Consider the following 104538-nt stretch of genomic DNA (forward strand, 5'->3'; position numbering starts at 1 on the left):
TCGCTGCAGGCAAAAAGCCGCTGGAGGTTGTGCTTCCGGAACTTCACGAAGCGATGGGGGGGCAGGGGCGTTTGTTTGCCCAGGTAATGGCTACCACCGCTGAAGGCATGTTGAACGATGCACGCAAACTGCGTTCTATTATTGCGGATATCGTGGTTAAAGTACCGGTGACCGCCGAGGGGCTGGCAGCCATCAAGATGTTAAAGACGGAAGGGATCCCAACGTTGGGCACGGCGGTGTATGGTGCGGCGCAAGGTCTGCTGTCAGCGCTGGCGGGTGCGGAATATGTTGCGCCTTACGTGAACCGTATTGATGCCCAGGGCGGAAGTGGTATTCAGACCGTGACCGATTTGCATCAGTTGCTGAAAATGCATGCACCACAGGCGAAAGTGCTGGCGGCGAGTTTCAAAACCCCGCGTCAGGCGCTGGACTGCTTACTGGCAGGATGTGAGTCAATCACGCTGCCGCTGGATGTTGCGCAGCAGATGATTAGCTATCCGGCGGTCGATGCCGCCGTGGCGAAGTTTGAGCAGGACTGGCAGGGGGCGTTTGGCCGGACGTCGATTTAACAGGACGTTCACCATCCTCAAAAATTGATTATGACGTGGCGGAGTGCACCGACGCTTGCCGCGTCTTATCAGGCCTGGAAATCTGCGCCCGAACCGTAGGCCAGATAAGGCGTTCGCGCCGCATCTGGCGTCTGGAGCAAATGCCCATGCGATGCCTGCCGCGTCTTATCAGGACTACAGGCGACAATTACTGTCCGCACACCTCACATCCAGGATTGCGCATCAGCTTCATTTCGCGAAACTGACAGGTCATCGCATCGTACATCACGATTTTCCCATTGGCAGGTTTGCCATAACCTGCCAGCAGTTTGATCGCTTCCATTGCCTGCAACGAACCAATTACGCCGATCAACGGTGCCATTACGCCTGCTTCCACGCAGGTTAACGCGTTTTCGCCAAACAGACGACTCAGGCAACGGTAGCACGGTTCACCATCCTGCCAGGTAAAGACGGTGATTTGACCTTCCATACGAATCGCCGCGCCAGAAACCAGCGGCACCTTTGCGGCAAAACAGCCCGCGTTAAGTTGATTACGCACCGTGACATTATCTGTACAGTCGAGCACCAGATTGTGTTTGGCAATCAACGCAGCAAGTTCAGCGTCGTCAAGCAGCGCATTCACCGGTGTAATCGCGATGTGAGGATTGATTCGCGCCAGTGCCTCACGGGCGGATTCAACCTTCGGTTGCCCGACCGTGGCATCACTGTGTAGTGTCTGACGTTGCAGATTCGAGAGCGAAACGGTGTCAAAGTCGAGCAACGTCAGGTTGCCGATGCCCGCACTTGCCAGATATTGCGATGCTGCACACCCCAGCCCGCCCAGGCCAACGACCAACACGCGAGAATCTTTCAGCGCTTCCTGACCGTCAAAATCAAAACCACGCAGGATGATTTGCCGGTTATAGCGCAGCATCTCCTGATCGCTGAGTTCCGCCATTACAAGCCCCCGAACAACGCGTTAAATGGCTCGACTTCTACCCATTCGCCCGCTTCTACATTTCCGCGATCGCGTTCCAGCACGATAAAACAGTTACCGAGACTAAAAGAACTAAAAATATGCGAACCCTGATGTCCGGTGGTCGACACTTCCAGTTCGCCGTTGGCGTTGCGTTGTAGCACGCCACGCTGGAAATCAAGACGTCCGGGGGATTTCTTCAGTCGAGATACTGTGCGTACGCGCTGACGCGCTGGCAGGCCGCTGGCGGTGTTGCCGCTTAATTTTGCCAGTAACGGTTGTACCAGTTGATAGAAAGTCAGCGTCGCAGAAACCGGGTTGCCCGGCAGGCCACAGAACCAGCTATTAGAGAGTTTGCCGAACGCAAACGGTTTACCTGGTTTAATCGCCAGTTTCCAGAATGCGATTTCGCCCAGCTCTTCGAGAATGTTTTTGGTGTAATCCGCTTCACCAACCGAAACGCCGCCGGAACTGATCACCACATCCGCCTGACTGTCAGCTTCAATAAATGCCGCACGTAATGCGTTCGGGTCGTCACGGATAATCCCTAAGTTAATTACCTCGCAACCTAACTGTTCCAGCATCAGGTGCACGGCGAGACGGTTGGTATCGTAGATTTGACCATCACCCAGCGGCTGACCGGGTAACTGTAACTCATCACCCGTGGAAAATAGCGCCACACGCACTTTGCGAATCACCGGAACTTCGGCAATCCCCAACGAAGCAATCACGGGCAGTTCGGCGGTAGTCAGGCGAGTACCTGTCGGGAAAACAACTGCTCCCGCGGAGATATCCTCACCGCGTCGACGAATATTTTGCCCGCGACTTACTTCAGCGGTAAAACGTACGCCATTGTCCGTTTGTTCAGTCTGTTCCTGCATTACCACAGCTTCACAGCCTTCCGGCACCGGCGCGCCGGTCATAATACGAATACAGGTGCCAGCAGGCCACTCGCCATGATATGGCTGACCCGCAAACGACTTACCGGCGACGGGCAGTGGTTGACCGGAAGCGACATCGGCTAAACGAACCGCGTAGCCGTCCATTGCGGAGTTATCAAACCCAGGGACATCCAGCGGCGAAGTGACATCGCTTGCCAGAATGCGACCAAAACACTGTACCAGTGGCAGCGTTTCCTGGGTAGTCAGAGGGGTAACGCGAGAAAGCATCTCATTAAGCGCGGTGTCGAGCGGCATCAAACCGGTGGTAAATTCCATGAAAACACTCCTGCGGAGGCAAAATCGAATTTGCTTATTATGTCAGAAAAACGCCCCGGACTGTATGCCACCTCGGGCGTAGCGTGGGTTCCTGCCTTTACATGCCATATACATCTTTCTATATTCAAAAATTGAATGAGTAATTCATAAAAATTCTGATATTTATAGCAAAAGTGGCGAACCACCCTTTAATGGACGAAAACTATGGGCAAAGCAGTCATTGCAATTCACGGTGGCGCAGGCGCAATTAGCCGCGCGCAGATGAGTCTGCAACAGGAATTACGCTACATTGAGGCGCTGTCTGCCATTGTTGAAACCGGGCAGAAAATGCTCGAAGCGGGCGAAAGTGCGCTGGATGTGGTAACAGAAGCTGTGCGCTTGCTGGAAGAGTGCCCACTATTTAACGCCGGTATTGGTGCTGTCTTCACCCGTGATGAAACTCATGAGCTGGATGCCTGTGTGATGGATGGTAACACCCTGAAAGCCGGTGCGGTCGCGGGCGTCAGTCATCTGCGCAATCCGATTCTTGCTGCCCGTCTGGTGATGGAGCAAAGCCCGCATGTGATGATGATTGGCGAAGGAGCGGAAAATTTTGCTTTTGCTCATGACATGGAACGCGTCTCGCCGGAGATTTTTTCCACGCCTTTGCGTTATGAACAACTGATGGCGGCGCGTGAGGAAGGGGAAATGATCCTCGACCATAGCGACGCACCGCTGGATGAAAAACAGAAAATGGGCACTGTGGGCGCTGTGGCGTTGGATCAATACGGCAACCTGGCGGCAGCCACGTCCACGGGGGGAATGACTAACAAATTACCCGGTCGGGTCGGTGACAGCCCGCTTGTCGGTGCCGGGTGCTACGCCAATAACGCCAGCGTGGCGGTTTCTTGTACCGGTACGGGCGAAGTCTTCATTCGTACGCTGGCGGCATATGACATCGCTGCGTTAATGGATTACGGCGGTTTAAGTCTCGCGGAAGCCTGCGAGCGGGTAGTGATGGAAAAACTCCCTGCGCTTGATGGCAGTGGTGGTTTAATCGCTATCGATCATGAAGGTAACGTCGCGTTACCGTTTAACACCGAAGGAATGTATCGCGCCTGGGGCTATGCAGGCGATACGCCAACCACCGGTATCTACCGTGAAAAAGGGGACACCGTTGCCACACAGTGATGAGCTTGATGCCGGTGATGTGCTGGCGGTTGAGAACCTCAATATTGCCTTTATACAAGACCTGCAGAAAATGGCTGCGGTTCGCGGCCTCTCTTTTAGTCTGCAACGCGGCGAGACGCTGGCGATTGTTGGCGAATCCGGTTCCGGCAAGTCAGTTACAGCACTGGCGTTGATGCGTCTGCTGGAACAGGCGGGCGGTTTGGTACAGTGCGATAAAATGCTGCTGCGGCGGCGCAGCCATGAGGTGATTGAGCTTAGTACGCAGAGCTCCGGGCAAATGCAGCATATACGCGGCGCAGATATAGCGATGATTTTCCAGGAGCCGATGACGTCGCTAAACCCGGTATTTACTGTGGGTGAGCAGATTGCTGAGTCTATCCGTTTGCATCAAAACGCCAGTCGTGAAGAAGCGATGGTGGAGGCGAAGCGGATGCTGGATCAGGTTCGCATTCCGGAAGCTCAAACCATTCTTTCACGTTATCCCCATCAACTCTCCGGAGGGATGCGCCAGCGGGTCATGATCGCAATGGCACTGTCATGTCGCCCGGCGGTGCTGATTGCCGATGAGCCGACCACCGCGCTGGATGTCACCATCCAGGCGCAGATCCTGCAATTAATCAAAGTATTGCAAAAAGAGATGTCGATGGGCGTCATCTTTATCACTCACGATATGGGCGTGGTGGCAGAGATTGCCGATCGGGTGCTGGTGATGTATCAGGGCGAGGCGGTTGAAACGGGCAGCGTCGAACAGATATTTCATGCGCCGCAGCACCCCTATACCCGTGCACTGCTGGCTGCTGTTCCGCAGCTCGGCGCGATGAAAGGGCAAGATTATCCCCGTCGTTTTCCGCTGATATCACTTGAACATCCGGCTAAACAGGAAAGTCCTGTCGAACAGAAAACGGTGGTGGATGGCGAACCTGTTTTACAGGTGCGTAATCTGGTTACCCGTTTCCCTTTGCGTAGCGGGTTGTTGAATCGCGTAACGCGAGAAGTGCACGCCGTTGAGAAAGTCAGTTTTGATCTCAGGCCTGGTGAAACGCTGTCGCTGGTGGGCGAGTCTGGCAGCGGTAAATCCACTACCGGACGGGCGCTGTTGCGTCTGGTCGAATCGCAGAGCGGCGAAATTATCTTTAACGGTCAGCGAATCGATACTCTCTCGCCCGGTAAACTTCAGTCGTTGCGCCGCAATATCCAGTTTATTTTTCAGGATCCTTACGCCTCGCTGGATCCTCGCCAGACCATCGGTGATTCGATTATCGAACCGCTGCGCGTACACGGTTTATTGCAGGGTAAAGAAGCTGCTGCACGCGTTGCGTGGTTGCTGGAGCGCGTTGGCCTGTTACCTGAACACGCATGGCGTTACCCGCATGAGTTTTCTGGTGGTCAGCGTCAGCGCATCTGCATTGCCCGTGCGTTGGCGCTGAATCCGAAAGTGATTATTGCCGATGAAGCCGTGTCGGCGCTGGATGTTTCTATTCGCGGGCAAATTATCAACCTGTTGCTTGATCTTCAGCGTGATTTCGGTATCGCGTATCTATTTATCTCCCACGATATGGCAGTCGTGGAGCGGATCAGTCATCGCGTGGCGGTGATGTATCTCGGGCAAATCGTTGAGATTGGCCCACGGCGCGCGATATTTGAAAATCCGCAGCACCCTTATACGCGTAAATTACTGGCGGCAGTTCCGGTGGCGGAACCGTCCCGACTGCGACCACGGCGCGTACTGTTGTCGGACGATCTTCCCAGCAATATTCATCTGCGTGGCGAAGAGGTTGCCACCGTCTCGTTACAATGCGTCGGACCGGGGCATTACGTCGCACAACCACAATCAGAATACGCATTCATGCGTAGATAACATTCAGGCGGAGAATAAAATGGCAAGAGCTGTACACCGTAGTGGGTTAGTAGCGCTGGGCATTGCCACAGCGTTGATGGCATCTTGTGCATTCGCTGCCAAAGATGTGGTTGTGGCGGTGGGGTCGAACTTCACCACGCTCGATCCGTATGACGCGAATGACACGTTATCGCAGGCTGTGGCGAAATCGTTTTATCAGGGGCTGTTCGGTCTGGATAAAGAGATGAAGCTGAAAAATGTGCTGGCAGAGAGTTATACCGTCTCTGATGACGGCCTCACTTACACCGTGAAATTGCGCGAAGGGATTAAGTTCCAGGACGGCACTGACTTCAACGCTGCGGCGGTAAAAGCGAATCTGGATCGAGCCAGCGATCCGGCGAATCATCTTAAACGCTATAACTTGTACAAAAATATTGCCAAAACTGAAGCGGTCGATCCGACAACGGTGAAGATTACGCTCAAACAGCCGTTTTCCGCGTTTATTAATATTCTCGCTCATCCGGCGACAGCAATGATTTCACCTGCGGCACTGGAAAAATATGGTAAAGAGATCGGCTTTCATCCGGTCGGAACCGGGCCGTATGCGTTGGATACCTGGAATCAGACCGATTTTGTGAAAGTGAAGAAATTTGCGGGTTACTGGCAGCCCGGTCTGCCCAAACTGGACAGCATTACCTGGCGTCCGGTGGCGGACAACAACACCCGGGCGGCAATGTTGCAAACCGGTGAAGCGCAGTTTGCTTTCCCTATTCCTTATGAACAAGCCGCGTTACTGGAGAAGAACAAAAATATCGAGCTGATGGCCAGTCCGTCGATTATGCAGCGTTATATCAGCATGAACGTGACGCAAAAGCCGTTCGATAATCCGAAAGTGCGTGAGGCGCTGAATTACGCCATCAACCGTCAGGCGCTGGTTAAGGTGGCATTTGCAGGATATGCAACGCCAGCTACCGGTGTTGTACCTCCGAGTATTGCCTACGCGCAAAGTTATCAACCGTGGCCTTACAATCCGGCTAAAGCACGTGAGTTACTGAAAGAGGCGGGGTATCCCAACGGTTTCAGTACCACGCTGTGGTCATCACATAACCACAGCACCGCGCAGAAAGTGCTGCAATTTACCCAGCAGCAGTTAGCGCAGGTAGGGATTAAAGCCCAGGTGACGGCGATGGATGCCGGACAACGGGCGGCGGAAGTGGAAGGAAAAGGGCAGAAAGAGAGCAATGTGCGGATGTTCTACACGGGGTGGTCGGCATCGACCGGCGAAGCTGACTGGGCGCTTTCGCCGCTGTTTGCTTCGCAGAACTGGCCACCGACGCTGTTTAATACCGCGTTTTACAGCAATAAGCAGGTGGATGAAGACCTTGCTCAGGCACTGAAAACCAACGATCCGGCGGAAAAGGCACGCTTGTATAAGGCGGCGCAGGATATCATCTGGCAAGAATCGCCGTGGATCCCGCTGGTGGTAGAAAAACTGGTGTCGGCACACAGTAAAAACCTGACCGGTTTTTGGATCATGCCAGATACAGGCTTTAGCTTTGAAGACGCGGATTTGCAATAAGCAACGCAGGGAGTGGAATGCTTAATTACGTTATCAAACGCTTACTGGGATTGATCCCAACGCTGTTTATCGTCTCGGTGCTGGTGTTTTTATTTGTCCATATGCTGCCCGGCGATCCGGCGCGATTGATTGCCGGCCCCGAAGCCGATGCTCAGGTTATCGAACTGGTGCGCCAGCAACTGGGGCTGGATCAGCCGCTGTATTACCAGTTCTGGCACTACATCAGCAACGCCGTACAGGGGGATTTTGGTCTGTCGATGGTGTCGCGTCGTCCGGTTGCCGATGAGATTGCCAGCCGCTTCATGCCTACATTGTGGCTGACTATTACCAGTATGGTTTGGGCGGTGATATTTGGTATGGCGGCGGGGATTGTGGCCGCCGTCTGGCGTAACCGTTGGCCGGATCGATTGAGCATGACCATCGCGGTATCGGGGATTTCCTTCCCGGCATTTGCGCTGGGGATGCTTTTGATTCAGGTGTTCTCCGTTGAGTTGGGGTGGCTGCCGACTGTTGGTGCAGACAGTTGGCAGCACTACATTTTACCCTCCCTGACACTTGGCGCAGCGGTGGCGGCGGTGATGGCGCGTTTTACCCGTGCTTCATTTGTCGATGTCTTAAGTGAAGATTATATGCGTACCGCGAGGGCGAAAGGGGTGAGCGAAACCTGGGTCATCCTCAAACATGGGTTACGTAATGCGATGATCCCGGTGGTTACCATGATGGGCTTACAGTTTGGCTTCTTGCTCGGCGGCTCCATTGTCGTGGAGAAAGTCTTTAACTGGCCCGGACTTGGACGTTTACTGGTCGATTCGGTAGAAATGCGTGATTACCCGGTGATTCAGGCAGAAATTCTGCTTTTCTCGCTGGAATTTATTCTTATCAACTTAGTGGTGGATGTGCTTTACGCTGCCATTAACCCGGCTATCAGGTACAAGTAAGGATGCGATTATTTAACTGGCGACGTCAGGCGGTGTTAAACGCTATGCCACTGGTAAAACCTGACCAGGTACGTACACCGTGGCATGAGTTCTGGCGGCGTTTTCGTCGTCAGCATATGGCGATGAGCGCCACATTGTTCGTTATCTTATTGATTATAGTGGCTGTTTTGGCGCGCTGGATCGCTCCTTATGACGCCGAAAATTATTTTGACTATGACAACCTGAATAACGGCCCCTCTTTGCAGCACTGGTTTGGCGTCGATTCACTGGGGCGCGACATTTTCAGCCGTGTCCTGGTGGGGGCGCAAATCTCGCTGGCGGCTGGCGTATTTGCGGTGTTTATTGGTGCGGCGATTGGGACGTTGCTGGGCTTGCTGGCAGGATATTATGAAGGCTGGTGGGACCGACTGATCATGCGCATTTGCGATGTGCTGTTTGCGTTTCCCGGTATTTTGCTGGCTATCGCTGTTGTCGCGGTGTTGGGAAGTGGCATTGCTAACGTGATTATCGCCGTCGCTATCTTTTCCATTCCGGCGTTTGCCCGATTGGTGCGCGGCAACACACTAGTGTTGAAACAGCAAACCTTTATTGAATCAGCACGCAGTATTGGTGCCAGCGATGTGACTATTTTGTTGCGTCACATCTTACCGGGGACAGTCTCTTCTATCGTCGTGTTCTTCACCATGCGTATTGGCACCTCGATTATTTCCGCCGCCAGCCTGTCGTTTCTCGGCCTTGGCGCGCAGCCGCCGACGCCAGAGTGGGGGGCGATGCTCAATGAAGCGAGAGCGGATATGGTTATCGCGCCGCATGTGGCGGTTTTTCCGGCACTGGCCATTTTTCTGACCGTGCTGGCTTTCAACTTGCTGGGCGATGGTTTACGCGATGCGCTGGATCCCAAAATTAAAGGATAATCACGGTTGAATATTGCTTGAAAGGGTTATCACCTCGCAGGAAATTATTGCCTGAAGCAAGTGTTGTAACTTTTTGCTGATTTTGTAGAATCTGGTCATTTAGTTAAAAAGTCGCTGTGGGGAACTATTTATGCAGCGGCACAGCGTACTGGCAGTTATTTTGTTAAATGTATTAACATGCTGAGTTTATACGAAAAGATAAAGATAAGGCTGATAATTTTATTTTTATTGGCTGCGCTGTCATTTATTGGTCTTTTTTTCATCATTAACTATCAGTTGGTATCGGAACGTGCGGTAAAACGTGCCGATAGCCGCTTTGAACTTATTCAAAAAACGTTGGCTATTTCTTTAAAGATATTGAACGTTCGGCCCTGACGTTAAAAGACTCACTCTATTTGTTGAAAAACAGTGAGGAGATTAAACGTGCTGTTATTCTGAAAATGGAAATGATGCCATTTTTAGATTCAGTGGGACTGGTGCTGGATAATAATAAATATTATCTCTTTTCGCGGCGGGCGAACGATAAAATCGTTGTTTATCATCAGGAAAAGGTTAATGGGCCGCTTATCGATGAGGCGGGGCGCGTTATTTTTTCCGATTTTAACCCGTCGCAACGTCCGTGGTCTGTATCCTCGGATGGCTCTGACAGTAGCTGGAATCCGGCATACAATTGCTTTGATCGCCCGGGTAAAAAATGTATTTCTTTTACGCTACGAATTAACGGCAAAGATCGTGATTTGCTGGCTGTTGATAAAATTCACGTCGATTTAAATTGGCGATATCTGAACGAATACCTTGATCAAATCAGCGCAACGGATGAAGTCCTGTTTCTGAAACAAGGTCATGAAATCATTGCCAAGAATCAACTCGCTCGCGAAAAATTGATTATTTATAATAGCGAAGATAGTTATAATATTATTGATTCTGTTGATATAGAATATATCGCAAGGAAATCGGCAGTTCCTAATAATCCATTGTTCGATATCTATTTTTATTATCCTACGGGGGATTTATTTAACGCATCAGACAAACTCTTTTATTTACCATTTGCTTTCATTATTATCGTATTGCTGGTGGTTTACTTAATGACCACCCGTGTGTTCCGTCGACAATTTTCCGAAATGACAACGCTGGTCAATACGCTGGAATTTTTACCCGACTCTGCGGATCAAATGCAGGCACTGAAAATTCGTGAAGGCGATGCAAAAGAGATTATCAGCATCAAAAATTCGATCGCGGAAATGAAAGATGCAGAAGTTGAGCGTTCAAATAAATTGCTCTCGCTGATCTCCTACGATCAGGAAAGCGGGTTTATCAAAAATATGGCGATTATTGAGTCAAACAATAATCAGTATCTGGCCGTTGGGATCATCAAACTGTGCGGACTGGAAGCTGTCGAAGCGGTGTTTGGCGTTGAGGAACGCAACAAAATCGTCAGGAAACTGTGTCAGCAAATTGCCGAGAAATACGCGCAATGTTGCGATATTGTGACATTCAATGCCGATCTCTATTTATTATTGTGTCGGGAAAATGTAGAGATTTTTACCCATAAGATCGCGATGATAAACGATTTCGACAGTAGCTTTGGCTACCGCAATCTGCGTATACATAAATCTGCCATTTGTGAACCTCTGAAAGGCGAAAATGCCTGGAGCTACGCAGAAAAACTAAAACTGGCGATTTCCAGTATCCGCGATCATATGTTCTCTGAATTTATTTTCTGTGATGATGAGAAACTCAGAGAAATTGAAGAAAATATCTGGATTGCGCGCAATATCCGTAATGCAATGGAAAAAGGCGAGCTATTTTTGGTCTATCAACCGATTGTTGATATTAATACCCGCGACATTCTGGGAGCTGAGGCGCTGTGCCGCTGGGTTTCAGCAGAGCGGGGGATAATCTCGCCGCTGAAGTTTATTGCTATCGCTGAAGATATCGGTTTTATCAATGAACTGGGTTATCAAATTATTAAAACGGCGATGGGGGAATTCAGACATTTTAGCCAGCGTGCGGAACTGCAGGAAGGTTTCTTACTGCATATTAATGTTTCGCCATGGCAGTTAAACGAGCCACACTTTCATGCGCGTTTTACAGCTATTATGGAAGAACATGAGCTGAAAGCGAATAGCATCTGTATTGAGATCACTGAAACAGTGATTGAACGTATTAATGAACATTTTTATCTCAATATTGAACAACTGCGTCAACAAGGAGTACGGATATCGATTGATGACTTTGGTATAGGTTTGTCAAACCTGAAGCGTTTTTATGAAATTAATCCTGACAGCATAAAAGTAGACTCGCAATTTACCGGCGATATTTTCGGCACTGCGGGAAAAATTGTACGCATTATCTTCGACCTGGCCCGCTATAACCGGATCCCGGTAATTGCAGAAGGTGTTGAGAGCGAAGAGGTTGCGCGTGAATTAATCAAATTAGGGTGTATTCAGGCCCAGGGGTATCTATATCAGAAGCCGTTGCCATTCTCTGCCTGGGACAAAAGTGGAAAGTTAGTAAAAGAGTAGTTTAGGTATGTCCAGAATCAATAAATTCGTACTTACAGTCAGTCTGCTGATTTTTATCATGATTTCAGCAGTTGCCTGCGGGATCTATACCCAGATGGTAAAAGAACGGGTGTATGGCCTGAAACAGTCCGTTATTGATACTGCTTTTGCGGTGGCAAATATTGCCGAATATCGGCGCAGTGTGTCAATTGATCTCATTAACACGCTTAATCCGACTGAAGAACAACTGTTGGTTGGCTTGCGCACAGCTTACGCTGACTCGGTTTCACCTTCTTATTTGTATGATGTTGGTCCTTATCTGATTTCCAGCGACGAGTGTATTCAGGTTAAGGAGTATGAAAAAAATTATTGTGCAGATATTATGCAGGTTGTTAAGTATCGGCATGTCAAAAATACGGGGTTTATCTCTTTTGACGGTAAAACCTTCGTCTATTATCTCTATCCGGTTACTCACAACCGCAGTCTGATATTTTTGCTTGGGCTGGAACGATTTTCGTTACTCTCAAAGTCGCTGGCAATGGATAGCGAGAACCTGATGTTCTCTTTATTCAAAGGTGGCAAGCCAGTTGTTGGGGATGAATATAACGCGAAAAATGCCATCTTTACTGTTTCGGAAGCGATGGAACACTTCACTTATTTACCAACGGGGTTGTATGTCTTTGCTTATAAGAAGGATGTCTATTTTCAGGTTTGTACTTTAATTATTTTCTTTGCCGCATTAGTGGCAGCGATATCGGGGATAAGTTGCATGTATCTGGTACGCAGAGTCATTAATCGCGGCATCGTTGAGAAAGAAGCTATCATTAATAACCATTTTGACCGCGTGCTGGATGGTGGGCTTTTCTTCTCGGCTGCGGATGTCAAAAAACTCTACAGCATGTATAACTCAGCGTTTCTTGACGACCTGACGAAAGCAATGGGCAGAAAATCTTTTGATGAAGATTTAAAAGCCCTGCCGGAAAAAGGTGGCTATTTGTGCCTGTTTGACGTCGATAAATTCAAAAACATTAACGATACCTTCGGGCATTTGCTGGGCGATGAAGTGTTGATGAAGGTAGTGAAAATTCTCAAATCACAGATTCCGGTAGATAAAGGCAAAGTCTACCGCTTTGGCGGCGACGAATTTGCGGTGATTTATACCGGTGGTACTCTGGAAGAGTTGCTATCAATACTAAAAGAAATCGTCCATTTCCAGGTGGGGAGCATTAACTTAAGCACCAGTATCGGCGTGGCGCATTCAAATGAATGTACTACCGTTGAACGGCTGAAAATGCTGGCAGATGAGCGGCTGTATAAAAGTAAGAAAAACGGCAGGGCGCAGATTAGCTGGCAATAATGCTTATTAGCAGGCCGGGCGGGTAATTTGCCCGGCCTGACATTAATTAAACCAGACTCCCCCACAAATCGTACTCATCGGCGTGTTCGACTTTCACACGCACAATATCACCCGGCTTAACGTTGGTTTCACCATTGAGATAAACCGCGCCGTCGATTTCCGGTGCATCTGCCATACTGCGGCCAATCGCGCCTTCTTCGTCCACTTCGTCGATGATCACCAGAATTTCACGACCCACCTTCTCCTGCAGACGCTCGGCGGAAATCTGCTGTTGCAGTTGCATGAAGCGGTTCCAGCGTTCTTCTTTCACTTCTTCCGGAACCTGGTCAGGCAGGGCATTGGCATCAGCACCTTCAACCGGGCTGTATTTAAAGCAACCAACGCGATCCAGACGAGCTTCTTTCAGGAAATCGAGCAGCATCTGGAAATCTTCTTCCGTCTCGCCAGGGAAGCCGACAATAAAGGTTGAGCGCAGTGTCAGTTCCGGGCAAATTTCGCGCCACTGTTTAATGCGCGCCAGTTGGCGATCTACAGAACCCGGACGCTTCATCAGTTTGAGAATGCGCGGGCTGGCGTGCTGTAACGGAATATCCAGATATGGCAGAATTTTGCCTTCTGCCATCAACGGGATGACGTCATCCACATGCGGGTAAGGGTAAACGTAGTGCAGGCGCGTCCAGATCCCCAGTTTTGATAGCTGTTCGCACAGGCTGACCATGCTGGTTTTTACTGGTTCGCCGTTGTGGAAGCCAGTGCGGTGTTTTACATCAACACCATACGCGGAAGTATCCTGGGAGATCACCAGAATCTCTTTAACACCCGCATCAACCAGACGTTTCGCTTCACTTAACACTTCGCCAATCGGGCGGCTCACCAGATCGCCGCGCATAGACGGAATAATGCAGAAGGTGCAACGATGGTTACAGCCTTCGGAAATCTTCAGATAAGCATAATGACGCGGTGTCAGCTTAACACCTTGCTCCGGCACCAGGCTCAGGAATGGGTTGTGTTTCGGTTTTGGCACGTAGTGATGAACGTGTTCCAGAACCTGCTCGTAGCTATGAGGGCCGGTGATTTCCAGCACTTTTGGATGGACTTCGCGGATTTGATCTTCTTTCGCCCCCAGACAACCGGTCACAATTACCTTGCCGTTTTCATTCAACGCTTCGCCAATGGCTTCCAGTGATTCTTGCACCGCACTGTCAATAAAGCCGCAGGTGTTGACGATCACCATATCTGCGTCGTCATAGCTCGGTACTACATCATAACCTTCAGTGCGCAGTTCAGTCAGAATGCGCTCTGAATCGACGAGGTTTTTCGGACAGCCGAGGGAAACAAAGCCGATTTTCGGCTGGGGAGTTACTTTGCTCATAGCTTAAAAAATATTCAGTTACAGGAAAGGTCAGGGCAGGGATTCTACAGAGTTCTGGATAAAATTTGTATCGCAATCTGGTCAACCGGTGAGGAAAGCGCCCCAAATAAAGGGGCGCAAATGAGGATCATGCTACAGAATTTTCAGTTAGCGTCTCCGTAGGCTGGCTGCTGGATTTGTCCCGCAGCGTAAAGACCGAAATAAGCGTGAAGCAACCGGCAATAGCCCCCAGGATTAGATAGGTTTCAGCAAAGCCAATGGTGTCATACAGATAGCCTGCAATGGGTGAATAGATTGCTGTGGCGATGGATGCCACAAAAAGCACTAGCAGGTAGACCGTTGAAGAGAGTTTATGATCAAAGTTAGCCGCGATAAATTTAAACACAGACACCAGGATCAGTGGTTTTTCGATGGCGTGCATCATTTTAACGGCTGCAATCCACACCGGTCCCAGTTGGATTGCAGAACCGGCAATGCGTAACGACATAATGGTTCCGGCAATCACTAACGCCCATTTTGCACCAGTGCGGTTAACAAACCAAGGCATCAGGCAGAGAAATAAGGTTTCTCCGCAGACCTGAACAGAAGCCAGAATTCCGTACCAGCGATTGCCTTCTTCTGGTGTCGGAAATTGCAGCGAAAAATACTGTGCGAACTGTTGATCGTAGGTGTCATAAATTTGTGTTACGAACAGAGTGAACATCAATAAAAACCAGAACTGACTATTTTTTGCCAGCTCAAGGGCATGGATGGCTTTCAGCGAATTGGTTTTTTCAATTTCGGCCTCGGTAAGTTCGATTTTGGTAAACATAAAGCAGATTGCGGCGATCACAATGGCGCAGCTTGCCAGCCAGAAAGAGAGATTAGGGTTGGTATCAATATATTTACCAACAATCCACGCGGCGGCGGCCCATCCCAGAGAGCCCCACATCCTTACGCGACCATATTCAAAATGATAACGACGCGAAACTTTATCTATCCAGGAATCCAGAACGCCACAGCCAGAATTAAAAATGATCCCCAGGTAAACGCCACCCAAAACAGCGCCCAGCCAGAAGTTATGAACCAGAAGCGGGGCATACACATAAATAAAGAATGGGCCTACGGGAAGTAATAATGCGACGAGGATCCAGATGAGTTGTTTCTTAAGACCAAATTTATCGGAGATGAAACCGAAGAACGGCTGCATTAATAACGCAATGAAAGCATTAACGGAATAAAGTAATCCTGTGCGTGTGGCGGTAATTTCCAGATGCTGTGTCGTCCATATGACAAAAAATGCCATCGTTGCCGACCAGGCGAAGAGGTACAGAAAATCGAAAATACTGAGCAAAATATAATTACGTTTACCGGGCAATAACATAGCCATATCCTCAATCACTGGCGTTGGGTCATTTACCGTTGGCACAGGCATTAGCTGTGCTTACTGGTTATTGTTTTGGTATGCATCTCCGGAAATGTCATACGTTAACAATTTCATTTTTACTCTGGCCCTGACATTGATGATTAGGCAATGTGTTAAATGAATGTTTGAGATTTGCATCACATTTATTGCTGATAATAAAGAAGATTTAGCGAAATGGATCACTAAATCTTCTTTATGAGAACGTATTACTTTTATGCCTTGCGTGTTAGCTCATCTGCCAGCGTGCGAAGGTGTTCGGCAATATTCATCAGATCAGCCTGTGGTGAGTGCAGAGGGCCAGCAGAATTACGCACGACCAGACGGCTGGGAAGGATGGTTGAAGAGCGGAGCATAGCTTGTGCATCGTCCGGCTGTAAAATTTGTTGAACGGCAATTTTCCCTTGCAAATCAAAGTCGATTGCGACGGTCGTCAGTGAAGGTTCAAAAAACGCACTCTCATAGGTGTCGTCATAGCCAATGACAGAAATATCCTGCGGGATTTTACGTTTTTGTTGATGTAAGGCGCTTAACGCACCCAACGCCATCTGATCGTTCGCGATCAGAAGAGCGGTCGCCTGTGGCGTTTCACGTAGCATCTGTAATGTCGCCAGATAGCCGCTTTGAGCGTCCCAGCTACCGTAATGTATGGCCAGCGGTGTCAGTTGGAGTGAGGCGAGGGTATCGCGCCAGGTATTGAGTCGTAACCGCGCCGGTACTGAATTTTCAGGGCCAGAGATCAAGCAAAATTGACGATGCCCCAAGTCGTAAAGATATTTTACGCTGGCGCGTGCACCTTCTGCGGGATTAAAGGTGACGTTAAACACCGGGCTATAAGGGTCCACGTCGAGAAACAGACACAATACATCACTGTTTTCAGCAACCAGAGTTTCAGCCAATGCCGTTTCCAGGGGGGCGTTGATAATAATCTTTGTTACCCGTTGTGCTTTTAAGTCATTAACTGCAGCCTGAATACCTTTAATATCAACATCATCAATCATCGATATCAGCACCTGATATCCCTGCTCCCCGGCATATTTTTTTACCGCCGCCGCAATTTGTGAAGGGGCATGTAGGGCGAGTGAGGTGGTGACCAGCCCCACCGTTTTGCTCTCTTTCCCTACCAACTGTTGAGCTACGCGATTTGGAACGTACTTAAGTTCGGCAATGGCTTGTTCAATTTTTTGACGTGTTTTGGCAGACACGTTCGCTGAATTGTTAAGCACCCGCGACACTGTCTGATAAGAAACATTGGCATGACGAGCAACATCGGTAAGGGTTGCAGCTTTGGTTTTCATATTCGCCCCGGCTAAAAGATTTGTCACAGTATACCGCAGTGAATGTCATACGTATCACGCTCACGTATTTCAGCGCATGTCTGCCAAACCGTGGAGCCTGTTTGAATGGAAAAACGCGTAGTTGCTCACATTTCTACCGGACACTTCTTGCATAACGAAGCAATTAATTACTAGATGACAGTATTGTGAACGAATAACATTTTTTGTCTGTTTAAAACAATTCAGGAGTCAGCATGGACAAGCATCCACCGATCATCCCCACAGCCCCGTGGTTACTTCATGGTGCCGATTACAATCCGGAACAATGGTTACATGTCCCTGGGATCCTGGAGAAAGATATTGCCATGATGCAACAGGCTGGTTGTAACACCATGTCGGTGGGCATCTTTAGCTGGTCAATGCTGGAACCCACAGAGGGGGAATATCGCTTTGACTGGCTGGATGAGGTGTTGGATAAACTTCATGCTGGCGGGATCTCTGTCTTCCTGGCAACCCCGAGCGGAGCCAAACCCGCCTGGCTTGCAGCACGTTATCCAGAGGTTCTGAGAGTTAGCGCGTCACGCGAGAAAATGCTTCACGGCGGTCGCCATAATCACTGCCTTTCTTCGCCAGTGTATAAAGAAAAAGTGACGCAAATTAACCGTAAGCTGGCGCAGCGATACGCGAATCATCCGGCGGTTCTGGGATGGCATATCAGTAATGAGTATGGCGGTGAGTGTCATTGTAACGGATGCCAACAGGCGTTTCGCCATTGGTTGCAGACTCGTTACACCACTCTTGAGGCACTTAATCAGGCATGGTGGACAGGCTTCTGGAGCCATACATACAGTGACTGGTCACAAATTGAGTCACCTTCTCCATTAGGTGAGATGTCTAACCACGGCCTGAATCTTGACTGGCGACGCTTTGTCACATCGCAGGTAAAAGAATTCTATCAAATGGAAGTCGCGCCGCTAAAAGCAGAACGGCCTGAGTTACCCGCGACGACCAATTTTATGTGGTATTTCAATGATTACAACTACTGGTCATTAGCTGAGGTTGTCGATTTTGTAAGTTGGGATAGCTATCCCATGTGGCACAAACAGGAAGATGAACGCGCCGTAGCTTGTAAAACAGCGATGTATCACGATCTGATGCGTACCTTGAAAAATAAACCGTTCATTCTGATGGAATCCACCCCCAGCCAGACAAGTTGGCAGCCAACCAGCAAATTGAAAAAGCCGGGAATGAACATTCTTTCTTCTTTACAGGCCGTCGCTCATGGCGCAGATGGCGTGCACTATTTTCAGTGGCGTAAGAGTCGCGGAGCCGTGGAGAAGTTTCATGGTGCGGTGGTTGATCACGTCGGTCATCTGGAGACGCGTACCGGGCGCGAAGTTATACAGCTAGGGCAACGACTGGCACATCTTAAGCAATTGGTCGGGACGAAAACTCAGGCTAAAGTTGCCATTATTTTCGACTGGGAAAACCGCTGGGCGATTAATGATGCTGCCGGGCCGCGCAATTGCGGTATCCATTACGAACAAACGGTAGTGGATCATTACCGACCTTTCTGGGAGCAGGGGGTGGCGGTTGATATTATCAACGCTGATTGTGATCTTACGGGTTATCAATTAGTTATCGCTCCAATGCTCTATATGGTTCGCGATGGATTTGCTGATCGTGCCCGTGCCTATGTCGAAGCTGGTGGCAATTTTGTCACCACTTACTGGTCCGGGATTGTCAATGAAACTGATTTATGTCACCTGGGCGGTTTTCCTGGCCCGTTGCGTGACCTGATGGGCGTGTGGGCTGAAGAGATCGATAGCCTTAATGATTATCAGCATAACGAAGTTATCTGCGAGCCGAATGCCTATGGATTGCAAGGTAAATGGCAGGCAAGGGAATTATGTGCGGTTATTCACGCCGAAGGCGCACAGGTTCTGGCGCGCTATGGTGAGGATTTTTATGCAGGTACACCTGCGTTAACGGTAAATCACGTCGGACAGGGACGTGCTTTCTATGTGGCTTCGCGTAATGATGCGTCATTTCATCAAGCGTTTGCTGCGATGTTGATCAACTCACTTAATCTTCCAAAAGCCCTTGCGACTGAACTTCCTGTTGGCGTTATTGCAACGCGTCGGACAGACGGCAATCAGGAATGGGTTTTTGTACAAAATTACACTGCTCATGTACAAAATGTGGTGCTTCCTGGTGCATGGCGAGTGGCGGAAACAGGCAAGGCTTGTTCACAAGAATTAGAACTGGCACCCTGGGGATGCGAGGTACTGGAAAGAGAAATAATGTAAATTCTTATTAATAAGATGTGAAGTATTGATCCTTGACAGCACTTTGTTCAAAAAGTAGCCATACTATTTAATTGCACTAAGGCTGCAAAGAGGAGGATCGAAGTATGTTCGTTGACAGACAGCGAAGCGATCTGCTTAATCGGTTGAACGATGCTCGAGTTGACCTCGCCGCATATGTGCGACTGAGGAAGGCCAAAGGATACATGTCCGTCAGCGAAAGCAATCATCTACGAGATAACTTTTTTAAACTGAATCGCGAACTGCACGATAAATCGCTGCGGTTGAATCTTCACCTGGATCAGGAAGAGTGGAATGCTCTTCATCATGCTGAAGAAGCATTAGCGACAGCCGCAGTATGTTTGATGAGTGGGTATCATGATTGCCCAACTTTTATTACCGTCAACGCCGATAAGCTTGAAAATTGTCTGATGAGCTTAACGCTGAGTATCCAGAGCCTGGAGAAGCACGCCATGCTTGAGCAGGCCTGAAAGCTAAGGGGGAGAAGGCGTCTCCCCCTTCATATTTAAGTTTATGTAAAAATAAATTTGTCACGCCCCTGACTGACTACGCTTTAAGCCAGAGTCAATCCGGAGGTGTTATGTATCGACAATCCTTTTACCTTGTGCCCCTTCTCTGTATTCCTTCCGCTCTTTGGGCGGCACCCGAAACGGTAAATGTCGAAGTACTGCAGGATAAACTCGACCATCCGTGGGCGCTGGCCTTCTTACCGGATAATCACGGCATGTTAATCACCCTGCGCGGCGGCGAGTTACGCCACTGGCAAGCAGGAAAAGGATTATCTGCGCCGCTTGCCGGTGTGCCGGAAGTCTGGGCGCACGGGCAGGGCGGTTTGCTGGATGTGGCATTAGCGCCTGATTTTGCCCAGTCGCGCCGTATCTGGTTAAGTTTTTCTGAAGTCGGTGATGATGGTAAAGCCGGAACTGCCGTAGGTTATGGCCGCTTAACTGATGACCTCGCAAAAGTGACGGACTTCCGCACCGTTTTTCGCCAGACGCCAAAACTTTCTACCGGTAATCATTTTGGCGGGCGGCTGGTATTTGATGGTAAAGGCTATCTGTATATTGGTCTGGGTGAAAACAATCAGCGCCCGACGGCGCAGGATCTGGATAAATTGCAGGGTAAATTAGTGCGCCTGACCGACCAGGGCGAGATCCCGGATGATAATCCCTTTGTGGAGGGGGCTGGTGTGCGAGCCGGGATCTGGTCTTATGGCATTCGTAACCCGCAAGGGATGGCGATGAATCCGTGGAGTAATACGCTGTGGTTGAATGAACACGGTCCGCGCGGCGGCGATGAAATTAATATCCCGGAAAAAGGTAAAAACTACGGTTGGCCGCTGGCAACCTGGGGGATGAATTACTCAGGTTTTAAAATACCGGAAGCGAAAGGGGAAATCGTTGCCGGGACTGAACAACCCATTTTTTACTGGAAGGATTCACCGGCGGTGAGCGGCATGGCCTTCTATAACAGCGACAAATTCCCCCAGTGGCGGCAAAAATTATTTATTGGCGCGCTGAAAAATAAAAATGTCATCGTGATGAGCGTTAAAGGCAACAAGGTGGCAGAAGATGGTCGCATATTAACGGACAGGAGGCAGCGAATTCGTGATGTTCGCAGCGGACCCGACGGTTATTTATACGTTCTGACCGACGAGTCCAATGGAGAATTACTCAAAGTTAGCCCACGCAATAATTAGCTAACAGGGATCATCACAACTTTACGCACCGCGGGGCGTTCGGTGAGTTGCTGATACCAGCGTTGCAGATTCGGACGTGGTGTCCAGGTCAGGCCAACGTTAAACAAATTGTAGATAAACGGCGCGATGGCAATGTCGCCCACACCAAATGCATCGCCGGAGAACCATTTCACTTTTGCCAACTCTGCATCGAGAAGGGCAAACAGGGCGTCGCATTCCTTGCAACTGGCATCAATGGCGGCCTGATCGCGCTCTTCCGGTGGCGTTCTGACCAATCCCATCAGGATCCCTCGATGGGCATTACTGAGCGTCTGGTTTGCCCAGTCCATCCACTTTTCGGCTTCTGCGCGGCGTGCCGGTGAGTCGATCCATAAACGGTTTTGCCCGTACTGTGCTGCAAGGTAGCGGACAATGGCGTTTGATTCCCAAAGAATTAAATTACTTTCGTCGTCACGCAACAGCGGCACCAGCCCGTTAGGATTCATCGCCAGAAAATCGGCGTCATGGTTTACCCCAAACTCACGACCCGCCAAAATTTGCTCATAAGGTAGTTCCAGTTCTTCGAGCGTCAGCAACACTTTTTTAACGTTGGTTGAATTATTCCGACCCCACAGCGTAATCATAGTCACCCCTTTTATACAGGCAGCCACAGGCTGAACAGGATTCCGATGGTGAAGTAAAGTTAACTTTTAAGCAACAGTGAGTAAAAAAATGACACCAGAAGCAGCGAAGCGGCAGGATATTGCATAAACTTTAAAAACTTTACCAACTTACGGTTTCTTTAAGCTTGTGTGTGCGTTATTAATCACCGAACTTATCATACGGCGATATAACGTATTTTTTTTGAATGGATACTCGGGTGGCATTTATGACGCAATACTCCTCTTTCCTTCGTGGTCTTGCAGCGGGTTCTGCATTTTTATTCCTTTTTGCCCCAACGGCATTTGCGGCGGAACAGACCGTTGAAGCGCCGAGCGTGGATGCGCGTGCATGGATTTTAATGGATTATGCCAGCGGCAAAGTGCTGGCAGAAGGCAATGCGGATGAGAAACTGGACCCCGCAAGCCTGACTAAAATCATGACCAGCTATGTGGTTGGACAGGCGCTTAAGGCCGATAAGATCAAACTCACCGATATGGTGACGGTCGGTAAAGATGCCTGGGCAACGGGCAATCCAGCGCTGCGCGGTTCATCGGTCATGTTTCTTAAACCGGGCGATCAGGTCTCTGTGGCGGATTTGAATAAAGGTGTGATCATTCAGTCCGGTAATGATGCCTGTATTGCACTGGCAGATTATGTTGCGGGCAGCCAGGAGTCATTTATTGGTTTGATGAATGGTTATGCGAAGAAACTGGGCCTGACCAACACCACCTTCCAGACGGTACACGGCCTGGATGCACCGGGGCAGTTTAGTACCGCGCGCGATATGGCATTGCTGGGTAAAGCGTTAATTCACGATGTACCGGAAGAGTATGCCATTCATAAAGAGAAAGAGTTTACCTTTAACAAAATTCGCCAACCTAACCGTAATCGCCTGTTGTGGAGCAGTAACGTTAATGTTGATGGTATGAAGACCGGAACCACGGCAGGTGCGGGATACAATCTGGTCGCTTCGGCTACCCAGGGTGATATGCGTTTGATCTCTGTGGTGCTGGGGGCGAAAACTGACCGTATCCGTTTTAATGAGTCTGAGAAATTACTGACCTGGGGTTTCCGCTTCTTTGAAACCGTGACACCAATTAAACCTGATGCCACCTTTGTGACTCAGCGGGTTTGGTTTGGTGATAAGAGCGAAGTGAATCTCGGTGCCGGTGAAGGGGGATCGGTGACCATCCCTCGTGGGCAACTGAAAAACCTGAAAGCCAGTTACACGTTAACGGAACCGCAGCTTACCGCACCGCTGAAAAAAGGTCAGGTCGTCGGCACTATTGATTTCCAGCTTAACGGCAAGTCGATTGAACAGCGTCCGCTGATCGTGATGGAAAATGTGGAAGAGGGCGGATTCTTTGGTCGGATGTGGGACTTCGTAATGATGAAATTCCATCAGTGGTTCGGCGGCTGGTTCTCTTAATCTTCTGATGACCGGATGACGCGTTAACGTCATCCGGTTATGCATCATCAATACATCAACTTAATATGCTGCGTCTGTGCGTACTTCACATACTCATCTTCCGGGCAACGATCGCTTACCACAATATCAAATCGTTTCAGGTCACTCATGCGTGCCGGGCGTACCTTGCCAAACTTACTGTGGTCGACAACCAGCACATGCTTTTGCGCCATCGACATGGCCCAGTGTTTTACCGGCAACTCTTCAAGATTAAAACAGGTAGCACCTTTACTGATATGCACTCCGGCTGCGGAATAAAAAGCGATATCTGGACAGAAATTATTCAACGTCAATTGAAAATCGACGGGTTTAAAAATGGCGTTACTGGCATGAAATTCACCGCCGCAAAGAAACACCCGGCAATGGGGTTTCTCTTTCAGTGCCAGAAAGGTATTTAGTGAATAACAAACGGCGGTGAAAGGGATTTCATTATCTATCGCTTCAATAATCCACGGCGTGGTAGTGCCACAGTCAAAAAAGAGGGTCTGATCGGGTTCTACCAGCGTCGCAGCCAGTTTTGCCGCCCGGCGTTTTTCTTCCACCAGACGGGATTTTTGATCGCTTAACAGGTAATGGCTGGCACTGCGCGGTTCCAGAACGATATAACCGCCGAGTAATACGACGGGGGCGCTGTTGTTATTCAAATCGCGGCGAATCGTCATCTCTGAAACCCCGAGCAGGGTGGCGGCGTCCTTCAGATGTAACTTATCGCTGCGTTTTAATTCTTGCAGTAATTGCCCGATACGCTCTTCGCGACGTGTTTCCATAATCCCTCTGAATTGTTATTGAAGCGAGCCGCCTGATATTACACTTTTTATCCGAAATCAGCCACGCACCCAGCCTTTACGTATTAGTAAGGCGAAACAGATGCGATACCACAATTGCAGCCGCTGGTAGAGCCTGGATCCCACAGCTTGCCAGATAATCTGGGCGCTAAGGCAACCAATCATTCCCGCCAACAATCCACCAAGCATGTCCAGCGGCCAGTGAACACCGAGATAAACGCGCGACCAGGCAATAACTACCGCCAGTACCATGAGGATTGCTCCTGACCACAAACGATGCCAGCATAAAAATGCCAGCGCAAAGGTAAATATCACCGTGCCATGATCGCTCGGGAAAGAGTCATCTGCTGCATGATGCAGGAAGTTATAGCCGACATTCTCGACAAATGGACGGTCATGCGGAAACAGATGGCCCATCGTCCAGGAAACAAACAGACTGACCGCTAGCGCGATGGCGATTTTTATCACCAGTTGTCGTTGCGCCGTAAATCCCCATAGCCAAAGCACCGTAGCCAACAATGGCACCACGGTAATTAAATCTTTGGCAATAAAAATTGCTAACGAAATCATCCATGCGGATGAGTCTGGCGTCGCATTAATAAGAGAGAATAATGAATAATTCAGATTTTCCAGCATAACTTTCAGACTCAAAAGGTGATTAGTGGGCAGCCATCAGGCAGGTCGATGAGAATAAATCGCTTGTTAAACAGGGTAAAGCGGCATCGTCTTATTTACCTCAACCGGATTGGCTTACAGCAGAGAATGGTAACGCGAAGAAATTAAATAAAGCTTAAAGAAAGGGGGGCTATACTCGGAATAACGTAAGAATGTGCTTAACCGTGGTTTCAGCTACAAAATTTGCTTTCTCGTTTGCCACGCTTTTATTAAAATTTGCGCGATTATTATTGGCGAAGAAATTGCATGCAAAATAAATTAGCAACAGGTGCCAGACTTGGGCGTCAGGCATTACTTTTCCCCCTCTGTCTGGTGCTCTACGAATTCTCGACCTATATCGGCAACGATATGATTCAACCCGGTATGCTCGCCGTGGTGGAGCAGTATCAGGCGGGTATTGACTGGGTTCCTACTTCGATGACCGCTTACCTGGCGGGAGGGATGTTTTTACAGTGGCTGTTAGGACCACTGTCGGATCGTATTGGTCGCCGTCCGGTAATGTTAGCTGGCGTGGTGTGGTTCATAATCACCTGCCTGGCGATATTACTGGCGCAAAACATTGAACAATTCACGCTGTTGCGCTTTCTACAGGGGATAAGCCTCTGTTTCATTGGCGCTGTGGGTTACGCCGCGATTCAGGAATCTTTTGAAGAGGCGGTTTGTATCAAGATCACCGCGCTGATGGCGAATGTGGCGCTGATTGCTCCGTTACTCGGGCCATTGGTGGGTGCCGCGTGGATTCATGTGTTGCCCTGGGAAGGGATGTTTGTGTTGTTTGCTGCATTGGCGGCGATCTCCTTCTTCGGTCTGCAACGTGCGATGCCAGAAACGGCTACGCGCATTGGCGAGAAACTGTCGCTGAAAGAGCTTGGTCGAGACTATAAGCTGGTACTGAAGAACAGCCGCTTTGTTGCAGGAGCGCTGGCGCTGGGATTTGTCAGTCTGCCGTTACTGGCGTGGATTGCCCAGTCACCGATTATCATCATCACCGGTGAACAGTTGAGTAGCTATGAATATGGTTTGCTGCAAGTGCCCATTTTCGGCGCGTTAATTGCGGGTAATTTGCTGCTGGCACGTCTGACCTCGCGCCGTACCGTACGTTCGCTGATTATTATGGGGGGCTGGCCGATTATGATTGGTCTGCTGGTCGCCGCAGCGGCCACGGTCATCTCATCGCACGCGTATTTATGGATGACCGCCGGGTTAAGTATTTATGCTTTTGGTATTGGTCTGGCGAATGCAGGGCTGGTGCGTTTAACGTTGTTCGCCAGTGATATGAGTAAAGGGACGGTATCGGCGGCGATGGGGATGTTGCAAATGCTGATCTTTACCGTAGGTATTGAGATCAGTAAACATGCCTGGCTGAATGGCGGTAATGGATTGTTTAATCTGTTTAATCTTGCCAACGGAGTTTTGTGGCTGCTGCTGATGTTTATCTTTTTAAAAGATAAACAAACAGGAAATTCTAACGACGGATAAGAAAATGCCTGGTTGTTTTATACAATCAGGCATTCAGGGATTAGTGGTGATGGTCGTCGATCTGATGTTCGATTACCATCCCTTCGCCTACGCTGGCAAGGTGACGGACATATGGATGTGCACGGTAAGCCGGAGCTGGCGTAGGGGCCACGTATACGGTTTGCGGCACGCTGGCAACGCTGACGGCTTGCGGAACGCTGACTGAATCAGGGACCACCACCACTTTGTATCCACTCGGCACATCAACGGTGACACTTTGCGCCATTGCCACACCAGTAAAACTCAACAGAAACGCGCCCAGCAGTACACATTTTTTCATCATCATTTCGCCTGAAATAATCCAGAAGGGTAATTTCCGCGGATTATGCATCCTTCATTCAGGCATTGTGTTGCCGGGCGTGCTGCCGTTTTATTGATTAAATGGCGCTTCGTGTTTAAGAACTTTATCGATAATGTCCAGTACGCCTTCATGGTTATTGGAGCCTGCACGGTATTTCGCCGCCGCTACGACTGCGTTGCCAGCATTTTCCATTGCAAAGCTAAAGCCCGCCTGACGCAGCATCTCAATATCATTACCGCCATCGCCAAAAACCACCACTTCGCTGTCGTCTATGCCCCATAATTTCTGGAGTTGACGCAGGCCATTGGCTTTATGTACGCCGGGGATAATCAAATCGATACTACCGTTGCCGGTATGGACTGGCACCATAATATCGCCAATAGAATCATGTAACTCTTTTTGCACTTGCGGAATCAGTTCGTCAGAGAGATTTAACCCAAACTTGAAGAAGATATCGTCGATATTGTCAAAGTTATCGACATATTCCAGGCGATGATAGTACATCTCCGCCACGGCCTTCATTTCGGCGTCATACTTTTTCAGGGTATAGGCGCTATTTTTTCCACAGGCAATAATTTCCACCTCCGGGCGCGTCAGTAAATGCTCCACAATAGTGGAAAATGCGTCCTTCGACAGTTCGCCATTAAAAACATCTTTGCCTTCGTTCACCACCCAGCCGCCGTTTTCCGCCACAAAGGCAATTTCATTGGCAATTTCGGGAAAGAACGAAATTAACTGATAATATTGATTTCCACTGGCGACCACAAAGCGAATACCTTGTGCTTTCATCTGCTGATACTGGGCCATAAACCGCTCACGGTTATAGGTTTTTTGATCGCTTAAGAAAGTACCGTCCATATCTACCGCAATTAATTTAATGCCCATCAACTATTCTCCATCGCAGTTTGCGTTTTTGTATCGGGTTTGGCGACGGCTTTAGCGACAATAGCCGCAAGAATAACCAGCGCCAGCACAACCAGCATTGCACTACGTAATCCATAATGTTCTCCGAGATAGCCCAGCAGTGGCGGCCCGACGAGGAATGCCAGATAACCCGTCGTTGCCACTACGCTGACACGGGTCGGCGCATCGGGGCCGGTATCGCTGGCGGCAGAAATGGTTAGTGGGAAGCCCAGAGAAGCGCCCAATCCCCAAAGCACAACAGACACCCCAGCGACCCATGCGCTATCGACAAAAATAATCAGTCCGATACCCAACGCACCCATCAAGGCACTGGCACGTACTACGGCAACGCGGCTGTAACGGTCGATGAACCAGCCACCGGTGAAGCGTCCAACGGTCATCCCCAATGTGAAACCGGCATAAATCAGTGAGCCTGACGTTGGACTAAAACCGTGGCCATCAACCATTAATAAGGGTAACCAATCGTTGGCAGAGCCTTCTGCAAAAGCCATTGCCAGTACTACGACACCAATCAACAGCAACTGGATGTCACGGTAAAAAGGCACACCTTTTTCGTCATGCTGCGAGCCATCGGCAGCGTTTTTGCCCGTACCGCCAGGGATTGCTTTAATAGCAATATAAATAGGTGCGATGCCCGCCAGTGCCGCCAACAAAATATGTACAGTTGCCGGAACACCAAAGGCTGTCAACGCCATCCCGACACCAGCGCCTGCCAGCGTGCCCAGGCTATAAAAGCCGTGCATCATAGGCAAAACCGTTTTATTCATTTCTCGCTCAACGGCTGCGCCTTCAACGTTTATCGCCACTTCAGCGGAACCAAAACTGGCCCCAAAGACACCAAGACCAACGGCAAAGAGGACGGGGGATGTCAGCCAGAGCGCCAGACTTAATATCATCATCCCGATCAAAGCGCAGGACATAGTGACCAGAATGACATTACGCGTCCCAAAGCGTTTCACTAACCACGCCGAGCAGAGGATACCGCTCATCGAACCTATCGACAGGCCAAAGAGTACACCGCCCATTTCAGCGATAGAGACAGAGAGAATATCCCGAATTGCTGGCGTGCGGGTGGCCCAGGAAGCCATTAGCAGTCCTGGCAAAAAGAAGAACATAAACAACGCCCAGGTACGGCGTTTCAAGGCATTACGTGAAAAATTTACTGTCATAGATCACGTCAAAAAAAGAAGAGGGAAGACAACCTTAGCAAGGTTGTGTACATTTGTACACAATTGCAGAGAGAGGGTAAAAATATGCGCCGCGCTAATGATCCCCAACGGCGAGAAAAAATCATTCAGGCCACGCTGGAGGCAGTGAAACTTTACGGGATACATGCCGTTACGCACCGTAAAATCGCTACCCTCGCCGGAGTGCCGTTAGGATCAATGACCTACTATTTTTCAGGAATTGATGAGTTGTTGCTGGAAGCGTTTAGCCGTTTTACGCAGACGATGTCGCGGCAATATCAGGCTTTTTTTGATGATGTCAATGACGCCCCCAGCGCCTGCCAGGCCATAACAGACATGATCTACAGCTCGCAGGTCGCAACGCCGGATAACATGGAACTGATGTACCAGCTCTACGCATTGGCCAGCCGAAAACCGCTATTAAAAACGGTGATGCAAAACTGGATGCAGCGTAGTCAGCAAACGCTTGAACAATGGTTTGAACCGGAAACTGCCCGGGCGCTGGATGCTTTTATTGAAGGGATGAGTCTGCATTTTGTCACCGACCGTAAGCCGCTATCGCATGAGGAGATTTTGAGGATGGTGGAGCGAGTGGCAGGGCTGGAGATAAATTTCAGGCAACAAAAAACCCATTTATGTAAACGGGTTAATGAAAACAATAAGTTAGAGTAAAAACAATAAGTTGGGTTGGTGGTCAGTGGTGGTTATTACGGGGTAATGCCAACCGCTGCCGCCACTTTGTCGCCACTAGTGCTTTGTTTTTCGAATTCATCTAAGGCTCTTTCAACATCAGAAAGATACTCTTTGAATGAGTTCAAGATCATGCTTAACGAGCCCCCCATAAATAGGACCTGTTTTCCATCTTTTTTAAAAAAATCAGGATATTTTTCTATAAGTTCAATAATGCTTTTAATATTTTGCCCATCGTTTTCTAAGTATTTTGCATCATTATGCGCACAACTGTTTCTTAATTTTGTTATTTTTTTGATATTCGAATAGTGGGATGTTGACTTCATCCCTATCATTTTTTTGATAAATAGATGGCTCCTCTCAAATCCACTTCCTTTGAGATCTGAAACATTTATAGGAGAATGATGTCTATTAGCAAAGTTGTTACAGAATTTTTCTATTTCGTGCTCAAAAATTCCGAATATAGTTAAGAATACTGACCTGCGGATAATACTTGGGTAGTATTCTAAAAACATTTCATCGAGATCTAGCGATGAGCTGGTGAGTCCCATGTAATGATCAATTGACTGGTATACACCATCTTCCGGAGATATTTCAATTATATATTCTTCAGGTCCTTTGTCTTTATATTCTGCTATGCCCTTAGCGATTGATGATTCGCTATGAGTGATTAACGTCTCGATAATATCAAATGTTAAGGAGAAGTCGAATATTGGTAATTGAAACAAAAACTTAACCATGCTTGAACCTTTAAGAATCTGATTTAGTAACATCCAAAGTTGCTAGTGGATTGAAACGAAGAGCTGTCTCTAAGTGATCAGGTGATAGATGAGCATAACGCATAGTCATTTTTATGTCGTGATGTCCGAGGATTTTTTGCAAAGCAAGGATGTTTCCACCCGACATCATGAAATGCGCCGCAAACGTATGACGCAGAACGTGTGTAAGTTGACCGCGAGGGAGCACGATAGACGTTTTTTCCATCACGGATAAAAATTGAAAATAGCAGTCTGTGAAGAAATTGAACCCATCAAGCGCCATGATCTCTTCATAAAGCTCTTTACTGATAGGGATGCTTCTGTTTTTCTTCCCCTTCGTTCTTACAAAGGTAATTCGGTATTTGGTCACCTGTGATCGGGTAAGGTTTATTGCTTCTCGCCAGCGTGCGCCTGTGCTTAAGCATATCTTGACTACCAGTGCCAGAATTGGGTCCTGACGTTTGCAATCATCCAGCAGTTCAACAATCTGCTCATGGGTAAGCCATGCCATCTCTTTTTCTGCGATGGTGAATTTTCGCATGTTCTCCAGTGGGTTTGGATACGACCATTCGCCCAGGCGGGATAGTTCGCTAAAAACACTACTTAGATAGCTTTGCTCTAGGTTAATGGTGACCGGGCTGGCCCCTTTCTTCCATTTCTCGCTGAAATAGATCTCACCTGTCAGTCGTTTATCTCGATAATGGGCAAACATTTTAGATGTGAGATCGGTTGCAAGGGGATTGCCCAGAGCGTCAACCATCAGCAGCAATTTGTCATAGACATGCTGCCCAGCAGTCAGAGATTTACCATGTAGTTTGAACCATAGCTCAACCACGTCTTTCAGGGTTCGACGATCTACTGATTCGCCCAGCCAGGGCTTTGCTTCGGTTTCTTCCATCGTGTGACGCTCAAAAGCCAGTGCTTCGCCTTTGGTGGCGAATTGTTTACGCACACGACGCCCACTACGTCCGGCGGGGTAACATTCGCAAAGCCATTTTCCTGTGGTGAGTTTTCGTACTGCCATAAAAAATGCCCTCCAGTAGAGAGCATTTTTACTGTATGTATAACCAGTGTCAATGTATGAAATCCTGCGACCATACATCTCACTGAAGCCATAATGAAGTTAGCTATTTTTTGCTATGTGAGTATGTGACTTTTGCGGTTAGCCTGCGGCTCATTGTTATATTAGGCGCAGATATAAAAGCAAAATTTATCGCGAGTTTTTAGTACAGATTTTTTTTGATTTACTAATAGTTCCATCATTGCAAACGAACTTTCCATCGGAGGTACAGTGAGAGACACCTCCCTTTTTCCCAGAACAAGGATAATTTTTAGCATAGGTAGTTAGTGGGTTTAATAACAAAGAGCATGATAAAACCACAAAAAATACCTTACCAAGCATAGTTTCCTCCCGGTATTACCTAACGTACTTAATTGTTAAACTTATAATTTTCCCAATTATTTCAACATCTTCTATCTTGCACTCGAAGGCTCTGTTTCCACCTTCAACGAAGATTCTTCCACCGGGTAAACGAGTAATGTCGCGGATTGTTATTTCGCCATCAATACTTATTACCCATTTACCATCACGTATATCATCAAATTCTTTATCACAAATAAATTCAGAATTGTTATCTGTGATGACAAAAGGTTTTTTAAACGTAGAGGGTAGAAATCCCTTATCAAAAATATAAAAACCGTCTTCACGCAAGGCACCATCAGATAATACATATTTAGCAACTTCCATAGTATTTGTATTACCTGAAGTTTGCTTTGAACCATTTCCAGTTGTGAGCCAATTAAGCGAGGTGCCCGTTTCAAGGGCGCACTGGATTACCCAATCTGCCGGAAAAATATCACGCATATAGCGCGTTGCCATGGTGCTCTTAGAAACACCTAAATGATCACAGAGAGCCTGACGGGTACCGAACCCATATGCTTCAACTAAACGTTCTATGGCTTTCTTACCGCCGCTATTGAAATCCACAAGTCCTCCAAAGAAATCCAAAATTCGTTGGCAGATTCCAAAAGCGATCTTAAAGTTGAACCAGAAGTGTTCTTTTGGAGCCTTCACTACTAATCACGACAAACAACGGCTCGCCACAAGCCATATCTAGAAGGAATGTTGCCTTATGACACCTAACATTTCAATTACTCTGAATACACCACATGTCACAATCGAACGTTATAGCGAACTGACTGGCCTTTCTATTGATACGATTAACGACATGTTGGCTGATGGCCGACTACCTCGTCATCGTCTTCGTAAAGACAAAAAACGTGAAAAGGTAATGATTAACCTGGCTGCTCTGACTGTTGATGCTTTGTCTGCTTAATAGACGTCTATTTTCGCAATAAGACGCTGAGTTCGATTTTGCGATAAGTTCGGAGTTGAAAACCATGTTTGATTACCAAGTTTCCAAACATCCACATTTTGATGAAGCCTGTCGTGCATTCGCGTTGCGCCACAACCTGGTGCAACTGGCAGAACGTGCTGGCATGAATGTGCAGATTCTGCGAAACAAGCTGAACCCAGCTCAACCTCATTTATTAACCGCACCAGAAATCTGGCTGCTTACCGATCTGACTGAAGATTCAACGCTGGTAGATGGTTTTCTGGCTCAGATTCACTGCCTGCCATGCGTACCGATTAATGAGGTAGCAAAAGAGAAACTGCCGCATTACGTCATGAGTGCAACCGCAGAGATCGGGCGTGTTGCTGCTGGTGCGGTATCTGGTGATGTGAAAACCAGCACAGGTCGTCGTGATGCTATCAGCAGCATTAACTCTGTAACACGACTGATGGCGCTGGCTGCTGTTTCATTGCAGGCCCGTTTACAGGCTAATCCTGCGATGGCGAGTGCAGTTGATACCGTGACTGGCCTCGGTGCTTCATTCGGTTTGCTGTGAGGTGCTTATGCTGACGAAAGAACCATCATTTGCATCGCTGCTGGTAAAACAAAGCCCGGCAATGCACTACGGTCACGGCTGGATCATGGGTGAGGATGGTAAACGCTGGCATCCGTGCCGTTCACAAGATGAATTGCTGTCTGAATTGACCACGGGGAAACGGAGAAAGTCAAAATGTATGCAGCGGAAAGTGAAGTGGTTTATCAGTTTCGTTACAGAGGGGAGAGTTATTCAGTACCTGAAGATGATTTGCTCTGTTGTTATCCGTCGTTGTCGGGCGATGGCAGTTACTTTTTCACGCTAAAGGATGGGACGTTTTTACGGGGAGAGCAGGTTAAAGAGATGATACGAAAAAATATATCTCCTCTTGAGCGTTACCGTAAGAACAAAGAGCGATAGTTGCGTTTTGGGGATATGAATTATGGCAATTAATGGCGCTGCGGCGACTGTTCCATTAAGCCCAGGTGAACGCCTGAATGGACTTAATCATATTGCGGAATTAAGGGCGAAAGTATTTGGCCTGAATATTGAGTCAGAGCTTGAGCGGTTTATTAAAGATATACGTGATCCACGGGATGTTAATTATGAACGAAATAAACGGGCACTGGCTGCTATATTCTTTATAGCAAAAATTCCAGCTGAACGTCATAGCATCAGCATTAATGAGCTGACCACTGACGAAAAGCGGGAGTTGATTAAAGTAATGAATCATCTTCGTGCAGTGGTGAGCTTATTTCCCAGACGGCTAGCCATGCCGAATTAACCAATTAATGAAATTCATGGCGTAAACCCGCCGGGCATTCCTTTATCTAAATTCAGGAGAATTGATTATGCGTAATATTGAAACCCTCTCGACTAAAACCGGACCGGATGACGCAGGACTTAATATTTTACTGACAGAGGCTCGTCTGGAAGAACGTCGGGCAAGGGCTGAGGCAATGGCTGCCCGCCTTGATAGCCTTGCGTGTCATATTACATCCCGCCAGCTAAACCACGTCGAAGCAGCAGAACTGCTGCGTGTGACCGCTGAAGCAATCCAGAACGAAGCGCAGGAGGTCCACTAATGGCTGATGCAATGGATCTCGTACAGCAGCGCGTTGAAGAAGAACGCCAGCGCCATATCCGTGCTGCCCGTACCAAAACGCCGGGCGTATCCCGCGTACTTTGCATTGAATGTGAAGCACCAATTCCGCCAGCACGACGCCGCGCCATTCCGGGTGTGCAGCTTTGCATTACCTGTCAGGAAATCGCAGAGCTGAAAGGCAAGCACTACAACGGAGGTGCTGTATGACAAGGGCAGTGCGTATCCATCAATTAAAAATTGCACCTAAGTATTTCAACGCTGTGGTTGCAGGTCAAAAGACGGCTGAACTTCGTAAAGACGATCGTGGCTATAAAGTTGGTGATGTTCTTTCTCTTTGCGAATGGAAGCATGGCGTATTTACGGGTAGGGAATGGGCCGCTGTTATCTCTCATGTGCTTCCGGTTAATGACGTCATGTCAGTTTCAGAACAATGGGTGATGCTATCAATTCGCCCATTAACCCCATTAGAAGCTTTAGGATATGTTATTGCAGGAGGTGCTGTATGAGCACCATCCTGAAATGGGCGGGAAATAAAACCGCCATTATGTCCGAACTGAAAAAACACCTTCCTGCTGGCCCGCGACTGGTTGAACCTTTCGCGGGTTCCTGTGCTGTGATGATGGAGACGGATTACCCCAGCTATCTGGTTGCGGATATTAATCCTGATTTAATCAACCTCTATAAAAAGGTTGCCGCTGATTGTGAATCGTTTATATCTCGCGCCAGAGTTTTATTTGAGATCGCAAACAGGGAGGTGGCTTATTACAACATAAGGCAGGAGTTTAATTACTCAACTGAAATTACTGATTTCATGAAAGCGGTATATTTCCTGTATCTCAATCGTCACGGTTACCGTGGTTTATGTCGCTATAACAAGAGCGGGCATTTCAACATTCCCTACGGTAATTATAAAAATCCGTATTTCCCTGAAAAAGAAATTCGCGCATTTGCAGAAAAAGCCCAGCGAGCAATGTTTATCTGCGCCAGCTTTGATGAAACGCTGGCGATGTTGAAGGCGGGGGATGTGGTGTATTGCGATCCGCCGTATGACGGTACGTTTTCCGGCTATCACACTGATGGTTTCACTGAAGATGACCAGTATCACCTGGCATCCGTTCTTGAACATCGGTCATCAGAAGGACATCCGGTCATTGTTTCTAACAGTGACACATCCCTGATCCGTTCGCTGTATCGCAATTTTACTCACCACTATATCAAGGTAAAACGCAGCATCGGTGTGGCAGCTGGCGAGGGTAAATCAGCAACAGAAATCATTGCTGTTTCCGGGCCGCGCTGCTGGGTGGGATTTGATTATTCGCGTGGCGTGGATAGTTCTGCCGTGTACGGAGTGCGTGCATGAGCCATGCTGATATGAACAACTGCAGCGGCTTTAACGAGGCCGCCGCAGCATTCTCATGGAACAGCCCGAAAAAGGCGATTAACCCTTATCTGGACCCGGCGGAAGTTGCGCCGGTTTCTGCGCTTTCAAACCTGATCACTCTGTACGCTGCCGATAACAAGCAGGAACAACTGCGCCGCGAGGCACTGAGTGATCAGGTCTGGGAGCGTTATTTCTTTAATGAATCCCGTGATCCTGTCCAGCGCGAAATGGAGCAGGATAAGCTCATTAGCCGGGCAAAGCTGGTGCATGAGCAGCAGCGTTTTAATCCGGACATGGTCATACTGGCGGACGTTAACGCCCAGCCTTCCCATATCAGCAAGCCGCTGATGCAACGTATTGAATACTTCAGCAGCCTGGGCAGGCCAAAGGCTTATTCCCGCTATTTGCGTGAGACGATTAAACCATGTCTGGAACGACTGGAGCATGTACGCGACAGCCAGCTATCTGCATCTTTTCGTTTTATGGCAAGCCATGAAGGGCTGGACGGCCTGCTGATCTTGCCTGAAATGAGTCAGGATCAGGTGAAGCGCCTGTCTACCCTTGTTGCCGCGCATATGAGCATGTGCCTTGATGCAGCTTGTGGTGATTTGTATGCCACCGATGACGTTAAGCCAGAAGAAATCCGCAAGACATGGGAAAGGGTGGCGGCGGAAACCCTGCGTCTGGATGTCATCCCTCCTGCGTTTGAGCAACTCCGCCGGAAAAGAAACCGCCGTAAACCCGTACCCTATGAACTCATTCCGGGTTCGCTGGCGCGTATGTTGTGCGCCGACTGGTGGTATCGGAAATTATGGAAGATGCGTTGCGAATGGCGGGAAGAGCAGTTGCGTGCTGTTTGCCTGGTCAGCAAAAAAGCATCTCCCTATGTCAGCTATGAAGCCGTGATGCATAAACGTGAGCAGCGCCGTAAGTCGCTGGAGTTTTTCCGTTCTCATGAACTGGTGAACGAAGACGGCGACACGCTGGATATGGAGGACGTGGTAAACGCCAGTAGTAGCAACCCGGCGCATCGCCGCAATGAGATGATGGCATGTGTTAAAGGTCTGGAGCTTATCGCGGAAATGCGCGGTGACTGCGCCGTTTTCTACACCATCACCTGTCCGTCACGTTTCCATTCCACGCTAAATAACGGCAGGCCCAACCCGACTTGGACAAATGCGACGGTAAGACAAAGCAGTGATTATCTGGTCGGCATGTTTGCTGCATTTCGTAAGGCGATGTACAAAGCCGGATTGCGCTGGTATGGCGTGCGGGTGGCTGAGCCGCATCATGACGGTACAGTTCACTGGCACCTGTTGTGTTTTATGCGCAAAAAAGATCGCCGCGCCATTACTGCTTTGTTGCGTAAGTTTGCCATTCGTGAAGACCGCGAGGAGCTGGGTAATAACACAGGACCACGCTTTAAGTCTGAGCTGATAAACCCGCGCAAAGGTACACCAACAAGCTACATCGCGAAATACATCAGTAAGAACATTGACGGGCGTGGTCTGGCTGGCGAGATCAGCAAGGAAACGGGTAAATCTCTGCGTGATAACGCTGAATACGTTAATGCCTGGGCGTCTCTGCATCGTGTTCAGCAATTCCGCTTCTTTGGCATTCCGGGGCGTCAGGCTTACCGTGAACTGCGATTGCTGGCTGGTCAGGCGGCAAGGCAACAGGGTGACAAAAAAGCAGGTGCGCCGGTACTGGATAACCCGCGCCTTGATGCCATTCTGGCTGCAGCTGATGCTGGTTGCTTTGCCACCTACATCATGAAGCAGGGCGGCGTACTGGTTCCCCGTAAATATCACCTCATCAGAACCGCTTATGAAATCAACGAAGAGCCGACCGCCTATGGCGATCACGGTATTCGTATTTATGGCATCTGGTCACCCATTGCAGAGGGCAAGATCTGCACTCATGCAGTGAAGTGGAAAATGGTCCGTAAAGCCGTTGACGTTCAGGAGGCGGCAGCCGACCAGGGCGCTTGCGCCCCTTGGACTCGTGGCAATAACTGTCCCCTTGCTGAAAATTTGAACCAACAAGGGAAAGACAAATCAGCTGATGGGGATATCAGAACGGACATTACCCGCATGGATGACAAGGAGTTGCACGAATACCTGCACAGTATGAGCAAAAAAGAGCGCCGGGAACTGGCTGCAAGGTTACGCCTGGTGAAACCGAAACGGCGTAAAGACTACAAACAGCGAATTACAGACCATCAGCGACAGCAGCTCGTCTATGAACTGAAGTCCAGAGGATTTGATGGCAGCGAGAAAGAGGTCTATTTACTCCTTCGTGGCGGCAGTATTCCGTCAGGAGCAGGCCTGCGTATCTTCTATCGGAACCAGCGTTTGCAGGAAGATGATAAGTGGCGGAACCTGTATTAATTACGCGGGTTAACAATTCGTGCTCTTAATAATACCAGGCATTTCAGGCTGATGAACGTAAAAAAACGTTTTACATCAGTAAGATTATTATATACTGTAAATATAAACAGTGGTTATGTATACAGTATTGCTTTGGTGTCATAGGAGGAAAGATGCAGGACTATTTTTTGGAGTCTTTGAAGCTCCAGCGCATTGATTTTTTTCTTAAGCTTGTAGCGGCTAGTGAGTGTAGTGATGAAGAGAAGGGGCTGGCTCTGCAGTGGGTATCTGAATTGACTGATGAACTCATGGCAAAAATCAGAACCCACGAATACAACCGCTCAATGGATGTCATCAGTTGAGGTGACTTTTATGCGCATTGAAATAATGATCGATAAAGAGCAGAAGATTAGCCAGTCTACCCTGGACGCCCTTGAATCCGAGCTTTACCGCAATCTGCGCCCCCTGTATCCCAAAACGGTAATTCGCATTCGCAAAGGTAGCTCTAACGGTGTGGAACTAACCGGACTGCAACTGGACGAAGAAAGAAAACAAGTGATGAAAATTATGCAGAAGGTGTGGGAAGACGACAGCTGGCTGCATTAAGAAACGTTGCTGGCGTCTGAACTTGCTTCTGGCGTCAGCAAGGTTGAACAACGAGCCCTTGCGAGGCGTTAGCTCTGTAGTGCATGTCTATGCCGCATGAGATCGCATGATCGTTTGAGGATCGTTTTTGCTAAGGCCCGCCAGAACTGGCGGGCTTTTGCGTAGATCATGCAGGTGCATGAAAACCACTACATAAAGCGGGCAGGCGTGGCGGGGATACGAGCGCGCGCTGAAAAGGTTTAGCTAAATTTTTGTCGATAGGTGGTTTTAGTTGTTATACAAAAGTGTCACTGGTTTTGTTTTGAGCATTTGTGGTGCTAAAAATATTTTTTTTGGTTCAAAATTACCTTAAAAAGGTTTTTTTGGTGTATGATTGTTTGAAAAGTGGTTCGGTTTTGCCATAAGGGTGGTTAGATGATAAACGTTACAAACGAAATGCTCATTGATGTTGTCAGTGATGCTCTTACCGGGAAGAGGGAAAGTCTCCTCATGCGGTTGCGGATTATGGCAAAAAAACTAAAAAAAGAATCTCCTGAATTAGCGGGTAAATTAGAAGATTTACTTATTAATACAGGTGGCGCAATTGCAGTCGAAAGGGCTAATCCAGTTGTTCCTAAAATAACACCTGTTGATGCGGATACAAGACAAAAGCTGCTAGTTGAAACATATCCTGTGGTCATTGATGTTGAACCTGTTTGGCCAACAAAAACTGATGTTCAACTGAATCGATTTGTGGCTGAGTGGGAAATGAAAGAACGCCTTTATAAAGAAGGGTTGCATCCGTCCAAATCTCTTCTTATGGGAGGACCACCCGGTGTGGGGAAGACTTTGGCTGCAAAGTGGCTCGCTTTTAAACTCGATATGCCATTGTTAACATTAGATCTCGCAAGTGTAATGAGTAGCTACTTGGGGAAAACGGGTAATAATATTAAGGCAGTCCTCAATTATGCTTCGTCATTCCCTTGTGTACTGCTTCTTGACGAATTTGATGCGATTGCTAAAAAAAGGGATGATGCAACAGATGTTGGAGAACTAAAAAGATTAGTTACAGTATTATTGCAAGCAATTGATGAATGGCCAAATACGTCTGTTCTTATAGCAGCAACTAACCATGCGGAGCTGCTTGATCCTGCTGCATGGAGAAGATTCGATCGAGTTATTGATTTTGAATATCCAACACAAGACCTAATGAGAAGATATCTCTGTTCTAAAAATATTGGAGATAGCTTATCGTACTATATTGCTACAAAACTCGAAAAAGTTTCATATGCAGTTCTTGAGAGAGCTATAAATCAAGCTAAAAGAAATGCCATTATAGAAGATATTCCTTTAAGTTCAGCTTTAATTGATGAGTTGTTAGATGGCGTGTCACTTGATGATGTTATAAAAAACATGTCAAACAACAATGTATCACAAAGAAAAATCGCTTTAGATTTGGGGATTTCAAGGTCACAAGTACGTAAGGTTTTGACGGTTGAGGATGAAGACAATGAATGATAAAAATATGCTTCTTGGCTATGGTGAAACACTAACTAACCCTGTTAAACTTAACAGAGGTGGAGGTGAAAAGAATAAACCTTACTCTTATTCAGAAAATAAACCAGTGATATCTGCTCAACTGGAAGAGTTGATTGAGGAAATTAATACCCTTCCATTGTTAGCAATGCCTGAAGGTAAGGCTGTAGCAAAATTTGTTTTGCATCCGGCATTCTTAGCAAAAAGTTATTTTCCAGTAAGTCTTTTTGAGCGATTTTCCCTAGAAAGCATAGGCAGTAAGGCTGTAAAAGTAAAACCTAGAAAAGATATTAAAAAAAGAGGGCGAAAAGAGGAATACACTACAGCGTGTATTTATGTTTCTGGCAAAAAAGAAAGTTTTCAATCATTCTTAGACTCTGTAAATCAAGATACCCTAACGAAAGGGCAGCAAAATGATTTTGTCACCTTAGAAAATATTTCAATACTGGAAGTTTCAGATAAAGTAAAAACGATTAATAGCAATGAAGTTATGAGTATTGAGGTCGCCTTACATACTCCTGATACAATTTCCTCTATTGTCGATAGTTTTGAAGTTTTTGCTTCGCAAAATGGTGCTGTTATAGATAAGGCAAGAAGTATAAAGGTTAAGGGGCTAACCTTTATGCCTATTAAGGCTAGTAAAGATGTAGCTTTAAAAGTTGCAGAGTTTTCATTTCTCAGGACTTTGAGAGAACTTCCTGAATTAAGGCTAAGTGAGCCTGTTATATCACGTTCTGTGATTCAAACATCTAACCTTAGTTTACCATCTGAAGGAGCGGTAAACCCACACATAAAGGTTGCCATATTCGATGGTGGATTGGGGATCGATGATTTCAATCCTTGGGTAACAGAGTACACTTTCAACGGTAATGCTAGTACTAATGCAAAACTTCTTTCTCATGGACAGGATGTCACCTCTACTGTGTTATTTGGTGTTCTTGGCTCTGAAACGGAAAAATTAAGTGTTCCTTATTGTAATATTGACCATTATCGTGTACTGGATTCTAATGTTAATAACTCAGATGTCGATCTTTTTGACGTTCTGATCCGTATTAAAAGTGTATTAGAACAAAAAAAAATATGATTATATCAATCTGAGCTTAGGACCTAGATTACCTGTTGATGACGATGACGTGCATGTGTGGACCTCAACTCTTGAGGAGATACTTGCATCAGGAGAAACACTTTGTACTGTCGCGGTTGGAAATGATGGTCAGCTGCCTGCCAAGTTAAATCGAATTCAACCACCTGCTGATTTAGTTAATGGTCTGTCAGTAGGTGCAGCAACCTCTTTATCTGATAGTTGGGAAAGATGTTCTTACAGTTGTATTGGTCCTGGACGAAGCCCTGGCTTTGTGAAGCCTGATGGAGTTGCATTTGGAGGACATTCTGATGAGCCATTCCAGGTATACAGCCCTATGGTTAATGGTCTTGCCCGCACTGCGGGGACTAGCTTTTCAGCTCCATTAGTCCTGAGGCAAGCAATCGCGTTAAGTGCTTCTCTAAATTACAACATTACACCACTTACGGCTAAAGCTCTGCTTATACATCATGCGGAGAGCAATAATATCAATCGTGCTGAAGTTGGTTGGGGACGATTTCCTCATGATCTTAGTGAAGTAATATTTTGTGATGATGATGAAGTTAAAGTTATATATCAAGGTACTTTAAAACCATCACAACACATGCGAGCACCTATTCCGTTTCCAGATGTACCTATGCGTGGATGTGTAAATTTAAGAGCGACATTCTGCTTTTCCAGTCCTGTAGATGCGGAACATCCTTTGAATTATACAAGAAGCGGTCTAGAAGTAACCATGAGAAAAGGTGTTTCAGATAGTTCCGGGTTAACGTTTCCTCTTTTTAATCTAAAAAATGTTTATGCAGATGAAAATGAGCAACGTGTTGATGCACATAAATGGGAGACTACGTTAAGAAGTGAACACAAATTTAAACCGAATGAGCTGACAAACCCATGCTTTGATATTATCTACTATGGTAGAGACTGTGGTATGCCTATTGATGTTGACGAGTTAGAAGAACTACCATATGTTCTTGTCGTGACTTTATCTGCTGAAGAAATGCCGGATTTATATAACCTAATTAGGCAGAAATATCAAACCTTACAGCCTATCCAAGTTCAACAGCAAATTATGTTACGTACTTAACAATGTGGAGGGGTTCCCCCTCCTTTATTAAGCTTTATCTATGTTGATTGTGGGTCATCGTTTATTAAGTTATATTTTTCAAAATGGATAATATTAATTCCTAACCATTCATTAAATTCCTGTAATCGTTTTTGTAAAGGCATTAATTCATTTCGAACAAACACTCGACTCGCCTTCTCTACATCTCCAAATCCTCCAACATTACTTGGCATAATCCCCATCATTTGCGGCGGCACACGGTGTGCCGCCATCATGTCGTCTCGGCTCACGTTCTTGATGTTCAGAAATTCATCCTTCGCTGCGACTTCTGACAGCGGGATGATCTGAAGCCCGTCCTTTTTGCCGTTAGGCGAGTACATAAACAGGTTGCGGAAGTTGCCTGGACCTTTGGCGCTTTTCATCGCGTTGCGGAGGTTGTTCACATCTTCCTGGTTCTGCGCGGCGTCGGTCATATACATGATGAAGCCAGCATGACTGCCGTTAATGTAATACTTTCGACGGAACAGCGTGGCGGACTCATTGAGCAGGGCGGACGGAATGGCAGAAAGATAGCCGGGCAAGCCGTAGATCTCCTGGTTAATGTCCGGTTCCATCAGATGAAAAATGCTGCCTTTCGTGAACTGATATGGCTGGGTTGTCATACCGTATTGCACAAACCAGTAGGTATCCAGGTCTAACCCGCGTCGGGTGTATTTTGCCAGCGCAGGCTCAAGGGCGATAACTTCACCGAAGCGGTTCGTGCGTTTCTCCAGGTAGGCGTTACCAAAAACCAGATAGTCCTGCACAAAACGCGAAAAAGCCTGCTGGCTGAGCAGCGGGTGAGGGATGTAGGTGCTGGTCAAAATGTTGCATTTCACCGCAATCGGTGAGCTGTGATGCACGGCGGCGCGGAAGGTTCGTGCCAGTCCGTCAAAGCTGACGGGCGGCTCATACCAGCGATCCATCTGTACGCATTCCACATAGTCCAGCAGTTCGCGGCGGTCCAGAACAGGAACGGGATCACCGAAGCTGAATGCTTCGGCTGAAGTCTGGCTTTTATGCTGGTTCTGGTTCGTCGACGCAGCGCGGTTCTTCTTACTCTTTCCCATCAAAAAATCTCCACAATATTGCTGGCATTGGCGGACTCGCCCTGCAGCGGTTCGTTAAACAGTGCGTGCATTGTTGCCCAGGCCAGATCGGCATGGCTGGCTTCTTCGCTGCGGCTGGCTTCATAGGTCGGGCGGTTGCCGCTGGCGGTGGTGGCGCGACGGATTGCCATGAATGACTGCGCAATGTCGGTGTGTCCGGCGTCAAATTCCAGGCGGCGGTGACTGATAATGTCGTAGGCCTTGAGTACCAGGGCGTTTTTAACGTTGGGGTTGTAGACAAACTCCCGGACGGCAGGAAAAAACGCTTTCACGTTCTCGTAAACCCCGTGACCGACGCCGGTCGAGTCGATGCCGATATAGGTCACGTTATACTGTTCGGTCAGTTTTTTGATGGCGTCAGCCTGGGCGCGGAAGTCCATTCCGCGCCACTGGTGACGCTCAAGAATGCGGAACTTACCGCCCGGCACGGCTGGCGGTGCCACCACCACGCATCCGGCGCTGTCGCCGTTCTGCGTACCTTTTGCCGGGTCATAACCGATCCACACTTCGCGCCAGCCAAACGGGCGCAGGGCCAGTGCATGAAAGTCGGTCCAGACTTCCCAACTGTCCACCATGCACGCCTGCAGCTCGCTGAGTGGGAACACGGACGCGAGATCGTCCACGAACTCACACATCAGCAGGTTCTGGTATTCGTCCGGGCTGTATTCCATGCGCAACTGGTCAAGGTCGAACAGGTTACAGCCGCCGCGCACCGCATCTTCTACGGTGACTATCTGGCGGTATTGCCCGTCTGCGCACAGCAGGCCGGGGGCCAGATTGCTGTGGGACAGGTCGATGTCCACCTTGTCGGCTTTGTTGCGTCCACGGTTGAACAGCGCACCGGACCAGAACGGATAAGCACTGTGGGTCAGGCTGGATGGCGTGGAAAAATAGGTTTGTCGCCATTTTTTGTGAATAGCCATACCGGAAGCCACTTTGCGCAGCTCCTGGAATTTCGGTATCCAGAAATATTCATCCAGATACAGGTTGCCGTGGTAACTCTGGGCAGTGCGGGCATTGGTGCCGAGGAAATACAGTGTGGCCCCGTTGGGAAGCACCATCGGATCGCCTTTCAGCTCCACTTCCACTTCTTTGGCGAAGTCGATGATGTACTGCTTAAAGACGTGCGCCTGTGCCTTACTGGCAGAAAGGAAAATCTGGTTACGTCCGGTTAGCAGGGCGTCAATCAGGGCTTCACGGGCAAAATAGAAGGTCGCGCCGATCTGGCGTGACTTCAGCAGGTTGCGGATGCGGTTGGTTTTTCCGGCTTCCCACCAGTGACGCTGGTAGTTGAACATGGAGGAATGGAAGATTTCTTCCAGCTTCTCAATCTGTTCATCGGTGAAAACATTCTTTTCAGGCTGACGGCGCGGGCCTTTGTTGCGGTTGGCGACGTTAGGGTTTAAGTCGGCTTCGTTGCCGCCATTGTTAAACTTGCCGATCCGCGCGTGGCGCTCAGACTGGCGCGCCAGCAGGTCAATCTCTTTGAAATCTTTCCCTTCTTTGTGCTCCTTCATAATGAGCTGGCAGTAGCGTGCGGCAGTGGTGAGCTGCATCTGATCCAGCGGCCCATAGTCACCCCACTTGTCGCGTTTTTTCCAGCTGTGAACGGTTGCAACTTTCTCGCCCAGCATTTCAGCAATGCGGGCTACGCGGTATCCCTGAAAGTACAGCAGCATGGCCTGCCGACGGGGATCGAGATCTGCGGGTGTCAGTGTGGTGTTCATGGCATAAACCTACAGCCTTGAATGACGGCTTTCCCCGCCTGCGGTTTGTGTGGTTGTCGGTACAAATACCGCGCATTGTTTCACTGCCCCCATCACCGCAACCATAAGGCTCCAGTAAGTTTTTTCTAACGGAGCACGGCTCATGACAGTGAAAGCAAAGCGTTTTCGCATCGGGGTGGAAGGTGCCACCACCGACGGACGCGAAATCCAGCGTGAATGGCTGGAACAGATGGCAGCCAGCTACAACCCGGCGGTGTATACCGCGCTGATTAACCTTGAGCACATCAAGTCTTATCTGCCGGACAGCACCTTTAACCGCTACGGCAAGGTGACGGCGCTGTTTGCTGAAGAAATCACGGAAGGTCCGCTGGCAGGCAAGATGGCGCTGTATGCCGACGTTGAGCCAACGGAGTCCCTGGTGGAACTGGTGAAAAAAGGCCAGAAATTATTCACCTCTATGGAAGTCAGCCCGAAGTTCGCTGATACGGGCAAAGCCTACCTGGTCGGCCTGGCTGCCACTGATGACCCTGCCAGTCTGGGTACGGAAATGCTGACATTCAGCGCCAGTGCAGCCCATAACCCACTGGCAAACCGCAAGCAGAATCCTGCCAATCTCTTTACCGCTGCAGAGGAAACGGTGATCGAACTGGAAGAAATCCAGGATGACAAACCGTCCCTGTTTGCCCGTGTCACGGCGCTGTTTACAAAAAAAGAGCAGTCCGACGATGCCCGGTTTTCTGATGTGCATAAGGCCGTGGAACTGGTCGCCACTGAGCAGCAAAACCTGAGTGTGCGCACCGAAAAATCCCTTTCTGAGCAGGAAGAACGTCTGTCTGAGCTGGAGACAGTTCTGCAGGCACAACAGGCCGCCTTTAACGAACTGGTGGACAAGCTGAGCCATGAAGACAGCCGCCAGGACTACCGCCAGCGTGCAACGGGCGGTAACGCCCCCGCTGACACTCTGACCAATTGCTGATGGAGCACAAAACCTGATGAAGAAGAATACCCGCTTTGCTTTTAACGCTTACCTGCAGCAGCTGGCGCGTCTGAACGGTGTGGCAGTTGAAGAACTGTCCAGCAAGTTCACCGTGGAGCCGTCTGTACAGCAGACGCTGGAAGACCAGATCCAGCAGTCCGCCGCTTTCCTGACGCTGATTAACGTCACGCCAGTGACTGAGCAGTCCGGTCAGCTGCTGGGGCTGGGTGTTGGCAGCACCATTGCCGGAACCACTGACACCACCGCGAAAGAGCGTGAACCTGTCGATCCGACGCTGATGGTCGATGTGGAATACAAATGCGAACAGACCAACTTTGACACAGTGCTGACCTACGCGAAGCTGGACCTGTGGGCGAAGTTTCAGGATTTCCAGGTGCGTATCCGTAACGCCATCGTGAAACGTCAGGCACTGGACCGCATCATGATCGGCTTTAACGGCGTGAAGCGTGCGAAAACCTCCAACCGCAGCGAAAACCCGCTGCTGCAGGATGTGAACAAAGGCTGGTTGCAGAAAATCCGTGAGGATGCACCGGATCACGTCATGGGCAGCACCACCACGGGCGGTGAAACCACACCGGGTGCGGTGAAAGTCGGGAAAGGTGGCGAATATGCCAACCTGGACGCCGTGGTGATGGATGCCGTTAACGAGCTTATCGACGTGGTCTATCAGGACGATGACGATCTGGTTGTGATTTGCGGTCGTGAACTGCTGTCTGACAAGTATTTCCCGCTGGTCAACAAAGAGCAGGAAAACAGTGAAAAACTGGCTGCCGATATGATCATCAGTCAGAAACGCATGGGTGGCCTGCAGGCCGTGCGTGCGCCGTTCTTCCCGCCGAATGCGCTGCTGATCACCCGTCTGGATAACCTGTCCATCTACTGGCAGGAAGACACCCGCCGTCGTTCGGTTATCGACAACCCAAAACGTGACCGGATTGAAAATTTTGAATCCGTTAACGAAGCCTATGTGGTTGAGGACTACCGCTGCGCTGCACTGGTGGAAAACATCCAGATTGGCGACTTCAGCGCAGCCGCAGCAGAAGCCGGAGCGTAATCCATGAGCCTGAGTCCCGCACGGCAGCATCGCCTGCGCGTTCAGGCTGAACAGGCCGCCCGCGAGGGCGGCAGTGTTCGCCACGCGTCGGGCTATGACCTGATGCTGCTGCAACTGGCGGAAGACCGCCGTCGTCTCAAGGGCGTTCAGTCCACGGTCAAAAAAGCGGAAATCAAAGTGGAGCTGCTGCCGAAGTACGCCGCCTGGGCGGAGGGTGTCCTGGCTGCCGGAGGCGCTCAACAGGATGACGTGCTGATGTACGTGATGCTGTGGCGCATTGATGCCGGAGATTATGCCGGGGCGCTGGAGATCGGGCGTCATGCCCTGCGTCATGGCTGGGTGATGCCGCTGGGTAATCGCAACGTGCAGACCGTGCTGGCAGAGGAAATGGCAGACGCCGCACAGAGCGCAATGCTTGCCGCCACCGGCTTTGATGTCGATCTGTTGCTGCAGACGCTGGAGCTGACAGACGGTCTGGATATGCCGGACCAGTCACGGGCGCGTCTGCATAAAGCGATTGGCGCGGTCCTGAGTGAAAGCAATCCGGCTTCCGCCCTTAATCATCTCAACCATGCGTTACAGCTCGATCCCCGCTGTGGCGTGAAAAAAGACAAACAGCAGCTGGAGCGCAGACTGCGCAATGACAGCTGCTGACAGAACGTGCCCCCGCGCACGGGCGGCACGGGGTGGCGAAAGGCACTGCTACATCAAAACCCCGTCCACCGCCCTCTATTTCAGGAGAAAGCAGCATGAAGTTTGTTGCGCCAGAACAGGCACCGGAACAGGCGGAAATCATCAGAAATACGCCGTTCTGGCCTGATGTGGACCTGTCGGAGTTTCGCAGTGTCATGCGCACTGACGGCACGGTGACGCAGCCGCGTTTAAAGCAGGTTGCGCTGTCGGCAATTTCGGAGGTCAACGCAGAGCTGTATGAGTTTCGCAGACGCCAGCAGATGCTGGGATATTCCTCGCTGGCAGAGGTTCCGGCTGAACAGCTGGACGGCAAAAGTGAGCGCATTCATCACTATTTCAACGCGGTTTACTGCTGGGCACGCGCCATGCTCAACGAGCGTTATCAGGACTATGACGCCACGGCATCCGGTGTGAAGCGGGGCGAGGAACTGGCGGAAGCAAGCGGTGATTTGTGGCGTGATGCCCGCTGGGCCATCAGCCGGGTGCAGGATGCGCCGCACTGCACAGTGGAGCTTATCTGATGAAAGTGCGTGCGTATCAGTATGACACGGTGGACGCGCTTTGCTGGCGTCATTACGGGCGCACGCAGGGTGTCACGGAGCAGGTACTGAAGGCAAATCCGGGGCTTGCCGAATTTGGCCCTTTTTTACCTCACGGGCTGCAGGTGGAGCTGCCGGACATTCCGACCACCACCACCGTGCAGACCGTCCAGCTATGGGACTGAATTATGACGCTTGAGCGAATCAGCGCCTTTATCACGTATTGCATCGCCGTTGTGCTGGCCTGGCTGGGCGATTTGTCCATCAAGGATGCCTCAACGCTGGGTGGCCTGATGATTGGTGTGCTGATGCTGGCTATCAACTGGTACTACAAACACAAAGCCTACCAGCTTCTGCGCGACGGGCAGATCTCGCGGGAGGACTATGAATCCATCAATCGTTAAACGCTGCCTTGTCGGGGCCGTGCTGGCTATTGCTGCAACGCTGCCGGGGTTTCAGCAACTTCACACCTCCGTGGAGGGGCTGAAACTGATTGCCGATTACGAAGGCTGTCGTCTGCAGCCGTATCAGTGCAGCGCGGGTGTCTGGACCGACGGCATTGGTAATACGTCGGGCGTCATTCCCGGCAAAACTATTACGGAACGACAGGCAGCAGAAGGGCTGATCTCCAACGTGCTGCGTGTGGAGCGGGCGCTGGAAAGGTGTGTGAAGCAACAGCCGCCGCAGAAGGTGTATGACGCTACGGTGTCGTTTGCCTTCAACGTGGGGACGGGCAATGCCTGCAGTTCCACGTTGGTTAAATTGCTCAACCAGCGGCGCTGGGCGGATGCGTGCCGACAGTTGCCGCGCTGGGTGTATGTAAAAGGTGTGTTTAATCAGGGGCTGGATAACCGCCGTGCGCGGGAGATGGCCTGGTGTTTACAGGGAGCAAACTGAAATGAAAAAGAAATTAATCAGCGGACTGTTTCTGATGTTATGGATGGCGCTGTTAATCGCAGCAATGGTGTATCCGCAGGGGATTTTTCCGGTACTGGCAGCGTCCGGCGTTTGGGTAGCCTGTTTGCTGACATGGGCGGTAATTCCGGTAGCACTGGCTGCGTTAATTAAGAATGGCCCGCTCTGGCAGGAGTTAAGGGCATCTTTGCTGAAGACAATTACCCGAAAAGAAAACGTATTTATCAGTTGGGTGATGCGATTGCTGATTGTCGTAAGTCTCGCCTGGACGGGGTGGGCTATTACCCTGGTCTTTTATCTGCTGACCGTTATTGCCTTCTGGATCACCCGTAATCAGATGGCGCAACAGGTAGCAGCATGAACCGGTTGCTGCTGGTTGTGCTGGCGTTATTACTGGCGGCGCTGGGCTGGCAGACGTGGCGGCTGGCTGATGCCAGCCAGACCATTAGCACGCAGGCAGACGAGCTGCAGAGCAAAAGTCAGGCACTGGCAAAGAGCAACAGCCAGCTTATTAGCCTGTCCATTCTGACTGAAACCAATAACCGGGAGCAGGCGCGGCTCTATGCCGAAGCAGAACAGACCAGCGCGCTGCTGAGACAACGACAACACCGGATCGAGGAACTGAAACGTGAGAACGAGGATTTACGCCGCTGGGCTGATACTCCTTTGCCTGCTGACATTATCCGGCTGCGGGAACGTTCGGCACTCACCGGAGGTGCAGCTTATCGTCAGTGGTTGTCCGCGAGTGACACCGTGTCGGCTGGATCAGGCAGCGCCGCGCACTAACGGTGATCTGAACGCGTTGTTGGATGAAACGGAGGCCGCCTGGGCGGTCTGTGCAGACAAAGTGGACATGATTATTGCGTGTCAGGAGCGAAACAGTGAACAAACCACAATCCCTGCGCCACGCCCTCAATAAAGCTGTGCCTTATGTCCGCAATAACCCGGACAAACTGCATCTGTTTGTGGATAACGGTTCGCTGGTTGCCACGGGGGCCAGCTCCATGTCATGGGAGTACCGTTACACCCTGAACGCGGTGATTGAGGATTTCAGCGGCGACCAGAATCTGCTGATGGCCCCGGTTTTGCTGTGGCTGAGGGATAACCAGCCCGATGCAATCAATAACCCGGTGTTACGGGAAAAGTTATTCACCTTTGAGGTGGATATTTTGCGCAACGATGTCTGTGATATCAGCCTTAACCTGCAACTGACGGAACGTGTGCTGGTCAGCACTGACGGCACTGTGTCCAGCGTTGAAGCTGTAGCGGAACCCGATGAACCTGAAGAAATGTGGACGGTGAAACGTGGCTGAACTGCAGAAGGTGGACGACTGGCTGAGTGCTTTGCTGGCGAATCTGGAACCAGCCGCAAGAAGCCGAATGATGCGCCAGCTGGCGCAGGAACTGCGCCGGACACAGCAGCAGAATATCAGGATGCAGCGCAATCCAGATGGCAGCAGTTATGAACCGCGCAGGGTAACAGCACGCAGCAAGAAGGGGCGCATCAAACGTCAGATGTTTGCAAAGCTGCGCACCACCAAATACCTGAAAACCGCCGCCAGCGCCGACTCTGCCAGCGTGCAGTTTGAAGGTAAGGTGCAGCGCATTGCGCGGGTTCACCATTACGGCCTGCGTGATCGCGTCAGTCGCAAAGGACCGGAGATCCGTTACGCAGAGCGCAAATTGTTGGGTTTCAGTTCAGTTTCAATAAACGTAGTCCATGATATTATATATTCGTGGATATCCAATTTAGATTGAAAGTTTGAAATGGCAGATGCTCTGCCATTTTTTTATTTAGATACTGAGATTTTTTTTACATAATAGTATAAATTCACAGTACATGTTATAGATTTTAGTCGCACATCCGTTAGCTTTTTTTATGGTTTCTATCTTTTCAGGGGGGAGGCTCAATAAGGCAATCTCTCTGTCGCTGAGCATTGAAATAAACTCGCTGCTGCCTAAATACCCGGAGTTGCAGGCTAAAAAATAATTAAAGTTAGTTAACTCTTTGTGTAGTTCGTTAGATTTTATTTCTATTTCATTATCATGAAAATGATGTATGGCCTTTCCCCATTCATGGCAGTATGTTGTCATGTCTTTAAGGTTTGAGTCATGAAATCTATTGCCAAAGTCATGGCTTTTTAGAAAGTCTATTGAGTTTGAATCTGGTGGTAATAATTTTATAAACTCTTTATATAGATTAATGTCAGAGTTCCTTTGTCTTTCTTTCTTTTCTCTGTTTTCTTTAATTTTAATACTGTCAAAGAACCATTCTGGCACTTTACTTAATAAGTTATAGGTTAACCCCAAAGCAATTAGAGTGATGGCTACCATCGTGCTTGGATTACCATTATCTATTTTTATTATATCAATATCTGCATTGAATTTTTTATTATATATATCAATTATAAAATTAAGTGCCATGAGATAATATGGAATTGGTAGCGCAATTATGCTTAGCCCAGTTATAACTAAAGCCCAAGTTATTTTATTACTAAACTCAGGAAATATTACATTGATTATTTTTTTAACAATATACTTTTTCATTACTTAACTCCCTGAAAAATATCCTAATTGTGCCATGATTCATACATTTTTATCTACTGGTTGATAATGTGTGGGGGATTTATGTTAGTGACATGAACGCACAGCTAACTGAAATCATGCGCCTTATCACCAACCTGATCCGCACAGGGGTTGTCACCGAAGTAGACAGGGAAAACTGGCTTTGCCGGGTGAAAACGGGCGACCTTGAAACCAACTGGATTAACTGGTTGACGCTGCGTGCCGGGAATGCCCGCACATGGTGGCGACCATCGGAAGGTGAGCAGGTGGTGCTGCTGAGTCTGGGCGGCAATCTGGAAACTGCCTTTGCGCTGCCCGCTGTCTATTCGAATCAGTTCGCACCACCGTCGACGTCGGCAGACGCCTGCGTGACAGAACATCCTGACGGTGGCTGGTTTGAATACGAACCCGCCACCGGGCGCTGGTATGTCAGGGGCATCAAATCAATGGTCATTGAGGCCGCTGACAACATCACCATGAAAACCAGTGAGTTTGTACTGGAGGCTGACCGCACGCGCATTAACAGCGAAGTGGTGATCAATGGTGGCGTTACCCAGGGCGGCGGAGCGATGAGTTCTAACGGGATCGTGGTTGATGCGCATCAGCATACTGGCGTCCTGAAAGGCGGCGACACCACCGGAGGCCCGGTATGACGCTTTATATCGGGATGAACAATACCAGCGGTAAAGCCATTACTGATATTGACCATCTGCGCCAGTCGGTGCGGGACATTTTGCTGACGCCGCAGGGTAGCCGCATTGCCCGTCGGGAATATGGTTCCCTGCTGTCGGCACTGATAGACCAGCCACAAAATCCGGCGTTACGCCTGCAGGTCATGTCGGCAGTGTATGTGGCGCTGAGTCGCTGGGAGCCACGGCTGACGCTGGATTCCATCACCATCAACAGCCATTTTGACGGTTCAATGGTGGTGGAGCTGAGTGGGCGGCGTAATAACGGTGTGCCTGTTTCCCTTTCCGTATCAACAGGAGCAGAGAATGGCCGTGATTGACCTTTCGCAGTTACCTGCGCCGCAGATTGTGGATGTGCCGGACTTTGAGACGCTGCTTGCCGAACGCAAGGCCGAATTTGTTGCGCTTCATCCGAAAGATGAGCAGGAAGCAGTGATCCGCACGCTGGAACTGGAATCTGAACCCGTCACCAAATTGTTGCAGGAGAACGCTTACCGTGAGTTGCTTCTGCGCCAGCGTATTAACGAAGCCGCGCAGGCTGTGATGGTGGCTTACGCGATGGGCGGCGATCTTGACCAGCTCGCAGCCAACTACAACGTGAAACGCCTGACGGTGACGCCTGCTGATAATGACGCTGTGCCGCCCGTTGCAGCTGTGATGGAAAGCGATGAAGCGTTACGCCTGCGTGTGCCTGCAGCCTTTGAGGGGCTTTCAGTTGCGGGACCAACTGCCGCTTATGAATTTCATGCCCGAAGCGCCGACGGTCGGGTGGCGGATGCCAGTGCAAACAGTCCGGCGCCTGCAGAGGTAGTGCTGACGGTCCTGAGTCGTGAAGGCGACGGAACAGCAGAAAAAGACCTGCTGGATGTGGTGGAGAAAGCACTGAACAGTGAGAACGTCCGCCCGGTGGCTGACCGTCTGACGGTTCGCAGCGCAGAAATCATCCCGTACCGTGTGGAAGCCACCATTTTTCTTTATCCGGGACCGGAAGCAGAGCCGGTAATGGCAGCGGCAAAAGTCAGCCTGCAGAGGTACATCGCCAGTCAGACGCGGCTCGGTCGGGATATTCGCCGTAGTGCTATTTTTGCCGCGCTGCATGTTGAGGGTGTTCAACGTGTGGAACTGGCTTCTCCGCTGGCGGATGTGGTTCTGAACAAAACGCAGGCGGCATCATGTACGCAGTGGAGCGTGACCAACGGAGGAACGGATGAATAGTCTGCTGCCACCGGGTTCAACTTCACTGGAGCGCCGACTGGCGCAGACCTGTAGCGGGATTTCTGATCTGCAGGTGCCGCTGTGTGACTTGTGGAATCCAACGACCTGTCCGATCAGTTTCCTGCCTTATCTCGCCTGGGCGTTCTCTGTGGATCGCTGGGACGAGGGCTGGACGGAAAGCGTCAAACGACAGGTGGTGAAGGATGCTTTTTATATTCATCAGCATAAAGGAACCACCAGTGCCGTGCGGCGGGTGGTGGAGCCGTTCGGCTTCCTGATCCGCATTATTGAGTGGTGGCAGACCGGAGAGGCACCGGGCACGTTTCGTCTGGATATCGGCGTGCAGGACCAGGGCATCACTGAAGATACCTATCTGGAACTTGAGCGACTGATAAGCGATGCCAAACCATGTAGCCGTCACATGATCGGCATGTCCATCAACCTGCAGACCAGCGGCCCGCATTGGGTGGGAGCCGCCAGCTATCTTGGCGAAGAAATCACGATCTATCCGTATATCAACGAAACAATTATTTCCGGCGGCACCGCGCATGAAGGCGGGGCGGTCCATGTTATTGACACAATGAGAGTGAATCCATGAGCACAAAATTTTATACCCTGCTGACGGATATTGGCGCGGCGAAACTTGCCTGCGCCGCCGCGCTCGGTGTGCCGCTAAAAATTACCCATATGGCGGTGGGCGATGGCGGCGGAGTATTGCCGACGCCGGACGCAAAGCAGACTGCACTGGTAAATGAGAAACGCCGGGCTGCTCTGAATATGCTCTATATCGACCCGCAGAACAGCAGCCAGATTATTGCTGAACAGGTGATCCCTGAAAACGAGGGCGGTTGGTGGATACGTGAAGTGGGCCTGTTTGATGAGTCAGGGGCATTGATTGCCGTGGGGAACTGCCCGGAAAGCTATAAACCGCAACTGGCTGAAGGCAGCGGGCGCACCCAGACCGTGCGCATGGTGCTGATTACCAGCAGCACGGACAATATCACCCTGAAAATCGACCCTGCTGTAGTGCTGGCAACCCGCAAGTATGTGGATGACAAGGCACTGGAGCTGAAGGTGTACGCGGATGATCAGATGGCAAAACATCTTGCCGCACCGGACCCGCATTCACAGTATGCACCCAAAGAAAGTCCGACGTTTACCGGGACACCCAAAGCGCCAACGCCAGCAGCAGGGAATAACACTACGCAGATTGCGACCACCGAGTTTGTTCAGGCGGCTCTGACGGCTCTTATTAATGGTGCGCCAGCCACGCTGGACACGCTGAAAGAAATAGCCGCAGCCATTAACAATGATCCGAAATTCAGTACCACCATTAACAATGCGCTGGCACTGAAAGCGCCGCTGTCGAGTCCGGCACTCACCGGAACGCCAACCGCACCTACTGCGGCACAGTCGGTCAACAATACACAAATTGCCACCACGGCATTTGTGAAATCGGCGATTGCGGCAATGGTGGGTTCTGCACCTGGGGCACTGGATACACTGAACGAACTGGCGGCGGCGCTGGGGAATGATCCGAACTTTGCCACGACTATAATGAACGCTTTGGCGGGAAAACAGCCACTCGATACTACGCTAACTAATCTTAGTGGAAAAAGTGTTTCAGACCTACTCAAGTACCTTAATTTAGGTAATTCAGCAACACTTGATGTTGGCACTTCAACTGGTACTGTTGCTGCAGGCAACGATAGTCGTATCGTTAATGCAGTACAGCATAGCGAATTTACATCTGGTGCTGGTTGGGTTCGACTCCCTGATGGAACTATTATTCAAAGGGGGGTATCTATTTCTGGGTCACAGAGTTTTCCTACGACTGTCTATCTACCCATACCATTTACACAACCTAATTTTACTGTCGTAACTTCCTTCGATTCTGCTTCTAACGCAGCGAATGACTGTCCAGCGTTTGCAACAACACCAGTCGGAACAACTGCATTTTATTTAATGAGTTCCCGTATTGGATTAGATACTGGTGCTGGAGCAAACTGGATTGCAATAGGAAAATAACATGAAATATATTTATGATCCTCTTACCAATGCTTTTTATCCTTTAATTATGAAGGCTGATTATGAAGCTGCTGGAATTTGGCCTAAATCAGGTGTTGAGATGGATGAGGATGCTTTTGTTGAGTTCCAGAGTCCGCCAATAGGTAAGATTAGAGTGGCAGGAGGGAATGGTTATCCGAAATGGAGTGATGCACCTCCTCCTACCAATGAACAGTTGGCAATAGAAGTGGAAGCAAAAAAACAAGAATTAATTAATCAGGCTAATGAATACATAAATTGTAGGCAGTGGCCCGGTAAAATTGCATTGGGGAGATTGAAAGAAAATGAGAAAGAACAGTATAACCGCTGGTTGGATTATCTGGATGCACTGGAAGAGATTGACGTTGTGAGTCCTACAGATATTCGTTGGCCTACAAAACCAAATGAATAAATATTAACAATGACTAACTAAGTGAATGTAAATATGGAAGGCAACATTCACTTAGTTTTTTGTTTATTGTTCTCTTTCATTCGGTAATACGTGTTTTTTAATGGTTGATTTATCAATGAATAAAAGCAAAGATATTTTTTTTGCAAAAAGCATTGATGGTTTGTCAATTAATTTAAATGCTATATTTGATAGTGCGTAAATTACAAACATAGATATGATAGATGCAGTGAGCGCGCAAGTTGCGTATCCAAAACCTCGGTTATTCAACGCATTAAATATTAATGGGGCTGTAATTACTAGTATGGGTAGATGAAAAAGATAAACACTGAATGATACTTTTCCCATATATGAAAAAAATGTATTACTGAATGCGTTTTTGAATGTATTATTTTTCAAAATAGTTGTTGTAATCAGAATCCCGGATATGAAATTGAACAAAATATATGCATTTGATTCTTGTCCATTTAAGAAGAATCGGGAGTAATAGATCGCGTGAATATATGGGGATGAACCATAATGAATGCCGCCAGCATAAATACCTAGCGCAAGAAGTATTAATGCAGGTATTTTTTTTAGATTAAATTCAGTGAAGTAAATATAAATGCCGACAAGAAATGCAATATATCCGTACTTTTCTTTTTGTGAAATTGTTGACAAAAAAAACATTAATCCAAAAAATAAAATCACTAAGTGTTTATTATTCGATCTGATAAGGGTTGTACATATAAAATATGTAAGGAATGAACCTATTAATTCTATTTTCATTGTCCAGAGGACTGGATTATAAGAAGAGCCATCTCCAAAAAATGCACTAATGCCACCGGAATAAAGTGCATTCAGAATTGAAGGATTATCAACTTTGTATGATTGAATCCAGCTTGACAGCATTTCTCTATTTGGAATATCACCAGTTACTACTATTAGACAAAAAAGACAAGAGAAAATTGCTGGCATCGCTAGTCTAAAATAGCGTTTTGTTACCATAGATGTGGCATTTTCTAAAATATCTTTTCCATTCATAAATGAATGAGAAAGAATAAAGCCACTCAATGTAAAGAAAATATAGACAGCAGCTGTGCCAGAATAAAAAAATGAAAGTGGGCTATTAAATATAAAACTAATAATATGATTGTTATTAATTAGATTGGGATCATGCAAGCCAGGATAAAAAATCAAAGCTAAATGTGAAAAAACAACCATAAGACAGGCTACGCCTCTCAGCCCATCGACATGATGAAGTTTGTTAGAAGAGATAGAAAAATTTGTGCTATGCATCGTTTTGATATTATGTAAGTAGCTAATTTTCAGTATAATATCATAATTTTTGATTGCTATGGAACACTATTTATTAGATTAATTAAATAATCTTGATTACGTATTATAAATTCAAATATGTGATGTTGTCATAGTCCATATGAAGCAAGTAGTGCTTAGACAAGATGTGGGGGCGTCCTAAATTGACTGCTGAACAGTGGGCACAGATTGGGCGTTTCCACAATTTATAGAAAATTTCCTGCAAATAAGAGCAATGAATCTCCCTGAATCAGCATTATTTTGATTATCCCTGCAAGTAGACAAATACCGCCATTTTGTATGAATAACGGTACAACTGCGCTTAGCTGTTTGTCAGGCACAATCACTTCAACATAGGGCGAAGCCTAATCCAATCAGGAGGTTCGCCACTATGGCTCAGGATTACCACCACGGGGTGCGCGTTGTTGAAGTCAACGAAGGCACCCGATCCATTACCACGGTGAGCACCGCCATCGTGGGTATGGTCTGCACGGGCGATGATGCCGATGCAAAAATGTTTCCTCTTAATAAACCCGTGCTGATCACTGATGTGCTGACTGCCAGCGGTAAAGCGGGTGAGTCCGGTACTCTGGCCCGTTCGCTGGATGCCATCGCTGACCAGGCAAAACCCGTGACCGTTGTTGTGCGTGTGCCGCAGGGTGAAACGGAAGAAGAAACCACGACCAATATCATCGGCGCAGTGACTGCTGAAGGTAAAAAAACAGGCATGAAAGCCCTGTTATCTGCCCAGTCACAGCTCGGCGTTAAACCGCGCATTCTCGGCGTGCCAGGCCACGACACCAAGGCGGTAGCTACTGAGTTGCTGAGCGTGGCGCAAAGCCTGCGTGGGTTTGCTTACCTGTCAGCGTATGGCTGCAAGACAGTGCAGGAGGCGATCACTTACCGCGAAAACTTCAGTCAGCGCGAAGGGATGCTGATCTGGCCTGACTTTACTGGATGGGACACGGTGCTGAATGCCGAAGCAACGGCATATGCCACCGCCCGTGCGCTCGGTCTGCGTGCCAAAATTGATGAGCAGACTGGGTGGCACAAAAGCCTGTCCAACGTGGGCGTGAACGGTGTCACCGGAATTTCTGCAGATGTGTTCTGGGATCTGCAGGACCCGGCAACCGATGCAGGTCTGCTGAACCAGAACGACGTCACCACGCTTGTGCGTAAAGACGGTTTCCGCTTCTGGGGTTCCCGCTGCCTGAGTGATGACCCGCTCTTTGCCTTCGAAAACTACACCCGCACGGCGCAGGTGCTGACGGACACAATGGCAGAAGCGCACATGTGGGCGGTGGACAAACCGCTGAACCCGTCGCTGGCGCGCGACATTATCGAGGGCATCCGCGCCAAAATGCGCAGCCTGGTCAGTCAGGGGTATCTCATTGGTGGTGATTGCTGGCTGGACGAGTCGGTGAACGACAAAGACACGCTGAAAGCCGGAAAACTCACCATCGACTACGACTACACGCCAGTGCCGCCACTTGAAAACTTGATGTTGCGTCAGCGCATCACCGATCAGTACCTGGTGAATTTCGCCACCCAGGTCAGCGCGTAAGGGGACAACATGGCTTTACCACGCAAATTAAAACACCTGAACCTGTTTAACGACGGGAACAACTGGCAGGGGATCGTTGAGTCGCTGACGCTGCCGAAATTCACCCGCAAATATGAGAAGTATCGCGGCGGCGGAATGCCGGGGGCAGTGGATGTGGATCTGGGGCTTGATGACAGTGCGCTGGACACAGAATTTTCCATTGGTGGTACTGAACTGCTGCTGTTTAAGCAGATGGGCAAAGCCACGGTGGATGGCATCCAGTTGCGCTTTACCGGCTCTATCCAGCGTGACGATACCGGGGAAGTGCAGGCCGTGGAGCTTGTGGTGCGTGGACGTCACAAAGAAGTGGATTCCGGTGAGTGGAAGACGGGCGAAAGCAACACCACCAAAGTGACCAGTACCAACAGCTACGCGAAGCTGACCATCAATGGTGAGGTGCTCTATGAAGTGGACCTTATCAACATGGTGGAAATTGTGGACGGTGTGGACCTGATGGAAGCGCACCGCAACGCCCTCGGCCTCTGATGTATCTGAACGGCGCGGGATTCCGCGCCAGAACCCAATTTACAGGACAACAAAATGAGCGATAAGCAGACTGAAAAGACCATTCAACTGGATACCCCTATCAAGCGCGGTAAAACAGAAATTACCGAAATTGTGCTGCGTAAACCGCAGTCCGGTGCGCTGCGCGGTACACGCCTGCAGGCCATTATGGATATGGATGTGAACGCGATGATGACCGTGATCCCCCGCATTTCCAGTCCGGCACTGACTGCACAGGAAATCGCAGAGATGGACCCGGCAGATCTCACAGCCATGTCGGTTGAGGTTGTCACTTTTTTGTTGAAGAAGTCGGTGCTTGCCGGTTTACCGACAGCCTGACGGTTGACGATCTGGTGGCAGATATCGCCACCATCTTTCACTGGCCGCCATCCGTTACTGACGTTATGCCGCTGACCGAAGTGCTGGAATGGCGGTATAAAGCGATTCAGAGAAGCGGGGCCAACGATGAGTGATAATAACCTGCGCCTGCAGGTCATTCTTAATGCGGTTGACAAACTCACTCGCCCATTCCGTGCTGCACAGGCCAGTTCGAAAGAGCTGGCTGGCGCAATCAGAAACTCCCGTGACGCATTAAAGCAACTCAATCAGGCGGGTAACAGCCTGGAAAAATTTCGCAAGCTGCAGGCCGATAACAAGAAGTTAGGCGACAGGCTGAACTATGCCAGACAGAAGGCTAATTTGCTTAGCTCTGAGCTGGAGGCGATGGAACAACCATCACAAAGGCATCTTGTGGCTTTAGGTCGGCAAACGCTGGCAGTCCAACGCCTGGAAGAACAACAAAAATATTTGCAGAAGCAAACGGCGCTTGTGCGTGCAGAACTGTACCGGGCGGGAATTTCTGCGAAAGATGATGCGGGAGCAACTGCCCGTTTAGCCCGTGAAACATCACGTTATAACCAGGAACTTTCGAAACAAGAGGCGCGGCTGAAGCGACTGGGGGAAGCTCAGCGCAGGATGAATGCGGCGCGTGCCAGTTATGCCCGTTCGCTGGAGGTGCGTGATCGTATTGCAGGTGCCGGAGCCACCACCACGGCTGCAGGGCTGGCAATGGGCGCACCAGTGATGGCGGCAGTAAAAAGCTATACCAGCATGGAAGATGCCATGAAAGGTGTGGCAAAGCAGGTCAATGGTCTGCGTGACGATAATGGCAACCGCACCGCGCGTTTTTACGAAATGCAGGATGCCATCAAGGCTGCCAGCGAACAGTTGCCGATGGAAAACGGTGCTGTGGACTTTGCTGCACTGGTTGAAGGTGGTGCGCGTATGAACGTCGCAAACCCTGACGACAGCTGGGAAGACCAGAAACGTGACCTGCTGGCCTTCGCCAGTACGGCGGCAAAGGCGGCAACAGCCTTTGAGCTGCCAGCGGATGAACTGTCAGAAAGTCTGGGGAAAATCGCCCAGCTCTACAAAATACCTACCCGCAATATTGAACAGCTCGGCGATGCGCTGAACTATCTGGATGATAACGCCATGTCGAAAGGGGCGGACATCATTGATGTGATGCAACGTCTGGGCGGTGTGGCTGACCGTCTGGATTATCGTAAAGCGGCGGCACTGGGTTCCACCTTTCTGACACTGGGCGCTGCGCCGGAGGTTGCAGCCAGTGCAGCAAACGCGATGGTGCGTGAATTGTCCATTGCCACCATGCAAAGCAAGAGTTTCTTTGAAGGGATGAATCTGCTGAAACTCAATCCTGAATTGATTGAAAAGCAAATGACGAAGGATGCGATGGGAACCATCCAGCGCGTGCTGGAGAAGGTGAACGCACTGCCGCAGGACAAGCGTCTGTCTGCCATGACCATGTTGTTTGGTAAAGAGTTTGGCGATGATGCGGCGAAACTGGCAAACAACCTGCCGGAACTGCAGCGCCAGTTAAAGCTGACAGCGGGCAATGATGCGCTCGGTTCCATGCAGAAAGAATCCGACATCAACAAGGACTCACTTTCTGCGCAGTGGTTGCTGGTCAAAACCGGAGCGCAGAACACCTTCAGCAGCCTGGGCGAAACGCTGCGCCAGCCGCTGATGGATATTCTGTACACGGTGAAAAGCGTCACGGGGGCGTTGCGTCGCTGGGTGGAAGCTAACCCGGAACTGACAGGCACACTGATGAAAGTAGCGGCTGTTGTGGCTGCGGTTACCGTAGGCCTCGGCACCTTAGCAGTGGCGCTGGCTGCAGTGCTGGGGCCGCTGGCAGTCATCCGTCTGGGATTCTCTGTGCTGGGCATCAAAACGTTACCTTCCGTTACGGCAGCAGTAACACGAACCAGCAGCGCGTTGTCCTGGCTGGCTGGCGCACCACTGGCACTGCTGCGACGCGGGCTTGCTTCATCGGGCAACGCAGCGGGTTTACTTATTGCGCCGTTGTCGTCTTTGCGTCGCACGGCATCACTGACGGGAAATGTCCTGAAAACTGTAGCTGGTGCGCCGGTTGCACTGTTCCGGTCTGGATTATCCGGTTTACGTGCTGTTGCTGTGATGTTTATGAATCCACTGGCTGCACTACGCGGCGGGCTGGCTGCCGCAGGCGCGGTGCTGCGAGTGCTGGCATCCGGCCCGCTGGCGATGCTGCGCGTTGCTCTGTATGCCATATCTGGTCTGTTAGGTGCTCTGCTCAGTCCGATAGGTCTTGTGGTTACTGCACTGGCAGGCGTGGCGCTGGTTGTCTGGAAATACTGGCAACCCATCACCGCATTTCTCGGTGGTGTGGTGGAGGGATTCAAAGCGGCGGCAGGTCCCATCAGTGCTGCATTCGAACCACTTAAGCCTGTGTTCCAGTGGATTGGCGACAAAGTGCAGGCATTGTGGGGCTGGTTTACTGATCTGCTGACGCCCGTTAAGTCGACCTCTGCTGAACTGCAGAGCGCAGCGGCAATGGGGCGACGATTCGGGGAGGCACTGGCGGAAGGACTGAATATGGTCATGCATCCGCTGGACTCCCTGAAATCCGGCGTATCCTGGTTGCTGGAAAAACTCGGCATTGTCAGTAAAGAGGCCGCAAAGGCAAAACTGCCGGAAAGCGTGACGCGTCAGCAACCTGCGACGGTGAATGCAGACGGCAAAGTGATGATGCCATCGGGTGGTTTTCCGTCATGGGGATATGGCTTTGCGGGGATGTATGACAGCGGCGGCTATATCCCGCGCGGGCAGTTTGGCATCGTCGGTGAAAACGGGCCGGAAATTGTTAACGGCCCGGCAAATGTGACCAGCCGGAAAAATACCGCTGCACTGGCTGCCGTTGTTGCCGGAATGATGGGCGTTGCTGCCGCGCCTGCAGAGCTTCCACCGTTGCATCCTTTGGCACTTCCCGCGAAAGGCGGCGAAGCGATGGTGAGTCGTGCAGCCACTGTGCCGCCCGTTCACCGGATTGAGGCACCGACGCAGATCATCATTCAGACGCAGCCAGGACAAAGTGCGCAGGATATTGCGCGGGAGGTGGCACGCCAGCTTGATGAACGTGAACGCAGGCTGAAGGCAAAAGCCAGGAGTAACTACAGCGATCAGGGGGGATACGACGCATGATGATGGTGCTGGGATTGTACGTGTTTATGCTGCGCACCGTTCCGTATCAGGAACTGCAGTATCAACGCAGCTGGCGACATGCGGCAAACAGCCGGGTAAACCGTCGTCCGTCCACGCAGTTTCTGGGACCGGACAACGACATGCTGACGCTTTCTGGTGTTCTTATGCCGGAGATAACGGGCGGCAGGCTGTCGTTGCTGGCTCTGGAGCAGATGGCAGAACAGGGAAAAGCATGGCCCCTGATTGAAGGCAGCGGCACGATTTACGGCATGTATGTGATTGAGGGACTGAATCTGACTAAAACGGAGTTTTTCCGCGACGGTATGCCGCGCCGGATTGAGTTCATCCTGTCGCTCAAACGGGTGGATGAATCCCTCTCCGATATGTTCGGTGATCTCAGTGCGCAACTGAATAATCTGCAGGACACGGCAACGTCTGCCTTAAGCGATATCAGTAAAACGGTGGGAGGGCTGCTGTCGTGAATTTCAGCTCTGAACTGCTTAACAAAGGCAACAAAACTCCCGCATTCAGCATCAGTATTGAGGGGAAGGATATCACCACTGTGCTGGATAACCGCCTGATGAGTCTGACGCTGACGGACAATCGGGGCTTTGAAGCAGACCAGCTTGATCTGGAGCTGGACGACGCCGACGGAAAAATCGTGCTGCCGCGCCGTGGTGCGGTCATCACGCTGGCGCTGGGCTGGAAGGGGCAGCCGCTTTTCCCGAAAGGGGCATTCACGGTGGACGAGATTGAACACACTGGCGCACCGGATCGCCTGACTATCCGGGCGCGAAGTGCTGATTTTCGTGAAACGTTGAATACCCGCCGTGAAAAGTCGTGGCACAAGACCACTGTCGGGGAAGTGGTGAAGGAAATAGCCGCACGGCACAAGCTGAAGATGGCATTGGGTAAAGACCTGTCTGATAAACCCGTGGAGCATATAGACCAGACTAATGAGAGTGACGGCAGTTTTCTGATGCGGCTGGCGCGCCAGTACGGTGCTATTGCGTCGGTGAAAAATGGCAATCTGTTATTCATCCGGCAGGGACAGGGTAAAAGCGCCAGCGGTAAACCACTACCGGTTATCACTATCACACGTAAGGACGGCGACAGTCACCGCTTTACCCTGGCAGATCGCGGAGCCTACACGGGCGTAATTGCCAGCTGGTTGCATACCCGCGAACCCGCGAAGAAAGAAAGCACCACGGTGAAGCGTAAGCGCAGGACTAAGAAGCAGAAGAAAGAGCCGGAAGCGAAGCAGGGCGATTACCTGGTGGGTACGGATGAAAACGTGCTGGTACTTAATCGCACTTATGCCAACCGGAGCAACGCCGAACGAGCGGCGAAAATGCAGTGGGAACGCCTGCAACGCGGTGTTGCGTCATTCTCGCTACAACTGGCGGAAGGTCGGGCAGATCTCTACACGGAAATGCCTGTGAAGGTCAGTGGCTTTAAACAGCCGATAGATGATGCGGAATGGACCATTACCACCCTGACACATACTGTCAGCCCGGATAATGGTTTTACGACCAGTCTGGAGCTTGAAGTGAAGATTGATGATTTCGAAATGGAATGATTCTTCGCAATGGAGAACTTTTAAGTTTGCAAAATGGAATAATGCGGTATCATTATTGTGAATTTAGCAAAAATGGGGAGAACTCGAAAAATGATGATTTGCCCACTGTGTGGAAGTGCCGCCCATACTCGCAGCAGTTTTCAGGTATCTTCATTGACCAAAGAGCGTTACAACCAGTGCCAGAACATTAACTGCAGCCATACTTTTGTTACCCATGAAACTTTTGTTCGTTCGATTGCAACGCCAAAAGAGTCAAATCCGGTTCAGCCGCATCCAATGAAATCAGGACAGGTGGCGCTCTCTCTTTGACGCTGCCGCCATTTTGTCGCCATCGTTAAAAAACAGTGTTTCTAACATCATGATTTTAAACAGCTTAAATTTCAGGCAACAAAAAACCCATCAACCTTGAACCTAAATGGCGGGGTTGATGGGCTCCACAAAATGGGGACATCAAAGAAAAGCAGTGGCACTAATTAAGACTGATACCCTGAAGAAAAGTTCTGCGGTTGTACAAAAAAATTTCATTTTTAGGGCAACTTCAGTTTTATCCGAGTCCGGGCCATACCATCACAATGATTGTCCCTGCCAGTGTCAGCAGTACGTTAGCTATTGCATAAGTGCCCGCATAGCCCAGCGCCGGGATGTTACTGCGGGCTGTATCACTGATGATCTCCATTGCCGGTGCGCAGGTTCGTGCGCCCATCATTGCGCCGAATAACAGTGCGCGGTTCATACGCAATACGTAAGCACCGAACAGGAAGCAGATAACAACGGGCACCAGACTGACAATCAATCCGGCAATCAACATCTGACCGCCAATCGCGCCCAGGCCGTTATTGATGCCGCTACCGGCGCTTAAACCAACACCCGCCATAAACACCATCAAACCAAACTCTTTCACCATACTTAACGCACCCTGCGGAATATAGCCGAAGGTCGGGTGGTTAGCGCGCATAAAGCCCAGCATAATGCCAGCGAATAACAATCCGGCAGCGTTACCCATGCCAAAACTGAAAGTGCTGAACTGGAAGGTAATCATCCCGATCATCAGGCCTATAACAAAGAATGCGCAGAATGCCAGCAAGTCGGTGACCTGGCTGTGAATCGAAATAAAGCCGATACGGTCAGCGATGGTCTTCACACGGCGGGCATCGCCGCTCACCTGCAAAACGTCACCTTTGTTAAGCACTACGTTATCGTCAATTGGCATCTCGATCTGACTGCGGATCACGCGGTTAAGGAAGCAACCGTGATCGGTCAACTTCAATTGCGCCAGACGTTTACCGACGGCGTTATGGTTTTTGACGACCACCTCTTCAGTGACAATACGCATGTCGAGAAGGTCACGATCAAAAACTTCTTTACCGTTACGGAAGCTGGGATCGAGTCGGGCGTGGGCATCGGGATATCCTACCAACGCTATTTCATCGCCCATTTGCAACACGGCGTCACCATCCGGATTTGCCAGAATCCCGTTACGACGGATACGTTCAATGTAGCAACCGGTCTGTCGATAAATACCCAATTCACGCAAGTTCTTGCCGTCGGCCCAGGCGACCAGTTCCGGTCCGACTCGGTAAGCGCGAATCACCGGCAGATAGACTTTGCGGCTGGCGTCGGTGTCCAGACCTCGCTCACGAGCGATTTGCTGGGCGCTGGTCTGTAAGTCCTGATGCTGTAACTTGGGCAGGTAACGCGCTCCGACAATCAGGCTCACCAGACCGATCAAATAGGTTAATGCATACCCAAGGCTTAAATTATCCAGTGCCGCGGAGAGCTGCCCGCTTTCTATACCAGAGTGGCGTAACGTATCGCCCGCACCGACCAGAACCGGCGTCGATGTCATGGAGCCAGCCAACATACCGGCCGTCAGGCCAATGTCCCAGCCAAACAGCTTACCCAAACCTAAGGCGATCAACAGCGCACTACCGACCATTACCAGCGCTAACATTAGGTAATTTTTCCCATCGCGGAAAAAAATGGAAAAAAAGTTGGGTCCGGCTTCGACCCCGACGCAGAAAATAAACAGCATAAAGCCAAGATTAAGCGCGTCGGTGTTAATACTGAAATGTTGTTGACCTAATAATAGCGATACGACTAAAACGCCAATGGAATTACCCAGTTGGATTGAACCAAGTCGTAATTTTCCGAGACATAGCCCAAGCGCGAGGACCACGAATAATAACAGAATGTAATTCCCATTTAACAATTCGGCGACGTTTATATTCACGGAGACTAACTTCTTGTTTACGAGTAAGCTGTTGAAAGAAATGGTAATTTAAGATAATGTTTTTACCTGAATTCAGGGCGCAGATTCATTCAGCGCACTTAATCAATAGTAAAGTAACAATATATTTTACTAGTGTAATCACATTAGATACCAACGGCTATAAGAATTGTGTTGGCCTATATTAGCATGGAATGCGAAGCGGCTTTATCTTACTGAGCGCCACACTGGCGAAAAATGTGTTCGATAGAGGCAGTGTCAGGAGGAAGATGTGAAACATAAACAACGTTGGGCGGGGGCAGTCTGCTGTTTTGTCCTCTTCATTGTGGTGTGCCTTTTCCTGGCGACGCATATGAAGGGCGCTTTTCGGGCTGCCGGGCATCCTGAAATCGGCTTACTGTTTTTCATTCTTCCTGGAGCTGTCGCCAGTTTTTTTTCGCAGCGTAGAGAAGTCCTTAAACCCCTGTTTGGCGCAATGCTGGCAGCACCGTGTTCTATGTTAATTATGCGCCTGTTTTTTTCACCAACACGCTCATTCTGGCAAGAGCTGGCATGGTTATTGAGTGCTGTCTTCTGGTGTGCGCTGGGGGCGTTGTGTTTCTTGTTTATCAGTAGCTTGTTCAAGCCACAACACAGAAAAAATCAATAAAGCCCTCAAACAGAGAGGGCTTATCCGGCAAATCAGGCGTCAAGATTCTCTTTTACCCAGGCTGCAAAATCGGTATAGCCACCGATGTGTTGCTGATCGACAAAAATCTGCGGCACGGTTTCAACGGGCTTCCCGGCCTTCTGTTGTAAATCTTCTTTAGTGATCCCTTCAGCACGAATATCCACATACTGATAGTGAAAATCATCGCGCTCGTTGCTTAATTTTTCTGCCAGATCTTTTGCACGAACGCAGTAAGGGCAACCCGGACGGCCGAAAATAACGGTTTGCATTTTCTCTCTCCATTTATCTGTCATGCGTGCATGATCACGCCAAATCTTATTCGCTGAAAGTAGGTTTAACCTGTTGCATTGATTGTTTAAAGCTATAACTGTTAAGCACAATGTGATGAAAGGTTTTAAACTGGCCGCTCACTTTGCAGAGGGAAGCCTATGCGCACGATCGGTAAATTGCCTGACAGTGTGTTGATACTGGAATTTCTCGGAATGATGTTACTGGCTGTGTCGCTGCTGTCGGTAAGCGACTACCTTTCGCTTCCGATGCCGTTTTCTACACCAGAAGCGCAAATTCTGATGATTTTTCTCGGTGTTTTGCTCATGCTTCCCGCTGCGGTGGTGGTTATTCTTCAGGTTGCAAAACGGCTTGCCCCGCAACTGATGAATCGTCCACCAGAATCTTCATGTTCAGAAAGAGAAAAAGATAATGACGCCAACCATTGAACTCATTTGTGGTCATCGCTCCATTCGCCATTTCACTGATGAACCTATCTCCGCTGAACAGCGCGAGGCGATTATCAACAGCGCCCGGGCGACTTCCAGTTCCAGTTTTTTGCAGTGCAGCAGCATTATTCGCATTACTGATAAAGCTCTGCGTAATGAACTGGTAACGCTGACCGGTGGGCAAAAACACGTTGCGCAAGCGGCGGAGTTCTGGGTGTTCTGTGCCGACTTTAACCGCCATTTACAGATTTGCCCGGATGCTCAACTCGGCCTGGCGGAACAGTTGTTACTCGGTGTCGTTGATACGGCGATGATGGCGCAAAACGCCTTAACCGCAGCGGAATCGCTGGGATTGGGCGGTGTATATATCGGTGGCCTGCGCAATAACATTGAAGCAGTGACGGAACTGCTGAAATTGCCGAAGCATGTATTGCCGCTGTTTGGCTTGTGCCTGGGCTGGCCTGCGGATAACCCGGATCTCAAGCCGCGTTTACCGTCCTCTATTTTGGTGCATGAAAACAGCTACCAACCGCTGGATAAAGACATTCTGGCACAGTATGACGAGCAACTGGCGGAATATTATCTCACCCGTGGTAGCAATAATCGCCGTGATACCTGGAGCGATCATATTCGCCGGACGATTATCAAAGAAAGTCGTCCTTTTATTCTCGATTATTTACATAAACAAGGTTGGGCGACGCGCTAAAACCGTAACGCCGATGTATTATACGCGGGCTTTTGACCAGGTCTGACAGAGAGGTGCAGGGTGAAAATTGCCATATTGTCCCGGGATGGAACCCTCTATTCGTGTAAGCGACTGCGTGAAGCGGCGTTGCAGCGCGGTCACCTGGTTGAAATTCTCGATCCGCTTTCTTGTTACATGAACATTAATCCTGCGGCGTCGTCCATTCATTATAAAGGTCGCAAGCTTCCCCATTTTGATGCGGTGATCCCGCGCATTGGCACCGCCATTACCTTTTATGGAACGGCGGCGCTGCGCCAGTTTGAAATGCTGGGCAGTTATCCGCTAAATGAATCGGTTGCTATTGCCCGTGCGCGTGACAAATTGCGTTCAATGCAATTGCTGGCACGTCAGGGTATTGACCTGCCTGTCACGGGGATTGCGCATTCGCCGGACGATACCAGCGACTTAATCGAGATGGTCGGTGGTGCGCCGCTGGTGGTCAAGCTGGTTGAAGGTACGCAGGGAATTGGTGTGGTGCTGGCGGAGACGCGTCAGGCGGCAGAAAGCGTGATTGATGCATTTCGCGGCCTGAATGCCCATATTCTGGTGCAGGAATATATCAAAGAGGCGCAAGGGCGCGATATTCGCTGTCTGGTCGTCGGTGATGAAGTGGTTGCGGCGATTGAACGGCGGGCGAAAGAAGGCGATTTTCGTTCCAATTTGCATCGTGGTGGCGCGGCAAGCGTCGCAAGTATCACGCCGCAGGAGCGCGAAATCGCCATTAAAGCCGCGCGAACGATGGCGCTGGATGTTGCCGGTGTGGATATTCTGCGTGCAAATCGCGGACCGTTGGTGATGGAGGTAAATGCATCGCCAGGTCTGGAAGGGATAGAAAAAACCACCGGTATAGACATCGCGGGTAAAATGATCCGCTGGATTGAACGCCATGCTACGGCGGAATATTGCTTAAAAACCGGTGGTTAGTCGCAATAACGTGACTGATCATGGTTTTGCCTGCGCTTTTTGCGTAAGCTGTGCCGGTCTTTTTATCGGAAGAGGTTGTACAAAATTATGACATCGCTGGTCGTTCCTGGTCTGGATACGTTGCGTCAATGGCTCGATGACCTGGGGATGAGTTTTTTTGAATGTGATAACTGTCAGGCTCTGCATCTGCCACATATGCAGAATTTCGACGGTGTCTTTGATGCCAAAATCGATCTGATAGATAACACAATCCTGTTTTCTGCTATGGCGGAAGTCAGACCTTCAGCCGTGTTACCGCTGGCGGCGGATTTATCAGCCATCAATGCCAGTTCGCTGACCGTGAAAGCATTTCTTGATATGCAGGATGATAATCTGCCAAAGCTGGTGGTTTGCCAGTCTTTATCCGTTATGCAGGGCGTAACCTATGAACAGTTTGCATGGTTTGTACGTCAGAGCGAAGAGCAGATTTCGATGGTTATCCTTGAAGCCAATGCCCATCAACTGCTGTTACCGACTGATGATGAAGGGCAAAACAACGTTAGCGAAAACTATTTCCTTCACTGATAATTCCTTTTGAGCACGCAGTCGCTGCCGCAGTGGCTGCGCGTTGTAATATTTTCTGCTGATTTTAACCTTTCATTAAAGATTATTTCACTTCTGTTGTGCCGGATTTGCTTTATCACATAGAGCAAATACGCATAAAAATTTGTTAAATGCCGTTTTTTTATTACAGCTATAGTTTCAAACCCTGGCTAAAGTTATTCTTGCAATGCTTTTATATAGCGAGCAATGCTGGCCGGGAGAGAGTCCTCTTTTCTTACACCGCGCCGATAAAAAATATGCACATTTATTGCATATCTTTCAGTGTGACAACTTTTGTTCGTTTGTTAACGAACTTTCAGAAGGAAAGAGATATGACCGGCTTAAATAAAAAATGGCTATCGGGTCTGGTTGCGGGTGCTCTGATGGCTGTCTCTGTCGGCACGCTCGCGGCTGAACAAAAAACACTCCACATTTATAACTGGTCTGATTATATCGCCCCGGATACGGTGGCAAATTTTGAAAAAGAGACCGGTATCAAAGTCGTCTACGATGTTTTTGATTCCAACGAAGTGCTGGAAGGCAAATTAATGGCGGGGAGCACCGGCTTTGATCTTGTCGTTCCATCAGCCAGCTTTCTTGAACGCCAGTTGACTGCCGGTGTGTTCCAGCCGCTGGATAAAAGCAAATTGCCAGAATGGAAGAATCTCGATCCAGAATTGTTGAAACTGGTGGCAAAACACGATCCCGGCAATAAATTTGCCATGCCATATATGTGGGCGACGACTGGCATTGGCTATAACGTCGATAAAGTTAAAGCGGTACTGGGTGAAAATGCGCCTGTCGATAGCTGGGACTTGATCCTCAAACCTGAAAATCTGGAAAAACTGAAAAGCTGCGGCGTCTCTTTCCTCGATGCGCCGGAAGAAGTTTTTGCTACCGTGCTGAATTATCTCGGCAAAGATCCGAACAGTACCAAAGCAGATGATTACACCGGACCGGCTACCGACTTACTGTTGAAACTGCGCCCGAATATTCGCTATTTCCACTCCTCTCAGTACATAAACGATCTGGCAAACGGTGATATCTGCGTCGCTATCGGCTGGGCGGGTGATGTCTGGCAGGCGTCAAACCGTGCGAAGGAAGCGAAGAATGGCGTAAATGTCTCTTTCTCGATTCCGAAAGAAGGGGCGATGGCATTCTTTGATGTGTTCGCCATGCCTGCCGACGCCAAAAATAAAGACGAAGCGTATCAGTTTCTGAATTACCTGCTACGCCCGGATGTAGTAGCGCATATCTCCGACCATGTGTTCTATGCCAACGCCAACAAAGAAGCGACGCCGCTGGTAAGCGCGGAAGTGCGTGATAACCCGGGGATTTATCCTCCGGCAGACGTTCGCGGCAAAATGTTCACACTGCAAGTGCAGGACCCGAAAATTGACCGAGTGCGCACCCGCGCCTGGACTAAAGTGAAGAGCGGAAAATAATCCGCAGCCGTAGATGCCGGACGGGCGAGCCAGTCCCTCCGGCAATTTGCACCATCATGGTGCGCTTGCACACCTTAAATGCCGGAGAGCAGCCGTGAATGACGCTATCCCTCGCCCACAGGCGAAAAGTCGGAAGTCGCTGACACCACTATTAGAAATCCGCAATTTGACCAAATCTTACGATGGTCAACATGCGGTCGATGATGTCAGTCTGACCATTTATAAAGGCGAAATCTTTGCACTGCTGGGCGCATCTGGCTGTGGCAAGTCCACACTGCTGCGTATGCTGGCAGGTTTCGAACAACCTTCTGCCGGGCAGATTATGCTTGATGGCGTTGATTTGTCACAGGTGCCGCCTTATCTGCGCCCCATCAATATGATGTTCCAGTCCTATGCGCTGTTTCCGCATATGTCCGTGGAACAGAACATCGCCTTTGGCCTGAAACAGGACAAGTTACCAAAAGCGGAAATTGCCAGCCGGGTCAACGAGATGCTCGGGTTGGTGCATATGCAGGAGTTCGCCAAACGCAAACCGCATCAACTTTCCGGCGGTCAACGCCAGCGTGTGGCGCTGGCCCGAAGCCTTGCCAAGCGCCCAAAACTTCTGCTGCTTGATGAACCGATGGGCGCGCTGGATAAAAAACTACGTGACCGGATGCAGCTTGAAGTGGTGGATATTCTCGAGCGTGTCGGCGTGACCTGTGTGATGGTCACCCACGATCAGGAAGAGGCGATGACCATGGCGGGGCGTATTGCCATTATGAATCGCGGTAAATTTGTCCAGATTGGCGAGCCGGAAGAAATTTATGAGCACCCGACCACCCGCTACAGCGCCGAGTTTATTGGTTCAGTTAACGTCTTTGAAGGGCTGCTAAAAGAGCGCCAGGAAGACGGACTATTGCTCTATTCGCCGGGGCTGGTGCATCCGTTGAAAGTCGATCCGCAGGCGTCAGTGGTCGATAACGTGCCGGTGCATGTGGCGCTGCGTCCGGAAAAAATCATGCTCTGTGACGAACCGCCTACTGATGGCTGCAATTTTGCGGTGGGAGAGGTGACACATATTGCCTATCTCGGTGATTTGTCTGTTTATCATGTTCGCCTGAAAAGTGGGCAGATGATCAGCGCTCAGTTACAAAACGCCCATCGTCATCGTAAAGGGCTGCCGACCTGGGGCGATGAAGTCCGTTTATGTTGGGAAGTGGACAGTTGTGTGGTGCTGACGGTTTAAGGAGCAAAGATGAGTACACTTGAACCTCCTGTCCAGCCGGGCGGGTTGAAACTGTGGCTTACGCAGTGGCAGATGAAGCACGGGCGTAAACTGGTGATTGCGCTGCCGTATATCTGGTTGATTTTGCTGTTTCTGCTGCCATTTCTTATCGTCTTTAAAATAAGTCTGGCAGAGATGGCGCGCGCCATTCCCCCTTACACCGAACTGATGGAATGGGCGGATGGGCAACTGTCGATCACCCTCAACCTTGGTAATTTCCTGCAGCTAACCGACGATCCGCTCTATTTCGATGCTTATCTCCAGTCGTTACAGGTAGCGGCGATTTCGACCGTTTGTTGCTTATTGCTCGGCTACCCGCTGGCGTGGGCGGTGGCGCACAGTAAGCCTTCAACCCGCAATATATTATTGCTGCTGGTGATCCTGCCGTCGTGGACTTCGTTTTTGATCCGCGTTTACGCCTGGATGGGGATCCTGAAAAACAACGGTGTATTGAATAATTTCCTGCTGTGGCTGGGTGTTATCGATCAACCGCTGACCATTCTGCATACCAATCTGGCAGTTTATATCGGCATTGTTTACGCCTATGTGCCGTTTATGGTGTTGCCGATCTACACCGCGTTAACCCGCATCGATTATTCGCTGGTAGAGGCGGCACTGGATCTCGGCGCGCGACCGCTGAAAACGTTCTTCACCGTCATTGTGCCACTGACCAAAGGCGGGATTATCGCCGGATCGATGTTGGTTTTCATTCCGGCGGTTGGTGAGTTTGTGATCCCGGAACTGCTCGGCGGCCCGGACAGTATTATGATCGGACGCGTCCTGTGGCAGGAGTTTTTCAATAACCGCGACTGGCCGGTGGCCTCAGCGGTGGCGATCATCATGTTATTGCTGCTGATTGTGCCAATTATGTGGTTCCACAAATATCAGCAAAAAAGCGTGGGGGAGCACGGATGAATAATTTACCGGTCGTTCGTTCTCCCTGGCGGATTGTGATTTTGCTGCTGGGTTTCACCTTTCTCTATGCGCCGATGCTGATGCTGGTTATCTATTCGTTTAACAGTTCGAAACTGGTGACGGTGTGGGCCGGTTGGTCAACGCGCTGGTACGGCGAATTATTGCGTGACGATGCGATGATGAGTGCGGTCGGGTTAAGTCTGACTATTGCCGCCTGTGCGGCGACCGCGGCGGCGATCCTCGGGACTATTGCGGCGGTCGTGCTGGTACGGTTTGGACGGTTTCGTGGCTCAAATGGCTTTGCCTTTATGATCACCGCGCCGCTTGTCATGCCGGATGTGATAACTGGTCTGTCGTTGTTGTTATTGTTCGTTGCCCTTGCTCATGCCATTGGCTGGCCAGCCGATCGCGGCATGTTGACTATCTGGCTGGCGCACGTAACTTTCTGTACGGCGTATGTGGCGGTCGTTATTTCTTCACGTTTGCGGGAACTGGATCGCTCGATAGAAGAAGCGGCGATGGATCTCGGTGCGATGCCGCTGAAAGTATTTTTCGTGATTACGCTGCCGATGATCATGCCGGCAATCATTTCTGGTTGGTTGCTTGCTTTTACTCTGTCGCTCGATGACCTGGTGATTGCCAGTTTTGTTTCCGGACCCGGTGCCACCACATTGCCGATGTTGGTTTTTTCCAGCGTGCGGATGGGGGTGAATCCGGAGATTAACGCCCTGGCGACGTTGATCCTTGGGGCGGTAGGAATTATCGGATTTATCGCCTGGTATTTAATGGCGCGTGCAGAAAAGCAGCGGATACGCGATATCCAGCGTGCAAGACGTGGCTGAAGACACTAAAATTTGCCAACCTGGCTACATAATGCCGCGCATGTCGCGGCATTGTTTTCATGGAAGACGAAACGTTGGGATTTTTTAAGAAAACATCTTCATCACATGCTCGCCTGAATGTGCCTGCGCTGGTGCAGGTGGCGGCGCTCGCCATTATTATGATCCGTGGTCTCGACGTGCTGATGATTTTCAATACGCTGGGCGTTCACGGTATTGGCGAATTCATTCATCGTAGCGTACAAACCTGGAGTTTAACGCTGGTCTTTTTAAGCAGCCTGGCGCTGGTTTTTATTGAAATCTGGTGTGCGTTTTCGCTGGTGAAAGGCTGTAGCTGGGCGCGCTGGCTGTATCTGCTGACACAAATTACGGCTGCCAGTTATCTGTGGGCGGCTTCACTCGGTTATGGTTATCCTGAGCTGTTCAGCATTCCCGGTGAATCAAAACGCGAAATCCTCCATAGCCTGATGCTGCAGAAGCTGCCGGATATGCTCATCCTGTTGTTGCTATTCGTTCCCGCTACCAGTCGGCGGTTCTTCCAGTTGCAATAATGTGTATAATCGTCGCCCCTGATGATGTGAAGGTCAATGTATGCAGTGCGCACTTTACGACGCGGGTCGCTGTCGTTCCTGTCAGTGGATAACGCAGCCGATTCCAGAGCAACTCTCCGCTAAAACCGCCGATCTTAAAAATCTGCTGACCGATTTTCCGGTTGCGGAGTGGTGTGCGCCGGTGTCTGGCCCCGAACAAGGGTTTCGTAATAAAGCCAAAATGGTGGTGAGTGGCAGCGTTGAAAAGCCACTGCTCGGAATGCTACACCGCGACGGCACGCCGGAAGATCTTTGCGACTGTCCGCTTTATCCTGCCTCATTTGCGCCCGTTTTTGCGGCGCTAAAACCGTTTATTGCCCGCGCCGGGCTGACGCCGTACAACGTGGCGCGTAAGCGTGGCGAACTGAAATACATTCTGCTGACTGAAAGCCAGACTGATGGCGGCATGATGCTGCGTTTTGTGCTGCGCTCGGAAACCAAGCTGGCGCAACTGCGTAAGGCGCTACCGTGGCTACAGGCACAACTGCCGCAGCTCAACGTCATTACCGTCAATATTCAGCCAGTACATATGGCGATTATGGAAGGGGAGACGGAGATCTACCTGACCGAACAACAGGCGCTGGCAGAGCGTTTTAATAACGTACCGTTGTGGATCCGTCCGCAAAGTTTCTTCCAGACCAATCCGGCAGTTGCCAGCCAGCTTTATGCGACCGCGCGTGACTGGGTACAGCAACTACCGGTAAACCATATGTGGGATCTGTTTTGCGGTGTTGGCGGTTTTGGTTTGCATTGTGCGACGCCAGAAATGCAGTTAACGGGGATTGAAATTGCACCAGAAGCGATTGCTTGTGCGAAACAGTCTGCTGCTGAGCTGGGCTTAACGCGTTTGCAATTTCAGGCGCTGGACTCCACTCAGTTTGCCACCGCGCAAGGCGAAGTGCCGGAACTGGTGCTGGTTAATCCACCGCGTCGCGGCATTGGAAAGCCACTGTGTGACTATCTCTCAACGATGGCACCGCGTTTTATTATTTACTCCAGTTGTAACGCTCAAACGATGGCGAAAGATATTCGCGAACTGCCTGGTTATCGCATTGAGCGGGTACAGCTTTTCGATATGTTCCCGCACACCGCGCATTATGAAGTGCTGACGCTGTTGGTGAAGCAATAAAAAAGCCGCGGCTGCGGCTTCAGATTGTTGACCAGATGCGCTTTGTTCATGCCGGATGCGGGGTGAACACCTTATGCAACCTACAAAATCTTGCGAAATCAATATATTGTAGAGTCAATGTAGGCCAGATAAACGTAGCGCATCAGGCCATCTTACTTTTGTCATCAGTCTCAATTACTGCGGGAACCATTGATCACTGATTTTCTGATACGTACCGTCGGCTTTAACGGCTGCCAGTGCGTTATTCAGTTTCTCCAGCAGAGCTTTGTTATCCGGACGAACAGCGATGCCCAGGCCGGTGCCGAAGTACTGCGGATCGGTCACTTTCTCAGTCGCAACGCCCAGTTGTGGATTGGTTTTCAGCCATTCATTAACTACCGCTGTGTCACCAAATACACCATCGATACGGCCATTTTTCAGGTCGATAAATGCATTCTGATAGCTGTCATAAGAGACGGTTTTCACTTCCGGATGCTGATCCTGAATATATTTCTGGTGGGTGGTGCCGTTTTCCATACCAATACGTTTACCTTTCAAATCGGCAAAAGTCTTATAGGTATCTTTTTTGGCAATCACGACGGCAGAGTTTTCGTAGTATGGCGTGGTAAAGGCCACCTGTTTGCTGCGCTCTGGTGTGATGTCCATCCCGGAAATCACGGCGTCATATTTCCTGAATTTTAGTGACGGGATCAGGCTGTCGAAAGCGTGATTAGTAAAAGTACATTCTGCCTGCATTTGTTTGCATAACGCTTTTGCCAGATCGATATCAAAGCCGACGATCTCATTATTAGCACCTATAGATTCAAAGGGGGGATAGGTAGCTGATACGCCAAAATTGATTTTCTCTGCGGCAGAAGCGCCGAAAGTAAAGGAAGCAAGTAATGCGGCAAGAACTAACTTTTTCATGATGGAACTCCCGTCTGTCAATCTTATGTTTATTGGCCGTGTCTGCGGCATGGGTTAACAATGCCATTAAGTGAATTTATATGCAATAAATATGATTAAATAATTCAAAATAGATAAAAAAAGACGGACAACTTAGTAGGTTGCCCGTCTTCATTATAAGGGTTTATGCAATATGCGGGTTCTGTGCTGGTGTCTGATGCGATGCTTGCGGGTCTTATCAGACCTACAAATTATCCTGCGAATGTAGGCCGGATAAGGCGTTCACGCCGCATCCGGCATTAGCACGTTATCAATGCAGCCACATTAATTCCGGCGCTCGAACGCCAGCGCTTTACGCTCGATCAGGCGCATCATCAACGTCAGCAGGCCGTTAACGATCAGGTAAATAATCCCCGCCGCGCCAAACACCATCACATCGTAGGTGCGTCCGTACAGCAACTGGCTGTATCCCATCACTTCCATCAGCGTAATGGTGTAAGCCAGCGAGGTACTTTTAAACACCAGCACCACTTCGTTGGAATAAGAAGAGAGCGAGCGTTTAAATGCATACGGCAGCAGGATCGCCAGCGTATCTTTTTTACTCATCCCCAGGGCGCTACAGGATTGCCACTGACCTTCCGGGATCGCACGAATTGCTCCGTAAAACAGTTGCGTGGTATACGCGGCACTATTCAGCGATAACGCAATCAGTGCACACAACCACGGTTCCGACAGCAAATGCCACAGCGCCGGATACTCCTGCAACGTCGGGAACTGGCCCGGTCCGTAGTAAATCAGGAAGATCTGCACCAGCAGCGGCGTACCGGTAAACAGCGTGATGTAACCCCGCACCAGCCACACCAGCACCGGTGTTTTCAGCGTCAGGACGATGGTAAAAATTAACGCCAGAATCAGCGCCACAATCAGCGAGGCGACCGTCAGCGTCAGGCTGGTATGCAGCCCTTTCATCAGTTCAGGTAAATACTCAAGCATCAGCCAGGTCTCCGCTCAAAACGTGTCGCGCGCAGATCAATGCGTTTGAGAATGTACTGGCTCAACAGGGTAATCACCAGGTAAATCGCCGCCGCCACAATGTACCAGGTAAATGGTTCCTGGGTACGGGTGGCGATGCTTTTGGTTTGCAGCATTAAATCATTCACACTAATCAAACTGACCAGCGCGGTATCTTTCAGTAGTACCAACCACTGGTTGCCGAGACCAGGCAGCGCATGACGCCACATCTGCGGCATCACCAGACGGAAAAATATAGCCGATTTCGACAGCCCCAGCGCCTGACCAGACTCCCACTGACCCACCGGCACCGCTTTCAGTGCACCGCGCAGGGTTTGCGAGGCATAGGCAGCATACAGCAGGGACAGGGCGATCACCCCGCAGAGGAACGGGCTAACGTCGAAGTTCTCTATGTCCATCTGCACCGGGATCTGTACGAACCCAAGGTTGATGGTGAAGCCATCCGAAAGTGTCAGTAGTAGCTGCGAAGAACCAAAATAGATAAACAGCACTACCAGAATTTCTGGCAGGCCGCGCAGAATCGTTACCAGCGCCGAACCTGCCCACGCGACAGGACGCCATTTTGCTGACTCCCACACCGCGAAGAACATCGCCAGCGCCAGACCGACAATCAATGCACAAACGGCAAGGCCGACGGTCATCCCGGCGGCGCTTGCTAAAGGAAAAAATTCATTCATCAGGAATTACTTCTGGAACCATTTGTTGTAGATGGTTTCGTAAGTGCCATCTTTCTTCACTTTTTCCAGCGCAGCGTTGAATTTCTGCTGCAGTTCAGTGTTGCCCTGACGTACCGCAATACCGAGGCCAGTACCGAAGTAATCTTTATCGGTCACTTTGTCGCCAACTGGTGCCAGTTTGGGATTATTGTTCAGCCATTCGGTTACCACTGCGGTGTCACCGAATACGCCGTCAATACGGCCATTTTGTAGATCCAGTTTCGCGTTCTGGTAGCTGTCATATGGAACAGTGGTGATTTCCGGATGTTTATCCATAATGAATTTCTGGTGCGTCGTCCCGTTCTGCACGCCGACTTTTTTGCCTTTCAGTTGATCAACGCTGGTGTATTTGCCTTGCTGACCAACAAACAGTGCAGAGTTGTCATAGTACGGGGTGGTGAACAGTACCTGTTTTTCACGCTCAGGAGTGATATCCATACCCGCCATAACGGCGTCCACACGACGGAATTTCAGACTCGGGATCAGGCTGTCAAACGCCTGGTTAGAGAAAGTACAGGTCGCATCGATCTCTTTACACAACGCCTGCGCCAGGTCAACGTCAAACCCGACGATCTGGTTATTCGCATCCATCGATTCAAACGGAGGATAGGATGCTTCGGTAGCAAAACGAATGGTTTCAGCGGCTGTGGCGGAAAGACTAAAACCTGCAATTAACGCGGCAATCAGAACTTTTTTCATTGTCGTTATCCCGAATCTTAGTGAGAGAGATAGTTTTTAAATGCTTCGGTTTGCGGCTCGGTAAAACAGCTCGCGTCGCCTTGCTCTACGATGTGACCGTTTTCCATATACACCACACGGCTGGCGGTTTTACGCGCGACTTCAACTTCGTGGGTGACGATCACCTGGGTAATGTTGGTTTCCGCCAGTTCACGAATGATACTGACGATTTGCGCCGTAATTTCCGGGTCCAGTGCGGCGGTCGGCTCATCAAACAGCAACACCTGCGGTTCCATCATCAGCGCTCGGGCGATAGCAACACGTTGTTGCTGGCCACCAGAAAGGTGCAGTGGATAACGATCGCTATAAGGTTTGAGACGCAGACGTTCCAGCAGTTTTTCTGCACGAGCCAGCGCCTGATCTTTACTCAAGCCGAGTACGCGGCAGGGTGCTTCGATCAAGTTTTGCTGCACGGTGAGATGCGGCCACAGATTGTATTGCTGAAACACCATACCAACGTTACGACGCAGGTCGCGAATCGCTTTGTCAGACGGTGTTTTGGTGAAATCGAAATGATTGCCTGCAATGTTGAGCGTACCGGAGCGCGGCATCTCAAGCAGATTGAGTACACGCAGCAGCGAGCTTTTCCCCGCGCCGCTGGGGCCAAGTAACACCAGCGTTTCGCCCTGCGGGCAATCCAGCGTGATATCGAACAGCGCCTGATGTGCGCCGTAGAAGCAATTAATGCCGTTTAATTGAATACTCATTGACTCTCGTATACTGGCAGTCTGATAGCTATTGAGGTCGAAGATAGTACCTTTGAAAGAATAATTATGCAATATTTCTGCTTTAAAAGTTAAAAGCAAAGCACATTATTCACTAAACATAGCACAAAATAACGAGGGTGATGGGCGGCGAGCATAAATGTCGGCATTCCTCGCAGAATGCCGGACAATTTATGGGGGTTATAATCTGATCAAGGGATTAACGGTTCTCAACGGACTGACGTAATGTTCCCGCTTTGGCGTGAACGCTGCCACCTAAATAGCGCACATCATCGATAACCCAACATTGCCCCTCCTGAATCATCAATACTTCATCCTGCCAGCTCTGATCGCCTTGTTTCAGATCTACGCGCAGCGGAATATTGCGCGCATCGCGATTCGGGATGGTCGATGCGCTGGCGACTCGGGCGCTATCAGGCAAGGTAGTACGGCTGGAGAACGGATCGCTGCTTAACAATTCGCGATGGTTGTTATCGCGGTTGGCATCGCTGAGCAGTGCCGCCAGTTTATCGCTCAAATACGGGCGCAGAGCGGTAATGTCGTTACTGCGATGCTGAATACGGTAGTCATAGAATTGCTGAGCCACGCTGTCAGGGCCGCCCTGGACGCAAGAACCTGTGCGAGTGCCATTGTCTTTATAGGCTGGCGTAACGGTGGTACAAGCACTGAGTAACAGTGCGCAAGGGATAAGCATGGTCAATTTGCTGTAGCGCATAATGATTTCCTTATAAGCGAACACCTTGAAAGCGTTCTACGATAATAATGATATCCTTTCAATAATAGCGTATCAGTCCGATAATGCTTTTGAGATCGAAGGCTTAGCAAACAAGGAGAGCGGTCATGCAATTTTCCACAACCCCAGCACTTGAAGGTCAGACCATCGTTGAATATTGCGGTGTGGTGACGGGCGAAGCGATTTTAGGTGCCAATATTTTTCGCGATTTCTTTGCGGGCATCCGCGATATCGTCGGCGGACGCTCCGGGGCTTACGAAAAAGAACTGCGTAAAGCACGGGAGATTGCGTTTGAAGAGTTAGGCGATCAGGCACGGGCGCTGGGTGCTGACGCAGTGGTCGGCATTGATATCGACTATGAAACGGTCGGGCAAAACGGCAGTATGCTGATGGTCAGCGTCAGCGGAACAGCGGTGAAAACGCGTCGATGAGAAGAATCTTCTGGCTGGTTGCTGCGGTTCTGTTACTGGCAGGGTGCGCAGGAGAAAAAGGAATTGTTGAGAAGGAGGGATACCAGCTCGATACCCGACGTCAGGCACAGGCAGCGTATCCTCGTATCAAAGTGTTGGTGATCCATTACACTGCAGATGACTTCGATTCTTCGCTGGCGACACTGACCGATAAGCAGGTCAGCTCGCATTATCTGGTGCCTGCCGTGCCGCCGCGTTACAACGGCAAACCACGTATCTGGCAACTGGTGCCGGAACAGGAACTGGCCTGGCATGCGGGGATCAGCGCCTGGCGCGGAGCAACACGAATTAACGACACCTCTATTGGTATTGAGTTGGAAAATCGTGGCTGGCAAAAATCGGCGGGGGTGAAATATTTTGCGCCGTTTGAACCGGCGCAGATTCAGGCGCTCATTCCACTGGCGAAAGAGATTATCGCCCGCTATCACATCAAACCAGAGAATGTGGTGGCACATGCGGATATAGCCCCACAGCGCAAGGACGATCCTGGCCCGTTATTTCCGTGGCAGCAACTGGCGCAGCAGGGGATTGGTGCCTGGCCGGATGCATCGCGCGTTAGCTTTTATCTGGCCGGACGCGCACCACACACGCCGGTAGAAACAGCATCGTTACTGGAGCTTTTGGCGCGCTACGGCTATGACGTAAAACCTGAAATGACGCCGCGCGAGCAGCAGCGAGTCATTATGGCGTTTCAGATGCACTTCCGCCCGACGTTATATAACGGCGAAGCGGATGCAGAAACTCAGGCGATTGCCGAAGCCCTACTGGAGAAATACGGCCAGGACTAGCGCGGCAGTTTTCCGTGGTCGCGCAGCCAGGCAGCAGTTTGCTCGATACCTTCATCCAGCGAGATGACCGGCTGATACCCCAGCTCCTCCTGTGCTCGCGTAATATCCAGCGTAAAGTCAAAATTCAACTTGGAGACGCCGTAATGGGTTAGCGGCGGCTCTTTTGCTGACTTGCGTCCTAAACGCTCCATACTGCGGGCAATCATATCCAGCATCGGGTAAGGCACCGAACGGATACGGCAATCAATATTCAGTTCGTCGATCAATTTCTGCACGATACTGCGCAGAGTGCGATGTTCGCCGTTGGTAATGTTATACGCACGACCAGAAGGCAGTTTATCGCACGCTTCCTGGCTCGCCAGCCACATAGCGTGCACCGCATTTTCATAGTAAGTCATATCGACCAGTGCGCTGCCGCCGTGGGGTAACAGGATGCTGCCGTAGTGGTGCATCATATGCGCCAGACGGGGAATAAAGACTTTATCGTGCGGCCCAAACAGGCTTTGTGGGCGCAGAATGGTAAAGCGCGTTTGTGGATTTGTCTGCGAAAGCATATTGATGACCTCTTCACTGGCGGCTTTGCTGCGGGCAAATTCGTTGGCGAAGCGGTGCGGACGAAAATCTTCTTTGATGTCGCGGTGGTGGTGGTAGTCGAAGTACAGTGACGGTGAAGAGATATGAATAAAATTACGTACGCCCCAGGCGACAGCCCATTCACCCAAGCGGCGAGTGGCGCGAACGTTTGCCAGATCGAAAGCCTGCTGCGTTCCCCACGGCGAGGTAAAGCTGGAACAGTGCCACAGCGTATCAATGCCTGCGAGCATTACTTTTGCCTGCGATGAGACCAGTTCAGTCAGATCTGCCTGGACAAACTCTGCGCCTATTTTCTCCAGCAATTTACCCATCGCTTCATTGCGACCGGTCGCTCTTACGCTGATGCCTTTTCGGCATAAAAATTCAACCGCGTTTCGACCTAAGCCGCTGGTGGCGCCGGTAACCAGTACCTTCATATCATTCCACTGTTGTTGATAAAAACGACGTGCGCATTCTTCCGTGATTTCATCCTTGATGCAATGGGAAACATGAAAGAATAACGCAGGTTTTTTTCGATTAATCTGTGCTTTGTTCTGCCAGTCTGGCGATTCGTTTTGCCATCCCGCGAAAAATAAACAGATGTGCGGGGATCATGAACAGCCAGTAAAACAGCCCTGGCATCCCGTGCGGGTGCCAGAAAGCGCGGACATCAATAGTGCGATAGTCGCCTTTATCTTCGAGAGTAAAACAAAGTCGCCCAAGTCCTGGCGCTTTCATACCAAACAATAAGGTAAGCTGTTTTTCAGGCTCGACGACAATCACTTTCCAGCTATCCACCGCATCGCCGGTTTGCAAATATTCTCGCTCGGGGCGACCTTTCGCCAGTTTGTGACCTATTGCGCGGTCCATCAACGCCCGGGTCTGCCACAAAATATTGCCAAAGAAGTAACGTTCTTTACCGCCGATTTGATTCACTACCCGCCATAAAGCCTGAAGGCTGGCGGAGGTTTTAACGGTATAACCCGCCTGTTTGGCGAAATAACCGTATTCTGGTCGCCAGCGGGCAAAGGCCTGAGTGTCATATCCCCAGTCGCTGGAGTTGGCGAGCTTTTCTTCCTCTCTCAACGTGCGACGCACAGCGTCATCAAAAGCGATCAGCGGTTGTGGAATGAGCGCGCGTAAGGCGGTGTCATCCGCCAGCAGATCGTGTTTCAGTCCCTGAATCAACGCACTTGCGGTGGTGGACGGTACGGAGGTAATCACATTGAGAAACCACACCGAAATCCAGCGGGTGGGGAAAGGGATGGGGATTAACCCGCGGTGTTTGCCGCTCACGCTCATAAAATGTTCAAACTGCTGTTGATAGCTGAGCACCTGTGGTCCGGCGGCTTCGAATACCCGATGTTCGCAGGCCGGATGGTCTAACAGCGCCACCAGATAGTGCAGCAGGTTTTCCAGCGCGATGGGTGTGGTACGTGAACGAACCCAGCGCGGTGGTGTTAGCACTGGCAGGTTGTAAACCATATCGCGCATGACTTCGAACGCCGCTGACCCGGCTCCGACGATAATTCCGGCACGCAATTCAGTAACAGGCACATCGGCTTCACGCAAAATATCCGCCGTGGCCTGACGGGCGCGCAGATGATCCGATTGCTCATGGGGCGGAGCCTGCAATGAACTAAGAAAGATGACTTGCTTAACCGGCACTTCACGCAGCGCATCACGGACGTTGAGAGCAACCTGGCGTTCCTGAGCGATAAAATCACCGCCTTCGCCCATGCTGTGCACCAGAAAATAGACGGTATCAACATCTTTTAACAAGGCCGTAAGGTTGTCCGGCCAGCTAAGATCGACTTTATGGCAACTGACATTAGCCAGTTGTAGCTTTGTAAGCCTGTCGACATGACGTGCCGCCGCCAGGATCTGATGCCCTTGCTGGTTGAGTGTGCGCACCAGATGCTGACCAATGTAGCCACTGGCACCGAGAACTAAAATGCGTTGCGGCACGTCTTGCTCCTTAACGCGTCAGGAAAGCGCGCCAGTGGGCGGCGACTTCAGCCAGTTGTTCACGCGAGACGTCGAGATGTGTTACCAGGCGAACAATCGGTGAGGCGTTAATCAGCACGTTTCTCGCTTTCATGTATTCACCCAACGCAGCAGCATTTTCTTCCCCGACGCGAACAAACAGCATATTGGTGTCCTGGCGCATCACATCAGCGCCCGCTTCACGCAGTTGCTCTGCCATCCAGGCGGCATTGTCGTGGTCTTCCTGTAAACGCGCGACGTTATTTTTCAGCGCATACATCCCGGCGGCCGCCAGGATCCCGGACTGACGCATCCCGCCACCGGTCATTTTCCGCCAGCGGATGGCTCGTTTAATGTAATCACGATTGCCTACCAGTAGCGAACCTACCGGCGTACCAAGACCTTTCGACAGACATATGGTGAACGAATCACAATATTGCGTGATCGCTTTCAGTTCGCAGCCATAAGCCACCACGGCGTTAAAGATGCGAGCGCCGTCAACGTGCAGCGCCAGATTGCGCTCGCGGGTAAATTCCCATGCCTGTTTCAGGTATTCACGCGGTAGTACTTTGCCGTTGTGGGTGTTTTCCAGACTAAGCAACTTTGTGCGGGCGAAGTGGATATCGTCAGGTTTGATTTTCATCGCCACTTTATCCAATGGCAGCGTGCCGTCGGTAGCCGCATCGATGGGTTGCGGCTGAATGCTGCCCAGCACCGCAGCACCACCGGCTTCAAACAAATAGTTATGTGCTGCCTGACCGACAATATACTCTTCGCCGCGTTCGCAGTGACTGAGCAGAGCGACCAGGTTGGCCTGGGTGCCGGTAGGCAGAAAAATGGCGGCTTCTTTACCGGAAAGCTCTGCCGCGTAGTCCTGCAGAGCATTAACGGTAGGGTCGTCTCCATAAACGTCGTCCCCAACCGGGGCGGCCATCATCGCTTCTAGCATGGCGCGGCTCGGTCGGGTAACGGTATCACTGCGTAAATCAATCATGGCATGTCCTTATTATGACGGGAAATGCCACCCTTTTTACCTTAGCCAGTTTGTTTTCGCCAGTTCGATCACTTCATCACCGCGTCCGCTAATGATCGCCCGCAACATATACAGGCTAAAACCTTTGGCCTGTTCGAGTTTAATCTGCGGTGGAATAGCTAACTCTTCTTTCGCGACGACCACATCCACCAGTACAGGACCGTCGATGGAGAAGGCGCGTTGCAGGGCTTCGTCGATTTCAGCGGCTTTCTCTACGCGGATGCCCGTAATACCGCACGCTTCGGCAATGCGGGCAAAGTTGGTGTCGTGCAGTTCAGTGCCATCTGTCAGGTAACCACCAGCTTTCATCTCCATCGCCACAAAGCCCAGCACGCTGTTGTTAAAGACGATGATTTTCACCGGTAGTTTCATCTGTACCACCGAGAGGAAATCGCCCATTAACATACTAAAACCGCCATCACCGCACATGGCGACTACCTGACGTTCTGGCTCGGTTGCCTGCGCGCCCAGCGCCTGTGGCATGGCGTTAGCCATCGAACCGTGGTTAAACGAACCTAACAAGCGACGCTTACCGTTCATTTTCAGATAACGCGCAGCCCATACCGTTGGTGTGCCGACGTCACAGGTAAAGATGGCATCATCGGCAGCAAAATGGCTAATTTGCTGAGCCAGATATTGCGGGTGAATCGCTTTCTCGCTCGGTTTGGCTAAATCGTCCAGCCCTTTACGGGCATCGCGGTAATCTTCCAGCGCTTTATCCAGGAACTTGCGATCGGTTTTTTCTTCCAGCAATGGCAGAAGTGCTCGCAGGGTTGATTTGATATCGCCCACCAGCGCCATATCCACCTTGCTGTGTGCGCCAATGCTGGCAGGATTGACATCGATCTGAATAATTTTGGCATCGGTCGGGTAGAACGCGCGGTAGGGGAATTGGGTGCCGAGAAGCACTAAAGTGTCGGCATTCATCATGGTATGAAAACCCGATGAGAAACCGATTAAGCCGGTCATTCCGACATCATACGGATTATCGTATTCGACATGTTCTTTACCACGCAGAGCATGGATGATTGGCGCTTTAATTTTCCCGGCAAACTCTACTAACTCTTTATGCGCGCCCGCGCAGCCGCTGCCGCACATCAGTGCAATATTTCTGGAGTAACGCAGTAGTTGCGCCAGCTTGCGTAACTCTTCTTCTTCCGGCGTCACTATTGGCAGTGGCGCGTGATACCAGTGGGTGGTTGCCCCTTCTGGCGCAGGTTTTAACGCCACATCGCCCGGTAAAACGACCACCGAAACGCCACGGTTAAGCACCGCTTTGCGCATGGCGATCGCCAGTACTTGCGGGATCTGCTCCGGGCTGGAAACCAGCTCGCAATAGTGACTACATTCGCGGAATAACTCTTGCGGGTGGGTCTCCTGAAAATAACCGCTACCAATTTCGCTGGAAGGAATATGGGCGGCAATCGCCAGTACCGGAACGTGATTACGATGACAGTCGAACAGGCCGTTGATTAAGTGCAGGTTGCCTGGCCCACACGATCCGGCGCAGACCGCCAGTTCTCCTGAAAGCTGGGCTTCAGCGCCAGCGGCAAAGGCCGCGACTTCTTCATGGCGGGTGGACATCCACTCGATAGTGCCCATACGATTAAGGCTGTCGCTGAGGCCGTTAAGCGAGTCGCCCGTCACTCCCCAGATACGTTTCACCCCAGCCGATTCGAGCGTTTTAGCGATATAAGCTGCAACCGTTTGTTTCATGGTTTTCCGTCTCCTGAATGTGATAACGGTTACAAGTTTAGTTCATCTGACGGAGAGGGAAGGGATGGGAGAAAAAGGAGGCACTAACAGTTAAATTGCCCGATGACAGGAATATCATCGGGCATAATGCGATTACGCGAGAACCATATCTCCCTGCGGATGGCAGGAACAGGCCAGCACGTAACCCTCAGCGATTTCGGCGTCAGTCAGCGTCATGGTGCTGCTCACCGTGTATTCGCCAGAAATTACTTTTGTTTTACAGCAGCCGCAAACACCCGCACGACAGGCGGCGACGACCGGAACTTTATTGCTTTCCAGCGCCTCCAGCAGCGTGGTGCCAACCGGGGCATAAAATTCTTGTGCCGGTTGTAATTTGGTGAATTTCAGACCACTGGTCGCAGCGTCCGCCACCGGCGTGAAGAACTTCTCTTTAAAGAAGCGTGTTACGCCAAGTGCTTTCACTTCCTGTTCCACCCAATCCATATACGGAGCCGGGCCACAGGTCATCACGGTACGCGAAGCCAGGTCAGGAACGCTTTCCAGCAGTTCGCGAGTCAGGCGACCAGCGATAAAGCCCTCGCTGACGTTATTTTCTGCCACCAGCGTCACCGGATAGTTGCGCCATTCGTCGGCAAAAATGACATCCTGCGGTGTGCGCACGTTGTAGATCACCTGTACATCGGCCTGCGGACGATTTTTCGCCAGCCAGCGACGCATCGACATAATTGGTGTGACACCGCAGCCTGCTGCCAGTAACAGGAATTTCTCTTCTGTTTTATCGTCGCAGGTAAATTCCCCCATCGCATCCGAAAGCCAGAGATAGTCACCGCGTTTCACCTCGCGAGTCAGCCACTGGGAGCCGACACCGTCATCAATCCGCCGCACGGTCAGGGTGATGTATTCACTCACGCCTGGCGTGGAGGAAATGGTATACGCACGCAGCGTTTCTGCTGAGTTACGCACGCTGACCAGCGCATATTGCCCGGCGCGATACGGATAGTAATCGTGGCAAATCAGGGAAAGCGTCCACACATCCGGTGTTTCTTGCTTAATGTGATGAACCTGCATCCGCCACGGGCATTGATTCGTTGGCATCGTCATCGATAAACTCCTTACGCGCTCAACAGTTGCTTCATGTCTTCTTCAACAGTGGTGATAGAACGCAGGCCGAATTTCTCATTCAGCACCGCCAGCAGGTCTGGGGTCAGGAAGCCTGGTGCAGTCGGGCCGGTGACGATATTTTTCACGCCCAGAGAAAGCAGCGTCAGCAGAATAACAATTGCCTTCTGTTCAAACCAGGAGAGTACCAGCGAGAGTGGCAGATCGTTGACACCGCAACCCAGTTTTTCTGCCAGGGTGACAGCCAGAATAATCGCTGAGTATGCATCGTTACACTGGCCGGCATCCACCAGACGCGGCAGACCTTCGATATTGCCAAACTCAAGTTTGTTAAAGCGATATTTACCGCAGGCGAGCGTCAGGATCAGGCAGTCATCCGGCACGCTGGTAGCGAAATCGGTGAAATAGTGACGTTCACCACGGGCACCGTCACAGCCGCCAAGCAGGAAGATATGACGCAGTTTTTCACGGCTCACCAGATCAATCAGCGTATCGGCTGCGCCAAGCAGCGTCTGACGACCAAAACCTACGGTGATCAGATGCGGAATTTCGCTGTACGGGAAGCCCGCCATTTGTTGCGCCTGGGCGATGACCGCAGAGAAATCTTCACCATCCAGATGACGCACGCCCGGCCAGCCAACAATGCTGCGGGTCCAGATACGATCGTCATAAGCGCCGACGGTTGGGTCGATGATGCAGTTAGAGGTCATCACGATAGGGCCAGGGAAGCGAGCGAACTCAACTTGTTGATTCTGCCAGCCACTGCCGTAGTTACCGACCAGATGCTTGAATTTACGCAGCTCCGGGTAGCCGTGAGCAGGCAACATTTCGCCGTGGGTGTAGACGTTAACGCCCGTGCCTTCGGTCTGTTCCAGCAGGTTATAGAGATCTTTAAGATCGTGACCGGAAATCAGAATGCATTTACCCGCTGTAGCTTTGACGTTGACCTGAGTCGGTGTCGGATGACCGTATTTACCGGTTTCGCCTGCATCCAGAATGCTCATCACTTTGAAGTTCATCTGGCCGATTTCCATGGAACACTCGAGAAGTGCGTTCATATCGGAAGGCCAGGTTCCCAGCCATGCCATGATTTTATGGTACTGGGCGTAAATATCGTTGTCGTACTGACCGAGAACGTGAGCGTGTTCCATATAGGCCGCCGCACCTTTCAGACCATACAGGCAGAGCAGACGCAGGCCGAGAATATTTTCGCCAATCGTTGCTTTATCTTTATTTGGCGTAAATTCCGCCGCCTGACGTTGCAGTTCACCGAGATCATCGCTCACCAGTTGCAAGTCAGCCATCGGGTTATCGACGCGGGCGTTTGCATCTACTGCCAGGCATTGTGCTTTCAGCGCCTCACGCAGGGCAATCGCTTCACGGGCGTAGCCGACAATACGAGGAGAATCGAAGTTAACGTTAGTCAGCGTTGAGAAAAATGCACGCGGCGCGAAGCTGTCTACGTCGTGGTTGATGATGCCGTATTCACGTGCTTTTACCGCCCAGGCAGAAAGCCCTTGCAGCGCCGCAATCAGTAAGTCCTGAAGGTCAGAGGTTTCCGCCGTTTTACCACACATCCCCTGCGCGTATGAGCAGCCGTTTCCTGCCGGAGTACGGATAGTTTGTTCACATTGCACACAAAACATGATCACACCTTTAAAGTTATATTTAATATACATGTTTAAGGTTAAGACGCTTAACGCGGGGATAAAAGGGATTTTTGTTGCAACTTTAAGGGAGATTGATTTAGCGCAATTTTGGCGGCAGGGTTCTACCGCCAGAGAGGTATTACGCGGAGAAAAGGGCGATCAGAATGGGCACCAGCAGGCTAAGAATAAAACCGTGAACAATCGCCGCCGGGACCATCTCCAGACCACCTGTACGCTGAAGAACGGGCAGGGTGAAATCCATCGATGTGGCACCGCACAAACCCAGCGCCGTTGAGCGACTGCGACGGATAAGGCCGGGGATTAGCATGATGGCGATCAGCTCTCGTGCCAGATCATTAAAAAACGCTGCGCTACCGATTACCGGGCCAAAAGATTCGGTCAACAATATACCGGAAAGAGAATACCAGCCGAAACCGGAGGCCATTGCCAGCGCGGTGTTGATAGGGAGATCAAGAATAAAGGCGTTAATTAAACCGCCAATTAATGAACTGGCAACCACTACCACAGCGACAATCATTCCCCGGCGATTAAGGACAATCTGCTTTAAGGTCATGCCATTATTGCGTAGCTGAATACCGACGAGGAAAAGTAACAGAATTAACGTGTATTCGCTGGCTTCAGTGGCGTGTTGTAAGAAACCTAATCCGCTAAGGCCAATGGCAAAACCAATCACTACTACGCCGCACAGTTTTAGCGACTCCAGTGCCATCGCAATACGTGACGGTAATTTCTCTTGCTGGTGGTGATTACGCCATGGCAAACCACGCTCCAGCCACAGCAAGGCGACAATATTGCATAGCAAAATAACGGTAATACTGACGGCGGAATAATGCAGGATCGCCAGCAAATTACTGGCGAGATTATCAAGGAACGCCAGGCTAATACCCATAAAAAAGAGAATGAGATAGACCATCCAGCTTAATAACTGATTAATGCGTTTTAACGCAGCTTTTTGGCGAAGCGGAATGAGGTAACCCACAATGAGTGGCACCAGAATGATTAACAGCCCAGAAAACATGAAAACTCAGCCCTTGCAAAGAAGAAATCGAAATGCGCGATGACACACTACTGAAAGCGGAAGGATGAGTAAAGTTGCAATTAAAAGGAAACGTTATGCAAATGAGAAGGCCTGACATTGCGTCAGGCCTTCTGTGTTAATTAATCGCGTTTTTCCAGCAGTGTCCGGTAAATCAGACCACCAATAATACCGCCGACAATGGGCACTACCCAGAAGAACCACAGTTGTTCTAACGCCCAGCCACCCTGGAAGATAGCAACCGCAGTGCTGCGCGCCGGGTTAACGGAGGTGTTAGTGACCGGAATACTGATTAAGTGAATCAGCGTTAATGCCAGACCAATGGCAATCGGCGCAAAACCCGCCGGCGCGAATTTGTCGGTCGCACCGTGGATCACCAGCAAGAAACCAGCGCTCAATACCAGTTCAACAACCAATGCAGAAAGCATGGAATAGCCGCCAGGTGAATGCTCACCATAACCGTTAGACGCAAAACCGCTGGCCGCCGCGTCAAATCCGGCTTTACCGCTGGCGATTAAATACAGCAGTGCCGCCGCAACAATACCGCCAACAACCTGGGCAATGACGTAGCCAACGACTTCTTTTGCCGGGAAACGACCGCCAGCCCATAAACCAATAGTGACTGCCGGGTTAAAATGACCACCAGAAATATGACCAACAGCGAAGGCCATGGTCAGTACTGTCAGACCAAACGCCAGCGCGACACCAGCAAAGCCAATACCTAATTCCGGAAATGTTGCCGCCAGCACAGCGCTACCGCAGCCACCAAATACAAGCCAGAAAGTACCAAAACATTCTGCTGCTAATTTTCTGAACATATCCACCTCAATTAAAAATTGACCCTGTGAAAAATATGGTCGTTTTATAGGGTCGTCGTAAAAAAGTGACGACAGAAATAATGCGTGGGTATTTTAAAAACGAAGCTGAGTCATTCGCCAGATAAATAAATCCAGTAATTTTGATTTAGAACAAATGAGGGTTCCCCCATATAGTCATTTGCCTGATTGACAGTGTAGTGCAAACCACGAAATTAAACCTTTGGGGGTAATAAAAATAATACACAAGATTAATCATTTGATTTTATTGTTTTTTGGGGGAAATCAGTGAGAGGGCGTCTGACACAATTATTCGCTCATTTTTCAGACATTTGCCATGCTTAAGTGTGATGTCATCACGTATTCCTGGGGGCTTTCCCGTTATACTGCCGGAGTAAAGGATAAGTAACATATTTCTGGAGGGGATATGATTCTTGAGCGCGTTGAAATTGTGGGCTTTCGTGGTATCAACCGACTATCGTTGATGCTGGAACAAAACAACGTCCTGATTGGGGAGAACGCGTGGGGTAAATCCAGTTTGCTGGATGCGCTAACCCTACTGCTATCGCCAGAATCAGATCTCTACCATTTTGAACGCGACGATTTCTGGTTTCCGCCGGGCGATATCAATGGCCGGGAACACCATCTGCATATCATTCTGACCTTTCGTGAATCGCTGCCAGGGCGGCATCGTGTTCGCCGTTATCGCCCACTTGAAACATGCTGGACGCCGTGCGTCGATGGTTATCACCGCATTTTTTATCGTCTGGAAGGGGAGTGTGCGGAAGATGGCAGCGTGATGACGCTGCGCAGTTTTCTTGATAAAGACGGGCATCCGATTGAGGTTGATGATATTAACGATCAGGCGCGTCATCTGGTGCGGTTGATGCCTGTTCTGCGCTTGCGTGATGCCCGCTTTATGCGCCGTATTCGCAACGGAACTGTACCAAATGTGCCCAATGTGGAAGTTACCGCGCGCCAGTTGGATTTTCTTGCCCGTGAATTATCCTCACATCCACAAAATCTTACTGACGGACAGATTCGTCAGGGGCTTTCGGCAATGGTGCAACTGCTTGAGCATTATTTTTCGGAGCAGGGAGCCGGGCAGGCAAGATACCGCTTAATGCGGCGGCGGGCCAGCAATGAGCAACGGAGCTGGCGTTATCTGGATATCATCAACCGGATGATTGACCGGCCTGGAGGTCGTTCGTATCGGGTTATTTTGCTTGGGCTATTTGCGACTTTGCTACAGGCAAAAGGCACATTGCGGCTGGATAAAGACGCGCGTCCGTTATTGTTGATAGAAGATCCGGAAACGCGCCTGCATCCGATTATGCTTTCAGTCGCCTGGCATCTGTTGAACCTTCTGCCATTGCAGCGTATTGCTACCACCAACTCTGGCGAGCTGCTTTCGTTAACGCCGGTAGAGCATGTTTGCCGTCTGGTGCGTGAATCTTCTCGTGTTGCCGCATGGCGTCTGGGGCCGAGTGGCTTGAGTACCGAAGATAGCCGACGCATATCCTTTCACATTCGTTTTAACCGTCCGTCATCGCTGTTTGCCCGTTGTTGGTTGCTGGTGGAAGGGGAAACAGAAACCTGGGTTATTAACGAACTGGCGCGCCAGTGTGGGCATCATTTTGATGCTGAAGGGATCAAGGTCATTGAATTTGCCCAGTCAGGATTAAAACCGCTGGTTAAATTTGCCCGCAGGATGGGGATTGAGTGGCATGTGCTGGTCGATGGCGATGAAGCCGGGAAGAAGTATGCCGCTACGGTGCGCAGCCTGTTGAATAACGATCGGGAAGCTGAACGAGAGCATTTAACGGCATTACCGGCGCTGGATATGGAGCATTTTATGTATCGCCAGGGATTTTCCGATGTATTCCATCGCGTGGCGCAAATCCCGGAAAATGTACCGATGAATCTGCGCAAAATCATCTCGAAGGCGATCCATCGCTCTTCCAAACCCGATCTCGCCATTGAGGTTGCAATGGAGGCCGGACGCCGTGGTGTGGAGTCCGTACCGGCATTGCTGAAAAAAATGTTCTCGCGCGTGCTGTGGCTGGCGCGCGGTCGGGCAGATTAACCGCGAAACATCGTTGCCATCTGTGGCTGAATAGCGTCGAGCATCTCATAGCGGCGACGGTATTCAGCTCGTTTTTTACTGGCTATTTCAGCAACTTCTTTTCGTACTATCTGACCAGGAAGTCGGTAATGCCGTTCGGCATCGCATTCGCCGCCAACCGACTCCCAGAACGCGTTATAGTCCGCATGGATTTTTCCTTCTTTATCGCGATAGCGCAGGCTGCGATAAATATGCGTTTCATTGCTGACGGCAATAATCTGCTCAACCTGTAAGCGTTGGGCAAAGAGACAGACCGCTTCCATCACCAGACGTTTTGGAAACAGACCGTGGCAGGCTTTCGTCGCATTCTGGATTTCCTGGTGCGGAATTTCCCATTTCGCGCCTTGCAGTCCACCAATAAACAGCGTTCTTTTTCCCTGGTACTCACACAGAGTGAAGGTGATCTCTGCCAGAGGGATGCCCTCGCTGTTACGGAACAGGATCGTGCTGTCACCTTCTTTATCCATTGAGATCATCATGGTCAGTTCAAGCGTGAACTGCTCGCCGTTTTTTCCTTCCAGCTTCGCCAGTTGCAGCCCGGGGGTATTCAAATATAAGCTGAATTCTTCCGCCGACATGCAGGCACGCAGCAATGCATAATGGTAACGTAACGCCTCCAGTAATTGTTTGCGGTTAAGATTGGCGGCAAGGTAAGGGCGATGCAGACGAACAGGCAGTCGCGGCTGGCGTGTTAACAGCGTATTGAGGTTCGGCCAGTGGGATAGTTCGTTCATCCACTCAACGCTTAAACGCGGCATAATCAAAGAGCGCAGCAAAAATTTCTGGCGAAAGCTACGGCGATGCCAGAATTTACCTGGTCGCCACTGGCCACCAGCCAGACTAAGGAAAAGAGACATGCTGCTAAGAGATTCAGATGGCGTAAAAGCCCGTTCAGTAAGTTGTGACATATTCACAAAATCAATGATTATACATAGCGTCGATTTCACCATCGGAAATCTTAACCAAACATCAATAATGTGATTACTAACGGAAATTTTAGGGTTTTGTTGATATTTTGTTGATGTTAACAACGCCCGGATGCGCGTATGGAGTACTCAATATATTTATGAAAAAGCGAAGAAACATTAAGAAGCGTTACGTTATTGCGCTGGTGATAGTCATTGCCGGGTTGGTTGCATTGTGGAAAATTCTCAATGCGCCGGTGCCAACTTATCAGACATTGATAGTGCGCCCCGGTGATTTGCAGCAAAGCGTGCTGGCGACCGGAAAGCTCGACGCGTTGCGTAAAGTTGATGTTGGCGCGCAGGTTAGCGGTCAGTTGAAAACGCTGTCGGTGGCGATTGGCGATAAAGTGAAAAAAGATCAGCTTTTAGGCGTTATTGATCCAGAACAGGCTGAAAACCAGATCAAGGAAGTGGAAGCGACGCTGATGGAGCTGCGCGCACAACGTCAGCAGGCGGAAGCAGAACTGAAACTGGCTCGGGTGACATACTCTCGCCAGCAACGACTGGCGCAAACGCAGGCCGTTTCACAGCAGGATCTCGACACTGCTGCGACTGAAATGGCTGTTAAACAGGCGCAGATTGGCACCATTGATGCGCAAATCAAACGCAATCAGGCCTCTCTCGACACAGCTAAAACCAATCTCGATTACACCCGCATCGTTGCTCCGATGGCCGGGGAAGTCACGCAAATCACTACCCTGCAAGGGCAGACGGTGATTGCCGCACAACAAGCGCCGAACATTTTGACGCTGGCAGATATGAGTACCATGCTGGTAAAAGCGCAGGTTTCTGAAGCGGATGTTATCCACCTGAAGCCGGGGCAAAAAGCCTGGTTTACGGTGCTTGGCGATCCGCTGACGCGCTATGAAGGGCAGATTAAAGATGTGTTACCAACACCGGAAAAGGTCAACGACGCTATTTTCTATTACGCCCGTTTTGAAGTACCAAACCCCGATGGTCTGTTGCGGCTGGATATGACTGCACAGGTGCACATTCAGCTCACTGATGTGAAAAACGTGCTGACAATCCCACTGTCGGCGTTAGGCGATCCGGTTGGCGATAACCGCTATAAGATCAAACTGCTACGTAATGGAGAAACGCGCGAGCGTGAAGTAACGATTGGCGCACGTAACGATACCGATGTTGAGATTGTCAAAGGGCTGGAAGTGGGCGAAGAAGTGGTGATTGGTGAGGCCAAACCAGGAGCTGCGCAATGACGCCTTTGCTCGAATTGAAGGATATTCGCCGTAGCTATCCCGCGGGAGATGAGCAGGTTGAGGTGCTGAAGGGGATCACTCTGGATATTTATGCCGGAGAGATGGTGGCGATTGTCGGCGCTTCGGGTTCTGGTAAATCGACCCTGATGAATATCCTCGGCTGCCTGGATAAAGCCACAAGCGGCACCTATCGCGTCGCTGGTCAGGATGTTGCCACGCTGGACGCCGATGCGCTGGCGCAGCTCCGTCGCGAGCATTTTGGCTTTATTTTTCAGCGTTACCACCTGCTTTCGCATTTAACCGCCGAGCAGAACGTTGAAGTTCCCGCCGTCTATGCTGGCCTTGAGCGTAAACAGCGACTGCTGCGCGCCCGGCAATTACTGCAACGACTGGGGCTGGAAGAGCGCGCAGAGTATTACCCTGCTCAGCTTTCCGGTGGTCAACAACAGCGAGTCAGTATCGCCCGTGCGTTGATGAACGGTGGGCAGGTGATCCTCGCTGATGAACCGACAGGCGCGCTGGACAGCCATTCCGGTGAAGAGGTGATGACTGTCCTGCATCAGTTGCGCGATCGCGGGCACACGGTGATTATCGTCACTCATGATCCGCAGGTTGCCGCCCAGGCAGAGCGAGTGATCGAAATTCACGACGGCGAAATCGTGCGTAATCCACCTGCTATTGAAAAAAATACTGCTGCAGCCAACAGCGAACCGGGTGTCAAAACAGCGTCTGGCTGGCGGCAGTTCGTCAGCGGTTTTAACGAGGCGCTGACGATGGCGTGGCGCGCGTTGGCAGCCAATAAAATGCGTACTTTACTGACCATGCTGGGGATTATTATCGGTATTGCGTCGGTGGTATCTATTGTCGTGGTGGGCGACGCGGCTAAACAAATGGTACTGGCGGATATTCGTTCTATTGGTACTAATACTATTGATGTCTATCCTGGGAAAGATTTTGGCGATGACGATCCGCAATATCAGCAGGCGCTGAAGTACGACGATTTAATCGCCATTCAAAAACAACCGTGGGTCGCTTCTGCCACACCCGCCGTCTCGCAAAACCTGCGCCTGCGTTATAACAATGTTGATGTTGCTGCCAGCGCCAACGGCGTAAGCGGGGACTATTTTAATGTTTATGGTATGACTTTCAGCGAAGGGAACACCTTTAATCAGGAGCAACTGAATGGTCGCGCGCAGGTAGTTGTTCTCGACAGTAATACCCGCCGTCAGCTTTTTCCGCATAAAGCGGATGTGGTTGGCGAGGTGATTCTTGTCGGTAATATGCCAGCGAGGGTCATCGGCGTGGCGGAAGAGAAACAGTCGATGTTTGGCAGTAGTAAAGTGCTGCGCGTGTGGTTGCCTTACAGCACCATGTCCGGGCGGGTTATGGGGCAGTCGTGGCTTAACTCCATTACCGTAAGAGTGAAAGAAGGCTTTGACAGCGCTGAAGCTGAACAGCAACTCACCCGTTTGTTGTCGCTGCGCCACGGCAAAAAGGATTTCTTCACCTGGAACATGGACGGTGTCTTGAAAACGGTCGAAAAGACCACACGTACTTTACAACTGTTTTTGACACTGGTGGCGGTGATTTCGCTGGTGGTGGGCGGCATTGGCGTCATGAATATTATGCTGGTATCGGTGACAGAGCGGACGCGGGAAATTGGTATCCGCATGGCCGTGGGCGCGCGCGCCAGCGATGTGTTGCAACAATTTCTGATTGAAGCCGTGCTGGTTTGTCTGGTGGGTGGTGCGCTGGGGATAACGCTGTCACTGTTAATCGCTTTCACATTGCAGCTTTTTTTACCCGGTTGGGAAATTGGTTTTTCTCCGCTGGCACTGCTACTGGCGTTTCTTTGTTCAACCGTTATCGGGATTTTATTTGGCTGGCTGCCTGCGCGAAATGCGGCAAAACTGGATCCAGTGGATGCTCTGGCACGGGAGTAATATTTGAGATAAAAATGCCAGCCGATCGGGCTGGCATTTTGCCTGTAGGATGTACACAATGAGACAGAAGAGCTATGCGACTGCAGCTTCTACTTCGACGGGCACAATGACACTGGCATGATTGCCTTTTGGCCCCTGGTGGACATCAAACTGAACGGATTGCCCAGCTTTTAGCGTTCTGTAACCATCCATCTGGATGGTGGAATAATGAGCGAAAATATCTTCGCCGCCGCCTTCAGGGCAGATGAAACCAAACCCTTTGGCATTGTTGAACCACTTAACAGTACCCTTTTCCATGCTTCGACATCCTTCGCAAATCTTATACAAGTAAGATGGAATAAACCGGGGTCAGAGAGGGAGCTGTTCAAAACCTCGCCAACTCTAGAAATACAATTTAGAGAAATAGGGCGAGTCGTCAAGCGTTTGACAGGGGCCTGGGGGTAGGTATGCATCAAAAATTTGAAGCAGTTAACGCTATTGACAGTAATGTGACTGATGTCGCTGATGCCAACGATAGATGATAATTATCTATTATGTGGAGTAGATTGGTCAGGCAAATAAGCTCTTGTCAGCGGCAGAGCGTTCTGCCGATAACCGTAACCGAAGATGATAACTGACAATGGGTAAAACGAACGACTGGCTGGACTTTGATCAACTGGCGGAAGAAAAAGTGCGTGACGCGCTAAAACCGCCATCTATGTATAAAGTGATATTAGTCAATGATGATTACACTCCGATGGAGTTTGTTATTGACGTGTTACAAAAATTCTTTTCTTATGATGTAGAACGTGCAACGCAATTGATGCTCGCTGTTCACTACCAGGGGAAGGCCATTTGCGGAATCTTTACCGCCGAGGTTGCAGAAACCAAAGTGGCGATGGTGAACAAGTACGCAAGGGAGAACGAGCATCCATTGCTGTGTACGCTGGAAAAAGCCTGAATGCAGGCATAAAAATTGGGGGAGGTGCCTATGCTCAATCAAGAACTGGAACTCAGTTTAAACATGGCTTTCGCCAGAGCGCGCGAGCACCGTCATGAGTTTATGACCGTCGAGCACTTGTTACTGGCATTGCTCAGTAACCCGTCGGCTCGGGAGGCGCTGGAAGCATGTTCCGTGGATCTGGTGGCGCTCCGTCAGGAACTGGAAGCCTTTATTGAACAAACCACACCCGTTCTGCCTGCCAGTGAAGAGGAGCGTGACACGCAGCCGACGCTGAGTTTTCAGCGTGTACTGCAACGTGCGGTCTTCCATGTTCAGTCCTCCGGTCGCAGTGAGGTTACCGGTGCGAATGTTCTGGTTGCTATCTTTAGCGAACAGGAGTCACAGGCTGCCTATCTGTTGCGCAAACATGAAGTCAGCCGTCTTGATGTGGTGAACTTTATTTCTCATGGCACGCGTAAAGACGAGCCATCTCAGTCTTCTGAACCAGGAAACCAGCCCGGCAGTGAAGAACAAGCTGGTGGGGAGGACCGTATGGAGAATTTCACGACGAACCTGAACCAGCTTGCGCGCGTGGGAGGAATCGACCCGCTGATTGGTCGTGAGAAGGAGCTGGAGCGCGCCATTCAGGTTCTCTGTCGCCGCCGTAAAAACAACCCACTGCTGGTTGGCGAGTCTGGCGTTGGTAAAACTGCGATTGCGGAAGGTCTCGCCTGGCGTATTGTCCAGGGCGATGTACCGGAAGTGATGGCTGACTGTACGATTTACTCTCTGGATATCGGTTCCCTGTTAGCGGGAACTAAATATCGCGGCGACTTTGAAAAACGTTTCAAAGCGTTGCTCAAACAGTTGGAGCAGGATACCAACAGCATCCTGTTTATCGATGAGATCCACACCATCATCGGCGCAGGCGCAGCTTCTGGCGGTCAGGTGGATGCGGCTAACCTGATTAAACCACTGCTCTCCAGCGGTAAAATTCGCGTTATAGGTTCGACGACGTATCAGGAGTTCAGCAACATTTTCGAGAAAGATCGTGCTCTGGCGCGTCGCTTCCAGAAAATCGATATTACTGAACCGTCGATCGAAGAAACCGTTCAAATCATCAACGGTCTGAAACCGAAGTATGAAGCGCACCACGACGTGCGTTATACCGCGAAAGCGGTGCGTGCGGCGGTAGAACTGGCGGTGAAATACATTAACGATCGTCATCTGCCGGACAAAGCGATTGACGTTATCGACGAAGCGGGCGCTCGCGCACGTCTGATGCCGGTAAGCAAGCGCAAGAAAACGGTCAATGTGGCGGATATTGAGTCCGTGGTGGCGCGTATCGCACGTATCCCAGAGAAGAGTGTTTCTCAGAGTGACCGCGATACTCTGAAAAACCTCAGTGATCGCCTGAAAATGCTGGTCTTCGGTCAGGATAAAGCCATTGAGGCGCTTACCGAAGCCATCAAGATGGCGCGTGCGGGTTTAGGCCACGAACATAAACCGGTCGGTTCGTTCCTGTTTGCTGGTCCAACCGGGGTCGGCAAAACCGAGGTCACGGTGCAGCTTTCCAAAGCCCTCGGCATTGAGCTTCTGCGCTTTGATATGTCCGAGTATATGGAACGTCACACTGTCAGCCGCCTGATTGGTGCGCCTCCGGGATACGTCGGTTTTGATCAGGGGGGGCTGCTGACCGATGCGGTCATCAAGCATCCGCACTCGGTGCTGCTGCTGGACGAAATCGAGAAAGCGCATCCGGACGTGTTCAATATCCTGTTGCAGGTGATGGACAACGGCACGCTGACCGATAACAACGGACGCAAGGCCGATTTCCGTAACGTGGTGCTGGTGATGACTACCAACGCCGGGGTACGTGAAACCGAGCGTAAATCGATTGGGCTTATCCACCAGGATAACAGCACCGATGCGATGGAAGAGATCAAAAAGATCTTTACGCCAGAGTTTCGTAACCGTCTCGACAATATTATCTGGTTCGATCATCTCTCAACCGACGTGATCCATCAGGTGGTTGATAAATTCATTGTCGAGTTGCAGGTTCAACTGGATCAGAAAGGTGTTTCTCTGGAAGTGAGCCAGGAAGCACGTAACTGGCTGGCTGAGAAAGGTTACGACCGGGCAATGGGCGCACGTCCGATGGCTCGCGTCATCCAGGACAACCTGAAGAAACCGCTCGCTAACGAACTGCTGTTTGGCTCGCTGGTGGATGGCGGTCAGGTCACTGTTGCGCTGGATAAAGAGAAAAATGAGCTGACCTACGGGTTCCAGAGTGCACAAAAGCACAAAGCGGAAGCAGCGCATTAATCAGATTGTTAAGTAGGTTGGTGAAGTCCGTAATCTCGTCAGGGGTTACGGACTTTTTGTTTATGGGGTGGGGGAGGTTCAGCCCCTTTTTTTGATGATGATGGTAAGTTGTTGATAATTAGTGCTGCTGGACGGTAAGGATAAAAAAGGGTGGCAGCAGGAAAATGAGATGGTTTTGCTTTATTAACAACGGGCTAAACGTGTAGTATTTGAGTTCACTGCCGTACAGGCAGCTTAGAAATACGTCAGAAACAGCAGCGAGCCGGTCATCTGGTTCACTGCCGTACAGGCAGCTTAGAAAGTAATGATGTAAAACATCAGGTTGATAATATGGGTTCACTGCCGTACAGGCAGCTTAGAAATCCCGGACACCACGCATCCAGTCACGGATGGTGTTCACTGCCGTACAGGCAGCTTAGAAAGTTGTGTGTTCGCGAAGATGTGCAGGGGGCTAGTTCACTGCCGTACAGGCAGCTTAGAAAAACCGAAACGGCAGTAGTTAAAACGTGCGAACGTTCACTGCCGTACAGGCAGCTTAGAAAAGTTTGATTCGAAACTGGCGCAGATAGTTCAGGTTCACTGCCGTACAGGCAGCTTAGAAATTTATGCGCCCGATTTTCCCGGCGTCACTGCCGTTCACTGCCGTACAGGCAGCTTAGAAATCAATCCTCCCCGCCTGCGCCGCGTTGTAGTTGTTCACTGCCGTACAGGCAGCTTAGAAAAACCCCAATAAGCCGACGTGGGGATTTACCGCGTTCACTGCCGTACAGGCAGCTTAGAAAGCGCAGTCATGCACAGCGCGCAGCAGGCTGCGGTTCACTGCCGTACAGGCAGCTTAGAAAAATAAGAACGGTCCCTGATGTGCGGAGCACCGGTTCACTGCCGTACAGGCAGCTTAGAAAGGTGATAGCGTCGCGGGTAAGCCAAAATATTCGTTCACTGCCGTACAGGCAGCTTAGAAAGTCGGATATGCTGATTATTCAGATGACCGAAGGTTCACTGCCGTACAGGCAGCTTAGAAAGCCTGCGCGCGCACATCGGCGAGCCTGACACCGTTCACTGCCGTACAGGCAGCTTAGAAAGTTTATCGGTATTGAACGGGAGCCGCGATATTGTTCACTGCCGTACAGGCAGCTTAGAAAAATGATTTTCTTATGAAGAATCTGGACAAAGTGTTCACTGCCGTACAGGCAGCTTAGAAATCTAATCGCCTCGTATCGCCTGGACTGGTTCCGTTCACTGCCGTACAGGCAGCTTAGAAAGCACTTATGGCGAGTAACAAAGGTTGAAATGTGTTCACTGCCGTACAGGCAGTTTCACAAATACGATGATGGCAGAAATTTAGCTGCGTTATGGCGCTCTCAACTCCGAACCATTAGCTGTGACACACAATAACAATTGTGATAATTGCGACGAGAATCAATTTCTCACACAGAAATCAATGCTGTACTAATCCTAACTCCTTCAAATAAAAATAATCACAGGATGTGTTTATGTCTTCAAATTACCTTACTCCTTCTGATCTCAAAACCATTCTCCACTCCAGGCGTGCCAATATTTATTATCTGGAAAAATGCCGGGTGCAGGTGAATGGTGGGCGAGTGGAGTATGTCACCAGTGAAGGCAAGGAGTCGTATTACTGGAATATCCCCATTGCGAATACCACGGCGTTGATGTTGGGGATGGGAACGTCCGTTACTCAGGCGGCGATGCGTGAATTTGCCCATGCTGGAGTGATGGTGGGTTTTTGTGGTACGGATGGCACGCCGCTGTATTCGGCAAATGAAGTTGATGTTGATGTCTCCTGGCTCAGTCCGCAAAGCGAATATCGTCCTACTGAATATCTTCAGCAGTGGGTTTCTTTTTGGTTTGCTGAAGATAAACGACTTGCCGCTGCGAAACGTTTTCAGTTAATCCGCCTGACACATATTGATAAGCACTGGACCAGCGCGAAAATGCAGCGTGAACACGCCTTTCAGCCTGATGCTAATGCACTGCAGACTCTGCTAAATCGCACTCGTGAAGAAATAGACATGGCAGAAAGCCATACGCAGCTTATGCTCGTAGAGGCGAAATTGACCAAAGCACTCTACAAAATGGTGAGTCAAACCGTGGGCTACGGCGACTTTACTCGTGCAAAACGGGGTGGCGGAGTTGATATGGCCAACCGCTTCCTCGATCAGGGTAATTATCTGGCGTATGGCCTGGCGGCAGTGGCGGCGTGGGTAACCGGGATCCCACACGGTTTAGCAGTAATGCACGGTAAAACCCGTCGCGGCGGCCTCGTTTTTGACCTTGCCGATCTGATTAAAGATGCCCTTGTTATGCCACAAGCATTTATCGCTGCAATGGCGGGAG

General features: G+C 50.0%; 110 protein-coding genes, 3 pseudogenes and 1 CRISPR repeat array (1 of these 114 cut by a window edge). Of the genes and pseudogenes, 76 read left to right on the plus strand and 37 right to left on the minus strand.

Going from position 1 to position 104538, the window contains the following annotated elements:
• A protein-coding gene (gene fsa / locus BEA93_RS08310) for a fructose-6-phosphate aldolase (RefSeq protein ID WP_105224615.1) crosses the window boundary here: on the plus strand, positions 1 to 569 show its 3' portion. It extends 94 nt beyond the left edge of the window; 569 of the gene's 663 nt are visible here — the last part of the coding sequence; its start codon lies off the left edge, out of view; it ends in the stop codon at positions 567 to 569.
• A 187-nt stretch (positions 570 to 756) separates the two neighbouring features.
• Here fsa and moeB read toward each other — a convergent pair whose 3' ends face one another.
• Together moeB and moeA are read right to left on the minus strand one after the other, a co-directional pair.
• Positions 757 to 1506, minus strand: a complete 750-nt coding sequence (gene moeB, locus BEA93_RS08315; protein WP_016248514.1) for a molybdopterin-synthase adenylyltransferase MoeB — start codon at positions 1504 to 1506, stop codon at positions 757 to 759.
• Positions 1506 to 2741 carry a molybdopterin molybdotransferase MoeA gene (gene moeA, locus BEA93_RS08320; protein ID WP_061090921.1) on the minus strand — a complete coding sequence of 412 codons (1236 nt, stop codon included), beginning with the start codon at positions 2739 to 2741 and terminating at the stop codon, positions 1506 to 1508. The genes moeB and moeA overlap by 1 nt, the downstream gene beginning before the upstream one ends.
• Before the next feature lie 204 nt (positions 2742 to 2945).
• Between moeA and iaaA the strand changes: the two genes are divergently transcribed.
• The 7 genes and pseudogenes from iaaA to BEA93_RS08355 all read left to right on the plus strand — a co-directional run bounded on the left by iaaA (position 2946) and on the right by BEA93_RS08355 (position 13040).
• Complete coding sequence (gene iaaA / locus BEA93_RS08325) at positions 2946 to 3911, plus strand: beta-aspartyl-peptidase (RefSeq protein WP_000513756.1); 966 nt, start codon at positions 2946 to 2948, stop codon at positions 3909 to 3911.
• Complete coding sequence (gene gsiA, locus BEA93_RS08330; RefSeq protein ID WP_010379674.1) at positions 3898 to 5769, plus strand: glutathione ABC transporter ATP-binding protein GsiA; 1872 nt, start codon at positions 3898 to 3900, stop codon at positions 5767 to 5769. Before iaaA ends, gsiA begins: the two co-directional genes overlap by 14 nt.
• 19 nt (positions 5770 to 5788) lie before the next feature.
• Complete coding sequence (gene gsiB, locus BEA93_RS08335) at positions 5789 to 7327, plus strand: glutathione ABC transporter substrate-binding protein GsiB (RefSeq protein ID WP_001516057.1); 1539 nt, start codon at positions 5789 to 5791, stop codon at positions 7325 to 7327.
• A gap of 17 nt (positions 7328 to 7344) precedes the next feature.
• Positions 7345 to 8265, plus strand: a complete 921-nt coding sequence (gene gsiC, locus BEA93_RS08340; RefSeq protein ID WP_105224614.1) for a glutathione ABC transporter permease GsiC — start codon at positions 7345 to 7347, stop codon at positions 8263 to 8265.
• Between the two features lie 2 nt (positions 8266 to 8267).
• A complete protein-coding gene (gene gsiD / locus BEA93_RS08345) occupies positions 8268 to 9179 on the plus strand; it encodes a glutathione ABC transporter permease GsiD (RefSeq protein ID WP_105224613.1) in 912 nt (303 codons plus the stop codon).
• A 177-nt stretch (positions 9180 to 9356) separates the two neighbouring features.
• A pseudogene (locus BEA93_RS08350) lies at positions 9357 to 11704 on the plus strand (sensor domain-containing phosphodiesterase).
• Positions 11705 to 11711: 7 nt separating this feature from the next.
• Positions 11712 to 13040, plus strand: a complete 1329-nt coding sequence (locus BEA93_RS08355) for a GGDEF domain-containing protein (protein ID WP_001516061.1) — start codon at positions 11712 to 11714, stop codon at positions 13038 to 13040.
• Positions 13041 to 13086: 46 nt separating this feature from the next.
• Here the strand turns inward: BEA93_RS08355 and rimO are convergent, their stop codons facing one another.
• From rimO to BEA93_RS08370, 3 genes are all read right to left on the minus strand, one after another.
• On the minus strand, positions 13087 to 14412 hold the full coding sequence (rimO, locus tag BEA93_RS08360; RefSeq protein WP_105224612.1) for a 30S ribosomal protein S12 methylthiotransferase RimO: 1326 nt from the start codon (positions 14410 to 14412) through the stop codon (positions 13087 to 13089).
• 127 nt (positions 14413 to 14539) lie between these two features.
• On the minus strand, positions 14540 to 15775 hold the full coding sequence (locus tag BEA93_RS08365) for an oligosaccharide MFS transporter (RefSeq protein WP_001516062.1): 1236 nt from the start codon (positions 15773 to 15775) through the stop codon (positions 14540 to 14542).
• 254 nt (positions 15776 to 16029) lie between these two features.
• Positions 16030 to 17112 carry a LacI family DNA-binding transcriptional regulator gene (locus BEA93_RS08370; protein WP_105224611.1) on the minus strand — a complete coding sequence of 361 codons (1083 nt, stop codon included), beginning with the start codon at positions 17110 to 17112 and terminating at the stop codon, positions 16030 to 16032.
• A gap of 233 nt (positions 17113 to 17345) precedes the next feature.
• Between BEA93_RS08370 and BEA93_RS08375 the strand changes: the two genes are divergently transcribed.
• From BEA93_RS08375 to BEA93_RS08385, 3 genes are all read left to right on the plus strand, one after another.
• Positions 17346 to 19400: a beta-galactosidase gene (locus tag BEA93_RS08375; RefSeq protein ID WP_061090916.1), complete on the plus strand. Its 2055-nt coding sequence runs from the start codon at positions 17346 to 17348 to the stop codon at positions 19398 to 19400.
• Between the two features lie 104 nt (positions 19401 to 19504).
• Positions 19505 to 19888: a biofilm formation regulator BssR gene (gene bssR / locus BEA93_RS08380; RefSeq protein ID WP_000497146.1), complete on the plus strand. Its 384-nt coding sequence runs from the start codon at positions 19505 to 19507 to the stop codon at positions 19886 to 19888.
• 110 nt (positions 19889 to 19998) lie between these two features.
• Positions 19999 to 21117 (plus strand): PQQ-dependent sugar dehydrogenase, encoded by a 1119-nt coding sequence (locus tag BEA93_RS08385; protein WP_105224610.1) that lies wholly within the window; start codon positions 19999 to 20001, stop codon positions 21115 to 21117.
• On the opposite strand, the gene gstB is transcribed toward BEA93_RS08385, so the two are convergent.
• Entirely contained in the window at positions 21114 to 21740 is a 627-nt protein-coding gene (gstB, locus tag BEA93_RS08390) for a glutathione S-transferase GstB (protein ID WP_010379678.1), read from the minus strand. The two genes, BEA93_RS08385 and gstB, sit on opposite strands and share 4 nt — an antisense overlap.
• A gap of 245 nt (positions 21741 to 21985) precedes the next feature.
• On the opposite strand from gstB, the gene dacC reads away from it, so the two are divergent.
• Positions 21986 to 23188: a serine-type D-Ala-D-Ala carboxypeptidase gene (gene dacC, locus BEA93_RS08395; protein ID WP_001516066.1), complete on the plus strand. Its 1203-nt coding sequence runs from the start codon at positions 21986 to 21988 to the stop codon at positions 23186 to 23188.
• 47 nt (positions 23189 to 23235) lie between these two features.
• Here the strand turns inward: dacC and deoR are convergent, their stop codons facing one another.
• Positions 23236 to 23994, minus strand: coding sequence for a DNA-binding transcriptional repressor DeoR (gene deoR, locus BEA93_RS08400; protein ID WP_000450142.1), 759 nt, complete (start codon positions 23992 to 23994; stop codon positions 23236 to 23238).
• A gap of 57 nt (positions 23995 to 24051) precedes the next feature.
• Complete coding sequence (gene ybjG / locus BEA93_RS08405) at positions 24052 to 24648, minus strand: undecaprenyl-diphosphate phosphatase (protein WP_105224609.1); 597 nt, start codon at positions 24646 to 24648, stop codon at positions 24052 to 24054.
• A gap of 285 nt (positions 24649 to 24933) precedes the next feature.
• Between ybjG and mdfA the strand changes: the two genes are divergently transcribed.
• The gene (gene mdfA / locus BEA93_RS08410; RefSeq protein WP_001516067.1) at positions 24934 to 26166 is read left to right on the plus strand and encodes a multidrug efflux MFS transporter MdfA; all 1233 of its coding nucleotides are present in this window, start codon (positions 24934 to 24936) and stop codon (positions 26164 to 26166) included.
• Positions 26167 to 26206: 40 nt separating this feature from the next.
• Here mdfA and ybjH read toward each other — a convergent pair whose 3' ends face one another.
• The 3 genes from ybjH to BEA93_RS08425 form a co-directional block, all read right to left on the minus strand.
• The gene (gene ybjH / locus BEA93_RS08415; protein WP_010379680.1) at positions 26207 to 26491 is read right to left on the minus strand and encodes a protein YbjH; all 285 of its coding nucleotides are present in this window, start codon (positions 26489 to 26491) and stop codon (positions 26207 to 26209) included.
• 84 nt (positions 26492 to 26575) lie between these two features.
• Positions 26576 to 27391, minus strand: coding sequence for a Cof-type HAD-IIB family hydrolase (locus BEA93_RS08420; protein WP_001516070.1), 816 nt, complete (start codon positions 27389 to 27391; stop codon positions 26576 to 26578).
• On the minus strand, positions 27391 to 28599 hold the full coding sequence (locus BEA93_RS08425; RefSeq protein WP_105224608.1) for an MFS transporter: 1209 nt from the start codon (positions 28597 to 28599) through the stop codon (positions 27391 to 27393). Before BEA93_RS08425 ends, BEA93_RS08420 begins: the two co-directional genes overlap by 1 nt.
• A gap of 84 nt (positions 28600 to 28683) precedes the next feature.
• Between BEA93_RS08425 and BEA93_RS08430 the strand changes: the two genes are divergently transcribed.
• Complete coding sequence (locus BEA93_RS08430; protein WP_105224607.1) at positions 28684 to 29289, plus strand: TetR/AcrR family transcriptional regulator; 606 nt, start codon at positions 28684 to 28686, stop codon at positions 29287 to 29289.
• Positions 29290 to 29324: 35 nt separating this feature from the next.
• Here the strand turns inward: BEA93_RS08430 and BEA93_RS08435 are convergent, their stop codons facing one another.
• The 4 genes from BEA93_RS08435 to BEA93_RS08450 all read right to left on the minus strand — a co-directional run bounded on the left by BEA93_RS08435 (position 29325) and on the right by BEA93_RS08450 (position 32052).
• Positions 29325 to 30047 carry a hypothetical protein gene (locus BEA93_RS08435; protein WP_032173749.1) on the minus strand — a complete coding sequence of 241 codons (723 nt, stop codon included), beginning with the start codon at positions 30045 to 30047 and terminating at the stop codon, positions 29325 to 29327.
• Positions 30048 to 30057: 10 nt separating this feature from the next.
• Complete coding sequence (locus BEA93_RS26075; RefSeq protein WP_024174454.1) at positions 30058 to 31089, minus strand: phage integrase; 1032 nt, start codon at positions 31087 to 31089, stop codon at positions 30058 to 30060.
• A gap of 186 nt (positions 31090 to 31275) precedes the next feature.
• Positions 31276 to 31467, minus strand: coding sequence for a hypothetical protein (locus BEA93_RS08445; protein ID WP_001321204.1), 192 nt, complete (start codon positions 31465 to 31467; stop codon positions 31276 to 31278).
• A gap of 15 nt (positions 31468 to 31482) precedes the next feature.
• Positions 31483 to 32052 carry a phage repressor protein CI gene (locus BEA93_RS08450; RefSeq protein ID WP_053270942.1) on the minus strand — a complete coding sequence of 190 codons (570 nt, stop codon included), beginning with the start codon at positions 32050 to 32052 and terminating at the stop codon, positions 31483 to 31485.
• A gap of 145 nt (positions 32053 to 32197) precedes the next feature.
• Here BEA93_RS08450 and BEA93_RS08455 point away from each other — a divergent pair, with 145 nt between their 5' ends.
• The 15 genes and pseudogenes from BEA93_RS08455 (at position 32198) to BEA93_RS25665 (ending at position 42098) form a co-directional block, all read left to right on the plus strand.
• Positions 32198 to 32401 (plus strand): hypothetical protein, encoded by a 204-nt coding sequence (locus BEA93_RS08455; RefSeq protein WP_000188450.1) that lies wholly within the window; start codon positions 32198 to 32200, stop codon positions 32399 to 32401.
• Between the two features lie 64 nt (positions 32402 to 32465).
• The gene (locus BEA93_RS08460; protein ID WP_000460895.1) at positions 32466 to 32975 is read left to right on the plus strand and encodes a phage regulatory CII family protein; all 510 of its coding nucleotides are present in this window, start codon (positions 32466 to 32468) and stop codon (positions 32973 to 32975) included.
• Between the two features lie 7 nt (positions 32976 to 32982).
• Positions 32983 to 33138 (plus strand): annotated as a pseudogene (locus tag BEA93_RS25655) (phage filamentation protein Fil family protein); the annotation flags it as partial.
• Between the two features lie 11 nt (positions 33139 to 33149).
• Positions 33150 to 33374: a hypothetical protein gene (locus BEA93_RS26210; RefSeq protein ID WP_021576389.1), complete on the plus strand. Its 225-nt coding sequence runs from the start codon at positions 33150 to 33152 to the stop codon at positions 33372 to 33374.
• A gap of 22 nt (positions 33375 to 33396) precedes the next feature.
• On the plus strand, positions 33397 to 33738 hold the full coding sequence (locus tag BEA93_RS08470; protein WP_000996713.1) for a DUF5347 family protein: 342 nt from the start codon (positions 33397 to 33399) through the stop codon (positions 33736 to 33738).
• Positions 33739 to 33805: 67 nt separating this feature from the next.
• The gene (locus tag BEA93_RS08475; protein ID WP_001244214.1) at positions 33806 to 34039 is read left to right on the plus strand and encodes a DUF2732 family protein; all 234 of its coding nucleotides are present in this window, start codon (positions 33806 to 33808) and stop codon (positions 34037 to 34039) included.
• On the plus strand, positions 34039 to 34266 hold the full coding sequence (locus BEA93_RS08480) for a TraR/DksA family transcriptional regulator (protein ID WP_000752620.1): 228 nt from the start codon (positions 34039 to 34041) through the stop codon (positions 34264 to 34266). The genes BEA93_RS08475 and BEA93_RS08480 overlap by 1 nt, the downstream gene beginning before the upstream one ends.
• A complete protein-coding gene (locus BEA93_RS08485) occupies positions 34263 to 34565 on the plus strand; it encodes a DUF3850 domain-containing protein (RefSeq protein ID WP_105224606.1) in 303 nt (100 codons plus the stop codon). Before BEA93_RS08480 ends, BEA93_RS08485 begins: the two co-directional genes overlap by 4 nt.
• Positions 34562 to 35419: a DNA adenine methylase gene (locus tag BEA93_RS08490; RefSeq protein WP_105224605.1), complete on the plus strand. Its 858-nt coding sequence runs from the start codon at positions 34562 to 34564 to the stop codon at positions 35417 to 35419. The genes BEA93_RS08485 and BEA93_RS08490 overlap by 4 nt, the downstream gene beginning before the upstream one ends.
• A complete protein-coding gene (locus tag BEA93_RS08495; protein WP_105224604.1) occupies positions 35416 to 37830 on the plus strand; it encodes a replication endonuclease in 2415 nt (804 codons plus the stop codon). The genes BEA93_RS08490 and BEA93_RS08495 overlap by 4 nt, the downstream gene beginning before the upstream one ends.
• 152 nt (positions 37831 to 37982) lie before the next feature.
• A complete protein-coding gene (locus BEA93_RS08500; RefSeq protein ID WP_001154434.1) occupies positions 37983 to 38171 on the plus strand; it encodes a hypothetical protein in 189 nt (62 codons plus the stop codon).
• A 10-nt stretch (positions 38172 to 38181) separates the two neighbouring features.
• A complete protein-coding gene (locus tag BEA93_RS08505; protein ID WP_001217575.1) occupies positions 38182 to 38415 on the plus strand; it encodes a DinI-like family protein in 234 nt (77 codons plus the stop codon).
• Positions 38416 to 38829: 414 nt separating this feature from the next.
• Positions 38830 to 39912, plus strand: coding sequence for an AAA family ATPase (locus tag BEA93_RS08510; RefSeq protein WP_001513123.1), 1083 nt, complete (start codon positions 38830 to 38832; stop codon positions 39910 to 39912).
• Positions 39905 to 41014, plus strand: a complete 1110-nt coding sequence (locus tag BEA93_RS25660; RefSeq protein ID WP_236942056.1) for a hypothetical protein — start codon at positions 39905 to 39907, stop codon at positions 41012 to 41014. Before BEA93_RS08510 ends, BEA93_RS25660 begins: the two co-directional genes overlap by 8 nt.
• 55 nt (positions 41015 to 41069) lie before the next feature.
• Positions 41070 to 42098, plus strand: a complete 1029-nt coding sequence (locus BEA93_RS25665) for a S8 family peptidase (protein WP_336596021.1) — start codon at positions 41070 to 41072, stop codon at positions 42096 to 42098.
• Positions 42099 to 42136: 38 nt separating this feature from the next.
• Here the strand turns inward: BEA93_RS25665 and BEA93_RS08520 are convergent, their stop codons facing one another.
• Positions 42137 to 43186 (minus strand): phage portal protein, encoded by a 1050-nt coding sequence (locus BEA93_RS08520; RefSeq protein WP_024008951.1) that lies wholly within the window; start codon positions 43184 to 43186, stop codon positions 42137 to 42139.
• On the minus strand, positions 43186 to 44952 hold the full coding sequence (locus BEA93_RS08525; RefSeq protein WP_001579969.1) for a terminase ATPase subunit family protein: 1767 nt from the start codon (positions 44950 to 44952) through the stop codon (positions 43186 to 43188). The genes BEA93_RS08520 and BEA93_RS08525 overlap by 1 nt, the downstream gene beginning before the upstream one ends.
• Positions 44953 to 45094: 142 nt before the next feature.
• On the opposite strand from BEA93_RS08525, the gene BEA93_RS08530 reads away from it, so the two are divergent.
• The 12 genes from BEA93_RS08530 (at position 45095) to BEA93_RS08585 (ending at position 50908) form a co-directional block, all read left to right on the plus strand.
• A complete protein-coding gene (locus BEA93_RS08530; RefSeq protein WP_024008952.1) occupies positions 45095 to 45928 on the plus strand; it encodes a GPO family capsid scaffolding protein in 834 nt (277 codons plus the stop codon).
• A 16-nt stretch (positions 45929 to 45944) separates the two neighbouring features.
• Entirely contained in the window at positions 45945 to 47003 is a 1059-nt protein-coding gene (locus tag BEA93_RS08535) for a phage major capsid protein, P2 family (RefSeq protein ID WP_000742525.1), read from the plus strand.
• 3 nt (positions 47004 to 47006) lie between these two features.
• A complete protein-coding gene (locus BEA93_RS08540) occupies positions 47007 to 47657 on the plus strand; it encodes a phage terminase small subunit (protein WP_024008953.1) in 651 nt (216 codons plus the stop codon).
• A 95-nt stretch (positions 47658 to 47752) separates the two neighbouring features.
• Positions 47753 to 48217 (plus strand): head completion/stabilization protein, encoded by a 465-nt coding sequence (locus BEA93_RS08545; RefSeq protein WP_016531513.1) that lies wholly within the window; start codon positions 47753 to 47755, stop codon positions 48215 to 48217.
• Positions 48217 to 48420: a tail protein X gene (locus BEA93_RS08550; RefSeq protein WP_024008954.1), complete on the plus strand. Its 204-nt coding sequence runs from the start codon at positions 48217 to 48219 to the stop codon at positions 48418 to 48420. Before BEA93_RS08545 ends, BEA93_RS08550 begins: the two co-directional genes overlap by 1 nt.
• 3 nt (positions 48421 to 48423) lie before the next feature.
• On the plus strand, positions 48424 to 48639 hold the full coding sequence (locus BEA93_RS08555) for an HP1 family phage holin (RefSeq protein WP_000171568.1): 216 nt from the start codon (positions 48424 to 48426) through the stop codon (positions 48637 to 48639).
• Positions 48620 to 49132, plus strand: coding sequence for a lysozyme (locus BEA93_RS08560; RefSeq protein WP_001069909.1), 513 nt, complete (start codon positions 48620 to 48622; stop codon positions 49130 to 49132). The genes BEA93_RS08555 and BEA93_RS08560 overlap by 20 nt, the downstream gene beginning before the upstream one ends.
• A gap of 1 nt (position 49133) precedes the next feature.
• Positions 49134 to 49511, plus strand: coding sequence for a DNZ54_00345 family protein (locus tag BEA93_RS08565; protein WP_000727851.1), 378 nt, complete (start codon positions 49134 to 49136; stop codon positions 49509 to 49511).
• Positions 49508 to 49936 carry an Rz-like lysis system protein LysB gene (lysB, locus tag BEA93_RS08570; protein ID WP_024008955.1) on the plus strand — a complete coding sequence of 143 codons (429 nt, stop codon included), beginning with the start codon at positions 49508 to 49510 and terminating at the stop codon, positions 49934 to 49936. Before BEA93_RS08565 ends, lysB begins: the two co-directional genes overlap by 4 nt.
• Positions 49821 to 50069: an Rz1-like lysis system protein LysC gene (lysC, locus tag BEA93_RS25670; RefSeq protein ID WP_225089226.1), complete on the plus strand. Its 249-nt coding sequence runs from the start codon at positions 49821 to 49823 to the stop codon at positions 50067 to 50069. The genes lysB and lysC overlap by 116 nt, the downstream gene beginning before the upstream one ends.
• Positions 50032 to 50463, plus strand: a complete 432-nt coding sequence (locus BEA93_RS08580; RefSeq protein WP_021522005.1) for a phage tail protein — start codon at positions 50032 to 50034, stop codon at positions 50461 to 50463. The genes lysC and BEA93_RS08580 overlap by 38 nt, the downstream gene beginning before the upstream one ends.
• Positions 50456 to 50908: a phage virion morphogenesis protein gene (locus tag BEA93_RS08585; RefSeq protein ID WP_001682741.1), complete on the plus strand. Its 453-nt coding sequence runs from the start codon at positions 50456 to 50458 to the stop codon at positions 50906 to 50908. The genes BEA93_RS08580 and BEA93_RS08585 overlap by 8 nt, the downstream gene beginning before the upstream one ends.
• A gap of 36 nt (positions 50909 to 50944) precedes the next feature.
• On the opposite strand, the gene BEA93_RS08590 is transcribed toward BEA93_RS08585, so the two are convergent.
• Positions 50945 to 51697, minus strand: a complete 753-nt coding sequence (locus BEA93_RS08590; protein WP_024008957.1) for a hypothetical protein — start codon at positions 51695 to 51697, stop codon at positions 50945 to 50947.
• A 92-nt stretch (positions 51698 to 51789) separates the two neighbouring features.
• On the opposite strand from BEA93_RS08590, the gene BEA93_RS08595 reads away from it, so the two are divergent.
• The 6 genes from BEA93_RS08595 to BEA93_RS08620 are packed head-to-tail and all read left to right on the plus strand — an operon-like array spanning position 51790 to position 56077.
• Positions 51790 to 52368, plus strand: a complete 579-nt coding sequence (locus BEA93_RS08595) for a phage baseplate assembly protein V (RefSeq protein ID WP_024008958.1) — start codon at positions 51790 to 51792, stop codon at positions 52366 to 52368.
• Complete coding sequence (locus tag BEA93_RS08600; RefSeq protein WP_001682744.1) at positions 52365 to 52724, plus strand: GPW/gp25 family protein; 360 nt, start codon at positions 52365 to 52367, stop codon at positions 52722 to 52724. The genes BEA93_RS08595 and BEA93_RS08600 overlap by 4 nt, the downstream gene beginning before the upstream one ends.
• A complete protein-coding gene (locus BEA93_RS08605) occupies positions 52711 to 53619 on the plus strand; it encodes a baseplate assembly protein (protein ID WP_024008959.1) in 909 nt (302 codons plus the stop codon). Before BEA93_RS08600 ends, BEA93_RS08605 begins: the two co-directional genes overlap by 14 nt.
• The gene (locus BEA93_RS08610; RefSeq protein ID WP_024008960.1) at positions 53612 to 54217 is read left to right on the plus strand and encodes a phage tail protein I; all 606 of its coding nucleotides are present in this window, start codon (positions 53612 to 53614) and stop codon (positions 54215 to 54217) included. The genes BEA93_RS08605 and BEA93_RS08610 overlap by 8 nt, the downstream gene beginning before the upstream one ends.
• The gene (locus BEA93_RS08615) at positions 54214 to 55647 is read left to right on the plus strand and encodes a phage tail protein (RefSeq protein WP_105224603.1); all 1434 of its coding nucleotides are present in this window, start codon (positions 54214 to 54216) and stop codon (positions 55645 to 55647) included. Before BEA93_RS08610 ends, BEA93_RS08615 begins: the two co-directional genes overlap by 4 nt.
• A 1-nt stretch (position 55648) precedes the next feature.
• A complete protein-coding gene (locus BEA93_RS08620) occupies positions 55649 to 56077 on the plus strand; it encodes a tail fiber assembly protein (RefSeq protein ID WP_105224602.1) in 429 nt (142 codons plus the stop codon).
• A 63-nt stretch (positions 56078 to 56140) separates the two neighbouring features.
• Here the strand turns inward: BEA93_RS08620 and BEA93_RS08625 are convergent, their stop codons facing one another.
• Complete coding sequence (locus BEA93_RS08625; protein WP_105224601.1) at positions 56141 to 57352, minus strand: acyltransferase family protein; 1212 nt, start codon at positions 57350 to 57352, stop codon at positions 56141 to 56143.
• Positions 57353 to 57525: 173 nt separating this feature from the next.
• Here BEA93_RS08625 and BEA93_RS26340 point away from each other — a divergent pair.
• The 9 genes and pseudogenes from BEA93_RS26340 to BEA93_RS08665 form a co-directional block, all read left to right on the plus strand.
• A pseudogene (locus tag BEA93_RS26340) lies at positions 57526 to 57619 on the plus strand (DNA-invertase); the annotation flags it as partial.
• A gap of 142 nt (positions 57620 to 57761) precedes the next feature.
• Positions 57762 to 58934 carry a phage tail sheath protein gene (locus BEA93_RS08630; protein ID WP_021518695.1) on the plus strand — a complete coding sequence of 391 codons (1173 nt, stop codon included), beginning with the start codon at positions 57762 to 57764 and terminating at the stop codon, positions 58932 to 58934.
• Between the two features lie 9 nt (positions 58935 to 58943).
• Positions 58944 to 59459: a phage major tail tube protein gene (locus tag BEA93_RS08635; protein WP_001207660.1), complete on the plus strand. Its 516-nt coding sequence runs from the start codon at positions 58944 to 58946 to the stop codon at positions 59457 to 59459.
• A gap of 54 nt (positions 59460 to 59513) precedes the next feature.
• Positions 59514 to 59816, plus strand: a complete 303-nt coding sequence (locus tag BEA93_RS08640) for a phage tail assembly protein (protein ID WP_001281009.1) — start codon at positions 59514 to 59516, stop codon at positions 59814 to 59816.
• A 14-nt stretch (positions 59817 to 59830) separates the two neighbouring features.
• Positions 59831 to 59950 (plus strand): GpE family phage tail protein, encoded by a 120-nt coding sequence (locus BEA93_RS08645; RefSeq protein WP_000763311.1) that lies wholly within the window; start codon positions 59831 to 59833, stop codon positions 59948 to 59950.
• A complete protein-coding gene (locus tag BEA93_RS08650) occupies positions 59943 to 63020 on the plus strand; it encodes a phage tail tape measure protein (RefSeq protein WP_105224600.1) in 3078 nt (1025 codons plus the stop codon). Before BEA93_RS08645 ends, BEA93_RS08650 begins: the two co-directional genes overlap by 8 nt.
• A complete protein-coding gene (locus BEA93_RS08655; RefSeq protein WP_042112979.1) occupies positions 63017 to 63502 on the plus strand; it encodes a phage tail protein in 486 nt (161 codons plus the stop codon). The genes BEA93_RS08650 and BEA93_RS08655 overlap by 4 nt, the downstream gene beginning before the upstream one ends.
• Complete coding sequence (locus BEA93_RS08660; RefSeq protein WP_105224599.1) at positions 63499 to 64599, plus strand: phage late control D family protein; 1101 nt, start codon at positions 63499 to 63501, stop codon at positions 64597 to 64599. Before BEA93_RS08655 ends, BEA93_RS08660 begins: the two co-directional genes overlap by 4 nt.
• A gap of 90 nt (positions 64600 to 64689) precedes the next feature.
• A complete protein-coding gene (locus tag BEA93_RS08665; RefSeq protein WP_000972391.1) occupies positions 64690 to 64908 on the plus strand; it encodes an ogr/Delta-like zinc finger family protein in 219 nt (72 codons plus the stop codon).
• Between the two features lie 235 nt (positions 64909 to 65143).
• On the opposite strand, the gene BEA93_RS08670 is transcribed toward BEA93_RS08665, so the two are convergent.
• Positions 65144 to 66829: an aspartate:alanine antiporter gene (locus BEA93_RS08670; protein ID WP_001024862.1), complete on the minus strand. Its 1686-nt coding sequence runs from the start codon at positions 66827 to 66829 to the stop codon at positions 65144 to 65146.
• A 268-nt stretch (positions 66830 to 67097) separates the two neighbouring features.
• Here BEA93_RS08670 and BEA93_RS08675 point away from each other — a divergent pair, with 268 nt between their 5' ends.
• Positions 67098 to 67475, plus strand: a complete 378-nt coding sequence (locus tag BEA93_RS08675) for an inner membrane protein YbjM (protein ID WP_000681115.1) — start codon at positions 67098 to 67100, stop codon at positions 67473 to 67475.
• A gap of 32 nt (positions 67476 to 67507) precedes the next feature.
• Here BEA93_RS08675 and grxA read toward each other — a convergent pair whose 3' ends face one another.
• Complete coding sequence (grxA, locus tag BEA93_RS08680; RefSeq protein WP_001195226.1) at positions 67508 to 67765, minus strand: glutaredoxin 1; 258 nt, start codon at positions 67763 to 67765, stop codon at positions 67508 to 67510.
• Between the two features lie 159 nt (positions 67766 to 67924).
• On the opposite strand from grxA, the gene BEA93_RS08685 reads away from it, so the two are divergent.
• The 10 genes from BEA93_RS08685 to rlmC all read left to right on the plus strand — a co-directional run bounded on the left by BEA93_RS08685 (position 67925) and on the right by rlmC (position 76648).
• The gene (locus BEA93_RS08685) at positions 67925 to 68212 is read left to right on the plus strand and encodes a YbjC family protein (protein ID WP_001259126.1); all 288 of its coding nucleotides are present in this window, start codon (positions 67925 to 67927) and stop codon (positions 68210 to 68212) included.
• Positions 68196 to 68918 carry a nitroreductase NfsA gene (nfsA, locus tag BEA93_RS08690; protein ID WP_000189116.1) on the plus strand — a complete coding sequence of 241 codons (723 nt, stop codon included), beginning with the start codon at positions 68196 to 68198 and terminating at the stop codon, positions 68916 to 68918. Before BEA93_RS08685 ends, nfsA begins: the two co-directional genes overlap by 17 nt.
• A 60-nt stretch (positions 68919 to 68978) precedes the next feature.
• Positions 68979 to 69881, plus strand: a complete 903-nt coding sequence (rimK, locus tag BEA93_RS08695; protein ID WP_000684354.1) for a 30S ribosomal protein S6--L-glutamate ligase — start codon at positions 68979 to 68981, stop codon at positions 69879 to 69881.
• Positions 69882 to 69968: 87 nt separating this feature from the next.
• Positions 69969 to 70445, plus strand: a complete 477-nt coding sequence (locus BEA93_RS08700; protein ID WP_001516074.1) for a YbjN domain-containing protein — start codon at positions 69969 to 69971, stop codon at positions 70443 to 70445.
• 350 nt (positions 70446 to 70795) lie between these two features.
• A complete protein-coding gene (gene potF, locus BEA93_RS08710) occupies positions 70796 to 71908 on the plus strand; it encodes a spermidine/putrescine ABC transporter substrate-binding protein PotF (protein ID WP_000147250.1) in 1113 nt (370 codons plus the stop codon).
• Positions 71909 to 72002: 94 nt separating this feature from the next.
• Complete coding sequence (gene potG, locus BEA93_RS08715; RefSeq protein WP_000995979.1) at positions 72003 to 73136, plus strand: putrescine ABC transporter ATP-binding subunit PotG; 1134 nt, start codon at positions 72003 to 72005, stop codon at positions 73134 to 73136.
• 9 nt (positions 73137 to 73145) lie between these two features.
• The gene (potH, locus tag BEA93_RS08720) at positions 73146 to 74090 is read left to right on the plus strand and encodes a putrescine ABC transporter permease PotH (RefSeq protein ID WP_001516075.1); all 945 of its coding nucleotides are present in this window, start codon (positions 73146 to 73148) and stop codon (positions 74088 to 74090) included.
• On the plus strand, positions 74087 to 74932 hold the full coding sequence (gene potI / locus BEA93_RS08725; protein ID WP_001516076.1) for a putrescine ABC transporter permease PotI: 846 nt from the start codon (positions 74087 to 74089) through the stop codon (positions 74930 to 74932). The genes potH and potI overlap by 4 nt, the downstream gene beginning before the upstream one ends.
• Before the next feature lie 59 nt (positions 74933 to 74991).
• On the plus strand, positions 74992 to 75480 hold the full coding sequence (locus BEA93_RS08730; RefSeq protein ID WP_000389253.1) for a YbjO family protein: 489 nt from the start codon (positions 74992 to 74994) through the stop codon (positions 75478 to 75480).
• A 40-nt stretch (positions 75481 to 75520) separates the two neighbouring features.
• The gene (rlmC, locus tag BEA93_RS08735) at positions 75521 to 76648 is read left to right on the plus strand and encodes a 23S rRNA (uracil(747)-C(5))-methyltransferase RlmC (RefSeq protein WP_001149757.1); all 1128 of its coding nucleotides are present in this window, start codon (positions 75521 to 75523) and stop codon (positions 76646 to 76648) included.
• A 174-nt stretch (positions 76649 to 76822) separates the two neighbouring features.
• Here rlmC and artJ read toward each other — a convergent pair whose 3' ends face one another.
• The 6 genes from artJ to BEA93_RS08765 all read right to left on the minus strand — a co-directional run bounded on the left by artJ (position 76823) and on the right by BEA93_RS08765 (position 81459).
• Positions 76823 to 77554 carry an arginine ABC transporter substrate-binding protein ArtJ gene (artJ, locus tag BEA93_RS08740; RefSeq protein WP_001516078.1) on the minus strand — a complete coding sequence of 244 codons (732 nt, stop codon included), beginning with the start codon at positions 77552 to 77554 and terminating at the stop codon, positions 76823 to 76825.
• A gap of 303 nt (positions 77555 to 77857) precedes the next feature.
• A complete protein-coding gene (artM, locus tag BEA93_RS08745; RefSeq protein WP_000895404.1) occupies positions 77858 to 78526 on the minus strand; it encodes an arginine ABC transporter permease ArtM in 669 nt (222 codons plus the stop codon).
• Complete coding sequence (gene artQ, locus BEA93_RS08750; protein WP_001001690.1) at positions 78526 to 79242, minus strand: arginine ABC transporter permease ArtQ; 717 nt, start codon at positions 79240 to 79242, stop codon at positions 78526 to 78528. Before artQ ends, artM begins: the two co-directional genes overlap by 1 nt.
• A gap of 6 nt (positions 79243 to 79248) precedes the next feature.
• Positions 79249 to 79980, minus strand: a complete 732-nt coding sequence (gene artI / locus BEA93_RS08755; RefSeq protein WP_000756581.1) for an arginine ABC transporter substrate-binding protein ArtI — start codon at positions 79978 to 79980, stop codon at positions 79249 to 79251.
• Positions 79981 to 79997: 17 nt separating this feature from the next.
• Complete coding sequence (gene artP, locus BEA93_RS08760; RefSeq protein ID WP_000027205.1) at positions 79998 to 80726, minus strand: arginine ABC transporter ATP-binding protein ArtP; 729 nt, start codon at positions 80724 to 80726, stop codon at positions 79998 to 80000.
• A 217-nt stretch (positions 80727 to 80943) separates the two neighbouring features.
• Positions 80944 to 81459 carry a lipoprotein gene (locus BEA93_RS08765; protein WP_001516079.1) on the minus strand — a complete coding sequence of 172 codons (516 nt, stop codon included), beginning with the start codon at positions 81457 to 81459 and terminating at the stop codon, positions 80944 to 80946.
• Positions 81460 to 81584: 125 nt separating this feature from the next.
• On the opposite strand from BEA93_RS08765, the gene BEA93_RS08770 reads away from it, so the two are divergent.
• Positions 81585 to 81908 (plus strand): heavy metal-binding domain-containing protein, encoded by a 324-nt coding sequence (locus BEA93_RS08770; protein ID WP_105224598.1) that lies wholly within the window; start codon positions 81585 to 81587, stop codon positions 81906 to 81908.
• The gene (gene amiD / locus BEA93_RS08775; protein WP_001516080.1) at positions 81905 to 82735 is read left to right on the plus strand and encodes an N-acetylmuramoyl-L-alanine amidase AmiD; all 831 of its coding nucleotides are present in this window, start codon (positions 81905 to 81907) and stop codon (positions 82733 to 82735) included. Before BEA93_RS08770 ends, amiD begins: the two co-directional genes overlap by 4 nt.
• Here amiD and BEA93_RS08780 read toward each other — a convergent pair.
• The 8 genes from BEA93_RS08780 to aqpZ form a co-directional block, all read right to left on the minus strand.
• Complete coding sequence (locus tag BEA93_RS08780) at positions 82732 to 83745, minus strand: NAD-dependent epimerase/dehydratase family protein (RefSeq protein ID WP_000866894.1); 1014 nt, start codon at positions 83743 to 83745, stop codon at positions 82732 to 82734. The two genes, amiD and BEA93_RS08780, sit on opposite strands and share 4 nt — an antisense overlap.
• Before the next feature lie 100 nt (positions 83746 to 83845).
• Positions 83846 to 85276 (minus strand): SDR family oxidoreductase, encoded by a 1431-nt coding sequence (locus tag BEA93_RS08785; RefSeq protein WP_001136516.1) that lies wholly within the window; start codon positions 85274 to 85276, stop codon positions 83846 to 83848.
• Between the two features lie 10 nt (positions 85277 to 85286).
• Positions 85287 to 86288 carry a low-specificity L-threonine aldolase gene (gene ltaE / locus BEA93_RS08790; RefSeq protein ID WP_000566404.1) on the minus strand — a complete coding sequence of 334 codons (1002 nt, stop codon included), beginning with the start codon at positions 86286 to 86288 and terminating at the stop codon, positions 85287 to 85289.
• Positions 86289 to 86324: 36 nt separating this feature from the next.
• Positions 86325 to 88043 (minus strand): ubiquinone-dependent pyruvate dehydrogenase, encoded by a 1719-nt coding sequence (poxB, locus tag BEA93_RS08795; RefSeq protein WP_000815343.1) that lies wholly within the window; start codon positions 88041 to 88043, stop codon positions 86325 to 86327.
• A gap of 132 nt (positions 88044 to 88175) precedes the next feature.
• A complete protein-coding gene (hcr, locus tag BEA93_RS08800) occupies positions 88176 to 89144 on the minus strand; it encodes an NADH oxidoreductase (protein WP_001516083.1) in 969 nt (322 codons plus the stop codon).
• An 11-nt stretch (positions 89145 to 89155) separates the two neighbouring features.
• Positions 89156 to 90808 carry a hydroxylamine reductase gene (gene hcp / locus BEA93_RS08805; RefSeq protein WP_000458827.1) on the minus strand — a complete coding sequence of 551 codons (1653 nt, stop codon included), beginning with the start codon at positions 90806 to 90808 and terminating at the stop codon, positions 89156 to 89158.
• A gap of 142 nt (positions 90809 to 90950) precedes the next feature.
• The gene (gene lysO, locus BEA93_RS08810) at positions 90951 to 91850 is read right to left on the minus strand and encodes an L-lysine exporter LysO (protein WP_000491126.1); all 900 of its coding nucleotides are present in this window, start codon (positions 91848 to 91850) and stop codon (positions 90951 to 90953) included.
• Positions 91851 to 91990: 140 nt separating this feature from the next.
• The gene (gene aqpZ / locus BEA93_RS08815) at positions 91991 to 92686 is read right to left on the minus strand and encodes an aquaporin Z (RefSeq protein WP_001516085.1); all 696 of its coding nucleotides are present in this window, start codon (positions 92684 to 92686) and stop codon (positions 91991 to 91993) included.
• Between the two features lie 424 nt (positions 92687 to 93110).
• Here aqpZ and BEA93_RS08820 point away from each other — a divergent pair, with 424 nt between their 5' ends.
• Positions 93111 to 94769 carry an ATP-dependent endonuclease gene (locus BEA93_RS08820; RefSeq protein ID WP_000599821.1) on the plus strand — a complete coding sequence of 553 codons (1659 nt, stop codon included), beginning with the start codon at positions 93111 to 93113 and terminating at the stop codon, positions 94767 to 94769.
• Here the strand turns inward: BEA93_RS08820 and BEA93_RS08825 are convergent.
• A complete protein-coding gene (locus BEA93_RS08825) occupies positions 94766 to 95716 on the minus strand; it encodes a VirK/YbjX family protein (protein ID WP_133053296.1) in 951 nt (316 codons plus the stop codon). The genes BEA93_RS08820 and BEA93_RS08825 overlap by 4 nt on opposite strands.
• A gap of 158 nt (positions 95717 to 95874) precedes the next feature.
• Here BEA93_RS08825 and macA point away from each other — a divergent pair, with 158 nt between their 5' ends.
• A complete protein-coding gene (gene macA, locus BEA93_RS08830; RefSeq protein WP_000747340.1) occupies positions 95875 to 96990 on the plus strand; it encodes a macrolide transporter subunit MacA in 1116 nt (371 codons plus the stop codon).
• Positions 96987 to 98933, plus strand: a complete 1947-nt coding sequence (gene macB, locus BEA93_RS08835; RefSeq protein WP_105224597.1) for a macrolide ABC transporter ATP-binding protein/permease MacB — start codon at positions 96987 to 96989, stop codon at positions 98931 to 98933. Before macA ends, macB begins: the two co-directional genes overlap by 4 nt.
• A 72-nt stretch (positions 98934 to 99005) precedes the next feature.
• On the opposite strand, the gene cspD is transcribed toward macB, so the two are convergent.
• A complete protein-coding gene (gene cspD / locus BEA93_RS08840; RefSeq protein ID WP_000410785.1) occupies positions 99006 to 99230 on the minus strand; it encodes a cold shock-like protein CspD in 225 nt (74 codons plus the stop codon).
• A 149-nt stretch (positions 99231 to 99379) separates the two neighbouring features.
• On the opposite strand from cspD, the gene BEA93_RS25675 reads away from it, so the two are divergent.
• The 4 genes from BEA93_RS25675 to cas1f form a co-directional block, all read left to right on the plus strand.
• The gene (locus BEA93_RS25675; RefSeq protein WP_212741843.1) at positions 99380 to 99454 is read left to right on the plus strand and encodes a hypothetical protein; all 75 of its coding nucleotides are present in this window, start codon (positions 99380 to 99382) and stop codon (positions 99452 to 99454) included.
• 98 nt (positions 99455 to 99552) lie between these two features.
• Positions 99553 to 99873 carry an ATP-dependent Clp protease adapter ClpS gene (gene clpS / locus BEA93_RS08845; RefSeq protein WP_000520777.1) on the plus strand — a complete coding sequence of 107 codons (321 nt, stop codon included), beginning with the start codon at positions 99553 to 99555 and terminating at the stop codon, positions 99871 to 99873.
• A gap of 30 nt (positions 99874 to 99903) precedes the next feature.
• Complete coding sequence (gene clpA / locus BEA93_RS08850; protein WP_000934071.1) at positions 99904 to 102180, plus strand: ATP-dependent Clp protease ATP-binding subunit ClpA; 2277 nt, start codon at positions 99904 to 99906, stop codon at positions 102178 to 102180.
• Between the two features lie 213 nt (positions 102181 to 102393).
• Positions 102394 to 103502: a CRISPR direct-repeat array (repeat unit 28 nt; unit sequence GTTCACTGCCGTACAGGCAGCTTAGAAA).
• Positions 103503 to 103673: 171 nt separating this feature from the next.
• Positions 103674 to 104538 (plus strand): type I-F CRISPR-associated endonuclease Cas1f (gene cas1f, locus BEA93_RS08855; RefSeq protein WP_105267651.1); only part of this gene is annotated, 865 nt, incomplete at its 3' end.

Source organism: Escherichia sp. MOD1-EC5950 (assembly GCF_002965345.1).
In the GTDB taxonomy this organism is placed as follows: domain Bacteria; phylum Pseudomonadota; class Gammaproteobacteria; order Enterobacterales; family Enterobacteriaceae; genus Escherichia; species Escherichia marmotae.

What these genes read in the sequence shown, in the direction of transcription:
- moeB (WP_016248514.1), bottom strand. Translation starts at nt 1,506, where the DNA reads ATGGCGGAACTCAGCGATCAGGAGATGCTGCGCTATAACCGGCAAATC.
- moeA (WP_061090921.1), bottom strand. Translation starts at nt 2,741, where the DNA reads ATGGAATTTACCACCGGTTTGATGCCGCTCGACACCGCGCTTAATGAG.
- iaaA (WP_000513756.1), top strand. Translation starts at nt 2,946, where the DNA reads ATGGGCAAAGCAGTCATTGCAATTCACGGTGGCGCAGGCGCAATTAGC.
- gsiB (WP_001516057.1), top strand. Translation starts at nt 5,789, where the DNA reads ATGGCAAGAGCTGTACACCGTAGTGGGTTAGTAGCGCTGGGCATTGCC.
- gsiC (WP_105224614.1), top strand. Translation starts at nt 7,345, where the DNA reads ATGCTTAATTACGTTATCAAACGCTTACTGGGATTGATCCCAACGCTG.
- gsiD (WP_105224613.1), top strand. Translation starts at nt 8,268, where the DNA reads ATGCGATTATTTAACTGGCGACGTCAGGCGGTGTTAAACGCTATGCCA.
- BEA93_RS08355 (WP_001516061.1), top strand. Translation starts at nt 11,712, where the DNA reads ATGTCCAGAATCAATAAATTCGTACTTACAGTCAGTCTGCTGATTTTT.
- rimO (WP_105224612.1), bottom strand. Translation starts at nt 14,412, where the DNA reads ATGAGCAAAGTAACTCCCCAGCCGAAAATCGGCTTTGTTTCCCTCGGC.
- BEA93_RS08365 (WP_001516062.1), bottom strand. Translation starts at nt 15,775, where the DNA reads ATGTTATTGCCCGGTAAACGTAATTATATTTTGCTCAGTATTTTCGAT.
- BEA93_RS08370 (WP_105224611.1), bottom strand. Translation starts at nt 17,112, where the DNA reads ATGAAAACCAAAGCTGCAACCCTTACCGATGTTGCTCGTCATGCCAAT.
- BEA93_RS08375 (WP_061090916.1), top strand. Translation starts at nt 17,346, where the DNA reads ATGGACAAGCATCCACCGATCATCCCCACAGCCCCGTGGTTACTTCAT.
- bssR (WP_000497146.1), top strand. Translation starts at nt 19,505, where the DNA reads ATGTTCGTTGACAGACAGCGAAGCGATCTGCTTAATCGGTTGAACGAT.
- BEA93_RS08385 (WP_105224610.1), top strand. Translation starts at nt 19,999, where the DNA reads ATGTATCGACAATCCTTTTACCTTGTGCCCCTTCTCTGTATTCCTTCC.
- gstB (WP_010379678.1), bottom strand. Translation starts at nt 21,740, where the DNA reads ATGATTACGCTGTGGGGTCGGAATAATTCAACCAACGTTAAAAAAGTG.
- dacC (WP_001516066.1), top strand. Translation starts at nt 21,986, where the DNA reads ATGACGCAATACTCCTCTTTCCTTCGTGGTCTTGCAGCGGGTTCTGCA.
- deoR (WP_000450142.1), bottom strand. Translation starts at nt 23,994, where the DNA reads ATGGAAACACGTCGCGAAGAGCGTATCGGGCAATTACTGCAAGAATTA.
- ybjG (WP_105224609.1), bottom strand. Translation starts at nt 24,648, where the DNA reads ATGCTGGAAAATCTGAATTATTCATTATTCTCTCTTATTAATGCGACG.
- mdfA (WP_001516067.1), top strand. Translation starts at nt 24,934, where the DNA reads ATGCAAAATAAATTAGCAACAGGTGCCAGACTTGGGCGTCAGGCATTA.
- ybjH (WP_010379680.1), bottom strand. Translation starts at nt 26,491, where the DNA reads ATGATGATGAAAAAATGTGTACTGCTGGGCGCGTTTCTGTTGAGTTTT.
- BEA93_RS08420 (WP_001516070.1), bottom strand. Translation starts at nt 27,391, where the DNA reads ATGGGCATTAAATTAATTGCGGTAGATATGGACGGTACTTTCTTAAGC.
- BEA93_RS08425 (WP_105224608.1), bottom strand. Translation starts at nt 28,599, where the DNA reads ATGACAGTAAATTTTTCACGTAATGCCTTGAAACGCCGTACCTGGGCG.
- BEA93_RS08430 (WP_105224607.1), top strand. Translation starts at nt 28,684, where the DNA reads ATGCGCCGCGCTAATGATCCCCAACGGCGAGAAAAAATCATTCAGGCC.
- BEA93_RS08435 (WP_032173749.1), bottom strand. Translation starts at nt 30,047, where the DNA reads ATGGTTAAGTTTTTGTTTCAATTACCAATATTCGACTTCTCCTTAACA.
- BEA93_RS26075 (WP_024174454.1), bottom strand. Translation starts at nt 31,089, where the DNA reads ATGGCAGTACGAAAACTCACCACAGGAAAATGGCTTTGCGAATGTTAC.
- BEA93_RS08445 (WP_001321204.1), bottom strand. Translation starts at nt 31,467, where the DNA reads ATGCTTGGTAAGGTATTTTTTGTGGTTTTATCATGCTCTTTGTTATTA.
- BEA93_RS08455 (WP_000188450.1), top strand. Translation starts at nt 32,198, where the DNA reads ATGACACCTAACATTTCAATTACTCTGAATACACCACATGTCACAATC.
- BEA93_RS08460 (WP_000460895.1), top strand. Translation starts at nt 32,466, where the DNA reads ATGTTTGATTACCAAGTTTCCAAACATCCACATTTTGATGAAGCCTGT.
- BEA93_RS26210 (WP_021576389.1), top strand. Translation starts at nt 33,150, where the DNA reads ATGTATGCAGCGGAAAGTGAAGTGGTTTATCAGTTTCGTTACAGAGGG.
- BEA93_RS08470 (WP_000996713.1), top strand. Translation starts at nt 33,397, where the DNA reads ATGGCAATTAATGGCGCTGCGGCGACTGTTCCATTAAGCCCAGGTGAA.
- BEA93_RS08475 (WP_001244214.1), top strand. Translation starts at nt 33,806, where the DNA reads ATGCGTAATATTGAAACCCTCTCGACTAAAACCGGACCGGATGACGCA.
- BEA93_RS08480 (WP_000752620.1), top strand. Translation starts at nt 34,039, where the DNA reads ATGGCTGATGCAATGGATCTCGTACAGCAGCGCGTTGAAGAAGAACGC.
- BEA93_RS08485 (WP_105224606.1), top strand. Translation starts at nt 34,263, where the DNA reads ATGACAAGGGCAGTGCGTATCCATCAATTAAAAATTGCACCTAAGTAT.
- BEA93_RS08490 (WP_105224605.1), top strand. Translation starts at nt 34,562, where the DNA reads ATGAGCACCATCCTGAAATGGGCGGGAAATAAAACCGCCATTATGTCC.
- BEA93_RS08495 (WP_105224604.1), top strand. Translation starts at nt 35,416, where the DNA reads ATGAGCCATGCTGATATGAACAACTGCAGCGGCTTTAACGAGGCCGCC.
- BEA93_RS08500 (WP_001154434.1), top strand. Translation starts at nt 37,983, where the DNA reads ATGCAGGACTATTTTTTGGAGTCTTTGAAGCTCCAGCGCATTGATTTT.
- BEA93_RS08505 (WP_001217575.1), top strand. Translation starts at nt 38,182, where the DNA reads ATGCGCATTGAAATAATGATCGATAAAGAGCAGAAGATTAGCCAGTCT.
- BEA93_RS08510 (WP_001513123.1), top strand. Translation starts at nt 38,830, where the DNA reads ATGATAAACGTTACAAACGAAATGCTCATTGATGTTGTCAGTGATGCT.
- BEA93_RS25660 (WP_236942056.1), top strand. Translation starts at nt 39,905, where the DNA reads ATGAATGATAAAAATATGCTTCTTGGCTATGGTGAAACACTAACTAAC.
- BEA93_RS08520 (WP_024008951.1), bottom strand. Translation starts at nt 43,186, where the DNA reads ATGGGAAAGAGTAAGAAGAACCGCGCTGCGTCGACGAACCAGAACCAG.
- BEA93_RS08525 (WP_001579969.1), bottom strand. Translation starts at nt 44,952, where the DNA reads ATGAACACCACACTGACACCCGCAGATCTCGATCCCCGTCGGCAGGCC.
- BEA93_RS08530 (WP_024008952.1), top strand. Translation starts at nt 45,095, where the DNA reads ATGACAGTGAAAGCAAAGCGTTTTCGCATCGGGGTGGAAGGTGCCACC.
- BEA93_RS08535 (WP_000742525.1), top strand. Translation starts at nt 45,945, where the DNA reads ATGAAGAAGAATACCCGCTTTGCTTTTAACGCTTACCTGCAGCAGCTG.
- BEA93_RS08540 (WP_024008953.1), top strand. Translation starts at nt 47,007, where the DNA reads ATGAGCCTGAGTCCCGCACGGCAGCATCGCCTGCGCGTTCAGGCTGAA.
- BEA93_RS08545 (WP_016531513.1), top strand. Translation starts at nt 47,753, where the DNA reads ATGAAGTTTGTTGCGCCAGAACAGGCACCGGAACAGGCGGAAATCATC.
- BEA93_RS08550 (WP_024008954.1), top strand. Translation starts at nt 48,217, where the DNA reads ATGAAAGTGCGTGCGTATCAGTATGACACGGTGGACGCGCTTTGCTGG.
- BEA93_RS08555 (WP_000171568.1), top strand. Translation starts at nt 48,424, where the DNA reads ATGACGCTTGAGCGAATCAGCGCCTTTATCACGTATTGCATCGCCGTT.
- BEA93_RS08560 (WP_001069909.1), top strand. Translation starts at nt 48,620, where the DNA reads ATGAATCCATCAATCGTTAAACGCTGCCTTGTCGGGGCCGTGCTGGCT.
- BEA93_RS08565 (WP_000727851.1), top strand. Translation starts at nt 49,134, where the DNA reads ATGAAAAAGAAATTAATCAGCGGACTGTTTCTGATGTTATGGATGGCG.
- lysB (WP_024008955.1), top strand. Translation starts at nt 49,508, where the DNA reads ATGAACCGGTTGCTGCTGGTTGTGCTGGCGTTATTACTGGCGGCGCTG.
- BEA93_RS08590 (WP_024008957.1), bottom strand. Translation starts at nt 51,697, where the DNA reads ATGAAAAAGTATATTGTTAAAAAAATAATCAATGTAATATTTCCTGAG.
- BEA93_RS08595 (WP_024008958.1), top strand. Translation starts at nt 51,790, where the DNA reads ATGAACGCACAGCTAACTGAAATCATGCGCCTTATCACCAACCTGATC.
- BEA93_RS08600 (WP_001682744.1), top strand. Translation starts at nt 52,365, where the DNA reads ATGACGCTTTATATCGGGATGAACAATACCAGCGGTAAAGCCATTACT.
- BEA93_RS08605 (WP_024008959.1), top strand. Translation starts at nt 52,711, where the DNA reads ATGGCCGTGATTGACCTTTCGCAGTTACCTGCGCCGCAGATTGTGGAT.
- BEA93_RS08610 (WP_024008960.1), top strand. Translation starts at nt 53,612, where the DNA reads ATGAATAGTCTGCTGCCACCGGGTTCAACTTCACTGGAGCGCCGACTG.
- BEA93_RS08615 (WP_105224603.1), top strand. Translation starts at nt 54,214, where the DNA reads ATGAGCACAAAATTTTATACCCTGCTGACGGATATTGGCGCGGCGAAA.
- BEA93_RS08620 (WP_105224602.1), top strand. Translation starts at nt 55,649, where the DNA reads ATGAAATATATTTATGATCCTCTTACCAATGCTTTTTATCCTTTAATT.
- BEA93_RS08625 (WP_105224601.1), bottom strand. Translation starts at nt 57,352, where the DNA reads ATGCATAGCACAAATTTTTCTATCTCTTCTAACAAACTTCATCATGTC.
- BEA93_RS08630 (WP_021518695.1), top strand. Translation starts at nt 57,762, where the DNA reads ATGGCTCAGGATTACCACCACGGGGTGCGCGTTGTTGAAGTCAACGAA.
- BEA93_RS08635 (WP_001207660.1), top strand. Translation starts at nt 58,944, where the DNA reads ATGGCTTTACCACGCAAATTAAAACACCTGAACCTGTTTAACGACGGG.
- BEA93_RS08640 (WP_001281009.1), top strand. Translation starts at nt 59,514, where the DNA reads ATGAGCGATAAGCAGACTGAAAAGACCATTCAACTGGATACCCCTATC.
- BEA93_RS08650 (WP_105224600.1), top strand. Translation starts at nt 59,943, where the DNA reads ATGAGTGATAATAACCTGCGCCTGCAGGTCATTCTTAATGCGGTTGAC.
- BEA93_RS08655 (WP_042112979.1), top strand. Translation starts at nt 63,017, where the DNA reads ATGATGATGGTGCTGGGATTGTACGTGTTTATGCTGCGCACCGTTCCG.
- BEA93_RS08665 (WP_000972391.1), top strand. Translation starts at nt 64,690, where the DNA reads ATGATGATTTGCCCACTGTGTGGAAGTGCCGCCCATACTCGCAGCAGT.
- grxA (WP_001195226.1), bottom strand. Translation starts at nt 67,765, where the DNA reads ATGCAAACCGTTATTTTCGGCCGTCCGGGTTGCCCTTACTGCGTTCGT.
- BEA93_RS08685 (WP_001259126.1), top strand. Translation starts at nt 67,925, where the DNA reads ATGCGCACGATCGGTAAATTGCCTGACAGTGTGTTGATACTGGAATTT.
- nfsA (WP_000189116.1), top strand. Translation starts at nt 68,196, where the DNA reads ATGACGCCAACCATTGAACTCATTTGTGGTCATCGCTCCATTCGCCAT.
- BEA93_RS08700 (WP_001516074.1), top strand. Translation starts at nt 69,969, where the DNA reads ATGACATCGCTGGTCGTTCCTGGTCTGGATACGTTGCGTCAATGGCTC.
- potF (WP_000147250.1), top strand. Translation starts at nt 70,796, where the DNA reads ATGACCGGCTTAAATAAAAAATGGCTATCGGGTCTGGTTGCGGGTGCT.
- potH (WP_001516075.1), top strand. Translation starts at nt 73,146, where the DNA reads ATGAGTACACTTGAACCTCCTGTCCAGCCGGGCGGGTTGAAACTGTGG.
- potI (WP_001516076.1), top strand. Translation starts at nt 74,087, where the DNA reads ATGAATAATTTACCGGTCGTTCGTTCTCCCTGGCGGATTGTGATTTTG.
- BEA93_RS08730 (WP_000389253.1), top strand. Translation starts at nt 74,992, where the DNA reads ATGGAAGACGAAACGTTGGGATTTTTTAAGAAAACATCTTCATCACAT.
- rlmC (WP_001149757.1), top strand. Translation starts at nt 75,521, where the DNA reads ATGCAGTGCGCACTTTACGACGCGGGTCGCTGTCGTTCCTGTCAGTGG.
- artJ (WP_001516078.1), bottom strand. Translation starts at nt 77,554, where the DNA reads ATGAAAAAGTTAGTTCTTGCCGCATTACTTGCTTCCTTTACTTTCGGC.
- artM (WP_000895404.1), bottom strand. Translation starts at nt 78,526, where the DNA reads ATGCTTGAGTATTTACCTGAACTGATGAAAGGGCTGCATACCAGCCTG.
- artQ (WP_001001690.1), bottom strand. Translation starts at nt 79,242, where the DNA reads ATGAATGAATTTTTTCCTTTAGCAAGCGCCGCCGGGATGACCGTCGGC.
- artI (WP_000756581.1), bottom strand. Translation starts at nt 79,980, where the DNA reads ATGAAAAAAGTTCTGATTGCCGCGTTAATTGCAGGTTTTAGTCTTTCC.
- artP (WP_000027205.1), bottom strand. Translation starts at nt 80,726, where the DNA reads ATGAGTATTCAATTAAACGGCATTAATTGCTTCTACGGCGCACATCAG.
- BEA93_RS08765 (WP_001516079.1), bottom strand. Translation starts at nt 81,459, where the DNA reads ATGCGCTACAGCAAATTGACCATGCTTATCCCTTGCGCACTGTTACTC.
- BEA93_RS08770 (WP_105224598.1), top strand. Translation starts at nt 81,585, where the DNA reads ATGCAATTTTCCACAACCCCAGCACTTGAAGGTCAGACCATCGTTGAA.
- amiD (WP_001516080.1), top strand. Translation starts at nt 81,905, where the DNA reads ATGAGAAGAATCTTCTGGCTGGTTGCTGCGGTTCTGTTACTGGCAGGG.
- BEA93_RS08780 (WP_000866894.1), bottom strand. Translation starts at nt 83,745, where the DNA reads ATGAAGGTACTGGTTACCGGCGCCACCAGCGGCTTAGGTCGAAACGCG.
- ltaE (WP_000566404.1), bottom strand. Translation starts at nt 86,288, where the DNA reads ATGATTGATTTACGCAGTGATACCGTTACCCGACCGAGCCGCGCCATG.
- poxB (WP_000815343.1), bottom strand. Translation starts at nt 88,043, where the DNA reads ATGAAACAAACGGTTGCAGCTTATATCGCTAAAACGCTCGAATCGGCT.
- hcr (WP_001516083.1), bottom strand. Translation starts at nt 89,144, where the DNA reads ATGACGATGCCAACGAATCAATGCCCGTGGCGGATGCAGGTTCATCAC.
- hcp (WP_000458827.1), bottom strand. Translation starts at nt 90,808, where the DNA reads ATGTTTTGTGTGCAATGTGAACAAACTATCCGTACTCCGGCAGGAAAC.
- lysO (WP_000491126.1), bottom strand. Translation starts at nt 91,850, where the DNA reads ATGTTTTCTGGGCTGTTAATCATTCTGGTGCCACTCATTGTGGGTTAC.
- aqpZ (WP_001516085.1), bottom strand. Translation starts at nt 92,686, where the DNA reads ATGTTCAGAAAATTAGCAGCAGAATGTTTTGGTACTTTCTGGCTTGTA.
- BEA93_RS08820 (WP_000599821.1), top strand. Translation starts at nt 93,111, where the DNA reads ATGATTCTTGAGCGCGTTGAAATTGTGGGCTTTCGTGGTATCAACCGA.
- BEA93_RS08825 (WP_133053296.1), bottom strand. Translation starts at nt 95,716, where the DNA reads ATGTCACAACTTACTGAACGGGCTTTTACGCCATCTGAATCTCTTAGC.
- macA (WP_000747340.1), top strand. Translation starts at nt 95,875, where the DNA reads ATGAAAAAGCGAAGAAACATTAAGAAGCGTTACGTTATTGCGCTGGTG.
- macB (WP_105224597.1), top strand. Translation starts at nt 96,987, where the DNA reads ATGACGCCTTTGCTCGAATTGAAGGATATTCGCCGTAGCTATCCCGCG.
- cspD (WP_000410785.1), bottom strand. Translation starts at nt 99,230, where the DNA reads ATGGAAAAGGGTACTGTTAAGTGGTTCAACAATGCCAAAGGGTTTGGT.
- clpS (WP_000520777.1), top strand. Translation starts at nt 99,553, where the DNA reads ATGGGTAAAACGAACGACTGGCTGGACTTTGATCAACTGGCGGAAGAA.
- clpA (WP_000934071.1), top strand. Translation starts at nt 99,904, where the DNA reads ATGCTCAATCAAGAACTGGAACTCAGTTTAAACATGGCTTTCGCCAGA.